Source organism: Sediminibacillus sp. JSM 1682029, assembly GCF_041366435.1.
Lineage (GTDB): Bacteria > Bacillota > Bacilli > Bacillales > Amphibacillaceae > Sediminibacillus > Sediminibacillus terrae.
Genome location: NZ_JBEWYY010000006.1, coordinates 1 through 112,405, shown reverse-complemented (window position 1 = coordinate 112,405; position 112,405 = coordinate 1). Strand labels below are relative to the sequence as shown.

123 protein-coding genes, 1 tRNA gene and 1 rRNA gene (1 of these 125 cut by a window edge) are annotated in these 112,405 nt (G+C 45.3%); 76 read left to right on the top strand and 49 right to left on the bottom strand.

The genetic code is table 11. The features are described from left to right. Nucleotides 1–654: the 3' portion of a DUF817 domain-containing protein gene (locus ABVF09_RS11735; RefSeq protein WP_371069336.1), read on the top strand. The gene continues 117 nt to the left of window position 1, outside the view; 654 of the gene's 771 nt are visible here — the last part of the coding sequence; its start codon lies beyond the left edge, outside the window; the stop codon is at nucleotides 652–654. Nucleotides 655–719: 65 nt separating this feature from the next. On the opposite strand, the gene ABVF09_RS11730 is transcribed toward ABVF09_RS11735, so the two are convergent. After that, nucleotides 720–1,760 carry a ketopantoate reductase family protein gene (locus ABVF09_RS11730; protein ID WP_371069256.1) on the bottom strand — a complete coding sequence of 347 codons (1,041 nt, stop codon included), beginning with the start codon at nucleotides 1,758–1,760 and terminating at the stop codon, nucleotides 720–722. Nucleotides 1,761–1,950: 190 nt separating this feature from the next. Between ABVF09_RS11730 and ABVF09_RS11725 the strand changes: the two genes are divergently transcribed. Then, entirely contained in the window at nucleotides 1,951–3,435 is a 1,485-nt protein-coding gene (locus ABVF09_RS11725; RefSeq protein WP_026569289.1) for a methyl-accepting chemotaxis protein, read from the top strand. 92 nt (nucleotides 3,436–3,527) lie between these two features. Here ABVF09_RS11725 and ABVF09_RS11720 read toward each other — a convergent pair whose 3' ends face one another. Both ABVF09_RS11720 and ABVF09_RS11715 read right to left on the bottom strand, forming a co-directional pair. Next, a complete protein-coding gene (locus ABVF09_RS11720; protein ID WP_026770778.1) occupies nucleotides 3,528–4,013 on the bottom strand; it encodes a hypothetical protein in 486 nt (161 codons plus the stop codon). A 174-nt stretch (nucleotides 4,014–4,187) separates the two neighbouring features. Beyond that, nucleotides 4,188–5,444 (bottom strand): helix-turn-helix domain-containing protein, encoded by a 1,257-nt coding sequence (locus ABVF09_RS11715; RefSeq protein WP_371069255.1) that lies wholly within the window; start codon nucleotides 5,442–5,444, stop codon nucleotides 4,188–4,190. Between the two features lie 271 nt (nucleotides 5,445–5,715). On the opposite strand from ABVF09_RS11715, the gene ABVF09_RS11710 reads away from it, so the two are divergent. From ABVF09_RS11710 to ABVF09_RS11690, 5 genes are read left to right on the top strand one after another with little or no spacing between them, the layout of a single operon-like run. Continuing rightward, on the top strand, nucleotides 5,716–5,874 hold the full coding sequence (locus ABVF09_RS11710) for a hypothetical protein (protein WP_153464460.1): 159 nt from the start codon (nucleotides 5,716–5,718) through the stop codon (nucleotides 5,872–5,874). Between the two features lie 54 nt (nucleotides 5,875–5,928). Beyond that, the gene (locus tag ABVF09_RS11705; protein WP_371069254.1) at nucleotides 5,929–6,402 is read left to right on the top strand and encodes a thioredoxin domain-containing protein; all 474 of its coding nucleotides are present in this window, start codon (nucleotides 5,929–5,931) and stop codon (nucleotides 6,400–6,402) included. Between the two features lie 10 nt (nucleotides 6,403–6,412). Further along, entirely contained in the window at nucleotides 6,413–8,221 is a 1,809-nt protein-coding gene (locus tag ABVF09_RS11700; RefSeq protein WP_371069253.1) for an ABC transporter ATP-binding protein, read from the top strand. Continuing rightward, the gene (locus tag ABVF09_RS11695; protein ID WP_153464467.1) at nucleotides 8,222–8,770 is read left to right on the top strand and encodes a MauE/DoxX family redox-associated membrane protein; all 549 of its coding nucleotides are present in this window, start codon (nucleotides 8,222–8,224) and stop codon (nucleotides 8,768–8,770) included. Beyond that, on the top strand, nucleotides 8,757–9,293 hold the full coding sequence (locus ABVF09_RS11690) for a thioredoxin domain-containing protein (protein ID WP_026569295.1): 537 nt from the start codon (nucleotides 8,757–8,759) through the stop codon (nucleotides 9,291–9,293). Before ABVF09_RS11695 ends, ABVF09_RS11690 begins: the two co-directional genes overlap by 14 nt. Before the next feature lie 81 nt (nucleotides 9,294–9,374). Here ABVF09_RS11690 and ABVF09_RS11685 read toward each other — a convergent pair whose 3' ends face one another. Then, a complete protein-coding gene (locus ABVF09_RS11685; protein ID WP_162832879.1) occupies nucleotides 9,375–9,536 on the bottom strand; it encodes a hypothetical protein in 162 nt (53 codons plus the stop codon). A 486-nt stretch (nucleotides 9,537–10,022) separates the two neighbouring features. Between ABVF09_RS11685 and ABVF09_RS11680 the strand changes: the two genes are divergently transcribed. Continuing rightward, complete coding sequence (locus tag ABVF09_RS11680) at nucleotides 10,023–10,253, top strand: excisionase family DNA-binding protein (RefSeq protein WP_026569296.1); 231 nt, start codon at nucleotides 10,023–10,025, stop codon at nucleotides 10,251–10,253. 131 nt (nucleotides 10,254–10,384) lie between these two features. On the opposite strand, the gene ABVF09_RS11675 is transcribed toward ABVF09_RS11680, so the two are convergent. Continuing rightward, nucleotides 10,385–11,341, bottom strand: coding sequence for an LCP family protein (locus tag ABVF09_RS11675; protein WP_026569297.1), 957 nt, complete (start codon nucleotides 11,339–11,341; stop codon nucleotides 10,385–10,387). Nucleotides 11,342–11,782: 441 nt separating this feature from the next. On the opposite strand from ABVF09_RS11675, the gene ABVF09_RS11670 reads away from it, so the two are divergent. Then, a complete protein-coding gene (locus ABVF09_RS11670; RefSeq protein ID WP_371069252.1) occupies nucleotides 11,783–13,360 on the top strand; it encodes an alpha,alpha-trehalose-phosphate synthase (UDP-forming) in 1,578 nt (525 codons plus the stop codon). 153 nt (nucleotides 13,361–13,513) lie between these two features. Then, on the top strand, nucleotides 13,514–14,404 hold the full coding sequence (galU, locus tag ABVF09_RS11665; RefSeq protein ID WP_026569299.1) for a UTP--glucose-1-phosphate uridylyltransferase GalU: 891 nt from the start codon (nucleotides 13,514–13,516) through the stop codon (nucleotides 14,402–14,404). 152 nt (nucleotides 14,405–14,556) lie between these two features. On the opposite strand, the gene ABVF09_RS11660 is transcribed toward galU, so the two are convergent. Beyond that, nucleotides 14,557–15,228 (bottom strand): serine/threonine protein kinase, encoded by a 672-nt coding sequence (locus ABVF09_RS11660; RefSeq protein ID WP_026569300.1) that lies wholly within the window; start codon nucleotides 15,226–15,228, stop codon nucleotides 14,557–14,559. Between the two features lie 200 nt (nucleotides 15,229–15,428). Here ABVF09_RS11660 and ABVF09_RS11655 point away from each other — a divergent pair, with 200 nt between their 5' ends. From ABVF09_RS11655 to ABVF09_RS11645, 3 genes are all read left to right on the top strand, one after another. Next, on the top strand, nucleotides 15,429–16,946 hold the full coding sequence (locus ABVF09_RS11655; RefSeq protein ID WP_371069251.1) for a DUF4179 domain-containing protein: 1,518 nt from the start codon (nucleotides 15,429–15,431) through the stop codon (nucleotides 16,944–16,946). A 208-nt stretch (nucleotides 16,947–17,154) separates the two neighbouring features. Beyond that, nucleotides 17,155–19,887 carry a phosphoenolpyruvate carboxylase gene (ppc, locus tag ABVF09_RS11650; protein ID WP_371069250.1) on the top strand — a complete coding sequence of 911 codons (2,733 nt, stop codon included), beginning with the start codon at nucleotides 17,155–17,157 and terminating at the stop codon, nucleotides 19,885–19,887. 123 nt (nucleotides 19,888–20,010) lie between these two features. Then, entirely contained in the window at nucleotides 20,011–20,889 is an 879-nt protein-coding gene (locus ABVF09_RS11645; RefSeq protein WP_371069249.1) for an SMP-30/gluconolactonase/LRE family protein, read from the top strand. 89 nt (nucleotides 20,890–20,978) lie between these two features. Here ABVF09_RS11645 and ABVF09_RS11640 read toward each other — a convergent pair whose 3' ends face one another. From ABVF09_RS11640 to ABVF09_RS11630, 3 genes are all read right to left on the bottom strand, one after another. Continuing rightward, a complete protein-coding gene (locus ABVF09_RS11640; RefSeq protein WP_371069248.1) occupies nucleotides 20,979–24,017 on the bottom strand; it encodes an efflux RND transporter permease subunit in 3,039 nt (1,012 codons plus the stop codon). A gap of 425 nt (nucleotides 24,018–24,442) precedes the next feature. Continuing rightward, nucleotides 24,443–25,333 carry an ectoine hydroxylase gene (gene thpD, locus ABVF09_RS11635; protein WP_371069247.1) on the bottom strand — a complete coding sequence of 297 codons (891 nt, stop codon included), beginning with the start codon at nucleotides 25,331–25,333 and terminating at the stop codon, nucleotides 24,443–24,445. A 451-nt stretch (nucleotides 25,334–25,784) separates the two neighbouring features. Further along, on the bottom strand, nucleotides 25,785–26,123 hold the full coding sequence (locus tag ABVF09_RS11630; protein ID WP_026569306.1) for a helix-turn-helix domain-containing protein: 339 nt from the start codon (nucleotides 26,121–26,123) through the stop codon (nucleotides 25,785–25,787). Nucleotides 26,124–26,354: 231 nt separating this feature from the next. Here ABVF09_RS11630 and sda point away from each other — a divergent pair, with 231 nt between their 5' ends. Then, entirely contained in the window at nucleotides 26,355–26,486 is a 132-nt protein-coding gene (gene sda / locus ABVF09_RS11625; RefSeq protein WP_371069246.1) for a sporulation histidine kinase inhibitor Sda, read from the top strand. Nucleotides 26,487–27,553: 1,067 nt separating this feature from the next. After that, nucleotides 27,554–28,297 carry a Cof-type HAD-IIB family hydrolase gene (locus ABVF09_RS11620; protein WP_371069245.1) on the top strand — a complete coding sequence of 248 codons (744 nt, stop codon included), beginning with the start codon at nucleotides 27,554–27,556 and terminating at the stop codon, nucleotides 28,295–28,297. 140 nt (nucleotides 28,298–28,437) lie between these two features. Here the strand turns inward: ABVF09_RS11620 and ABVF09_RS11615 are convergent, their stop codons facing one another. From ABVF09_RS11615 to ABVF09_RS11600, 4 genes are all read right to left on the bottom strand, one after another. Beyond that, nucleotides 28,438–29,313 (bottom strand): aminoglycoside 6-adenylyltransferase, encoded by an 876-nt coding sequence (locus tag ABVF09_RS11615; RefSeq protein ID WP_155911847.1) that lies wholly within the window; start codon nucleotides 29,311–29,313, stop codon nucleotides 28,438–28,440. A gap of 15 nt (nucleotides 29,314–29,328) precedes the next feature. Further along, nucleotides 29,329–29,934 carry a YdcF family protein gene (locus ABVF09_RS11610; RefSeq protein WP_371069244.1) on the bottom strand — a complete coding sequence of 202 codons (606 nt, stop codon included), beginning with the start codon at nucleotides 29,932–29,934 and terminating at the stop codon, nucleotides 29,329–29,331. Between the two features lie 168 nt (nucleotides 29,935–30,102). Next, nucleotides 30,103–30,246 carry an anti-repressor SinI family protein gene (locus ABVF09_RS11605; protein WP_081704440.1) on the bottom strand — a complete coding sequence of 48 codons (144 nt, stop codon included), beginning with the start codon at nucleotides 30,244–30,246 and terminating at the stop codon, nucleotides 30,103–30,105. Beyond that, entirely contained in the window at nucleotides 30,243–30,614 is a 372-nt protein-coding gene (locus tag ABVF09_RS11600; protein ID WP_026569310.1) for a helix-turn-helix domain-containing protein, read from the bottom strand. Before ABVF09_RS11600 ends, ABVF09_RS11605 begins: the two co-directional genes overlap by 4 nt. 335 nt (nucleotides 30,615–30,949) lie before the next feature. On the opposite strand from ABVF09_RS11600, the gene ABVF09_RS11595 reads away from it, so the two are divergent. The 8 genes from ABVF09_RS11595 (at nucleotide 30,950) to ABVF09_RS11560 (ending at nucleotide 35,819) form a co-directional block, all read left to right on the top strand. After that, nucleotides 30,950–31,567, top strand: a complete 618-nt coding sequence (locus tag ABVF09_RS11595) for a CalY family protein (RefSeq protein WP_153464476.1) — start codon at nucleotides 30,950–30,952, stop codon at nucleotides 31,565–31,567. Nucleotides 31,568–31,681: 114 nt separating this feature from the next. Continuing rightward, the gene (tapA, locus tag ABVF09_RS11590) at nucleotides 31,682–32,542 is read left to right on the top strand and encodes an amyloid fiber anchoring/assembly protein TapA (protein WP_371069243.1); all 861 of its coding nucleotides are present in this window, start codon (nucleotides 31,682–31,684) and stop codon (nucleotides 32,540–32,542) included. Then, nucleotides 32,539–33,135, top strand: coding sequence for a signal peptidase I SipW (sipW, locus tag ABVF09_RS11585; RefSeq protein ID WP_026569312.1), 597 nt, complete (start codon nucleotides 32,539–32,541; stop codon nucleotides 33,133–33,135). The genes tapA and sipW overlap by 4 nt, the downstream gene beginning before the upstream one ends. A gap of 25 nt (nucleotides 33,136–33,160) precedes the next feature. Further along, nucleotides 33,161–33,829: a TasA family protein gene (locus ABVF09_RS11580; protein WP_371069242.1), complete on the top strand. Its 669-nt coding sequence runs from the start codon at nucleotides 33,161–33,163 to the stop codon at nucleotides 33,827–33,829. A gap of 163 nt (nucleotides 33,830–33,992) precedes the next feature. Next, complete coding sequence (locus ABVF09_RS11575; protein ID WP_035426521.1) at nucleotides 33,993–34,289, top strand: DUF5658 family protein; 297 nt, start codon at nucleotides 33,993–33,995, stop codon at nucleotides 34,287–34,289. Between the two features lie 35 nt (nucleotides 34,290–34,324). Next, entirely contained in the window at nucleotides 34,325–34,546 is a 222-nt protein-coding gene (locus tag ABVF09_RS11570) for a hypothetical protein (protein WP_026569313.1), read from the top strand. Between the two features lie 100 nt (nucleotides 34,547–34,646). Continuing rightward, nucleotides 34,647–35,174: a hypothetical protein gene (locus ABVF09_RS11565; RefSeq protein ID WP_026569314.1), complete on the top strand. Its 528-nt coding sequence runs from the start codon at nucleotides 34,647–34,649 to the stop codon at nucleotides 35,172–35,174. Between the two features lie 138 nt (nucleotides 35,175–35,312). Further along, complete coding sequence (locus ABVF09_RS11560) at nucleotides 35,313–35,819, top strand: GNAT family N-acetyltransferase (protein ID WP_037328905.1); 507 nt, start codon at nucleotides 35,313–35,315, stop codon at nucleotides 35,817–35,819. Between the two features lie 19 nt (nucleotides 35,820–35,838). Here the strand turns inward: ABVF09_RS11560 and ABVF09_RS11555 are convergent, their stop codons facing one another. Next, a complete protein-coding gene (locus ABVF09_RS11555) occupies nucleotides 35,839–36,066 on the bottom strand; it encodes a DUF2164 domain-containing protein (protein WP_026569316.1) in 228 nt (75 codons plus the stop codon). Nucleotides 36,067–36,157: 91 nt separating this feature from the next. Between ABVF09_RS11555 and ABVF09_RS11550 the strand changes: the two genes are divergently transcribed. Both ABVF09_RS11550 and ABVF09_RS11545 read left to right on the top strand, forming a co-directional pair. After that, complete coding sequence (locus ABVF09_RS11550) at nucleotides 36,158–36,376, top strand: YdbC family protein (protein ID WP_026569317.1); 219 nt, start codon at nucleotides 36,158–36,160, stop codon at nucleotides 36,374–36,376. 85 nt (nucleotides 36,377–36,461) lie between these two features. Further along, nucleotides 36,462–37,097, top strand: coding sequence for a uracil-DNA glycosylase (locus ABVF09_RS11545; RefSeq protein WP_371069241.1), 636 nt, complete (start codon nucleotides 36,462–36,464; stop codon nucleotides 37,095–37,097). 66 nt (nucleotides 37,098–37,163) lie between these two features. Here the strand turns inward: ABVF09_RS11545 and ABVF09_RS11540 are convergent, their stop codons facing one another. The 4 genes from ABVF09_RS11540 to ABVF09_RS11525 all read right to left on the bottom strand — a co-directional run bounded on the left by ABVF09_RS11540 (nucleotide 37,164) and on the right by ABVF09_RS11525 (nucleotide 40,621). Continuing rightward, entirely contained in the window at nucleotides 37,164–38,639 is a 1,476-nt protein-coding gene (locus tag ABVF09_RS11540; RefSeq protein ID WP_371069240.1) for a UDP-N-acetylmuramoyl-L-alanyl-D-glutamate--2,6-diaminopimelate ligase, read from the bottom strand. A gap of 153 nt (nucleotides 38,640–38,792) precedes the next feature. After that, complete coding sequence (locus ABVF09_RS11535; RefSeq protein WP_026569320.1) at nucleotides 38,793–39,134, bottom strand: DUF1428 family protein; 342 nt, start codon at nucleotides 39,132–39,134, stop codon at nucleotides 38,793–38,795. A 96-nt stretch (nucleotides 39,135–39,230) separates the two neighbouring features. Beyond that, a complete protein-coding gene (mreBH, locus tag ABVF09_RS11530) occupies nucleotides 39,231–40,238 on the bottom strand; it encodes a rod-share determining protein MreBH (RefSeq protein WP_026770762.1) in 1,008 nt (335 codons plus the stop codon). Between the two features lie 251 nt (nucleotides 40,239–40,489). Beyond that, nucleotides 40,490–40,621, bottom strand: a complete 132-nt coding sequence (locus ABVF09_RS11525; RefSeq protein ID WP_081704439.1) for a YflJ family protein — start codon at nucleotides 40,619–40,621, stop codon at nucleotides 40,490–40,492. 283 nt (nucleotides 40,622–40,904) lie between these two features. On the opposite strand from ABVF09_RS11525, the gene ABVF09_RS11520 reads away from it, so the two are divergent. Both ABVF09_RS11520 and ABVF09_RS11515 read left to right on the top strand, forming a co-directional pair. Beyond that, complete coding sequence (locus ABVF09_RS11520; RefSeq protein ID WP_371069239.1) at nucleotides 40,905–41,279, top strand: DnaJ family domain-containing protein; 375 nt, start codon at nucleotides 40,905–40,907, stop codon at nucleotides 41,277–41,279. 273 nt (nucleotides 41,280–41,552) lie between these two features. Continuing rightward, complete coding sequence (locus tag ABVF09_RS11515) at nucleotides 41,553–42,221, top strand: SOS response-associated peptidase (RefSeq protein WP_371069238.1); 669 nt, start codon at nucleotides 41,553–41,555, stop codon at nucleotides 42,219–42,221. Between the two features lie 121 nt (nucleotides 42,222–42,342). Here ABVF09_RS11515 and ABVF09_RS11510 read toward each other — a convergent pair whose 3' ends face one another. Beyond that, on the bottom strand, nucleotides 42,343–42,549 hold the full coding sequence (locus tag ABVF09_RS11510; RefSeq protein ID WP_371069237.1) for a hypothetical protein: 207 nt from the start codon (nucleotides 42,547–42,549) through the stop codon (nucleotides 42,343–42,345). Between the two features lie 30 nt (nucleotides 42,550–42,579). Here ABVF09_RS11510 and ABVF09_RS11505 point away from each other — a divergent pair, with 30 nt between their 5' ends. Then, a complete protein-coding gene (locus ABVF09_RS11505; protein WP_371069236.1) occupies nucleotides 42,580–44,748 on the top strand; it encodes a bifunctional diguanylate cyclase/phosphodiesterase in 2,169 nt (722 codons plus the stop codon). Between the two features lie 56 nt (nucleotides 44,749–44,804). On the opposite strand, the gene ABVF09_RS11500 is transcribed toward ABVF09_RS11505, so the two are convergent. Next, nucleotides 44,805–46,184, bottom strand: a complete 1,380-nt coding sequence (locus ABVF09_RS11500) for an alanine/glycine:cation symporter family protein (protein ID WP_371069235.1) — start codon at nucleotides 46,182–46,184, stop codon at nucleotides 44,805–44,807. A gap of 276 nt (nucleotides 46,185–46,460) precedes the next feature. Between ABVF09_RS11500 and ABVF09_RS11495 the strand changes: the two genes are divergently transcribed. From ABVF09_RS11495 to rbsK, 6 genes are all read left to right on the top strand, one after another. Next, complete coding sequence (locus ABVF09_RS11495; RefSeq protein WP_026770760.1) at nucleotides 46,461–46,955, top strand: low molecular weight protein-tyrosine-phosphatase; 495 nt, start codon at nucleotides 46,461–46,463, stop codon at nucleotides 46,953–46,955. Beyond that, complete coding sequence (locus tag ABVF09_RS11490) at nucleotides 46,948–47,244, top strand: hypothetical protein (protein ID WP_026569326.1); 297 nt, start codon at nucleotides 46,948–46,950, stop codon at nucleotides 47,242–47,244. Before ABVF09_RS11495 ends, ABVF09_RS11490 begins: the two co-directional genes overlap by 8 nt. Nucleotides 47,245–47,271: 27 nt before the next feature. After that, entirely contained in the window at nucleotides 47,272–48,099 is an 828-nt protein-coding gene (locus ABVF09_RS11485; protein ID WP_026569327.1) for a YihY/virulence factor BrkB family protein, read from the top strand. A 258-nt stretch (nucleotides 48,100–48,357) separates the two neighbouring features. After that, nucleotides 48,358–49,233 (top strand): transporter substrate-binding domain-containing protein, encoded by an 876-nt coding sequence (locus ABVF09_RS11480; protein ID WP_026569328.1) that lies wholly within the window; start codon nucleotides 48,358–48,360, stop codon nucleotides 49,231–49,233. Between the two features lie 6 nt (nucleotides 49,234–49,239). Continuing rightward, on the top strand, nucleotides 49,240–49,929 hold the full coding sequence (locus tag ABVF09_RS11475; RefSeq protein WP_371069234.1) for an amino acid ABC transporter permease: 690 nt from the start codon (nucleotides 49,240–49,242) through the stop codon (nucleotides 49,927–49,929). Between the two features lie 31 nt (nucleotides 49,930–49,960). Then, entirely contained in the window at nucleotides 49,961–50,869 is a 909-nt protein-coding gene (gene rbsK / locus ABVF09_RS11470) for a ribokinase (RefSeq protein WP_153464498.1), read from the top strand. 125 nt (nucleotides 50,870–50,994) lie between these two features. On the opposite strand, the gene ABVF09_RS11465 is transcribed toward rbsK, so the two are convergent. Further along, nucleotides 50,995–52,173: an MFS transporter gene (locus tag ABVF09_RS11465; protein WP_371069233.1), complete on the bottom strand. Its 1,179-nt coding sequence runs from the start codon at nucleotides 52,171–52,173 to the stop codon at nucleotides 50,995–50,997. Between the two features lie 207 nt (nucleotides 52,174–52,380). On the opposite strand from ABVF09_RS11465, the gene ABVF09_RS11460 reads away from it, so the two are divergent. From ABVF09_RS11460 to ABVF09_RS11450, 3 genes are all read left to right on the top strand, one after another. Continuing rightward, a complete protein-coding gene (locus ABVF09_RS11460) occupies nucleotides 52,381–52,773 on the top strand; it encodes an OsmC family protein (protein WP_026770759.1) in 393 nt (130 codons plus the stop codon). 109 nt (nucleotides 52,774–52,882) lie between these two features. Then, on the top strand, nucleotides 52,883–53,503 hold the full coding sequence (locus ABVF09_RS11455) for a YczE/YyaS/YitT family protein (RefSeq protein ID WP_153464501.1): 621 nt from the start codon (nucleotides 52,883–52,885) through the stop codon (nucleotides 53,501–53,503). A 126-nt stretch (nucleotides 53,504–53,629) separates the two neighbouring features. Further along, entirely contained in the window at nucleotides 53,630–54,430 is an 801-nt protein-coding gene (locus ABVF09_RS11450) for a YfkD famly protein (RefSeq protein ID WP_371069232.1), read from the top strand. Between the two features lie 356 nt (nucleotides 54,431–54,786). Here ABVF09_RS11450 and ABVF09_RS11445 read toward each other — a convergent pair whose 3' ends face one another. Beyond that, complete coding sequence (locus tag ABVF09_RS11445; RefSeq protein ID WP_081718055.1) at nucleotides 54,787–55,656, bottom strand: mechanosensitive ion channel family protein; 870 nt, start codon at nucleotides 55,654–55,656, stop codon at nucleotides 54,787–54,789. A gap of 185 nt (nucleotides 55,657–55,841) precedes the next feature. Here ABVF09_RS11445 and ABVF09_RS11440 point away from each other — a divergent pair, with 185 nt between their 5' ends. The 5 genes from ABVF09_RS11440 to ABVF09_RS11420 all read left to right on the top strand — a co-directional run bounded on the left by ABVF09_RS11440 (nucleotide 55,842) and on the right by ABVF09_RS11420 (nucleotide 59,986). Then, nucleotides 55,842–55,991: an SE1561 family protein gene (locus tag ABVF09_RS11440; protein ID WP_162832878.1), complete on the top strand. Its 150-nt coding sequence runs from the start codon at nucleotides 55,842–55,844 to the stop codon at nucleotides 55,989–55,991. Nucleotides 55,992–56,112: 121 nt separating this feature from the next. After that, entirely contained in the window at nucleotides 56,113–57,414 is a 1,302-nt protein-coding gene (locus tag ABVF09_RS11435; protein WP_026770757.1) for a Na+/H+ antiporter family protein, read from the top strand. Nucleotides 57,415–57,677: 263 nt separating this feature from the next. Next, complete coding sequence (gene pdaA / locus ABVF09_RS11430; protein WP_371069231.1) at nucleotides 57,678–58,469, top strand: delta-lactam-biosynthetic de-N-acetylase; 792 nt, start codon at nucleotides 57,678–57,680, stop codon at nucleotides 58,467–58,469. A gap of 237 nt (nucleotides 58,470–58,706) precedes the next feature. After that, entirely contained in the window at nucleotides 58,707–59,093 is a 387-nt protein-coding gene (locus tag ABVF09_RS11425) for a VOC family protein (protein WP_026569338.1), read from the top strand. A gap of 20 nt (nucleotides 59,094–59,113) precedes the next feature. Beyond that, nucleotides 59,114–59,986: a DNA-3-methyladenine glycosylase family protein gene (locus ABVF09_RS11420; protein WP_371069230.1), complete on the top strand. Its 873-nt coding sequence runs from the start codon at nucleotides 59,114–59,116 to the stop codon at nucleotides 59,984–59,986. Nucleotides 59,987–59,992: 6 nt separating this feature from the next. On the opposite strand, the gene ABVF09_RS11415 is transcribed toward ABVF09_RS11420, so the two are convergent. Both ABVF09_RS11415 and ABVF09_RS11410 read right to left on the bottom strand, forming a co-directional pair. Further along, a complete protein-coding gene (locus ABVF09_RS11415; protein WP_371069229.1) occupies nucleotides 59,993–61,375 on the bottom strand; it encodes a tetratricopeptide repeat protein in 1,383 nt (460 codons plus the stop codon). 369 nt (nucleotides 61,376–61,744) lie between these two features. Next, nucleotides 61,745–62,152 (bottom strand): hypothetical protein, encoded by a 408-nt coding sequence (locus ABVF09_RS11410; protein WP_371069228.1) that lies wholly within the window; start codon nucleotides 62,150–62,152, stop codon nucleotides 61,745–61,747. Between the two features lie 353 nt (nucleotides 62,153–62,505). On the opposite strand from ABVF09_RS11410, the gene mbcS reads away from it, so the two are divergent. Then, the gene (mbcS, locus tag ABVF09_RS11405) at nucleotides 62,506–64,086 is read left to right on the top strand and encodes an acyl-CoA synthetase MbcS (RefSeq protein WP_026770753.1); all 1,581 of its coding nucleotides are present in this window, start codon (nucleotides 62,506–62,508) and stop codon (nucleotides 64,084–64,086) included. Nucleotides 64,087–64,238: 152 nt separating this feature from the next. Next, the gene (locus ABVF09_RS11400; RefSeq protein WP_371069227.1) at nucleotides 64,239–64,388 is read left to right on the top strand and encodes a hypothetical protein; all 150 of its coding nucleotides are present in this window, start codon (nucleotides 64,239–64,241) and stop codon (nucleotides 64,386–64,388) included. 54 nt (nucleotides 64,389–64,442) lie between these two features. On the opposite strand, the gene ABVF09_RS11395 is transcribed toward ABVF09_RS11400, so the two are convergent. Further along, entirely contained in the window at nucleotides 64,443–64,700 is a 258-nt protein-coding gene (locus ABVF09_RS11395) for a hypothetical protein (RefSeq protein WP_371069226.1), read from the bottom strand. Nucleotides 64,701–64,872: 172 nt separating this feature from the next. On the opposite strand from ABVF09_RS11395, the gene ABVF09_RS11390 reads away from it, so the two are divergent. Both ABVF09_RS11390 and ABVF09_RS11385 read left to right on the top strand, forming a co-directional pair. Continuing rightward, a complete protein-coding gene (locus tag ABVF09_RS11390; RefSeq protein WP_371069225.1) occupies nucleotides 64,873–67,014 on the top strand; it encodes an ATP-dependent Clp protease ATP-binding subunit in 2,142 nt (713 codons plus the stop codon). Nucleotides 67,015–67,247: 233 nt separating this feature from the next. Next, nucleotides 67,248–68,117: a ComEC/Rec2 family competence protein gene (locus ABVF09_RS11385; RefSeq protein WP_371069224.1), complete on the top strand. Its 870-nt coding sequence runs from the start codon at nucleotides 67,248–67,250 to the stop codon at nucleotides 68,115–68,117. A 69-nt stretch (nucleotides 68,118–68,186) separates the two neighbouring features. Here the strand turns inward: ABVF09_RS11385 and ABVF09_RS11380 are convergent, their stop codons facing one another. Continuing rightward, the gene (locus tag ABVF09_RS11380; RefSeq protein WP_081704437.1) at nucleotides 68,187–68,768 is read right to left on the bottom strand and encodes a hypothetical protein; all 582 of its coding nucleotides are present in this window, start codon (nucleotides 68,766–68,768) and stop codon (nucleotides 68,187–68,189) included. Between the two features lie 331 nt (nucleotides 68,769–69,099). Between ABVF09_RS11380 and ABVF09_RS11375 the strand changes: the two genes are divergently transcribed. Next, nucleotides 69,100–69,957 (top strand): dimethylarginine dimethylaminohydrolase family protein, encoded by an 858-nt coding sequence (locus tag ABVF09_RS11375; protein ID WP_371069335.1) that lies wholly within the window; start codon nucleotides 69,100–69,102, stop codon nucleotides 69,955–69,957. A 94-nt stretch (nucleotides 69,958–70,051) separates the two neighbouring features. On the opposite strand, the gene ABVF09_RS11370 is transcribed toward ABVF09_RS11375, so the two are convergent. Continuing rightward, a complete protein-coding gene (locus ABVF09_RS11370; RefSeq protein WP_371069223.1) occupies nucleotides 70,052–70,792 on the bottom strand; it encodes a YwiC-like family protein in 741 nt (246 codons plus the stop codon). 196 nt (nucleotides 70,793–70,988) lie between these two features. On the opposite strand from ABVF09_RS11370, the gene ABVF09_RS11365 reads away from it, so the two are divergent. After that, nucleotides 70,989–71,061 (top strand) — tRNA-Ala (locus tag ABVF09_RS11365). A gap of 351 nt (nucleotides 71,062–71,412) precedes the next feature. Here ABVF09_RS11365 and ABVF09_RS11360 read toward each other — a convergent pair. Then, nucleotides 71,413–72,342: a manganese-dependent inorganic pyrophosphatase gene (locus tag ABVF09_RS11360; protein ID WP_026770749.1), complete on the bottom strand. Its 930-nt coding sequence runs from the start codon at nucleotides 72,340–72,342 to the stop codon at nucleotides 71,413–71,415. A 515-nt stretch (nucleotides 72,343–72,857) separates the two neighbouring features. On the opposite strand from ABVF09_RS11360, the gene abc-f reads away from it, so the two are divergent. Further along, a complete protein-coding gene (gene abc-f / locus ABVF09_RS11355; RefSeq protein WP_371069222.1) occupies nucleotides 72,858–74,489 on the top strand; it encodes a ribosomal protection-like ABC-F family protein in 1,632 nt (543 codons plus the stop codon). A 220-nt stretch (nucleotides 74,490–74,709) separates the two neighbouring features. On the opposite strand, the gene ABVF09_RS11350 is transcribed toward abc-f, so the two are convergent. Beyond that, on the bottom strand, nucleotides 74,710–74,913 hold the full coding sequence (locus ABVF09_RS11350) for a hypothetical protein (RefSeq protein ID WP_153464527.1): 204 nt from the start codon (nucleotides 74,911–74,913) through the stop codon (nucleotides 74,710–74,712). Between the two features lie 193 nt (nucleotides 74,914–75,106). Between ABVF09_RS11350 and ABVF09_RS11345 the strand changes: the two genes are divergently transcribed. Both ABVF09_RS11345 and ABVF09_RS11340 read left to right on the top strand, forming a co-directional pair. Beyond that, on the top strand, nucleotides 75,107–76,285 hold the full coding sequence (locus ABVF09_RS11345; RefSeq protein WP_371069221.1) for a sensor histidine kinase: 1,179 nt from the start codon (nucleotides 75,107–75,109) through the stop codon (nucleotides 76,283–76,285). Continuing rightward, nucleotides 76,282–76,938, top strand: coding sequence for a response regulator transcription factor (locus ABVF09_RS11340; RefSeq protein WP_371069220.1), 657 nt, complete (start codon nucleotides 76,282–76,284; stop codon nucleotides 76,936–76,938). The genes ABVF09_RS11345 and ABVF09_RS11340 overlap by 4 nt, the downstream gene beginning before the upstream one ends. Here ABVF09_RS11340 and ABVF09_RS11335 read toward each other — a convergent pair. Further along, on the bottom strand, nucleotides 76,935–77,120 hold the full coding sequence (locus ABVF09_RS11335; RefSeq protein ID WP_371069219.1) for an anti-repressor SinI family protein: 186 nt from the start codon (nucleotides 77,118–77,120) through the stop codon (nucleotides 76,935–76,937). The genes ABVF09_RS11340 and ABVF09_RS11335 overlap by 4 nt on opposite strands. A 242-nt stretch (nucleotides 77,121–77,362) precedes the next feature. On the opposite strand from ABVF09_RS11335, the gene ABVF09_RS11330 reads away from it, so the two are divergent. From ABVF09_RS11330 to ABVF09_RS11320, 3 genes are read left to right on the top strand one after another with little or no spacing between them, the layout of a single operon-like run. Then, on the top strand, nucleotides 77,363–77,689 hold the full coding sequence (locus ABVF09_RS11330; RefSeq protein WP_026569350.1) for a PadR family transcriptional regulator: 327 nt from the start codon (nucleotides 77,363–77,365) through the stop codon (nucleotides 77,687–77,689). Then, entirely contained in the window at nucleotides 77,686–78,243 is a 558-nt protein-coding gene (locus ABVF09_RS11325; protein WP_371069218.1) for an HAAS signaling domain-containing protein, read from the top strand. The genes ABVF09_RS11330 and ABVF09_RS11325 overlap by 4 nt, the downstream gene beginning before the upstream one ends. Further along, entirely contained in the window at nucleotides 78,240–79,142 is a 903-nt protein-coding gene (locus tag ABVF09_RS11320) for a DUF4097 family beta strand repeat-containing protein (RefSeq protein WP_371069217.1), read from the top strand. The genes ABVF09_RS11325 and ABVF09_RS11320 overlap by 4 nt, the downstream gene beginning before the upstream one ends. A 219-nt stretch (nucleotides 79,143–79,361) precedes the next feature. Here the strand turns inward: ABVF09_RS11320 and ABVF09_RS11315 are convergent, their stop codons facing one another. After that, entirely contained in the window at nucleotides 79,362–80,084 is a 723-nt protein-coding gene (locus ABVF09_RS11315; protein WP_026569353.1) for a hypothetical protein, read from the bottom strand. 186 nt (nucleotides 80,085–80,270) lie between these two features. On the opposite strand from ABVF09_RS11315, the gene ABVF09_RS11310 reads away from it, so the two are divergent. Continuing rightward, entirely contained in the window at nucleotides 80,271–81,320 is a 1,050-nt protein-coding gene (locus ABVF09_RS11310; RefSeq protein WP_237648687.1) for a tellurite resistance/C4-dicarboxylate transporter family protein, read from the top strand. Nucleotides 81,321–81,351: 31 nt separating this feature from the next. After that, nucleotides 81,352–81,714 (top strand): DUF488 domain-containing protein, encoded by a 363-nt coding sequence (locus ABVF09_RS11305; protein ID WP_026569355.1) that lies wholly within the window; start codon nucleotides 81,352–81,354, stop codon nucleotides 81,712–81,714. Between the two features lie 267 nt (nucleotides 81,715–81,981). On the opposite strand, the gene ABVF09_RS11300 is transcribed toward ABVF09_RS11305, so the two are convergent. Further along, entirely contained in the window at nucleotides 81,982–82,431 is a 450-nt protein-coding gene (locus tag ABVF09_RS11300) for a hypothetical protein (RefSeq protein WP_371069216.1), read from the bottom strand. A gap of 14 nt (nucleotides 82,432–82,445) precedes the next feature. Continuing rightward, nucleotides 82,446–83,405, bottom strand: coding sequence for a D-2-hydroxyacid dehydrogenase (locus ABVF09_RS11295; RefSeq protein WP_371069215.1), 960 nt, complete (start codon nucleotides 83,403–83,405; stop codon nucleotides 82,446–82,448). A gap of 256 nt (nucleotides 83,406–83,661) precedes the next feature. Here ABVF09_RS11295 and ABVF09_RS11290 point away from each other — a divergent pair, with 256 nt between their 5' ends. Further along, complete coding sequence (locus tag ABVF09_RS11290) at nucleotides 83,662–83,886, top strand: hypothetical protein (protein WP_026569358.1); 225 nt, start codon at nucleotides 83,662–83,664, stop codon at nucleotides 83,884–83,886. 13 nt (nucleotides 83,887–83,899) lie between these two features. On the opposite strand, the gene ABVF09_RS11285 is transcribed toward ABVF09_RS11290, so the two are convergent. From ABVF09_RS11285 to ABVF09_RS11270, 4 genes are all read right to left on the bottom strand, one after another. Next, nucleotides 83,900–84,223 carry a hypothetical protein gene (locus ABVF09_RS11285; RefSeq protein WP_371069214.1) on the bottom strand — a complete coding sequence of 108 codons (324 nt, stop codon included), beginning with the start codon at nucleotides 84,221–84,223 and terminating at the stop codon, nucleotides 83,900–83,902. Nucleotides 84,224–84,738: 515 nt separating this feature from the next. Then, nucleotides 84,739–85,731: a DUF4003 family protein gene (locus ABVF09_RS11280; protein ID WP_153464543.1), complete on the bottom strand. Its 993-nt coding sequence runs from the start codon at nucleotides 85,729–85,731 to the stop codon at nucleotides 84,739–84,741. Nucleotides 85,732–85,807: 76 nt separating this feature from the next. Further along, entirely contained in the window at nucleotides 85,808–85,981 is a 174-nt protein-coding gene (locus ABVF09_RS11275) for a hypothetical protein (RefSeq protein WP_153464545.1), read from the bottom strand. Nucleotides 85,982–86,138: 157 nt separating this feature from the next. After that, on the bottom strand, nucleotides 86,139–86,831 hold the full coding sequence (locus ABVF09_RS11270; RefSeq protein ID WP_026569360.1) for a Na-translocating system protein MpsC family protein: 693 nt from the start codon (nucleotides 86,829–86,831) through the stop codon (nucleotides 86,139–86,141). Nucleotides 86,832–87,134: 303 nt separating this feature from the next. Here ABVF09_RS11270 and ABVF09_RS11265 point away from each other — a divergent pair, with 303 nt between their 5' ends. Beyond that, nucleotides 87,135–88,397: a hypothetical protein gene (locus ABVF09_RS11265; protein ID WP_371069213.1), complete on the top strand. Its 1,263-nt coding sequence runs from the start codon at nucleotides 87,135–87,137 to the stop codon at nucleotides 88,395–88,397. A gap of 49 nt (nucleotides 88,398–88,446) precedes the next feature. Beyond that, nucleotides 88,447–88,608 carry a hypothetical protein gene (locus tag ABVF09_RS11260; RefSeq protein WP_153464551.1) on the top strand — a complete coding sequence of 54 codons (162 nt, stop codon included), beginning with the start codon at nucleotides 88,447–88,449 and terminating at the stop codon, nucleotides 88,606–88,608. Nucleotides 88,609–88,771: 163 nt separating this feature from the next. Here the strand turns inward: ABVF09_RS11260 and ABVF09_RS11255 are convergent, their stop codons facing one another. Continuing rightward, a complete protein-coding gene (locus ABVF09_RS11255; RefSeq protein ID WP_026569361.1) occupies nucleotides 88,772–89,188 on the bottom strand; it encodes a helix-turn-helix domain-containing protein in 417 nt (138 codons plus the stop codon). Between the two features lie 134 nt (nucleotides 89,189–89,322). Between ABVF09_RS11255 and ABVF09_RS11250 the strand changes: the two genes are divergently transcribed. Next, complete coding sequence (locus tag ABVF09_RS11250; RefSeq protein WP_026569362.1) at nucleotides 89,323–89,613, top strand: hypothetical protein; 291 nt, start codon at nucleotides 89,323–89,325, stop codon at nucleotides 89,611–89,613. Between the two features lie 372 nt (nucleotides 89,614–89,985). Here ABVF09_RS11250 and ABVF09_RS11245 read toward each other — a convergent pair whose 3' ends face one another. From ABVF09_RS11245 to ABVF09_RS11235, 3 genes are all read right to left on the bottom strand, one after another. Continuing rightward, nucleotides 89,986–90,108, bottom strand: a complete 123-nt coding sequence (locus tag ABVF09_RS11245) for a YfhE family protein (RefSeq protein WP_083334884.1) — start codon at nucleotides 90,106–90,108, stop codon at nucleotides 89,986–89,988. An 84-nt stretch (nucleotides 90,109–90,192) separates the two neighbouring features. Further along, nucleotides 90,193–90,747, bottom strand: a complete 555-nt coding sequence (locus ABVF09_RS11240; RefSeq protein WP_026770742.1) for a GNAT family N-acetyltransferase — start codon at nucleotides 90,745–90,747, stop codon at nucleotides 90,193–90,195. Nucleotides 90,748–91,032: 285 nt separating this feature from the next. Further along, nucleotides 91,033–91,935, bottom strand: coding sequence for a TIGR01777 family oxidoreductase (locus ABVF09_RS11235; protein WP_371069212.1), 903 nt, complete (start codon nucleotides 91,933–91,935; stop codon nucleotides 91,033–91,035). Nucleotides 91,936–92,045: 110 nt separating this feature from the next. Between ABVF09_RS11235 and recX the strand changes: the two genes are divergently transcribed. Further along, the gene (gene recX / locus ABVF09_RS11230; protein WP_371069211.1) at nucleotides 92,046–92,864 is read left to right on the top strand and encodes a recombination regulator RecX; all 819 of its coding nucleotides are present in this window, start codon (nucleotides 92,046–92,048) and stop codon (nucleotides 92,862–92,864) included. 401 nt (nucleotides 92,865–93,265) lie between these two features. Here the strand turns inward: recX and ABVF09_RS11225 are convergent, their stop codons facing one another. Together ABVF09_RS11225 and ABVF09_RS11220 are read right to left on the bottom strand one after the other, a co-directional pair. Next, on the bottom strand, nucleotides 93,266–94,057 hold the full coding sequence (locus ABVF09_RS11225) for a Cof-type HAD-IIB family hydrolase (RefSeq protein ID WP_026770738.1): 792 nt from the start codon (nucleotides 94,055–94,057) through the stop codon (nucleotides 93,266–93,268). 123 nt (nucleotides 94,058–94,180) lie between these two features. Further along, on the bottom strand, nucleotides 94,181–94,426 hold the full coding sequence (locus ABVF09_RS11220) for a hypothetical protein (protein WP_153464559.1): 246 nt from the start codon (nucleotides 94,424–94,426) through the stop codon (nucleotides 94,181–94,183). Between the two features lie 211 nt (nucleotides 94,427–94,637). Here ABVF09_RS11220 and ABVF09_RS11215 point away from each other — a divergent pair, with 211 nt between their 5' ends. Then, nucleotides 94,638–94,970, top strand: a complete 333-nt coding sequence (locus ABVF09_RS11215) for a YfhH family protein (RefSeq protein WP_026770736.1) — start codon at nucleotides 94,638–94,640, stop codon at nucleotides 94,968–94,970. Between the two features lie 46 nt (nucleotides 94,971–95,016). Here the strand turns inward: ABVF09_RS11215 and ABVF09_RS11210 are convergent, their stop codons facing one another. Both ABVF09_RS11210 and sspK read right to left on the bottom strand, forming a co-directional pair. After that, nucleotides 95,017–95,166: a YpzG family protein gene (locus tag ABVF09_RS11210; RefSeq protein WP_074600353.1), complete on the bottom strand. Its 150-nt coding sequence runs from the start codon at nucleotides 95,164–95,166 to the stop codon at nucleotides 95,017–95,019. 14 nt (nucleotides 95,167–95,180) lie between these two features. Then, entirely contained in the window at nucleotides 95,181–95,321 is a 141-nt protein-coding gene (gene sspK / locus ABVF09_RS11205; RefSeq protein WP_074600354.1) for a small acid-soluble spore protein K, read from the bottom strand. Nucleotides 95,322–95,486: 165 nt separating this feature from the next. Between sspK and ABVF09_RS11200 the strand changes: the two genes are divergently transcribed. Next, nucleotides 95,487–95,759, top strand: coding sequence for a YfhJ family protein (locus ABVF09_RS11200; RefSeq protein WP_371069210.1), 273 nt, complete (start codon nucleotides 95,487–95,489; stop codon nucleotides 95,757–95,759). 68 nt (nucleotides 95,760–95,827) lie between these two features. Here ABVF09_RS11200 and ABVF09_RS11195 read toward each other — a convergent pair whose 3' ends face one another. Then, the gene (locus ABVF09_RS11195; RefSeq protein WP_026569369.1) at nucleotides 95,828–96,823 is read right to left on the bottom strand and encodes a metal-dependent hydrolase; all 996 of its coding nucleotides are present in this window, start codon (nucleotides 96,821–96,823) and stop codon (nucleotides 95,828–95,830) included. A gap of 293 nt (nucleotides 96,824–97,116) precedes the next feature. On the opposite strand from ABVF09_RS11195, the gene mutY reads away from it, so the two are divergent. The 4 genes from mutY (at nucleotide 97,117) to ABVF09_RS11175 (ending at nucleotide 101,702) form a co-directional block, all read left to right on the top strand. Further along, a complete protein-coding gene (gene mutY, locus ABVF09_RS11190) occupies nucleotides 97,117–98,199 on the top strand; it encodes an A/G-specific adenine glycosylase (RefSeq protein WP_153464566.1) in 1,083 nt (360 codons plus the stop codon). A 144-nt stretch (nucleotides 98,200–98,343) separates the two neighbouring features. Next, on the top strand, nucleotides 98,344–98,619 hold the full coding sequence (locus ABVF09_RS11185; protein WP_026770734.1) for a gamma-type small acid-soluble spore protein: 276 nt from the start codon (nucleotides 98,344–98,346) through the stop codon (nucleotides 98,617–98,619). Nucleotides 98,620–98,813: 194 nt separating this feature from the next. After that, entirely contained in the window at nucleotides 98,814–99,341 is a 528-nt protein-coding gene (ntdP, locus tag ABVF09_RS11180; RefSeq protein ID WP_026569371.1) for a nucleoside tri-diphosphate phosphatase, read from the top strand. Nucleotides 99,342–99,926: 585 nt separating this feature from the next. Beyond that, nucleotides 99,927–101,702: an ABC transporter ATP-binding protein gene (locus ABVF09_RS11175; protein ID WP_371069334.1), complete on the top strand. Its 1,776-nt coding sequence runs from the start codon at nucleotides 99,927–99,929 to the stop codon at nucleotides 101,700–101,702. Between the two features lie 355 nt (nucleotides 101,703–102,057). Here the strand turns inward: ABVF09_RS11175 and ABVF09_RS11170 are convergent, their stop codons facing one another. Continuing rightward, a complete protein-coding gene (locus ABVF09_RS11170) occupies nucleotides 102,058–103,131 on the bottom strand; it encodes an FUSC family protein (protein ID WP_026569374.1) in 1,074 nt (357 codons plus the stop codon). 552 nt (nucleotides 103,132–103,683) lie between these two features. Continuing rightward, nucleotides 103,684–104,976 carry a glutamate-1-semialdehyde 2,1-aminomutase gene (locus tag ABVF09_RS11165; RefSeq protein WP_153464568.1) on the bottom strand — a complete coding sequence of 431 codons (1,293 nt, stop codon included), beginning with the start codon at nucleotides 104,974–104,976 and terminating at the stop codon, nucleotides 103,684–103,686. A 185-nt stretch (nucleotides 104,977–105,161) separates the two neighbouring features. Between ABVF09_RS11165 and ABVF09_RS11160 the strand changes: the two genes are divergently transcribed. From ABVF09_RS11160 to perR, 7 genes are all read left to right on the top strand, one after another. Continuing rightward, entirely contained in the window at nucleotides 105,162–105,614 is a 453-nt protein-coding gene (locus ABVF09_RS11160) for a potassium channel family protein (RefSeq protein WP_026770729.1), read from the top strand. Between the two features lie 68 nt (nucleotides 105,615–105,682). Next, on the top strand, nucleotides 105,683–106,102 hold the full coding sequence (locus ABVF09_RS11155; RefSeq protein WP_371069209.1) for an ion channel: 420 nt from the start codon (nucleotides 105,683–105,685) through the stop codon (nucleotides 106,100–106,102). A 105-nt stretch (nucleotides 106,103–106,207) separates the two neighbouring features. Next, nucleotides 106,208–106,678 carry a thioredoxin-dependent thiol peroxidase gene (bcp, locus tag ABVF09_RS11150; RefSeq protein ID WP_371069208.1) on the top strand — a complete coding sequence of 157 codons (471 nt, stop codon included), beginning with the start codon at nucleotides 106,208–106,210 and terminating at the stop codon, nucleotides 106,676–106,678. Between the two features lie 183 nt (nucleotides 106,679–106,861). Beyond that, nucleotides 106,862–107,971: an aminopeptidase gene (locus ABVF09_RS11145; RefSeq protein ID WP_371069207.1), complete on the top strand. Its 1,110-nt coding sequence runs from the start codon at nucleotides 106,862–106,864 to the stop codon at nucleotides 107,969–107,971. Between the two features lie 225 nt (nucleotides 107,972–108,196). Then, complete coding sequence (locus tag ABVF09_RS11140) at nucleotides 108,197–109,153, top strand: D-2-hydroxyacid dehydrogenase (RefSeq protein WP_371069206.1); 957 nt, start codon at nucleotides 108,197–108,199, stop codon at nucleotides 109,151–109,153. A 1-nt stretch (nucleotide 109,154) separates the two neighbouring features. After that, nucleotides 109,155–109,712, top strand: a complete 558-nt coding sequence (locus tag ABVF09_RS11135; protein ID WP_371069205.1) for a cob(I)yrinic acid a,c-diamide adenosyltransferase — start codon at nucleotides 109,155–109,157, stop codon at nucleotides 109,710–109,712. Nucleotides 109,713–109,905: 193 nt separating this feature from the next. Next, complete coding sequence (perR, locus tag ABVF09_RS11130) at nucleotides 109,906–110,349, top strand: peroxide-responsive transcriptional repressor PerR (protein WP_035426538.1); 444 nt, start codon at nucleotides 109,906–109,908, stop codon at nucleotides 110,347–110,349. A 93-nt stretch (nucleotides 110,350–110,442) separates the two neighbouring features. Here the strand turns inward: perR and ABVF09_RS11125 are convergent, their stop codons facing one another. Then, nucleotides 110,443–110,835 carry a YgzB family protein gene (locus ABVF09_RS11125; RefSeq protein ID WP_371069204.1) on the bottom strand — a complete coding sequence of 131 codons (393 nt, stop codon included), beginning with the start codon at nucleotides 110,833–110,835 and terminating at the stop codon, nucleotides 110,443–110,445. 126 nt (nucleotides 110,836–110,961) lie between these two features. On the opposite strand from ABVF09_RS11125, the gene ABVF09_RS11120 reads away from it, so the two are divergent. Further along, the gene (locus ABVF09_RS11120; protein ID WP_153464576.1) at nucleotides 110,962–111,834 is read left to right on the top strand and encodes a nucleotidyltransferase-like protein; all 873 of its coding nucleotides are present in this window, start codon (nucleotides 110,962–110,964) and stop codon (nucleotides 111,832–111,834) included. Between the two features lie 345 nt (nucleotides 111,835–112,179). After that, nucleotides 112,180–112,405: ribosomal RNA gene (locus tag ABVF09_RS11115) — 16S ribosomal RNA — on the top strand; the annotation flags it as partial.

Here is a 112,405-nt window from a genome sequence, read left to right as displayed (position 1 = left end):
CCAAGGTATGACTGGCTGCTCATCATTTGTCTTTTGATGCAAATTTTGATGGTGCGTTCGGGACTTGAAACTCGGGATGAATTAAAAGTGATTACATTGTTTCACCTTATCGGGCTTGCTCTTGAGCTCTTCAAGGTACATATGGGTTCCTGGGCTTATCCTGAGGAGGGGTATTCCAAGATTTTCGGGGTACCTTTGTATAGCGGGTTCATGTATGCAAGCGTCGCGAGCTATCTTTGCCAAGCCTGGAGAAGGCTGAAGGTAGAGCTCATTAAATGGCCGCCGTATGGAATCGTTGTCCCGCTTGCTTCAGCGATTTACTTGAATTTTTTCACCCACCACTATTGGCTGGATGTTCGTTGGATTTTGGCCGTGCTCGTGGTGATTGTTTTTTGGCGGTCATGGGTCGCATACGAAGTTAATGGAACATGGTACCGCATGCCGCTGGCACTTTCTTTCGTGTTGATTGGTTTTTTTATCTGGATCGCGGAAAATATCGCCACATTCTTTAGTGCCTGGGAATATCCGAACCAAGCCGAAGCGTGGAGCCTCGTTCATTTGGGGAAAGTGAGTTCCTGGCTTTTACTGGTGATTGTCAGTTTCCTGATAGTGGCGACGTTGAAACGGGTGAAGGGGAGAACTTGCGCAGAATGACCATAACACGATGGTTCACTCATAAAACAGCGGTCATCAAAGGCGATGACCGCTGTTTTACTTGTTTATATTTCTTTTTCGATTAACTGCTTGAAAGGTACAAGATTTTCTTCAAATACAGGCACTGTTTTTTCATTCTCAGCTTCTCGGACCAACTTGACCAGCAGATCATTAAATGGTGTAGCAATCCCGGTTTCTTTCCCTTTTGCGACTACTTCGCCATTGATATAGTCAATTTCTGATTTGCACTGCTTTTCCAAGTCCTGCAGCATGCTCGCACGTAACAGAGCCTGGGGTTTGAATACTTTTCTTGCCATGGCGATGACTTCTGAGAGATTGCTCTTGTCTTTGTTGATTTTGAATGTTTTGGCAACATCGATACCAGCGATAGAGGTGAACGCTACGCCGGATGCTTGTCCGGCTTCCAAGGTTTCATCCGCAAGCATCACCGCACTGGTTACAGCGGTGTCATCGGCCAGCACGTCTCCATATGTACAGCCGAACACGGTAGAAGTTCCACTCATCGCTACGTTGACCAACAGCTTGGACCATTTCGTGCCGATCAGGTTTGTAGAGATTTCTGTTCCGCCGACAAGCTCCAGTACTTTTTTCAATTTTTCCGTTCGTTCCGTGATGCTGCCGTCCAATTCTCCGATTTGAAAAGCATTGGCTTTGAAAGATTCTGCTGTGGTAGTCAACTCTGATACTCCTGGTTTGATCCAGGTGGCCCCGAATTCCACGGATCCTCCAATGACGCGTTTTTCGCCTAGCTCATTCGCCAGTCCTTCTTCCGGTACACCGTTCTGCAAAGAAAGAACGATGCTTTCCTCATTTATGTATTGCTTGAGGTTTTCCAAGACTTGCCCATTATAGACCTGCTTCGTCAGCAGCAACACCAAATCATAAATACCGTTCATCTCAGCGGGGGTGATGGCTGTGACAGGGATCGTTTCATCCACCGTACCAACTATTGTCGCTCCCGATTTATTCAACGCATCCACATGCTCCTGATTTACATCGATTAGTTCCACTTCCTGTTTGCCTTTTGACAAATAAGCACCGATTATTGTTCCTAAAGATCCAGCTCCCATTATGGCAATTCTCATCAGAAAAACCTCCCAAGGTGTATGATAGATTAGGTGAATTGTCCTAAAAATTACTGTAAAATACATTGAAATTATACCAAAATGGGAATATTTTATCAAATAGTATTCCTTTTGTAGGTAAAATGTATTACGATGGAAACTACGGAAAAATATTCTTTAATAACAGATTGATAGGGGAGAGGGAGATTGTATGGAACAGCATGATAGCTATAATACGCAGCGGGTACATAAAGTCAACTTGGTGTTGCTGTTACTTGTCGTTTTTCTGTTAGTCATCCCGATTGTCATCGAGCGCGGGCTTAGTGATGCGATGGGCATTATCATCGCGGGGGCACTCGTCATTTTGCTTTCGGTGGGTAACTACTTTTTGCCGATTCGTACATACTGGAAAGGATTTATTTTTGCGTTGCTCCCTTACTTGGTTGTCATCGCACTTTTCTTCACAGACGGCTATGCGTTGAATAAGCACTATTTATTATTATTATCGATTGCCATGATTGCACTTTATTTTAAAAAAGAATTGATCCTTGTGTTCGGAATTGTAGTCGATATCGGACTAGTGGTGACATATTTGTTCAATTCTGCTGAGTTGCTGAACGTAGATGATAATTTCAAAGGATTCATCACTGTTTTTGTTTTGGTCAATGGGGTCTTGGCTGCACTTTATTTGTTGACCAACTGGGGTCGTGAGCTGATCGATGCGTCCTATGAAAAGGAACTGGAAGCAAAGCAGTTGATAGGGAAACTGGAAGAAACGTTTCGATCGATAGAAGAAGGAACCACAACATTGGAGAGCAATATCAGTCATTTTAATACCAATATTTCTACCATATATGATTCCAGTCATCATATTTTGGACTCGGTCCAGCAAATGGCCGCCGGAATCCAGGAAGAAGCGAACAGCGTTTCGATGGTTAGTGAATCGATGGGAAGTTCCCTGCAGAAAACCAATCAGACGATCGCCATTTCCCAACAGATAGCAGACCAGTCAGGTGTCATGAATGACAAAGTGCAAGACGGCTGGGATAAAATCAACCAGGTGACAGAACACTTTACGACAGTGAATGCAGCAATTGGGACGACGACTGTAACGGTTTCAGATCTTCAGTCGAGCCTGGAAACTGTCAACTCCCTGTTGGAGGGCATCAAGCAAATTGCCGATCAAACGAATCTGCTGGCATTGAACGCCGCTATTGAGTCGGCTAGGGCCGGAGAGCAGGGGAAAGGATTCGCGGTTGTTGCAGATGAAGTGCGTAAGCTGGCGGAGCAGAGTGCGAGCATTACCGTGGATATTACCGAAGTAACCAATACGCTTTTCCATAAATCACAGGAAGCCCAGGAGAAATCGAGCCAGGGCGAGTCGGCGGTTGTCGAAGGACAAAAGCTGTTAAGCGAAGTTTCCCAGTTTTTCGAGGAAATGAAGGATTCATTCCAAGGGACGAATGAACAGCTTTCCTTGGGTATGGATGAGATCAAGTCGGCTACGGACAATTTTGCTCAGATTCAGACCCAAATCGAAAATGTGGCAAATATCTCGGAAGAAAATGCGGCGTCCACCCAGGAAATCGTTTCGACTCTGGAAAATGAACATGAGTTGATTGCCGCGATCAATGACGCCGTGGCAGAGATCAATAAGCTTAGTGGTGAGTTGAAAAATATGGTCGACAACAAATGATCGGTCGTTTCATGGAGTGCGAATAATAGTAGCGTAACGAGAAAGGAACAGTCGGCGGCAGGACCGTCACTGTTCCTTTTTTAGTGTACTTTTTAGTTTTGCGCTTCGCGAAATGCTTCCTCTGTTCCGACAAACCCGATCATCGTAGATAGTTCTGTTCCATCCTCCGCAGTACATGAACTTAGATAGACGATAGGGCCCCGTTGGGATATGTAGGAGCATTCGTATGTACCAGCAGGGGATTGCTCATAATTGCCATAGTTATTTTCAAAGGTAATTGTTTCTCCATCATAGGAAATTTTATTTTCGTAGTGGCTGCCGTCGAGATCAAATACAGAAATCGTCAGTTCGTCTTCCTTGTTTTCTTCCACATTGTTCATCAGTTGCACCAGCTTGTCGGCATTTTCGACTTCGACCGCACCTTGGGCAATTTCTTGAAAGCTGTTGGCTTGATGCTGGGCGATCACATCATCGTTTTCCCGGGCGTCTTCCACGGAATAGTTTTCTTCTGAATCTGCATTCGAGCAGGCAGCAATCAGCGTGAGTGGTAACAGTAAGAACAGCAGAATTTTTTTCATAATACCTCCTGAGCGTCAGACTTGATGTGGGTTACTTTTTATTGAACATCCAGTTGGGAAGGGGGGACGATCGGATCTGGCAAATCCTCTTCCATAAGCATGATCGGCAGTATCATCATCGCAGTACAAAATAAAATGACTAATTTTTTCTTCATTATTACATCCTCCTTGAAGTTATATTGTATTCATTTTCCTGAGCCTGTTCGACTCAGAAAAATAATAACTGGATTTTTTGTAATGATGTGCTTTTGAATAGAAATCGCCGAGAATTTCATTACATTCGCATTCCTGCAACCATAGATTACTTTTTTTAAAGAAAGGAATGGCCTCATTGTGGATAAAATGTACCAATTGCTCCACGTCACCAAGAATTTGGTACTTTAAAATGCAAAGCATTAAGAAATCCTTGCGATCGGCAGGCAACTTCTCGCAGTTGGACAATCCTTTTGCTATCCATTCAAGGGCTCGATCGTTTTCCTGCATAGAGGAAAATTCTTGGGCTAGATGGTAAACAGTATTAAGATAACTTTTTATGTGATGATTAATTTTAATTTCGTAACTAGTGGAAAAGCAGTCGATTGCCGCTGGTTTATTATGTAAGCTGCTATGTAACATTCCGATGTTATGATAAAGATAAGCCTGGGCGGTTATGAAATTGAGCTCTCTAGCCAAATGAAGGGCTTTTGTGAACTTGATTCTTGCTTCTTCTGGCTGCTCCAGCCGGTTTAAACAAACTCCGATAATAATTTGACAGCTTATGCATTTTTTAATATTACCTGTCTCCGTGAATGAATAGAGTGCTTTTTCGGCCAGTGACATGGCGAGAGGCGTTTTGGCAAGCCGGCTGTAAATCAAGGCGGCCTGGTAATAAACCTCTGGTTCTATTTTTTCTGCAATAAGACTGCCTAAATCAATTGCTTTATTACAACACTTTAATGCCTGTGGGTAGTCATGTTGAAGATAGAAGTAAATGCTGTTGAAAGAATGGTAGTAATAGGCCAGCTTTGGGGGAAGGTCATCCTGATATTGGTGTAAGAACTCCGCTAGATTTTGTGCTTGTTTAAAATCTTGCTTCAACAAAAAATATCGGAATTCAACTACTGCAAATGTTAGTTTGATTTCTATATTGGTAGAGTTTTTAACTTTTGACTTTAACCCGGCATATTGATTATCGGCTGCTTTCATGTCTTGTTCCCGAAGAACCTCATACCAATGAAAGATTGCCTCCGTCAGCACTCTTAATGTTTGCTTGTTTTCGAGAGGGATATCAATATCCAGCCTTCTTAACAGAAGGGAGAGAATCTCCTCGCTGGGTTCCATCTTATTGTTCTCAACTTTGCTTAGATAGGAAATAGAACATATCCCTTGTGCCAAATCCTCTTGCGTCATTTTGCGCTGTCTTCGATAATAGTTAATCTTATCTCCAATCATAACAAGTTCCTCCTAAACATTGTATTGAGAAATATAATGTCAAAAAGTACTATTATTCCAATTATATTTTCAAAACTTTCTCAATACAATAAATTTTTCTTCTTTTTCCAGTTATTGCGTTTCTCCGATCATAAAAAGTTGAGAAAAAGGAAAGAGAAAGCACTCTATAACAGGGGACTTCTTCACATTTATTTCTCAATACCTTTCCGGGACGAGTCATGCTACGATAATTATGAGAATATTCTCAAAAATAGTAGAAGGAGTGGTTATTATGTCAAAATTATTCTCGAAATTAATTGGTGTAAAATCTCCTGGAGGCCCTGAAAGAGTTCCGGTTTACTGCCTGAGTGATTACCGCTGTTCTTCCCCTTATCAAGGTACTTATGTGGAAATTGGAGGAAAACCCGTATTTAAGCATTGCGGATGTTAATATCCAGGAGGAGGCTGCCGCCTTCTCCTCTTTCAATTAAAGGGGGGATGACCAGTGGAATACGGAATAATGCTGCTTTGGTTTGTGTTTGCCCTCATCATCCTGATACAGATTTTGCGAAGCTTTCGACAGCTTCACGCGGAAAGTGCAAAACATGATTCTTTCAAAAGAAGCATCTTAGAAGGAGAAAAACTGACGGACTATATCGACACCGTTCCGGCAGAGCCTGGAGAAAAGGGATGTGTTGTTGTTTTATCTCCCTCTTGTCCACCGTGTCACTTAGTGCTCGAGGAGATTATCGAGCATGCAGATTATTATCCTGCTAACCTGTCTTTGTATGTGAACGAGACTTCGTCGGGGGAAACAGAAAGGTTTGTGGATAAATACAAGGACGTGATCAGGTTGAACCGGTTGAATAAGGAACATTTTAATAAAATGAAACTCACCTTTACACCTGCTTTTATTAGCTATGATGAACAAGGAGTGGTATCCAGGGTTGGCGTAGACTATAACAATCAGAAGCAGTGAGGCGAATACCATGAATTTTAAAAGCATGCTGAGAGCCATTGGCTTTGTTTGGGAGAGAGCGAAGCTATGGGTGATATGTTCCATTATATTTGCCATTGTCAGTGGTTTGGCGCCTGTAGCACTTGTTTGGGTGATGAAAGAGTTGATCAACACTGTGGCGGTGATCATCCAACAGGAAAGCGCAGACTTTAGCGGTGCTTTCATATTGTTGTCCATTCAATTTTCCATTATGTTGCTTAGTTCGATAATGGACGGTTTGAAGAGTTTCATGGATGACAAGGTGCAAATTGTTTTAGAACATGATTTAAAAGCGTTGAGTTCCCGGAAAGCGATGGCTGCTCCATATTCTTTTTACGATATTCCGGAGTTTTACAATCATTTGGAGCGGGTTACCGGCAGTCCTGGGGCAAAGTTTTTAACTCCGTTGAGGAACCTGCTGAATATCGGTGAGGCGGCTATCAAGATTGTATCCTTTCTTGTTTTTTTGTTTACGATTCACTGGATATTGGTTGTCATCAGCGTGTTTGGAGCAATTCCGATATTTATCGTCCAGGCAATTTACGGCAGGAAGAACTTTTGGCTGATGTTCATGCAAACCCCTGCCGCCAGAGAAATCAACTATATTGAATATTTGATGAACAACAAGCAGGCTGCAAAAGAGACAAGGCTGTTTGGGATTGCCGACTACTTGCTCGGCAGATGGTCGAAAAAATACCATAAAAATGCAAGTGAAAAATTAGCTTTGATCAAGAAACAACAATATGCAGAAATAGGGCTGGATTCATTGACTGCACTGATGTATGCAGGGGCAGCCCTCGTGATTATATGGCTTATCAGGACGACGACGGTCAAGATCGGCGAGTTTGTGGCGATTGGACAGGCAGTACAGGGGACCCAGGAAGCAATCGGGCAAATTTCCAATAATTTGGCCCGCCTTTATGAAGACAGTTTTTATATCCGTGATTATTTCGAATTTCTTGATTTCGAGGAAAGCAGTATCGGCCACCATTCCGGAACATTGCCTTTCCCGGCTGCTTTGGAAAAAGGAATCCGGTTCGAAAATGTATCCTACAGGTATCCAAATGCAAACAATGATACGCTTGAAAATATTTCCTTCACGATAAAACAAGGGGAAAAAATTGCAATCGTGGGAGAAAACGGCTCAGGGAAAACAACATTGGTCAATCTGCTTTTTGGACTTTATCAGCCGACCAAAGGTTTGATTCTCTTTGATGGAATCGACATGACGAAAATGAGTGAAAAAGAATTACATAAAAACACAACGGTCATCTTCCAGGACTTTATCCGGTATTCTTTTCGAGCTAGTGAAAACATTGCTGTCGGGAAAGAGTTGGACCAAATAAATGAGCAAAAAATGAAGCAGGCAGCCAGATTGAGCGGTGCAGGTAAGTTTATCGAAGAGTTCGAGGAAGGTTATGATACCCAGTTGGGCAGATTTTTGACACAGGGAGAAGAGCTTTCAGGCGGACAGTGGCAGAAAATGGCCATAGCGCGTGCGCTTTACAGGGACAGCCAAGTCATTGTACTGGATGAACCGACCGCATCGCTAGACCCGATATCCGAACTGGAAATTTATAATCAATTTCAACAGATTACGAGAGATAAAACAGTATTGTACATTTCACATCGAATGTCCGCTGCCAGGTTTGCTGACAGGATTCTGGTGATGGAAAAAGGACGAATCAAGGAGCTTGGCACACATGAAGAACTCATGCAAGTGAAGGGAAGCTATTACGATATGTATAACACCCAGGCGCAATGGTATCAAACGGAAACGGGCCTGAGAGGGAGTGGTTGAATGGAACTTCTGACTTCTGCTTTTACATGGACATTGATATTGGTGTTTATTTCTACCGCTGCATCAAAAATCGTCGCTTTCAAATCTTTCGGCACCAAGGTTCAAACAATTATTAAGCGGAATGGGATGATTGCTAAAAGCGCCGCCATGGCGGCGGTGATCGGAGAAGCTTTCGTTAGTATGTCGCTGCTGTTTTCTATACAAAGAAGGGCAGGGTTGGTTTTGGCAGTTATCCTGTTAGTGATCTATTCGATTGCAGTGCTTAATAACCTGATCGAACGAAATACAGAGATGGATTGCGGATGTGGAGGCATACTGGGAAACCATAGAATGTCATACCTTTTGATTCTGAGGAATGTTGCGTTGATTGGAATGGTCGTTACCACGTTCAACCATACATTCTTCCCTTTCCATGATTTATATGGACTATTCCTTTCATTGCTGATCAGCTTCGTTATCCTGTTGATGCTTGCGACTCTTTCGAAAATAGGAGATATGAATGGTGAGTACAAATCCTTAACTGGAGATGATGCACATGGCCAACTTTAATGAATTGTTGCTTTGGACGTTTATGATTATTCAGATGGCAATCATTTTTCTGCTGGCGAGATTGGTAGGTTCTTATATAACAAAGTTGAATCAGCTAGAAGCGAATATGAACATCAAGTTACGGGGGAGCAACGTGACAGAAGGGGACGTTGCCCCTGCATTTCGTGAGTACGATCACAGAAATGCCATTGTGACGTTAAGAGCGGACAAGAATGCAGTCCTCCTGTTTTTGCAGCCGTCTTGTTCTAAATGTAAAGAAATACTTTCCTATATAAAAGAACAAACGACACTTGGTATTGATGTCTTTATTTTTTCTAAAGAAGAAATGGTGCAGAATTCAGCTCACCTTTCTGAGCAAATCCACCTGGTAACATCAGAAACGGTGATTAAAAATTATGGGATAACTGACTTTCCTGCTGTTCTTACCATTGAAAACGGCAGAATAATTGAAAAAATGCTGTTAAGGACAAATGTGGAGGAATTCAGTGAAATCGTAGGCGAGCGTTATTTTAAAGCAAGCTAACCACAAATGCTTAAAGAAGGAGCAGCCCGGTGCAAGGGAAATCTCATGCACCGGGCTGCTTTTTTTGTTCATTGACAGGAGCTATGCCGCACGATGATCATCATCCTCAGGAACCTCTGTATTACGATAAAGCTCCCTCTCGACATCCCAAAAATAAACCCGGGGCAGGCCGAAATACAGCCAATATTCCTGCACCAAAGAAGTACCCACAAATAGCACCAGCTGCCAATCCATCCCTCTCAATAATCCCCCTCCTTTCTTCAGCTTGATGGATAGAGACAGAATAAGAAGCAGAGAGTTAGGTAAGGGGTCCAGGTAAGGGGTCAGTCCCCAATCCGATGTTTTCAGTTCGTTCCTGTTTGGGGACTGACCCTCAAAGTTGCAATTTCGCTTTGGGGCGGCCTTGAAGAGTGATTCCGCTTCTCGAAATGGTGGAAAATACCGCTGTGAGGGTCAGTCCCCCCTGCAGTCCCCCCTGGGTACGGTCCGGTAGAATCTGGTTGTGGGGACTGACCCCGGTTCTGGTTGCTTGCTTATTTACAATATATCGTGGGGTTGGCTTGTTTAAGAACTGGGGGATCGAGTCAGTATAAAACTAGAGTTGTTCCCATGGGATAACGGCTGGTAATCCATGCTGGTTTTTGCCACAATAGAAGGGAACATCTATTTGAATAGGAAAAGGGATCCAGCCGGAGGGGGCGGAAATCCAGAAGAAAAGAGGGTGATGCAGTGTATTTGACGGTGAAAGAAACGGCTGAATACTTGTCCATGAAAGAATCGGTGATTGAAACACTGATTTTGCACAATCGCATCCGGGCCATCCATGATGGCGAGCAGTATCTGATCAACAAGGAACAGTTTGTTTCCCATCTGGAAGAAGTAGAGAAGTATAAGCAGATGATCCAGGAATACCTTGCTGAACCCTTGCCGGAAGATATTGACGTAAAAGACGAGGATTGACAAAAGACGGAAGCACCTTGCCCGCCGCTCGGTAAACAAAAGCACTTGAGAGATAAGGGCACCCAGCCCGAATAAACTCTCCAAACAAAAGAAAAAGCAGGATGCCTGGCCTGGCGTCCTGCTTTTGGTCATTATTCATCTTGTAAAAAGTCCTGCATCAAGGCTGCGTTGTGTTCCATATCAATCGATAATGCCAGTCCTACTCCTTCATATCTCACGTTTTCATAGGAACCGTCCTCAGGAATTCTCAATGTTTCAAAGTCCTTCGTGTTCCCCAACACCACATCTTTTGCCATGCTGGTAATCAAACCGGTGCGGACATTGGTGTCGATATACCCTTGAGCATATCCGACCAATTCAGGCAGTTTGGTGACCGTCGAGACGCTTTTCACCTTGTCGGTAAGCTTCTGGATGACTTCTTGCTGGCGCTGTACCCGGCCGAAATCACTCTGGCTGTCGTGACGAAAGCGCGCATAAGCCAGTAATTCTTCTCCATTCAGTTTCTGCGTTCCTTCTTCCAGCTGAACCCCGAGTGCTTTTTTGTCCTGGGTCATTTCCGGTGTAACCGTTGCTTCGATTCCGTCTGGGGCAATTGTATTGACCACATCGACAAACCCTTCAAAACCGACAATGGCATAGTAGTGCAAATCCACTCCGAAATTATGGCTGATGGTTTCACGCAGTAAGTCAGGACCACCAATCGCATAAGCTGCATTGATTTTGTTATAGCCGTGACCTGGTATTTCAACATAAGTGTCCCGCATAATCGAGACGATTTTCGGACGCTTCGAACTGGAATCATAATGGGCGATCATAATTGTATCCGTCCGCGCTGGCTCATCTCCACGGGAATCGTCCCCCATCATCAGCACATTGAAATTGTCGGCAGTTTCTTCTGCTCCGTGAAATTCGATCTCTTCCTTTGGCTGCTTCTCTTCGGCAGTCGACTTGGCTTGATACCATTGGTAGAAGGAATAACCCCCGATGGCGAGTATAAGCAATAAAAAGATGACGAGAAAACGTCTTCTCTTTTTGCGTTTACGCCTTTTTTTTCTATATTCCAATCTTTTATCATTCATTTCAGTCATGATAAACTCTCCTAATTTACTTAAATAGCAGTCCGGCGTCCGGACAGCTTTCAACAATATTCTACCATAATGTTGCTTAAGATAACTACAGTATCCTTGTGGTTTTCCAATTGTGAATTTTTGCTGGCAATCTGACATGAAGAAATGGCCGACTGCAGAAACTGTTGTCAGATTACCTTCCAAAACTGTAACAATTTTTTAACAATTCATCTATAATGTGACTTACTATATACAATTCAGACTTCAAGTTCTTCTTTTATATGCCTTTAGACCAGTAAAAATTCTCCGCGCATTATCTTCATTCTCGGACTTTCGCCTCAATTTCACCCTGCAAAGAAGATCTTGCCAGTCCAGCCAAAATAAAACTTGTTTTACCCGGAAAAAGAATGGGTATCTATTGGTTACCAGTTATTTTTCTGACAATATTAAGGAGGATGGCAAATGAAACCAGTGAAAAACGTAGAGAAAGGGTCGCCAGAAGGTTCATCCGCGATTACCAAACAAGAAGTACAAACAGGAAATCCGACATATGATAATAAATCGATAAAAATTAATAGAAATACCGGCACATATCAGGAAAATAACGCTGAAACAAATCAAAACAAACAACAACACAAAGCCGATAAAATGGAGCAGGAGGGTTCGACATTTCTTGTGCTCGCCAACCGGCTCCCGGTAGATAGTTATACAGATGAAAATGGAAATGTACAATGGAAAAGGTCGCCAGGCGGACTCGTTACAGCATTGGAACCAATGTTGAAGAAGAGAGAAGGTGCCTGGATTGGCTGGGCGGGCGGCACCAGTGAACCCCCAGCGCCATTCAGAGAAGATGGCATGAAAATCGTGCCGATCCAACTGACACAAGAGGACGTGGAAGAGTATTACGAAGGTTTTTCCAATGCGACGCTTTGGCCGCTTTACCACGATGCCATGGTGACGCCGAAGTTTGATCGAAGCTGGTGGGATAAATACGTAGAAGTAAACCAGCGTTTTGCCGATGCTGCTGCCAAAGAAGCGGCAGAGGGCGGAACAGTGTTTATCCAGGATTATCAGCTGCAGCTTGTCCCGCAAATGCTTAGGGAATTGCGGCCGGACGTTCGAATCGGCTTTTTTCTGCATATCCCCTTCCCGCCAAAGGAATTGTTCTCCCAACTTCCATGGAGACGAAGAGTGGTCGAGGGACTGCTCGGAGCAGATTTGATTGGCTTCCAAGTACAAGGAGCGGCACGTAACTTCCTGGACTTGACTCGTGACTTCCTCGGACTATCGCCGACGGAAAATACGGTGGTGGCCAAAGACGGCCGGAAAGTCAAAGTCGACGACTATCCTATCTCGATAAGCAGTAAGGAATATGACAGACTGGCTCGCAGTGCCGAGGTGGAAAAATTGATTCATCGGTACCTAAGCGAGCTGGGCAACCGACGCATCATCCTTGGCGTAGACCGCTTGGACTATACCAAAGGCATCGATCGACGATTGAAGGTCTACCGCGAAATGCTTGCTGATGGCATGCTGGACCCAGAGGAAGTGGTGCTCGTCCAAGTGGCACCGCCATCTCGTGAACGAGTTGAAAGTTATGCCAAACTCCGCGAAGAAGTGGAGAGAGAGGTCGGTGGCATCAACGGCGAGTTTGGCCGATTCGGACTACCGGCCGTCGACTATATCCCTCGTTCCTTGAACCGGACAGAATTGGCGGCATTGTTCCGTATCGCCGATCTGATGATGGTAACGCCGATCCGTGACGGGATGAATCTCGTATGTAAGGAATACGTCGCTTCCCGCATATTCGGTAATGGGAACCTGATTTTAAGTGAATTCGCCGGTGCTGCCCAGGAACTGAAAGACGCGTGGTTATGCAATCCGCATGACATCGATGGCATGAAAGAAGTGGTCAAAGAGGCATGGGATGCATCGGAAGAGGAGCAGAAACGCCGGATGAGCACCATGCGCGATCACGTGTTTGAACACGACGTCGACCGCTGGGCGAGCGATATTCTGCATGATTTGGGAATTGACTGAAGCAATATGAATTTATGAAAAAATTTACCTTCTGTTATAATAGAAATGGATAAGATGAACAAAAGAAGAAGCTTTCCCAGGCATAAGCCGGGAAGGGCTTTTTCCTTTACGAATCATGGTACGGACAAAAAATCAGTAAAAGGGTGAGATAAAATGAGCAAAATCAAAAAAGCGATCATTCCAGCTGCAGGGCTGGGAACAAGATTTTTACCTGCAACGAAGGCAATGCCGAAAGAAATGCTTCCAATCGTGGACAAACCGACGATTCAATACATTGTGGAAGAAGCGGTGGAAGCAGGCATCGAAGACATTATCATTGTTACCGGTAAAGGGAAGCGCGCAATCGAGGATCATTTCGACTATTCCTTTGAGCTGGAAGAAAACTTGAGAAGAAAAGAAAAATATGACTTACTGGAAAAAATCAAACAGCCTGCAAAAGTCGACATTCACTATATCCGCCAGAAAGAACCACAAGGGCTTGGGCACGCAGTGTGGAGCGCACGGAAGTTCATCGGAAATGAACCGTTTGCTGTCTTGCTGGGTGATGACATCGTGCAATCGGATGTCCCTTGTTTGAAGCAGCTGATGAACATATACGATGAAACGTTATCTTCGGTAATCGGCGTGCAATCCGTACCGGATGATGAGACACAGCGTTACGGCATCATCGATCCTTCCAGTGAGAACGGTCGCCTGTATGAAGTTTCCGATTTTGTGGAGAAGCCGCCTCAAGGGTCTGCGCCATCCAACTTGGCAATCATGGGCCGTTACATCCTGACACCGGAAATTTTCATGTACCTTGATAAGCAAGAAAAAGGTGCTGGCGGTGAAATCCAGCTTACTGACGCGATTCAACATCTGAACACTATTCAGCGTGTATTCGCCTATAATTTTGAAGGAAAACGATATGATGTCGGGGAAAAATTCGGTTTCATCAAAAGCACCATCGAAATGGCGTTACAGGATGAAGAAATGAGCGAACAGCTTACCGACTTTCTCCGCAAGGCTTTGAAAGAGAAAGACGTGGAAAACAGCGTCAATTAATAACGAAGCAGACGACTGTCGTGAGTGCAGGCACGCAGTCATCTGCTTCTTTTTATTTGTGACGGGATACCAAAGGACCCGCAGGTATAATTATCCTAGATGCAGTGAGGAGCTGGTCCGATTTCCCGCTCCAAGCCCCGCACATTACCCGGTCATCTCCGCTTCAAAAGCCTGGCTGCACGTTTGACGACCTCCTCAAAAGCAGGTGCATGGCCATTTCCGGGTTGATACCATTTTCTGATTCGATCGATCAACCAGATAGGAACCGGTTTTCCTTCGATAAGGTGGTAATACAATTCATAGCCCTTTTTTAAATGATCCCAACGATAGTCGTTGCCAGACTTACTATATTCAGACACATCCAGCAATTTCGCCCTGCCGTTCTGCAGCAGGATGTTTTTTAGATGGATATCCCTTGGATTGAGGCCTGAAGATCGTACATACTGACGGGCAGCTTCCACGTCCGCTATCAATTGGCGGGGAATCGGAATACCGCGGATCAGGCAATCGTATAATGTGATGCCAGGTTCATAGCTCAATACAAGATAACGGTCCCCGGCACCATAACAGACAGGGAAATGCCGGTTTCGTCCAAGCTGCTGATAAACTTGATATTCAATCGCCCGTTTTGTGATTTTTTCATTCGCATAGAGTTTGAAGGCATAACCGGGCAGCGGATTGAAACGGAGTACTGCCGCATCCGTGCCAATTCCCGCAATCGTCAACCCATCGATGCTGCCAGTGACGGTTACCAGCTGATTGTCCTCTGTAGAATGAACTTCGATTTGTGATAGAGCTTGCTCGGCCAGCTTCCATTCTCTCATTTTGTTCCCGTCCTTTTCCCGGCAGTAATGATGCCATCCATGTTCCTCCCATTATACGATACAAAACAGGTCATTCGTTAGTTTTTCTAATCCGGTCGCAGTAAAAAGTTATTTCCCTTCACGGGAAAAAGTAGAAGGAGACAGGAAAAAAACAGGATATTGTCGAATATAGAAAAAAGGGAATCGAGAGAGAAAAGTAGGTGGAAGATATCGACTGTGAACAATCCAGACAGGTAGTCAAAAAGTATAAACAAGGAAAACTGGCCAAAAAGAAAAGAGAAAAACTGGAAGCGCACGTCAGTCAATGTCCTGACTGTCGCCAATATTTCCAGGAATACCGGTTGAACAGCGGAAAAGGGATAAAAGAATGGCTTGCCAAAACGACCCCGCGGTTTTGGGGAATGGTAATGATCGGATGTTTATGTTTGGCAGCTGCGGCTTTTGCTTTTGGCGGAGTGGACAAAGTGGCAGGTTGGTGGAAGAGCATGCGAATGCCGACAGAAGACAGTGTGGCGGAAATCGAACAATACGGGATAGGAAATGAAGTACATGTCAGCCAGCGGGATGAAGACGTGGAAGTAACCATCACCCATGTAATTGCCGATGACCTGCAGACTTTCGTGTACTATGAAGTGGAGGACCATGCAGAAAATAGATTGCTCCGGCTGGATTATTCCCAGCCACCACGGGTCAACAGTGAAAAGGGCGTTTTTGATATAGGGCGTTCTCATGGCCAGCTTGTCAATGGTTTGAAGGATGGCGACCAGCAGCCGGAGGGCAAATATCGTGGACGAATTACCTTGGCGCCGATCAAAGAAGACAGCGCTGTTTTTGATTTGCAAATCAACATGCTGAGAGAGGTTTCCGCGGAAGACTTGGCGGATTCAAACGATCCGTACCCGTACGGTGGTCCTCATTCAGCGGAGCCCGCTCTGGATGGCGAATGGGAGTTCACCATTGAAGCAGACAAAGAGGAAATAATCGAGAAGCCTGTAGACGTGGAAGCAGACATTGAAGGAAACCGTATTGTCATCGATCAGGTAAGGATCGCGCCGACTGGAACGTTGGTCGATTACAAATATGAGCCTGGTCTGGACGGCAGCGACAGGTTCTTTTATTTCGACCGGTTAATCGGTGAAGAGAAAACATATCAGCGGGAAGACCTGGGGTTGGTGTACGCTGAGGAACAGCACCGGGATAGCCAGTGGGTGCATTCACAGGCTATGTTCGACTCCATGTACCGAGCCCCGGAGGAGTCTTTGCAGCTTGGTGTAGCCAGACTCGAAGAGTACATTGCCACGGACGCATCCTTTCCGATCGATCCGGACAAAGAAGAGCCCCAATCTTTTTCTTTTAAAGGGACGGAAATTTCGATAACCGATATAAACATCGATGGGGAAACCAGCCTGACCATCAAAGAAGGTTGGGATAAGGACAGGGAGTTTGAACGGGTTCAATATGATATACGTACGGAACCGGAAAGCGTGTCGGTTTCACAGGAGGAAAAGGATGGCATCCTGGTTGATGAAGAAGGAAAAAAATTTGATCCGAATCAGGTTCAAACATGGGACGAAATGGAGAAACTCCGTTATTTTCCCCTGGAAAACACTTACACCCTGAGCGGTAACGGTTCAAAAGAAGTGAAACCGATAGAATTGAGAATAAGCAGTTATCAGAAAACGTATTTTCCCGCCGAAACCATTTCTTTTGATTTGTAGGTGGAGAATCAAGCAAAATGTCACCTTATAATCTAATTGATAGATTGATATTTAATTGATCTATATCGATTATAGATTGATTGATGGTTTTTCCGTGATACTTTCGCCGATTCATTATAAAATAGTGATAAGACAACGTTTTCGAAATTCAGAAGATTTAGGGGAAGGTGACACTTTGCAAACTTTAGAAAAGGAAAGGGACAGTAGTATGTCATTAAGGCGAGACGTGAAAGCATTGGGGAATATTCTTGGAGAAGTATTGTTGCATCATGGCGGACCTGAACTTTTGGAAAAAGTGGAAAAGATCCGGGTCACCACTAAAAAGCTCCGTAATGAATATGATGAAGGAACATATAAAGCGTTGAAACAGGAAATCGCAAACTTGAAGCCGCCCATGCGTCAGCAGGTGATCCGTGCGTTTTCGGTATATTTTCATTTGATCAATGCAGCCGAGCAAAACCATCGTATTCGCAGACGCAGGGAATATCAGCTTCAAGAAGCTGAAATGGCACAGCCCGGTTCAATTGAAAGCGCTGTGGTTTCGTTGAAAAACAAACAAGTGGATGAGGAAACCATTCAAAAGGTGCTTGATGAGTTGTCGCTGGAATTGATCATTACTGCGCATCCCACGGAAGCGACGAAGCATTCTGTGCTGGAAATTCAAAAACAGATCGCCAGTATGTTGCAAAAGCTTGATCAGCCCCAGCTTACCAGCAAAGAGCGGAAGGAGCTGGAAGACGGACTGGTGAACGAGGTAACCATTCTCTGGCAGACGGATGAGCTGCGACACAGGAAACCAACTGTGATGGATGAGGTGCGCAACGGCTTATATTATTTCGATCAAACTTTTTTTGATGTACTGCCTGAAATCCATCAGGAGCTGGAAGAACAGTTGAAGGAAAACTTCGACAGCACCACCTGGAAAGTGCCGAACTTCCTGCATTTTGGTTCCTGGATCGGCGGCGACAGGGACGGAAATCCGAATGTCACGCCGGAGGTTACCTGGGAAACCTTACACAAACAACGCAATTTGGCATTGAAGAAGTACAAAGAAATCATTGTTCAGCTGATGAAGCGTTTCAGCCATTCGACTGAACGGGTGATAATTAGCGAAGAGTTGATTGCCTCAGTAGAAAAAGACGAAGCAGATTACATGGAGAAAGGCCAGGCATGGGCGGTAGAGGCAGAAATATACCGGCGCAAATTTGCGGTAATGTTGAAGCGGCTTGAAGAGACAGGGAAATCGTCAATCGGCTACAAGGATTCCGCTGAGCTTCTGGAAGATCTGCAATTGATTGAGAATAGTGTCCAATCACACCAGCCGGTCGACCGGGAGTGGAAGGCGCTTGGCAAATTGATCAGACAAGTACAGTTATTCGGCTTCCATCTGGCCTCGCTTGATGTACGTAACCATAGTGGAGAACATGAAGCTGCGGTAACAGAAATCCTGAAGAAAGTTCATATCGCGGAGGATTATGCTTCATTGTCGGAAACGGAAAAGCAGAAAGTGCTTGAAGAAGTTTTGAATGATCCTCGTCCGTTGTTATTGTTGAATGAGGATTATTCTGAAGAGACCCAGGAAATGCTCAAGGTCTTTCAAATGATCAAAGACGCCCACGATGAATTCGGCCGGAATGCCATCACCGTCTATTTGGTCAGTATGACGAAATCTGCCAGTGATCTATTGGAAGTTCTCGTCCTGGCAAAAGAGGCGGGTATTTACCGGGTGCATGCTGATGGCTCAGTGGAAACTCATTTGAACGTGGCTCCGCTTTTGGAAACAGTCGATGATTTGATAGCCGGACCGGAAATCATGGAAACTTTGTTCCGGATGGACTGTTACAGCAGCCATTTAAGAAAGCACGGAGACCAGCAGGAAATCATGCTAGGCTATTCTGATGGCAGTAAAGACGGCGGAACGCTTACTGCCAACTGGAGATTATACAGGGCGCAGCAGGAAATACATGACGTGGCGAAAAAGTTCGGACTCGGTTTGAAATTTTTCCACGGACGCGGCGGCTCGCAGGGAAGAGGCGGTGGTCCGTTGAATCGCAGTATCCTATCGCAACCGCCAGAAACGCTGGGTGACGGAGTCAAAATCACTGAACAAGGGGAAGTGCTGTCGTCCAGGTATTTGCTGGAGGACATTGCTTACCGCAGTTTAGAACAAGCTACTTCCACCTTGCTGGAGTCGACGGTCGATAATACGGTCGGTTTGGCCGGCGGCAACGAGCGGGAGGAAAAAGAGTGGCGCAGCATAATGGAGGACATATCCAATACTTCGCTGAAAAAGTATCAGTCACTCGTATTCGGTGATCCTGACTTTCTTACTTATTTTAAACAGGCTACTCCGCTGAATGAATTAGGTGCCTTAAATATAGGGTCCCGACCGATGAGCCGGAAAAATCGGGACAGGTTTGAAGATTTACGGGCGATTCCGTGGGTTTTCGCCTGGACGCAAAGCAGGCAGCTGTTACCGGCATGGTACGCCGCCGGCACTGGGTTGGACTCCTATGCTTCGGAAAGCGCCGGACATTTACATCAGTTACAGGAAATGTATGAAAAATGGCCGTTTTTCCGTTCAACTGTCGATAACCTGCAAATGGCATTGTTGAAAGCAGACATCACGACAGCCAAGGAATATGCAGCATTGGTGGAGGATGAGGAAATTGCCGAGCGTATCTTCGGCAACATCGTCGAAGAATATAACAGAACCAAAGAAGTATTGTTGAAAATCACTGGAAATCAGGAATTACTGGACAATACGGTGAACATACAAGAATCGGTTCATCGCCGGAATCCTTACGTGGATCCGTTGAATCTGCTGCAAGTGAATCTGATTAAGGAATTGCGTGAACAAGAAGAGCCGGACGATGACCTGTTGGTTGAAGCGTTGCTTACCATCAGCGGGATTGCTGCCGGATTGCGTAACACCGGCTGATAACAAGACAAACCCGGGTAATAGGGACCTCTCTATTGCCCGGGATATTTATTTGTTAGAAGATATACAATTTGGTGAGTCCGACCCGACCCGGTTTCAATTGAGAAGGAGGAGGTAATACAGATGAAAATACAAGCAGACTTACTATTGGATGCCAAAGCAGAGTTGGCAGAGAGTCCCCATTGGGATGCAGAGCGGCAACAGCTATATTGGGTGGATATCAATAACCATCAGCTGCATGTTTTTTCTCCGAGAGAGGGAAAGGATGAAACGATACAATTTGATCAGTTTGTGAGCGCTGTCGCCATGACGGCTTCCGGGAATCTGCTTTTGGCGATGCATCATGGAATTCATCGGTGGAATCCTTCAAGTCAAGCATTGTCTTTGATAATCAATCCCGAAGAAGACAAACCGCAGAGTCGTTTTAATGAGGGGAAATGTGATCCACAGGGAAGATTCTGGACAGGAACGATGGCATTGAACGCAGAGCCGGGAGCGGCTTCTTTGTATAGGATGGATGCAGACTATACGGTAACCAAAATGGTGTCGGATGTCACGATATCCAACGGGTTAGCCTGGTCTGAAGAAAAAAACACGATGTATTATGCGGACACGCCCACCCAGAGGGTTGATGCGTTTGATTATGAGCCGGCAACAGGCGCCATTTCCAATCGAAAAACGGTCATTCATATACCGGAAGAAGAGGGAGCCCCGGACGGATTGACGATCGACGAGGAAGGCATGCTGTGGATTGCGCAATGGGGCGGTTCCAGAGTGGGCAGATGGGACCCCGACACCGGCGAATGCCTCCAGACGATTGAATTACCGGCGGCGCATGTTTCGTCATGTGCGTTTGGCGGAGCAGAACTGGATGAATTGTATATCACCACCGCCCGGGAACACTTAACAGCAGAACAACTGGAACGGCAGCCGCATGCCGGGGGTATATTCCGGGTCAAGCTTGAGCTGAAAGGTACTGCAAGTTATCGGTTTGCGGATTAGCGGTAGAAGATAGCATATATTCGAAAAGGTTTTCAACAAAAGAAGTCTGTGAGAGATTTTTCCTCACAGACTTTTCATCTAACCATTGGTTATATTGCTTCTTCCTCTGTTTCATTCTCCGGTTTCTGCTCCGGATATTGTTTCTTTTTATTGCGGGTGAACAGCCGGTAGACTGCCGGAATCAGAAACAACGTGATAAAAGTAGCGAACAGCAGGCCGGAAATGATCACTGTTGCCATCGGTGCCTGGTAGTTTCCGGAGGTTCCGGTGGCCAGCGCTAATGGAAGCATGCCGCCTGCAGTCGTCAGTGTAGTCAGGAATATCGGGCGAATCCTGTTTTTTCCGGCTTCCACTAAGGCATCCTCCACATTTGCTCCGTTGTTGCGCAGTTGATTGGTTCGGTCAATCAGTAGAATTGCATTGTTCAGCACGATGCCGATCAACATGACAATTCCCATGCCAGACATGATGCTTAATTCACGTTGTGTTAGAAATAAACCGACGATGACGCCAACCACTGTCATCGGGATGATCGACATAACGATCAGCGGGTGGGCGAGATGATTGAACTGAACGGCCATTACCAAGTAGACGAGGAAAATAGCGAGAAGGAGGATCACTGCCATATCCATCATCAATTCCTGCTGCTGTTCCAAATCTCCTGCGGTCGATATAGAATAGCCGCCAGGTAAATCATAGTCATCAATCAGCTTTTGTACTTCGCGATTTATTGTGCCCAGGTCTTTCCCCTCAATATCAGCGGATACGGAGACATAGCGTTCTCCGTTAGTATGGGAAATTTGATTTGGAGTTTCCACCGTTCTCAGCGAGACGAAAGTGGATAATTCCTGTTCTCCATCGCTTGTAGGAATTTTCTTTTCCAGCAACTGCTTTTGGCTAGCCGTTTCATCATCCCAGGTTGCTTTGAGTGGTATCGTTTCATCTCCGGTAGTCATTTCACCGACAGGGACGTCCAGGAATGCTTGCTCAATATACTGCTTGATTTGTATTTGGGACAAACCGGCATCCTCTATCTTTTCTTTATCCAGCTCCACCACTTGTTCTGGAGAAGCGTTTTCCATGGAATGGGTGACTCCGACGATTCCGTCGATTTCTTTTAATTCGGTGATGAATTGCTCGGTAATCCCGTTCAATTCCGAAAAGTCTTCCCCGGCTACATGGATTTGAACTGGATAACCACTGCCGCCGGACATGGCGCTTTGAACACTGGTCAATGGCGTCTTGTCTTCGAGACTGCGCAGGGTGGCCATGATATCCTCGTTGATGTCTTTTTGATCACGGGTGGTGTCTTCCCCTTTGGTCATGTTGATAATCGCGTAGAGCATGTTGCCGTTGTCCATGACATAATTTGTTTCCACGTCATCGATTGCCTGCAGTTTGTTGTTCATTTCTAGAACCAAGTCTTCTTTTTCTTCCGGTGAAATCCCTGTTTCCGTTTCCACCATCAACTCAGCATAGCGGTTGTATACATCTGGCATGATAGTCATCGGCAATTTGGTAACAAGGAACAAGGATGCGGCAAACATGACGAAGAACAGGCCGATTACCGAAAAGCTATAACGTTTTTTTCGAACAATCCATGCAAGCATGCGCTGGTAAAGCCGGAATACGTTGCCTTCCTTCTGGATGGTTTGCTTTTTCCTGAACGTCAAGAATTTTTCCGACAGAGCGGGTATCAACGTAAAGGAAACGATGACCGAACTGGTCAAGGTGAAAACGACCACCAGCGACAACATGATCATGAATTGTGCCACTTCTCCTCCAAGCAACCCGATAGGGAGGAATACGACAATCGTAGTGAGCATGGAAGCGAAAACGGCGGTAGCCACTTCCTTTATCCCTTGCAATACCGCCTGTCGACTTTCCAATCCGGCTTCTTTTTTTCGATAAATCGATTCGAGGATGACGATAGATGAATCGACCATCATACCGATTCCCAATCCGAGTCCGATCAGAGTCAACATGTTGAAGCTATAATCAAACAGCCACATGGCCGTGAATGTCAACAGGATGGAAGTCGGAATCGACAAGGCGATGATTGCGGTTGCCCGGATATTTCGCAGGAATAACAGCAAAACAGCAATGGCAATGATACCGCCGATCAAAATGTTGTTGCTGACGCCGTCAATGGATTCTTGGACATAGTCAGCCTGGGCTACCATTTCATGAAGCTCGAAACCATCGACCAGACCTGCATCCTCGATTTCTTTTATTTCGGCGCGGACTGCTTCGGCCATTTCGATTTGGCTGACATTATCTGTACGTCCTACTTGAACAAAAATAAAATCCTTGCTGCCGTTTTTCCAGACGAATGCTCCATCTTGAACAGGCTCCAGTGAAACCTCGGCAACATCTTTTACCCGGACAACCCCGTCAGTCGTCGCTATTTCAGTATTCTTTATATCCTTCAGGTCGGTATAAGTGGTATCCCAGCGAAGGGAAGGGGCGTCTTTGTCATCGCTGAAACTACCCAATGTCGCTTCGCTATTGGCGGCTTGTATGGCTTGAACCGCCTGTTGGGTATCCAATGCATGATTTGATAATTTTTGTTGATCAAAAGCAATGACAGCTTCATGTTCTTCCATACCGGAGAGCGATACGTCGCGAACTTCTGCTAAATCCTCCAGCCTGGGCTCCAGTACATTTTTGGAGAAGGCTGTCATCTCTTCCATCTGTCCGCCGGAAACATCCATATAAAATTCGTAGCTCTGGCTGGTTCCGAACCGGCCGGTTTCGATATGATCGACTGCAGACATGTCGGCTGCAGCTGCATTAACCGCTGATTCTACCTTTGGATAAACGGCATCGCCTTTGCCGCTTTCAAAGGTTAATTGGAATGAGCTTCTCCCGATGCCTGTGGTGGTTTCAACATCTGTAACCCCATCAATAGCAAGTAACTGTTTTTCGATTGGGGTCGTAATCGAACGTTCCACATCAGCGGCAGCTGTTTCTCCTGCGAGCATCTCTACATAGGCTCCGTCCATTTCGATGGCTGGCATCAGCTCTTTGTCCAGTTTAACGACAGCATAGCTTCCAGTCATCAGGATGAGCACTACCAAGAGTCCGATTAAAATTTTGCGCTTTAAAAAAAATTCCAATAACTTCATTTACATCCTCCTTTAACGATTTGCGAAACAGGCACATTGGAAACGAAATCCACTCTGCGAAGCATTGAGCAGAAGAGGAGTGCTTAAGACCCATGGTAAGCCTTAGATGTTGACTTCTTGAGGAGAGACAGTAAAAAGTTCATGAATTCTTAAGGGAAACTGAGGTGTCTCGTTTAACACATGCTTTTCCATCGCATGCATGTATATCTTACCGTTGCTTTATAAGTCGCATAATGATCCGCGGATGTATCTCGACTAAGACTTTAGACCGAGGAAGAGTTTTCCTCCTGACATTGCAGACTTATAGAAGGCTATTCAAATTCTTTTATTATTAAAATTAAGCGGTCATTTTTACAAAAGAAAAACCACCAGCGTTTTTTTACGCTGATGGTTATAGCTGCCATCGAGGGGTTACCAAGTAATTCTCAGCCCAGCACGGGCATCTTTTTCCTGGAAGCGATGAATTCAGGTCTAGGTGCTGCTCCCGAGAACGGTTCGACCAATCTGTTTTCCACACTGTTGTAGACCATGAACAAATTGTTGCGGCCGAAAGGGGTGATATTGCTGTTGCTGCCATGCATCGTGTTGCACTCGAACAGCAGCACGCTGCCTGCAGGACCGGTCGGTACAGAAATGCCGTATTCGTTGGCCAGCCAAGTCATGCTGTCATGATCTGGTACGCCGAACTCCTGCATTTTCAGCGATTTCTTATAATGGTCTTCCGGTGCTTCCCCGATACAGGAAATAAAATGCTCATGGGAACCGGGGATCAGCATCAGCGGGCCATTAAAGGAATAGTTGTCAGACAATGCAATGGATACACTGACCGCACGCATCCGCGGCATTCCGTCTTCTACATGCCACGTTTCGAAATCGGAATGCCAGTAGAATTCTTTTCCGGTAAACCCTGGCTTGTAATTGATCCGTGACTGGTTGACGTAGACATCGCCGCCGAGCAAGTGATTGACGATATCCAGCAGCCGCTGGTCTGCAGAAACCTTATCGAAATAATCACTATTCTGATGTACGGCAAAAATGGAACGGATTTCTTCACTGGTCGGTTCACGGACGACTTCCGGCTTGTCCGATTGTTTGTATTCATCAGCAAGGCCGTAGATTTCTTTGCTCATTTCTTTTACTTCGTTTTCCGAAAAGAAACTCTCCAACATCAAAAATCCATTTTGTTCATACGAGGTTATCTGTTCTTGTGTAAGTGGAGAATGATTTTCTTGACCTTTTCCTGCATGAATGACCGGGTCCTTTCTTGGAATAATACTGACTTCCTGACTTTTTCTGGACGGATATAGATCTTGCATAAATCGCCACTCCCTTTTAATTTTTCATTTTTGGAATGATTCAATCTGCTTTTCTGCTAAGTAAGAAAACTAGCTTCTAAGTCTGTCCAATAAATCCGGACTCCGCGGATATACTCTCCTATGTTTTGGCGTCCGGTTATCCAAGCAGAGGAGGTCACCTCCTTTTTAATGAACATTCAGAAAACTGTTTCACTTTCAACCCTAATAGACAAAAGCTTTATTGGCAAAATCGCTGAGAGCGACTCTCGGTCAATACAGCTGTCTGTAAGGCGATTGGGAAGGAATATATAGCGCTTGGGTTGTTTATCTTGTGCTTGGTAAAGCTAGATGGAAGATGTGGTGTGAGGCTTTGGGGGAGGAGCACGTAAAAAAGAGGAGGCTGGAACAAAGCATAGTACCCAAAACAAATTTGTTCGTTTTTGCTTTGATGGCCATGCTTTTGGCCCGGCCCTTACTTGTTTTGTTTTTTCCACTCCATCATGACATCGATGATTTTTATGAGTGCTTGGCGATCTTCTTCGCCTAATTGGTTTAAATGTAAGAGGATATTGATCTGTTCATCTTTAACATTCTCAGTGAGACGGAATAATTCCGAAATGGGAATACCCAAGGATAGGGTGACTTTATGAATGGTATTGATGGTTGGATTTTTTTCACCTCTTTCAAGCTGGCCGATATAGGTGGGATGCAATCCTGACAAATGAGCCAGCTCTTCTTGGCTTAGTACTTGCTGTTTCCTGATTGCTCTGAGCCGTTCGCCTACTACTTTTGAAATTGGCTTCTGGTGCATACGATCACCTCTATATTAGAAATATACATGGTATTTGTGAACAATCGAAGATACTATAAATAGTGTTTTGTAAGCGTTGAAATACTAAAAGTATTTTAGTAAGATGTTTATAGGCAATTATCCCTATGGATAAGTAGATAGTTGAAAAAGAAACGGTGCTGCTACAGTTGCTGTTGCAACAAGACTCAACTTTAAACGGTATGAAATAACTATTGGTTAAAGGTGATGTGAATGTTTGATAGCTTGTCAGATGATATTTTGATGGACGCTTATTTAAAGGCGCTTGAACTGGATTTGGAAAAGGATTTTATTTCCCTGCTGGAAAAGGCCTTGTTATATCGGGGGCTGTTTGTACCAAAGTGAAAAACCTTATTTGATGCTGAACGTTAAGGGAAGCGACAGGTTGTTCAAACAAGTTGACATCACGAAGATATAAATCAGCAAATGTTCAGGAAGGGCCTGCACGATTTATGTGCAAGAATACAAGGACAGGTAATTAGATTCCAGGATGATAAGCGTGAATTAGAAAGGCGCTCCCAATTAAAATGGGAGCGCCTAATTTTATGAACACTATAAGCAACTTGTTTTTCTAACAAGTATCAAAACCAAATATATATTGCCGCGGTCTATGTTCCACCTGGATGTTTTTAAAACTTAAACGACGTAAGCCCTACCTCTCTTACATCCTTACGGCTCCGAAGCCGATCCAGTGTGAATAAGTGTTGCTAAAAACTAAGCAGAATGCCAGTTTAATGAGACTTGTCATTTTTAAAAGTCACTTCGTTGGCGAAGTCTATTTTTAAATATAACATTCTGCCGGTGGAATGTCAAATACTATATATATGTTCACTTCCATTATGTGCACATATAAAATATACCCATCCTTCTTCCATCTTAACCTGCATAAAAGCAGAATGATTAAAATTACCCAGGAAAAGCCAAATCAAGAAACCATCACATCGTCAATGTAACAGAGAAGGCTTAGAGGGGCGGGGCGTTAACGGGATTCGTTAGCAGGGCCGTCAACGGGGTCAGTCCCCAAAAAGGAATAACTGTCGGAAAACCGGGTAAAAGAAAAGGCGGAGGGTCAGACCCCGAAGGCATATAATCAGAGAAAATAATCATTCTGGGGACAGACCTTTAACCAGGAAAAATAGTGATCTGGCAGCATTGTCGCTTCATTTGCAGATGGATTTCGGTGGATTGGGGTCAGTCCCTCCCCCTCTTCTGTTCTTATAAAAACAGCCAAATCCAAAAGTAGGAGGGACTGACCCCTCGTCGCCCAAATCCAAAAGTAGGAGGGACTGACCCCTCATCTCGCCTCTCATCTACTGCTGCTGGTTGGCTGGACTGGCAGATTTGGCGTTTTGTATTATAATAGGGAGGGTCGAGGATTTAATACAGATGATTTCATACTAAAAGGAGTTGTTTTGGTGGTAAGTAAACCTGACATAAAATTAATTGCACTGGATATGGACGGGACGTTGCTGAATTCGAATGAGGAAATTTCGGAGGCAAATCGCAAGGCGATTACAGAAGCCCGTAACAAAGGGGTGGAGGTTGTTCTTTCCACTGGACGGCATCGGTCATCATGCGAAGCACATGCAATCTCTTTGAATCTTTCTTCTTATTTGATCACGGTAAATGGAAGTGAGATTTGGACGTCAGAAGGCGAACTGGTATCCCGTCAGTCTTTAGATATCGAGACCATCAAAAAGTTGGTCGATCTTAATGAGCGATACGGAACGCGCGCGTGGATGGCTTCCACGGAAAAAGTCTTCCGCGGAGAGTTTCCGGCTGACCTGGAAGGCTACGAATGGCTCAAGGTAGGCATCGATATCGACAGCGAAGAGGTCAAAGATCGAATCCTCGAAGAATTGGAAGATAACGATTTGCTCGAGCTAAGTAATTCCCATCCGATGAATATCGAAATCAATGCGGTTGGTATCAACAAAGCGAGAGCTTTAGAAAAAATTTGCGGACTGATGGGCATCACACTGGATCAGGTAATGACTGTAGGCGACAGCCTCAATGACATCAAAATGATTCAGGAAGCAGGACTGGGAGTAGCGATGGGCAATGCCCAGGAAGAAGTAAAGCAGACTGCCGATTGGGTTACCGCCGATCATAATCATGACGGAGTTGCCAAAGCGATCGAACATTGGATTCTGTAAAACTCTGCAAGTAAAAAACGCTTGGATCAGCATCCAAGCGTTTTTATTAAGTTATAAAGAGAAATCCGTTTTATCGTCTGTTCCCGCCTGTTTCGCGTCCTTTTTGCTTGCAGGAGGCGGGGAGACCGTTTCTGCATTTCTTAGGTGTCAGCACGACTGTCATTCAGCCTGTTTACCAGGTTCATTGCATATTCTGCAGCTTCATCAGGATAATCGATATTTAATCTTCTGCATACGTTAGTCGATATCTTATGGAAAAAAATCATAGTATTGTTCAAGGCTTCCCACGTTTCCTCCTGCTCGTAGCGGGCGTAAAGCCTTTTGAACTGTTCACAGGCATTTGACCCTGCCCAGTTTTCAAAAAAACGATATCCGTGCCAAACTTGGATATCGGCGCTTTCTTGTGTATTTACTTCCAGTTTCATCATTCGAATAAGACAGTCTTTCATATAGCCATCACAAATGGATTTCCCATCCAGCAGTTCTCCACGCCGTAACTTTTTCGCCGCCAGATAGGCATGATACCAAAAATCATGGATGTGATTTTCAATATCCCTGTGTGCCACCCTTTGGTTATCGGGCGGTAGGGCTTTCGCTTTTTGGATGATCGACCGGGTGATGTCATCTTTATCAACCACTACTTTTACGCCTTTGGCGAGAACATGAAGTACTTCCGTATTTTTTTCCATCCTGGATAACGTTGTTACTGGAAATAAGGCAAAATCGACATCCAGTCCTCCCTCAAACAAGACCCTTCGTTCCGTGCTCTCTCCTACAGCAGTCTTTTCCAGAAAGGTAATAACAGGTCTTCCGATGTGTGAAAGCCACTTTTTATCATTTAAAAAGGGTTCCGGGTTTTCAGTGAAAAGGACAAGGTCGAGATCTGCCCACTCATCTGCCGGCATTTTTTCTCTGGCTCTGGATCCGACAATGAAGGCGGCACGGATGTTTTCGTTTTTTTCTGCATAACGAACGAATTTGTCTATCAGTTCATCAAAAGCTACTTGAGACATCATGTAGCACCTCTCTTATCATTCGGTGATCTTTTCATCTACTAGAGCTCCTTGTTTCACATAACGAATGATTTTAACAGCTTCGGCAAAGGCGCGTTTTCTTCCTTGTTCAGTCTGAAACCAATTGTTTTTCCCGGTTAGAAGATCATCTGCAGGACATAAGGAAAAAGCTATCCAGTCCGGCATATAGGTTTTCATTGTCAAATGAAGCCTTCTCATATGATAGGAAGCTGTAACCACAATCAGTCTTTCGATTTTATACAGATGGAAGGTGCGATCCAGCACGAGCAGCGAGGCGAGTACGTACTCCAGTGTATGCCAGGAAAGGGTTTCGGTCAAAATGTCTTCTTCCGGGATCCCCAACGCCATTGCTTCGTTTTTTAATTCGATTGCTTCCGGATGATTTTTCGCCCCCCATGTCACACCGCCGGAGAACAGGATTTTCCCGGCGCGCCCTTGCCTATAGAGCTCGACGGCCTTGGGGAGCCGGTACTGAACTGCCATGCTACTGCCGGCCACTACGATACAATCACCGTTTTGGTTGTCATCTTCAACGCCGGTAAACAATAAAGATTCCAAGTGGGCATCAGTCAGTTTGCTTTCGTTCAGTTCCGAAATGTACATGTGTCACCTCACCTCCATTCGGTTGGTTGTCTTTGTTTAGAATATGTCGGTTTCCCTTTAAATGTATCATAACCTGGGTGGAATCAGTGCTAGTTCCAAAAAAAATCATCAAAAAGCCATTTATAATGAAAAGAGCCTGAATCCTTTGCGTGATTCAGGCTCTTTTCATTATTTTGTTGTTCTCTCTTCGATCCTGCCGTTGGTATGGAGAAAGCTGCGCACTTCCTCCGGTGTCATTCCAAGTCCTTTGGCGCTGATGATCAGTTGCATCCATTCCTGGTCCAGAAAATCTTGCTCATTCGTTTTTCTCATTGTTTTCCTCCATTATGGACATTTTCTTTTCCATCCAGCCAGTTCTTGAATTTCACGTATTCCAGAAGATCCCGAAAGTCATCTTTACTCATGCCTTCATCGATCGCTTTTTGAAAAAGCCCCTCCCATTCTTTATCCAGTTTGGGTGTTTCATTCTTCTTGTTATCCTCTGGCTGCTGGTCCAGCAGGTAATCAATACTCGTATCAAGCGCTGAAGCAATCTTGGATAGTATTTGCAGTGACGGATTCTGTTGTATGTCACGCTCTATGTAGCTTAAGTAAGACTTTGATACACACGCCGCCCTGGCAAGCTCTGTAATCGAGTACCCTTTTTTCCTTCTTTGGTTTCTAACCCGGTTACCAATCATGGCTTTCTTCCCATCTTTGGTTGTAATAAAGAACAGAGCAAATGCATACAGTGCTGTCTTGTTCATTATATAAAACAATACGTTCTATAAAAAATACAAAATAATAAGAAAATAAGCGTAATTTCGTAAAAACGAACGATATTCGTTCTTAATCAAGAAAAACGGACGAATTTGCGGTTTTTCAATCGAGCAATAATGGCATATACTCCAATTGTTAGTTCTTTAAAAAGAACGATATAGAACGAATAACGAACGACGGCGTTCCTTGTTTGTAACTCCTCCAGTAGGTAGGAGTTCAAAAATATAAAAAAAGGAAAGAAAGAGGAGGAGAAAGAATGAGCGTTAAAAAGAAATTGGGTATGGGAGTTATGTCGGCCGCGCTTGGATTATCTTTGATCGGGGGAGGTACATATGCATATTTCAGTGATACTGCCGAAACAAACAGCACCTTTGCTGCCGGTACATTGGATTTGAATGCAGAGCCGACTACTATCATCGATGTCGATAACTTGAAACCAGGTGACTGGATGACTAGATCCTTTGAGCTGCAAAACACAGGATCTTTGGATATTGCGGAAGTTCTGTTAAGTACTGACTATTCTGTAGGTGATGCAGAAGGTAACAACACCGAAGACTTCGGCGAACATATCAGAGTTAACTTCCTATGGAACGACGACAAGGCTACTATTCCGCCAAACGATTTAATTTCCGATGATATTATCTATGAAACTACATTGAGCGAATTGAAATCGATGTCTCCAGATGCCGTGGAAAATCATATCTTCATTCCATGGTTGGAAGAAAATGATGGATTGCAGGCTGGCGACTCCGATACACTTTACGTGCAATTTGAGTTTGTGGATAACGGCGAAGATCAAAACGAGTTCCAAGGAGACTCTCTAGAGCTTGAATGGACGTTCGAAGCCCATCAAGAAGCTGGCGAAAGAAGATAAGTCGGTTTACAGGAAAGGTGAGCAGCCCTCACCTTTCCATCCTTATTCTTTCTCATGAATAGGCAATCAACTTTGTATATTGATAAGAAAGAATAAAAATCAGGGAGGTTCCCCATGCGAAGCACGCGTTTAGCAAAATATAAAAGAAAATACAAAAAAGCTGTGATAGCCCTGCAAATCCTGGCCATATGGTATGCCGCCGTGTACAGTGCTGCGCTGCTCACTTCTCCGACCGGAGCGTACTTTCACGACACCGCCGAAGCGATGACGACTATCCCGATTGGCGAGTGGGAGACGGATGAGTGGGATAAGAGTTCACTGGCTTTCCTTGGCGAAAAAGATCAAAAAGTGAAAGCGTGTGGTCCGGAAAAAATCAAAGTCAAACTGAAAAACGGCGGAGAAGATATGAAGGTCACCTCTACTTATGAAGTGTATTATGCAGCCAAGGGCAATCCGAAAAAAGGAGAAAAACTGGAACTGGCATCAGATGAAGGCACGGTAAAGAAATTGAAAAATGGTGAAAAGGTCGAACTGACATTTTTAGCTGAAGAACCAGGAAACTATAAATTCAAAGCTTATCAGGTCGAAGGACATCCAGGCAAAGGGGAACTTTGGAGCGAAACGATCACGATAGAATGCAAGAAAGCGAAAAAGGCAGAAGCCGACAAGGAAGAAGAGGTAGAGGAACAGCCGGCAGAAGAAAAAGTTGGATCAGAAGATAAGGCAACGGAAGAAAAAGACAGTGACCAGGAAACCGAAAAAGAGGAAGAAGAAGCAGCGGATAAAAAGCAGGAATCTGACAAAGCGGCCGAAGAGAAACAGGTAGAATCGGAACAAAAACAAGAAGAACAGTCGGAGGAAAAACAGGTGAATGCTGCCGACACCCAAACAGAAACATCGGAAAATCAACAGGAAAAAGGGAAAGAAAAGGAAGCATCGCAAACCAAAGAAAAGAGCGAGGGTGACAAGGAATGAAGAAAAGTATGAAGCTGATCATGAGGTGGCTGAGCCGTCTCGTAACGTTCACATTATTTGCGACACTCTTGTTTATGGTATTTGTCGTGATTTCCTCGAAAGCGTCTGGCGGTGAACCGCAAGTAATGGGCTATCAGTTGAAAACGGTACTTTCAGGATCGATGGAGCCAGGCATCAAGACGGGATCAGTCATTGCGGTAAAACCGGGCGGCGATATGACACGTTTTGAAAAAGGTGATGTCATTACATTTCAGACAGAGGAAGAGCTGCTGATCACTCATAGAATCGTCGACGTAACGACCAGTGGCGACAATGTTCTTTATGAAACAAAAGGGGATAACAACGACGCTGCAGATAGAGAACCGGTTTTGTCGCAAAATGTAGTCGGAGAATACAGCGGATTCACGGTTCCTTATGTCGGCTATTTTATAAGCTTTGCCCAGTCTAAAGAGGGAAGTGCATTGCTTCTGATATTGCCGGGAATTCTCCTGCTCGGCTATGCCGGATTCACTATTTGGCAGACCATTTCCCAGCTTGATGCCAAAAGCAAAAAAGCAGCTGTTGCAAAACAGGAAGAGACTACCGAATCATAATTGATGAAGATAGAGGGTGAGATGGATGAAAAACAAAGCCCGGCTTCTTTTTACGACTGCTTGCGGTCTAGTGGTTTTCATCATGATTTTTTCCACAGTCGGATATCACAAATCATTCGCAAGTAGTAATGAAATCGATATTGAAACGTTGCCAAAAGACATCTTGTTCGATGTGGACGACATGAAACCAGGTGACTGGGCAACGAGGACCTACACCATCCAAAACATGGGATCCCGGGATATGGACTACTACCTTTCAGCCCAGTTCGAATCGGGATCGGAAAAACTGTACAAAGTTTTGATGCTCGAAGTTAAAGATGGAGAAGAGTCTTTATACAGCGGAAGCCTTGCCGGGTTTACCGATTTAGAAAAAAGACCGCTGTCTGTGAATGATGAAGAAGAATTGACATTCACCGTGGATTTTCCAAAAGAGCTAGGCAATGAATTTCAGGGACTGATCAGTGATTTTTCCATCCTTGTTAGTGCGGAAGGAAATCCGTCAGCAGGTGAATCACCAGATACCGGAGCAGGTTCAAGTGAAACGGACAGTGATGGAGTTGGTGAAGGACATAATCTGCCGGATACCGCCACACATATGTTCAATCTATTGCTTGCTGGTACAGCGTTGGTTCTTATCGGGGCAGCTATTTATCTGTACAGCAGACGCAGCAGGAAAGGCATAAAGATAAGTTAGTTGAAAAAGGTCTTGCATTACCCCCAATAATCAGGACCTTTTTCTATACAAGGGACGTTCTTCATAAAGAACGTCCTTTTTTAAAGAGAGGAACATAAGGCTCTGTTGTGGGGCTGTCCAAGGTCCGGGCGATGAGCTTTTCAAGGGAGAAACGGGGGATGGAATGAAAGCGTGTTTCCTTTACTTGTCATTGCTTAATGTATTGGATGGCGTGATCACCTTCCTGGGAATCAAGCATGGTTATATATCGGAAGCAAATCCGTTGATGAACGAACTTTACCAGAGTGGTCCGCTTTTTTTCTTGCTAGTGAAAATGCTGCTGTCCGCCATGCTTATCGGCTTTTGTGTAATCGAAAAACTTCCGCAGTCCCTTACTGCAAGACTGCTGGGCTGTACGGCGGCAGTGATGTACTCGGTTATCTGCCTGATGCATGGTTTCTGGTTATGGCAGCTTACCTGATGGCATATTCATAGACACAGAAGGAGGTTCTTTTCATGTATCGAAAAACATGTAATCGTTGCTCTCAGCCTTCATACAGCAGTACCAAAATCGGCGGCTGGATTTGCCCGGTGTGCAACCAGGATCTGACCCAATTGAAGGCACGCGATCCGAATGATCCGAGGGATATGCCGCGGAATGATTATCAGACAGATAAGCTGAGAGTACGTTATAAACAACAGCCAGATCACCCACCAGCTTTTTCTGTTTATGTTTAGCGATTTATCCTGAGGAATAGACTGCTCATACCGACAAACAGCGACAAATGTATTATACTTGTTGTATATAGTTGGATGAACAGTGAAAGGAGCGCTGAGGATGTCGTTGCATCTGTTAATCAATGGGATTCCCTTACAGGCATATAAATGGGAAGAAGAGCAGTCGGATCAGTATATGTTAACGATAAATGTTAAATTGACCAGGAAAGAATACCGGAAACTCGATAAAATAAGAGAATGTTCGGCTAAGAACGGAGAAGGTTTCCATGTAATGATTGCCGATTATGTGAGACCGATGCGTTTTGGGAAAATCATTTACTCCGATCACGGCGACTTTGTTAAATGGAGAGCCACTTTGGTTGAAAAAGACAAAACCAAAGAGCTGAAGAAGTTTTATGGAAAGCAGGAAAAAGAGGATTTGGCCGATACAGTCATCAAGCTGAAGCGAGCAAATGAAAAGCTGCTTTCCCTGTTGCAGGATAAAGGTATTTTGACAAGTGGTGAGGCAAAGGAAGCGGGTCTGGAGGACGAGACAGACTTGGTAGCGGATGAGGCTGATCTTTTTCAAGTGGAGGATATCGACTTTTACTTAGATGGAACAGATAACAAGCAATCCGGGGTTCACTGAATAGTAGATATGCAAGCACTTCTTTTTGCGCGTTGAAAGAGGGGTGCTTTTTGTTTGGGTGCATGTTCGGTTGCTATTGTGTATGCTGGAGGGAAAGGATGAAAGTGGGACAACGATGGAAGAATAGGGGGAGACCGAATGGCTGTAGTAATGGAAACCGGGCGTTTGCGATTGCGTTTGATGAAGTGGGATGATCATGCCGACATCATGAAAATTTTTTCTGATCCCGTAGCCATGCGCTATTATCCAAGTATGAAGAATGACGAAGAAGCAAACTTTTGGATCAATTGGACGCTTGATAATTACCGGAAATTCGACGTCGGTCTGTGGGTCGTCGAGGACTTGGCTACTAAAGAATTTTTAGGGATGTGCGGATTGGTTCCGCAAAAGGTCGACGGAGCAGTACAGATGGAAATCGGTTATTTGTTCGTCAGGAAGCATTGGGGAAAGGGCTATGCGACGGAAGCTGCCATGGCTTGTAAAGAATTCGGGTTCGATCATTTGAAATGTGAGAAATTGATATCTTTGATTGATCCTGACAACCATCCATCAATCAAGGTTGCCAGGAGAATCGGCATGGAATACATAAAAAATATCACCAAATGGAATAAGACCATTGCGATTTACTGTGTGGAGAATCGTTGATGGATGTAACAGTGGCCGATTATTTTTGTATTTCGAAGATATCCTCCAGCTTAGCAGACAGGAAGGCATGGGAATCTTCCACTCCGATATTATAAAACTTCGGCGCAAGTTCTTCCATAAAAAAATCCAGGATGAGCGATGCTGCAAGATCCCCTAAATCCTCGTTTCTTTCTTTGGAAAAGTAGGTTTTAATGGCAGCAGTCATATCCTCTTTCTGTTGAGGTGTGAGTTCAAAGCTTTGGTTCATCAAGAAACCCTCCAGGGAATGATATTATAGTAGTTAGTTCGAGTATAGCAGAGTCGCTGCATGGAAGATAGAAGAAAAGGAGGCGTCCATAATGGCAGCATTGGACTATGAAATTATCGAAACAATCGGAGTCATATCCGAATCACCGAAAGGATGGAAAAAGGAATTGAACCTGGTCAGTTGGAATGGCAGGGAGCCGAAATATGACATACGCGACTGGGCTCCGGATCATGAAAAAATGGGGAAAGGTATCACCTTGACCAAAGAAGAAGCAGAAAACCTGAAAAAGGTACTCGAAAACCTCGATTAAAAATCGCGGGGTCAGTCCCCCGCCACTTACCAAGACGCAATGCTAATAGAGTGGGGGACTGACCCCGCAGTTAGGAGGGAACTGGATGCTTTCGGAGGAATTGATTGAGTTGGCGAAGGAACGGATGCGTCCATTTGCTTGTGAAGGCTTTGTGCGGGGGCGCGGGCCAGTAGAGGCCGATTTGATGTTTGTCGGGGAAGCGCCGGGAAAAACAGAACTGGAAATCGGCAGGCCGTTCACCGGACAGGCAGGGAAGATTTTTTCCGGTTATTTGGAAAGGCTGGGAGTCACCAGAGAAGAAGTGTTCATTACGAGCGCTGTACGAAGCAGACCCTACAAAAGTGTTGAAAAAATAGTGAAAGGAAAGCCTGTCACCAAAAATTACAACCGCACCCCGAACAAAAAAGAAATACTCGCTCATGCGCCGATCCTCGATGAAGAAATCCGGCAGGTGAACCCAAAACTATTGATACCGATGGGTAAGACTGCTGTATGGAGGTTGACCGGCCGGGATGTAAGCATGCAGGAAGTTACCGGTCGTTTGTTTGAAATCCCGATTATGCAGCTGGCGGGCCTCGATCAAACAAATTACCGGCTGACTAAAGAAACCTATCGTGTTTTTCCCATTTACCATCCGGCAGCGATTTTATATGCACGTCGCTTGGAAACAAAAGCTTATCAAGATATCGATCGCTTAAAACAGTTAAAGGACAGCCTCTGATTAAATCACCTGATCAGAAGGCTGTCCTTTTATACATGATAAGTGAATGAAAGCTATTAATACGCGCTATTCCAGGCTGCCATATTTAAGCAGGGATTGTTCCTCTACGATTTCCCGGTCGCTGTGCGGATGCTTGGTGTCCTCGATGATTTGGTAATCTTCTTGCCCCTTCCCGGCAAAAATAAGGATGTCTCCTGGTTCGCTTTTTTCGATTGCATGGCTGATCGCTTCCTTGCGATCGGCGATCAACGCGTAATTAGCATGTTTCATTCCTTTTTCCATGTCCCGCAAAATCGTATCTTCCTCTTCGAAGCGCGGGTCATTAATCGTCAAAATGACATAATCCGCACGGGAGGCTTTTTCAGCCATGGCGGGCCGTTTATATTCATCCCGGTCACCGCCCGTGCCGACCATGAAAATCAGTCGATTCTTTTTAAAAGGTTCCACTGAGTCAATTGCCTTATCAATTGCATCTGGTGTATGGGCATAGTCGATATACATGGATATGGGAGCATCGATATCAACCTTATCCATCCGCCCGTCAACCGGCGGCAGTTCCTCGATAAATTGGACAAGATGTTCCACCGATACACCATGTGCATACAAAGAGGCCGTTGCAGCGAGAACATTGTAGACATTGAACTCACCGAGCAGATTCATCGAAACTGTAAAAGAACCTTCAGGGGATTGCAAGGTGAAGACCGTTTTATCCGGATAATACCGGATATTCTCTGCCTGAAAATCTGCGGGTGATCGCAGGCTGTAGGAAATGATTTCTGCGGCAGTGGCTGCCCTGTACGTATCGAACCATGCATCATCTCGATTAAGCACCGCATATTTGGTTTTGGTCATGTCTTGCCCCAATTGGGAAAATAAAAGTCCCTTGGCATAGCCATACTGTTCCATCGTGTCATGATAATCCAAATGATCGTGGGTTAAATTGGTGAATACGACAATGTCGAAATCGACACCCCAAAGTCTGCCCTGGCTTAAACCATGAGACGAGACTTCCATGGCCATATGGTCGATACCCTGGTCCAGCGCATGCTGAATGATTTTTTGATTGGTCAGCGCATCGCAGGTCGTGTTGGCACTTGTGATTTTCTCGTCGGACAATTCCACGCCGATTGTTCCGGAAACAGCCGATTTTTTCCCGTTTTTTTGCAATAGGGAATGGATCAAGTTCGTTACCGTCGTTTTACCATTTGTTCCAGTCACGCCGAATAGCTTCATTTTTGTAGAAGGAAAATCGTAAAAATGATTGGCAAGAATAGCAGTAGCTTTATAAGTGTCATTGACAACGACAAGCGCAGCCTTGTCCAAGTCGACATCCAGTTTTTTTTCGGCAATGATGACCGAAGCCCCGTTATCGATTGCTTGCTGGAAAAAATCATGACTGTCGACGGTGAAACCTCGTGTGCAGATGAATATGCTGTCCAGTTCTGCACGCCTGGAATCGTTATGGATAGCAGTCACTTCTGCGGGCAGTGTTCCGTATATTTGTTTGATTTTAAGTGATGAAAGTAGTTCTGCTGTTTTCATATCGCAACCTCTCAATCCAAAGTGTCTGTTCTGGCTTGTCCAACGTATGTAGTTGTTTAACCGGACGGTTGTCAGGAGGCTCTCTCCAATAGTACACCTATACCCACGATTACAGGCGGTTAATCTTATGATTATCGGAAGGCGACGGCTTTATTAGTCAGATGAAAAGGAAGCTGTCACGATTTGCGACATATCGATCAGCTCGGCTAATTCACGGGTGAGCGAATGGATTTGTCCGTCTTCCTTTAGTTTACAGGAAACCTCTTCATAGTGAGACTGATTGCGAAAAACGATTTGTCCGAACAAAAGGTCTTCATCTTCTCCAACTTGTAAGTAGGTGGATAAGCCTGCTGCCGCATCGGTGCTTGCAGGGATATATATTTCATGTTCTATAGCGCCGTGGGACATATTTATCATTCCAACCTGCTTATTAAGGGCAATAAATTGGTTTGTACGATGCTTCTTTACACGGTAAAAAGAGACAACAGTGAACAAAGCAATCCACTCCTTTTCCTTCACTATATGAATGGGTGATATCAAGTGTGAAAAAGAGCAGATTGAGTGTCACTCAAAGTGGGTGTGAAGGCAGCGTCATTTTGCTGCCTTTTGTAATTTATTGATCATTTTCAGTGCTCGGCCAGTGCCGATCGCCACTGATTCAAGCGGGTTCGGAGCAATATGGACAGGTACCGAGATTTCATTAGCCAGCCATTTTTGCATGCCTTTCAGCAGTGCACCGCCGCCTGTCAGCGTGACACCATGGTCGACGATGTCCCCGCTCAACTCAGGAGGGCAGTTTTCCAACGTTGTCCGGATGGTTTCCAGAATTGCCTCCAAGGATTCCCTGATGGCGTCTTGCACTTCCGTAGAAGTGATGGTAATGGTACGCGGCAGACCGGTAACCATGTCACGGCCGCGGATATCCATGGATAATTCGTCATGATCGATCAAGGCAAAACCGATTTCCATTTTGACGTTTTCGGCTGTTCTTTCTCCAATCAAGATGTTGTAATGCTTGCGGATATACTGGATGATTTCATCGTCCATTTTGTCTCCGCCGGTGCGTACAGAACGGCATGACACGACACCTCCGAACGAGATGATGCCGACTTCACTAGTACCTCCGCCGATATCGACGATGACATTGGCGACAGGCTCGTCCACAGGAAGGTCAGAGCCTATGGCAGCCGCCACCGGTTCCTCGATAAGATGCACTTCCTTGGCGCCATAGCTTTTTACCGCATTGTGAATCGCCCTTCTTTCTACAGAAGTACTTCCAGACGGTGTACAAACGACCACTGTCGGCTTGCGCATCGACAGCCCGGCGACTTTGCTGACTTTTTTCAGGATTTCCTTCAGCATCTGGGCTGTGACGTCATAGTCGGCGATAACGCCGTCTTTCAACGGGCGGATCGGTACAATGTTTTGCGGTGTTTTTCCGACCATTTCTTTAGCCTCGCTGCCTACGGCTACTACATTTTTTGAGTCCATATCAATAGCGACCACAGAGGGCTCGTTTAAAACAATTCCTTTAGATTTCGTGTACACTAATATATTTGCAGTTCCTAAATCAATTCCGATCTCAGCATTAGAAAACATATATAATTTCCTCCATTGATGACAATTTTCAATTATAGCTTTTCTCCCCGGCCGATTTGTTTATGGGGGTGAAAAGTCATGGGATTTATTGGTTTCTCATAATTTCTTCTCAGTCGATTATCATTCTGCTTCGTTGGTTTTTGAGGGTTGTCTAAAATGACAGGTCATAAAGGATGCTTTTTAGCAAAGCGGGCATTTTATAAAAAAAGGCAGGAAGTTGAATTCCCGCCTTTTGCGCATTTTCAAAAAGCCTACTGTTGCTTTTCTTCTAATAGGTTTGCAAGTACTGGCTTTTTATATCGCTCGAGTTTGCGTCCTTCCAAGCGGCGGACACCCAAGTTCTTCAATTCTTTTACGTACCAACCTTTGCTTCCTACGTGCATCCCTATCATCCTTTCCCGTTTTTTCTAAGCGTGAAACGTCTGCAACCATTGTTTTTGACGCTTCCTATAAGCTGTGTGAGCACCAGCTTAATTTTTTCACGGGACATTGTAACATCTAAAAAAACAACGAAAAAGTAAAAAGGTTAAATTAATGTTCAACTAGGTGCTATTATATAAAATAAAGAACGTGTTTGTTACTTGTAAATTTTGCTACATGCCTTCAGGCAGTGCCACTGTTATAATTGGTATATAGTGGAACGTCAAAAAAGGAGGAGGGATGGCAATGGATTTTGCGAGTCGTATGGCGGAGGAAAAAATCAAACAAGCAATCCGTGATGGAGAATTGGATGCCCTTCCCGGGAAGGGCAAAAAGCAAGAATTGGAAGATTTGTCGGCAATCCCGGAAGATATGCGCACGAGCTACCTTATGATGAAAAATTCCGGTTACCTTCCTGATGAAGTCCGCCTGCAGAAAGAATTGGTATCGCTGCAGGAAATGTTGGATCTGGCCAAGGATCCAGAGCAAAAAGAAGGCTATCGCAAACAGCTTTCCGAAAAAGAAATACAGCTTCGCATGCTGATGGAAAAGAAAAACATGAACAAAAACAGCGGATTCAGAAAATACTCCGGAAAAATCAACAAACGCTTCGGAATATAACAAGCGGGGACAACAAGCGGGGGCAACAAACGGGGTCAGTCCCCAAAAACGCTCTGGCCGGGTTTTGCCGGGTATTTCAAGAAGGAAGGGGTTAGTCCCCCGGGGTGACGAACAGCCGATAAAACACTGTCATACCAGGATTTAACACCGAAAAGGAGTCTTTCTTCGCAGTATTTTGGGGACAGTCCCCGCCGTTGGCTGAAGAGTGGGATATTGGCGGTTTGGGGACTGTCCCTAAGTGGAAACTGTCTTTAAACAGAAAGGAGAATCGGGATGTGTGGTCGTTTTACATTGCAGGCCAGCGAAGTGGAAATTTTAAAGGAATATGATTTGGATCAGCCGCTGGAAGGTCATCAAAATCGCTTTAACATTGCACCCGGCCAAGGGGTTTTGGCCATCATCCATAATGGGGAAAACCGCAGTGCAGGTTTTTTGCGTTGGGGGTTGGTCCCCTCATGGGCCAGAGACCCGAAAATCGGTTATAAAATGATCAACGCACGGAGCGAATCTGCACATGAGAAACCGAGTTTTAAAAATTTATTGGCACGCAAGCGGTGTTTAATCGTTGCAGACAGCTTTTATGAATGGAAACATGCCGACGGTCAAAAGCAGCCGAAACGTATTTCATCCTCGAAGCGTCCTTTGTTTGCCTTCGCCGGTCTGTGGGACAAATGGGAGCGAGAAGGCGGAGAACCGTTATTCACGTGTACCATTTTGACAAGAAAAGCAGACAGTTTTATGGAAGACATCCATGATCGAATGCCGGTCATCCTCCCTAAAGAAGCGGAAAAAGACTGGATAGCTCCGGTAAAGCGTAATCCTGAAGAGGTGACCAGTTTCATTGAGGAACTGCCGTCAGAGCCATTGCAGGCATATGACGTCAGTACATTCGTGAACTCGCCCAAAAATGAAGGTGAAACTTGCATTAAGCCATTGGCCTGAAGGCTGATGGCTTTCATCATGAAAAAGGGAGAGTCTATCAGGTTCTGCTCAACAAACGGGGCGTTCAAAGCCCATCCGCTCCCTCTCTCTTTACTTCGCTACCGCATTACTTTGTTGGGGGTCAGTCCCCGGCCGTCCGTCGTCCCCGTCCGTCGTCGCCGGTCGTCGTTCCCGCAGCAGTCCCGCCTCCGTCCGCAAGCGTGCTGCTGATCATGCTGCAGCTGGTTTTCGACGGGTTTCTATTGATTTCGGGTTTGTTCGTGTTTTCTCTTTTTTCGTGATATACAATCGCTTTCTTTTCCTTTATACTTAAGGGGTAATATGCCATACATCGACATTAAATCTAAAGGTGACTAAAATGACACTACTAAAATTAGATCCCAGCTTTAATCAGCGCAAACTCGAGGATTTATTCAATAGGTTGGATGCTGCGGAAGACCGCGAAGAATCCATGCGGTTGATGGTCGAATTGAAAAACTTTGCCCGGGGCCATTTCGAGCAGCTTCATCAATTTAAACATGCGATGGAGCAGTCGGATACTACGGTTACCATCACGAATAACCTGGGTGAAATCACTTATGTCGATGACAACTTTCGCAAGATGACCGGATTTGCTGCCGAAGAGGTTCTCGGCAAAACGCACCGGGTCATTAATTCCGGGTACCACCCTGATTCTTTTTTCCGCGAGCTATGGCTGACAATCCTGGAAGGAAAAGTATGGCGTGGCGAGGTGAAAAACCGTCACAAAAACGGCGGTATTATTTGGATGCAGACAACCATCATCCCCTTGTTGAATCGCGAGGGAAGCCCAGGTTCATTCATCACTTTCCGTAAAGACATATCAAGAGAAAAAGAGATGGAGCATCGGTTGATCAAAACGATGGAGGATGAGTTTGAACGAACATTCGACGCATTGATCAATATGATTTATAAGGTACAGAGGCGGGAGGAAGACGGCAGGTTCTTTCATACCATGATCAAGGGCAGACTTGCCAAAACGCTTGGTTTACCGACTGAACTGGGAGAAGGCATATTTCTGGAGGATTTTCTCCAGATTGAGCAGGCTGAACGATTCAAAGAAAAATACCAAGCCGCCTTTCTTGGCGAAGAAATAAATTTTAAAATGGAATTCAACGAATTGTATTTGTACTTCACACTGGCACCCATTCGGGAAAACGGACAGGTAGTCGAAGTGGTAGGTTCTGCTGTCGACATTACTTCCCTGGAAGAAGCAGAGCAGCAAGTACGCCATTTAGCCTATCACGACCAGCTGACTGGTCTGCCGAACCGCAGTAAATTGGCAGAGGATCTAGATGCGTGGATTGCCCAGGACAATGGACCATTTGTTGTTTTTTACTGTGATTTGGACAGGCTCAAATACATAAACGATGCGATGGGACAGTTTGCCGGAGATCAGGTGATTTCCACGATTGCCAAAAGGATCGAGGATGTGACCTGGGGACAGGGCAACCTGTATCGCTATGGAGGCGATGAGTTTATTTTTGTTCTGCAGGAGGACTGCACCGATGAAGCAATGGAACAGATCGGCAATGTCATCCTTAAACAGATTAACAAACCGCTGATCATAGCAGGCAAAGAATTTTTCATTACGTGTTCCATCGGCATCAGCAGGTTCGGCACCCATGGAAAAACTTCTGAACAGCTGATCAATCATGCAGGTATAGCCATGCATTACTGCAAGGTGAATGGCCGCAATGGAAAATTGGTCTATTCCAAAGAAATGAATCAAACATACAATGATCTTATTCTGCTGGAAGGGGAATTGCGTCGTGCGCTTACCAAAGAAGAACTGACGCTGTATTATCAACCGAAAATCGACGTCAAAAGCGGTGAAATCATCGGTATGGAGGCGTTGACAAGATGGTTCCATCCGGAACGCGGTTTTATATCGCCGCAGCACTTCATCGCCCTCGCGGAAGAAACAGGTTTGATCATCCAGTTGGGAGAATGGGTCATCAAAGAAGCCTGTCGTCAACAAAAGCAATGGAAGGAAGCAGGCTTTAAGATGCAGCGGGTGGCAATAAATGTGTCTGCGCTCGAAATCCAGCGCAAAGATTTCACGGCGAAAGTCCGTAATATTCTCGAGGAAACCGGCGTGCCGCCACAGTGTCTTGAACTGGAAATAACCGAAAACAGTGTCATGCAAAATACCGAAGAATGTATAGAAACCATGAATGAATTGCGTGAAATGGGAATTACACTATCAATCGATGATTTCGGCACCGGCTATTCATCCTTTGGTTATTTGCGGAAATTCCCGATCAATCATTTGAAAATCGATCAATCGTTTATCCGTGATGCTTTCCATGAACCGAGCAACGCGGAGATCGTCAAAGCGATGATCCAGCTTGCCCATACCTTCGGAGTCAAAGTTGTCGCTGAAGGAGTGGAGGAACGTGCAGCCCTCGAATTCCTGAAACACCAGAAATGTGATTATTATCAGGGCTATTACTTTAGCAGGCCGGTTCCGGCTGAGGAATTTGAAAGCATGCTGGTCACAGAATAAGCTTGGATTGTCCTCTTTATCCATATTAAAAATCCCGCCAAAAAGGCGGGATTTTCTTATGCTCCATACGTATTTTGCTGATCCTGCTGATTTTTTTCTTCCCTGGCGACCTTGAGAAAACGCTTGGTTTCGGCTGCTACCACTCCGGAAAGACCGAGCAGTCCTATCAGGTTCGGGAATGCCATAAGCCCGTTCATGATGTCGGCAATTCCCCATACCACATCGAGAGCGGCGATAGAGCCGACGAATACAGCGAGAACAAATATCATCCTGTAAACAGGGATCGCTTTGTCGTTGATCAAGTAGCCAATACACTTTTCCCCATAGTAAGACCAGCCGACAAGCGTTGAAAACGCAAAAAAGATAATACCGATTGCCACAATATAAGTACCAGTATTTCCGAGAAAGACGCCAAATGATTCAGAGGTTAAATCGGCTCCGTCCAATCCGCCTGTGTACTGTCCGGCCATGACAATCGTCAATCCGGTGATGGAACAGACGAGGATGGTGTCGATGAATACTTGGGTCATGGAAACGAGGGCCTGTCTGCCGGGATAGTCTGTCCGCGCTGCGGCAGCAGCTATCGGAGCCGAACCCAGGCCTGCTTCATTGGAAAACACACCGCGTGCCACCCCGTAGCGGATGACGGTTCCAAGAATACCGCCGCCCAAGGCACTTCCTGTAAAGGCATCTGAAAAAATGGTGCCTAAAGCAGAAGGAACGAGGTCGATGTTCAAGATGATGATGATCAATCCACCAAGGACATAAAAAGCGGCCATGATCGGGACAAAGAAAGAGGTGACTTTTCCGATACTTTTAATTCCGCCGATGATTACGAGGAAGACGAGTACAGTCAAAATCACGCCGGTAATCCAGGTCGGAACGCTGAACGAGGTTTCCAGAACGTCAGCTACCGAGTTTGCCTGGACCATGTTGCCGATTCCGAAAGCTGCAATCGCTCCGAAAAGCGCGAATAAGACACCGAGCCACTTTGCTTTCAATCCTTTTTCTAAATAGTACATAGGACCGCCGGACATTTGACCATTACTGTCGGTGACGCGGTACTTCACAGCCAGGATTGCTTCTGCATACTTCGTGGCCATACCGAATACCGCTGTAATCCACATCCAGAACACGGCTCCCGGACCGCCCATCACCACGGCAGTCGCCACACCGGCTATGTTACCTGTTCCGATGGTGGCTGCCATAGCAGTCGTCAGTGCCTGATAATGGCTGATGTCCCCTTTTGACTTTTTGTCCTGCTTAGCCGGGCTGAACGCCAATTTCAAGGCATACGGCAAAGAACGTATTTGCAAAAAGCCAAGCCGGAGCGTTAAGTAAATTCCTGTTCCGACCAGTAAAATCAAAAGTGGCGGTCCCCAGACGTAACCGCTGATCGTTTTGATCATGTCCAATAACTTACTTTCTTCCCCCATATTTTTCCCCCTTTGTAGTACGTACTATTAAAATTTTCCGAAAATTTAGGTAAAATGTCAAGGACAAAAATTACCAGCTTGCTGGATGGGCGCGCAGTCATAATAAATCTTCCAAGAGAAGGAAAACTAATCGGATAAGTAGAAGAAATAACAAAAGCTCTTCCGTCAGAAGTGAAAACGGACTGTGTTTAGAGTGTTTTCCGTGAAAAACGGAATAAGAAACGTTACATTTATAATAGGACAACCAGATTTTTTGAAAGCGGGTGAGGACAACAAGTGATCAACGTTTTGTTTGTATGCCTGGGCAATATATGCCGATCGCCTATGGCCGAGGCGATTTTTCGTGACTTGGTCCGGAAAGAAGGACTGGAAAAAGAAATTGCCGCAGATTCTGCTGGAATAGGCGACTGGCACACCGGCAAACCTCCACACGAAGGAACCAGGGCGATTCTGGACGAACGTGCCATTTCTTATCAGGGCATCACTGCCAGGCAGGTAAGGCCCGCAGATTGGGACGACTATCAGTATATTGTGGCGATGGATGAAAACAACATGAACGACCTTGGCTTTATCAGAGAGAAAACAGAAGGAACCAAGGTAGCCAGACTGATGGATTACGTCGAGGATGCCGAAGAAGTCAATATACCGGATCCGTATTTCACGGGGAATTTCGATTATGTGTATGAATTGATTTACCAGGGCTGTAACAAGCTCTTGGATCAAATCAAACTGGACCATCATTTAAAGACAAGGAGTGGATTGGATGAGTGATTCAAAGCTAGTAAAAGGGATGATTATCGGTGCAGCTGTCGGAGGGTTGATTTCTTTGTGTGACCGTTCGACGAGAACGCAATTTGTCGGAAACTTGAAAAAAACCGGCAGTAGTGCAAGTTATTATTTGCGGAACCCGTCTGTCGCTGTTCACAATGTCCGTGAATGTTATGAGAATGTAACTGGTACACTTTCAAGCGGGGCGGAAAGTGCGCTGGAGATAATGAACCAGGTGCAAAGCACTTTGGAAAATGTCAGCCAGCTTGATGATGACAATCAGTACAAATAACCGGCTTAGAAAAAAGGAGAAAAGGCAGTGCGTGAGTTGATTCAGTTTGTCATTCAGCTTATCAAACGGATATTGGACGACGATGTAGCGGGCATGGCAGCACAGCTTGCCTTCTTTTTTCTATTGTCCTTGTTTCCGTTTTTGCTGTTTTTGATTACGTTGATTGGCTACCTCCCACTGACGCAGCTTGATATCATGCGTTTTGTTTCGCTGTATGCACCGGAAGAAACGTTCAACCTGATAAACGAAAACCTTAGCGGCATCGCGGAAAGTCGAAATGGCCGTTTGCTATCGATTACGATTCTGGCCACATTGTGGACGGCATCCAATGGTATCAACGCTATCATCCGTTCTTTGAACGCTGCTTATAATGTGGAAGAAAATCGTTCGTTTATCGTTTCCCGGTTGATTGCAGTAGTGCTGACAGTGGCGATGGTATCGGTGATTGCGGTGGCGTTTCTGCTCCCGATTTTCGGGAAAGCGATCGGTGTGTATTTGTTTTCTTTCTTCGGCCTGTCAGCTGATTTTTTGCAGCTGTGGAATGCATTGCGCTGGGTGATTTCCTTTGTTGTGTTTTTCATTGTGCTGCTCGCCTTATACAAGATGGCGCCGAATCGGAAAGTGTTTTTCAAGGATGCAGCAGTGGGAGCGGCATTTGCGACTCTGGGCTGGCAGTTGGTTTCCCTTGCCTTTTCTTATTACGTAGACAACATGGGCAGTTATTCCGCTGTCTATGGAAGTCTGGGAACGGTCATCGTGATGATGATTTGGTTTTATCTTTCCGGTATGATCATCATTGCAGGTGGAGAAATAAATGCATTATATGAAAAATTCCGGTCGGAAAAACGTCCTTAATACGAGAACGATGGTGGCCGGGATAAAAACATGTCCAACAAGCGAAAACCGGGCGAATTCTAAATGTTAACTGAATTCGCCCGGTTTTTATGGTTAGAAAAATGATAATCGTTCCCCCCCGGCACGGGAAATTTCAAACAGTTAAAATATAACAGTGATAATTTTAAATGAATACAGTCTATAAAAATATTGATTTAACAGGATTATACTGTTATCTTTTTGTATATAGATATATATAACAAAAAAAGGCGGGATGAAATGAAAAAGTTATTAGTATGGTTTGCCGTTGTCACCCTTACGGTTTTATTGGCAGCCTGCGGGGAGGAAGCAGAGAACTCGCAAGATGCAGCTGAAGAATCAGGATCGAGCAAATGGAAGGAAATCCAGGAAGCAGGGGAGATTGTCGCAGGCACTTCCGGCACCCTTGTTGCTGCTTCTTATTACGAAGGCGAGGAAGAAAATGCCGACCAGCTTACTGGCTATGACGTGGAAGTGATGCGGGAGGTTGCCGACCGGCTTGGTCTTGATGTGTCTTTTGAAATCATGGGTATCGACAGCATGCTGCCGGCAGTGAACAGCGGCCGTATAGATGTAGCTGTCAACGATATCGAAGCGACAGATAACCGCAAGGAGAAATTCAATTTCAGCGAACCCTATAAGTATTCCTATTCAACAATGGTCGTAAGAAAAGAGGACAATTCGGGGATCGAGTCGCTGGAGGATCTGGAAGGCAAGAAAGCTGGCGGAGGTGCTACGACCATCTACAGTCAAATCGCCGAACATTACGGTGCAGAAGTGGTCACCTATGGAAATGCTCCCAATGAAGCCTATTTACGGGATGTGGACAATGGGCGTACCGATGTGATCGTCAATGACTACTTTCTATCCAAATTCGGAGTCGCCGCTTTTCCGGAGTTTGACATCCACCTGCATCCAGAACTGAAGTTCCATCCGACTGAACAGGCGGTGGTGATGCCGAAGAATGCGGATGTACTGACCGGGAAAATCAATGAAGCACTTGCTGAAATGCGGGAAGATGGTACATTGACCGAGCTGGCGGAAAAATTTTATAAAGAAGATGCTTCACAAAAACCGGAGGGTGAAATTCAGGAACTCGAAGGACTGGACCTGTAACCAATCATGGTTGATTTGAATGGATTTTCTTTTGGCGGCTTGTTTGATGTGGAATTAGCGTTAGAGAATCTGCCTTTCGTTTTGGGCGGCGTACCGATGACTATAGCGGTGTCGTTTGCCGGAATGGCTTTCGGTCTTGTGCTGGGTTTGTTGCTTGCCCTGGCCCGTAGTTCTGAAAAAAAGCTGTTGCGCTGGCCGGCGAGGGTGTATCTCTCGTTTATGAGAGGGACGCCGATTTTAGTGTTTTTATTTATTTTATATTTTGGTTTACCGGTAGCGGGGGTTGAACTCACCGCCTACGCCGCTGCTGTTCTTGGATTTGGATTGAATAGCGCCGCCTATATTGCGGAAGTGAACCGCTCTGCATTGAATAGTGTACCCAGGGGGCAATGGGAGTCTGCCCATGCATTGGGATTCAGCTACTGGCAGACGCTCCGGCGGATCATTCTTCCGCAGGCATTCCGGATAGCGATCCCGCCACTGACAAATATTTTTCTGGATCTTGTCAAAGCAACCTCGCTCGCCGCGGTCATCACGGTGCCGGAATTGTTTCAGAAAGCGCAGATCGCGGGCGGCAGGACCTTCGACACGATGACCATGTATGTGCTGGCTGCACTCATTTACTGGCCGTTATGTTCTATCATCTCTTTTCTGCAGGAAAAATTGGAAAAACGGTACAGCCGTTTTGTAAAATAAATAGATAAGCAGAGAAGGGAGACAAATTCGTATGGGAAAAATCACGGTGATTGGCAGTCTCAATATGGACATTATCGTTTCTGTCGACCGGATGCCGCAAAAAGGAGAAACAATCCACGGTAATAAGGTGCAATACTTGCCAGGCGGAAAAGGTGCCAACCAGGCAGTGGCTGTCCGAAGATTGGGAGGAGACGTCCAGCTGTTCGGAAAAATCGGGAAAGACCCATTCGGAGACGAGATATGCGAAAGTCTCTCGCAGCAAGGGTTGCCTACGGAAACCATTTTCCCGATGGAAACAGCGACTGGTATCGCCAATATCACACTTTTACCTGACGATAACAGCATTGTAGTGATACCGGGAGCCAATCAGAATTGGGATCCAGAGAACATAGCCGGACTTTCGGAGGCCATCGGTACGGCAGATGTATTGATGATGCAGCTGGAGATTCCGGTCGCAGCTGTCCACCAAGCCTTGAAGCTGGCAAAACAACAAGGGGTACAGACGATTTTGAATCCTGCCCCGGCCAAACAGCTACCAGTGGAAATGCTGCGATTGGCGGATTTTATCACTCCTAATCAGACGGAGTTGGAAACACTGACAGGCAGGCGAATTACCACGGATGAAGAACTGGAAACGATGATTCAAAAGTGGGAAGCAGATTTCGGCGGACGCTTGATCGTCACCCTGGGTAACAGGGGTGCGGCTTACATGGAAAAAGGGAATTTAAAGGTCATCCCGGCACCACAAATTGATCATATCCGTGATACAACGGGAGCAGGAGACTGTTTCAACGGAGCACTTGCTTATGGAATAGCAGAAGGCTGGGAGCTTTCCTGCTCTATCTCTTTCGCGGTGGCGGCAGCTTCTTTGTCGGTTGCGAAATTCGGAGCCCAGGCAGGCATGCCATCGTTTCAAGACGTCTTGGAATGGTGGGGCTGAGTGAGGGTCGTGAGGAAAAATATAACCTGATACGAAAAACGATCGAATGAAAATGTAAAAACCGAACGAGTTCGAATGCTTCTATTCGAATCATCGTTCGGTTTTTGCTGCTTATAAATCCTTTTTTACTCGGTTGCCCGAATAGGCTGCTTTGACTGTTGCAGGAGCAATGCCCCAAGAATGACGACCAGCATGGCAACAATGACGTAGAAAAACGAAACGGCAGGAAACAAGTCGATAAACACTCCGCCAAGATAAGGGCCGGAAATGCTGCCGATGCTGAAGGCGATTCCGCACATGATATTGCCGGCAGGAAGCAGGGATTTCGGCAAAATATCGGTCATGTAGGAAACACCTAATGAAAAGATCGAACCCAGGAACATGCCCGCCAAGGCGAAGGTGATGAACAGCCAGGCTGCAGAACCTTCAAAAAAAGCGGCCAGCAAAAAAGAAGCACTTCCGAAGCAGAGGACGAGACTCAACAGTTTTTTACGGCCGATTTTGTCGCTTAGTATTCCGAGCGGGATTTGCGTGATCAAGCTACTGGCTGCAAAACAGGGAATAATCAGCGACAGTACATCGACATCGTGGCCGATCCGCAAACCGTAGACGGGGAAAATCCCGTTCAGTGTAGCTTCAAGGAATCCGTAGCCGAATGGCGGAAGCAACGCCACCCAGGCAAGCTTCCAGGTTTTGATGAACCTTCCAAGGGAAGAACGAGGCGCAGCATGAATGCGGTCCTCTCCCTCTTGCTGCGGCCATTCGTTTCGAATGAAAAACAGCGAGGTCCAAACCAAAAAACACAACACTGCAGAAATGATGAACGGCAGGTTTTCGTTGACGGACAACAAACGTGTCATCGTCGGCCCGATGGAAAACCCGAGACTGAAAAACAGTCCGTAATAGGCGATATTTCTTCCCCTTTTTTCTGGTGCTGATGTATAGGTGATCCATGTTTGCGTTCCGAAATTGAGCATATGGTCACCAATCCCGACAGTAACCCGCAGAATGAACCAAAACCATAACGCATGCCACACCGGGAAAAATGCCAAGGAAATAAAGACGAGCAGTCCGCCGATCAATATCATCGGTTTGAATCCCAATTTTTGCATCGGTTTCTCCATGAATGGGGAAGCTAACAGTACTCCTATGTATAATCCTGTCGCATGGAGTCCGTTTACCGAAGAAGGCACTCCATCCTGTTCCAAAAGGAGGGCGAGGAGCGGGAGCAGCATCCCTTGTGAAAACCCGGAAATCGTTACAAGACCGATCAACAGTTTAAATCGTGTCCGATCGGAAACCATCGCTCATTCCTCCCATCTGTTTTGAACTTATGAACCATGCCTGAAGGTTCCAGACTATCCATCAGGCTCTTTGATATAGAGAATAGCAATCCTTTCCAATCTAATATGTCCCATAGAAAAGGTCAACACTTTTATCTTGGTTATTTTGTATTAAAAATGCGGCGTTCCGGGAACATCCATACTAAAAGGTTATAAGGGAGTGGTGATATGGACTTTTATATGAAGGAGCAAGGGGTACGGACATCGTTCGATTTTGGTCAACTGAATATATCAGGCAATGAAGATTACGGTTTCCGTCCGTATCAACTGATGGTCTCCTCCATTGCGGGGTGCAGTGCTTCTGTATTCAGAAAAATAGTCGAGAAGCAGCGAATGGAGTTGGAGGATTGGAAAATTACCGCTGATGTGGAACGAAATCCTGAAGAGGCAAATCGAATCGAACGGATTCAACTCCATTATATTGTAAAAGGGAAAGGGTTGAGTGAGGAGAAACTGAAAAAGAGTCTGCAGACGGCCAGGAAAAATTGTTCAATGATCCGCTCTGTCGAAGACAGTATTACAATTGAAGAAAGTCTTGAATACATCGAGCTGTCTGTATAAACTGAAAAGGTCTTATCTTTTATAAGACCTTTTTTCAATTCGAAAAAGACAGAGGCTCGCGCGTTGAAAGCTGCTATGGACAAAGAAGCGGGCAGAAGGAGTTCTGAACATGGGGAAACAGTTAGTCGTACGGTGGATGTTTTTCATTGCAGGCTTGATTGTATTGTCATTTGGCATCAGTTTGACCATTACTGCCGATTTGGGGGTAGGTGCATGGGATGCGGTCAATGTCGGATTATCCGATGTGACCGATTTGACTGTCGGGAACTGGGTGATGATTATCGGAATTGTTTTGATAGGGGTGAATGCCTGGCTTGCGCAGGAAAGGCCGGACTATTTTGCAATCGTTACCATCCTGGTGATTGGAATGATGATCGATTTTTGGCTGCTGGTCGTCATGGAAGCCTGGAATCTAACCGGATTGGCCATCCAGTCCGGGATGCTTGTCGTCGGTATTTTGGTGCTTGCTTTCGGGGTTTCTTTGTATTTGCAGCCCCAATTGTCCTTGAATCCGGTCGATGGGTTAATGGTTGCCATCCAAAAACGTTGGAAACTCCCGCTTTTGGCGGCCAAAACCATTACGGAAGGATTGGCGCTCGTTGCCGCTTTGCTTATCGGCGGACCAGTCGGTATCGGCACCATCGTGATTCTGTTGCTGATCGGCCCCGCGATACAATTTTTTGAACCGCAGGCAAAGAGGCTGCTTACAGCGCTGACACAGCACCAATGATAAAATAAGGGAGAAACCGGGGGGCTATAACGGTAAAACGGTCTTGCCGGTTTTTTTAGCTGGGTCCGGGTGCATAACAAGTCCTGCGGGTGAAATACTAGGGAAAAAACCGAAAGGATTGGGCACATGAATAAGCTAAAATGGATATTGGCGATTGCCTTATGTCTCATGATCGCTTTTCCTTCCTTTCTTCAGGCAGAAGAAAAGAAGCGGGAGGACGAATCGAAAAAGAATGAGGTTCCCAGCCATGTGTTGAATGTTTCCAAGGAAAATACCTATCCAAACTCTGCGAAAGATGAAGCGGTTTTAGAACCGAGCAAACTGGTGAAGGAGCTCATAGAAGCTTCCGATGTGAAAATAGAAAATCCGGAATTGATCAAATTGTTGAATGAAACCTCGTTGAAGCCCTCTCCATTGGCGATCGGATACCGTGGAATGGTGTATATGGGGCATTGGCCGCTGAATTATAAGTCGGCTGAAACGACGCCGAATTGGGAGTATCAGAAAATCAATACCAATCAATTGAACAATATCGGCGGCGATAATCAGAAGACAATGAGCTACAACCAGGAAGAGGAAAAACATATAAAAGGGGCATTGACGGCAAAAATCACCAACGCCGACCAGGTGAAACGGATGATGCTGCTCGATGCCAAGACGAACACCGACTTGCCGCTGTCGTTTCATACTGTACTGGGAAGAGGGACGAAAACAAGCAATTCATATGCCGTACCGAAGGAAAAAATCGGCCTTCTGACGGCATATGCGCCAGCTGTAAACGAAAAAGGACAGGTAACCTTCGGGGAAGTGTATTTGGAACTGAAGGGATCCAAAAAACGTATCGTCGTGAAAAATGTCACCAAGCAAGGCATCGGAGCCTGGATACCGGTGCAGGATCATGTCTCTTTTTCCTTCCAACTGAATTAAACAGCGAAAGCATTCGATTCGGAATCGAATGCTTTTTTCGTTTTATAGGATTTGACTGTCTGTGATAATGATTGGCTGAAACAGCCACGCCGAGGCTGTTCTTGAGCTTGCCGGAGGCCCAAACGGTGTGGCATGCAGGCGTTGCCACAGGGACGTTGCGGCTTTAGCCTGTATTCCGAAACAGGGTCTTGCGCTTTTGTTCTTGTAAGGGACGACTTTGCTGAAAGCAGCGACTTTCGGAAAAAGAAAATCCCGTGACCGAAAGAAAACCGACTTCCCGAAAAAGAGGATCAACTTGTGATGGAAGGGAAGAAGAGCGATTAATCGTAAAAGAGTCCACATATAAAAAAAGGAAATCAACTGGAAGGTTGATTTCCCGGGCGATTGCGGTAATTGATTTGCTGTTCGGCCATCATGATGCCGTGCTCGTACATCGTTTCTGCGAGGATGCGTCGCGTTTCTTTGGCGGCGGTGAAATACAGCAGGTCGTTGCACAATCCGGTAACTGTGTATTGGTAACCATGGAATTGATCATTCAGCGACGACATGCCATACAGCTGAAAAGGTTCGATCGGATTTCCTGTCAGGTCTTTTTTTAAATAATCCCCGAGCTCGGAATTAAGCCGCCCGACCGTTTCCTCCAAGAGTGCAAACATCTTCTTCGGGTCTTCATAAAAACTGACGCTGACATTTTCGATTACCCGCATTTCTTCCATATTGTAATTTTCAATCGTATGGATTTGACCATTGCCGATGGTTGTCAGTTTTCCGGACCACTGGCGCACCTTTAAAAAACGCAGCCCGATTTCTTCGACCAATCCTTCGTAGGCATTATTGACCTTGACCCAGTCCCCTTTTTCAAGCTGTCTTTCATAAAGAAGGAACATCCCGGCGAGCAGATCTTTGACAAGGCTTTGGGCACCGAAGCCGACGATTATCCCGATCACACCTGCCCCTGCCAGGATATTGCCGGCATTGATGCCGAATTGCCCCAGGACATATACGATAAAGCCGAAGGTTGCAATATACTTGATCAACGAATTCAACATCGACTCGATGGTTTTTTCTTTTTTTTCTTCAATGAAACTGGTTCTTTTGAAAAAGGAATGAATAATCCTCCGTAAAATGACGACTAATAGGAACGTAAGGAGGGCACCGATGACAATTTGGGTGAAACGGCTATCCCAGAATCCCTCTATGTACCCCCACATCTCTTGAAACGACATAGCTTCTACCTCCACGATTTGCTTAATGGGTATTATAGCATGTTCCTTAAGGGAGTTTAAGTCCAGCAGGCTTATCCGGTGGAGAAGTGGACATGCCGGCCTTTTTCCGTTAGGATAGGAAGGGCTTTTTAAAGATAATATGTAAAAAAGACAGGGTGCTTCGCATAAAAGGAGGAACAGCTTAGATGGCAAATCAGGACAAAATCGAACAGCTGAAGGTTCATTTAGCAGGCTTTATGACTCGATTGGAAAACATGGATCCGGAAGAAACGTCTATCGAAGACATCGATCAATTGATCAGCATTTTGGACAAGATGGAGACAAGTTTGAAATGATTTTTGTCAAATGCCGGCAATTTTCGATTGTCGGTTGATTTTTTTTTATCAATCCTTTACTATGGTACAATGGTAGAGTGATAAAGAAAAAGCGTTTTGTTGAGAGGAGTATAGATTTCGTATGTGGATTGTTATTATTTCTGTATTAGTCATGACCGTGCTTAGCCTTTTGCGCGTGAATGTAATCATAGCGATTATAGCTGCAGGGCTCACAGCCGGATTGATGGCCGGATTGACACCGGTGGAAGCTGTGGAGCTGCTTGTCGAGGGAATGGGAGGTCAATCGACTACCGCGCTCAGCTATATATTGCTTGGGGCGTTTGCGGTAGCCATCAGCTATACAGGCATCACCAACTTGCTGGTGAATTACCTGATCAAAATGCTGACTGGCAAAAAAACGATGATGCTGCTGGCGATTGCGGGGATTGCTTCATTATCACAAAACTTGGTACCTGTTCATATTGCATTTATACCGATTTTGATTCCGCCATTATTAAAATTGTTCGATAAAATGAAAATCGATCGTCGCGGAGTGGCAACTGCCCTGACATTCGGTTTGAAGGCACCTTACATCATGATCCCGGCAGGGTTCGGTATCTTGTTTCATCAGACAATAGTGAATGGAATGGTAAACAACGGCAGCGAACTGACGATGAATCAGGCTGCATTGGCAATGCTTATTCCAGGGTCTGGAATGATTGTCGGGCTGTTGATCGCTGTGTTCATCACATACCGAAAGCCGAAAGAGCCGATTGAAATCAGTGAAGAAACAGATGCAGGCGAAGAAATGAGTCAGGAGGTTACCTTTAACAGGAATCATGCTTTTACAATCATAGCGATTGTAGCAGCGTTGGTTGCACAGATTATGACAGACAACTTGATTATCGGTGCATTGACAGGACTCGTGCTAATGTTCGCTTTTCTGGTAGTGCCTTTTAAGCAAGGTGACAGTATCATCAGCGAGGGAATAGCGATGATGGGAACGATTGCCTTCGTTATGCTCGTCGCTTCCGGTTATGGGCACATTTTGCAAGAGACAGATGCTGTCCAAGGATTGGTGGAAGCTTCCTCCAATGTGCTTGGGGATAACAAAGTGATCATCGCTTTTGTATTATTGTTGGTCGGTTTGTTAGTCACCATGGGAATTGGTTCCTCGTTTGGTACCGTTCCGATTTTGGCAGCATTATATGTCCCGATTTGTCTGGCTGCAGGCTTTTCGCCGATGGCCACGGCGGCTTTGATCGGTACGGCAGGGGCCTTGGGCGATGCAGGTTCGCCGGCCTCCGACAGTACGCTCGGGCCAACGGCTGGTCTAAATGCGGACGGCAAGCACAATCACATTTGGGATACATGTGTTCCTACCTTCATCCATTATAATATTCCGTTATTCATTTTTGGCTGGATTGCAGCGGTAATCCTGTAAGCTCAACCAGAAAGCGGCTGTCTCTTCAGTGGGACAGCCGCTTTTTATGGAAAGAAAGAATAAATTTGTGAGATATACTTTGCAGGGAAAAAGACTTTGCTTATGTTTGTCGGTGCACTACACAAATTCGGCGAATTTAGCCTTCCTCTTTTAACAGGCGCTTGCGCTTTTCTTCATGCAATGGAAATTTTTGCGCTTGGGTTTTCCGCATAATCTGTCCGCCCAATGAAAAAATAGGATTAAAAAGAATCTGGGTGAACCATATGTATAAATTATATTGGATCATGCTTGCTGTCCTGCTGTTTGGGGCTGTCGCTGTACCTGCAGGAAATCTGGTTGAAGGGTACGGCTGGGGATATAAGAAAAACAACAATCATCAGCCGCCGGAAGTAGGGAAATACGGCGATATATTAGAAGACAATGGCGGTTACTATCTTGATAAGTCTGGAGAAAAAGTGATTTACTTAACCTTTGATAATGGATATGAACAAGGGTACACGGGCAAAATTCTCGACGTTTTGAAAAAGAGAGATGTTCCGGCCGCCTTTTTCGTGACGGGTCACTATGTCGAAAGCAGTCCGGAGTTGGTGAAGCGAATGGTCGAGGAAGGACATATCGTCGGCAATCATTCGTACCATCATCCTGATTTCACCAAGTTATCGAAACAAAAGATGAAAGAAGAGCTGGACAAGCTTCAAACAGCTGTGGCGAAAATCAGCGATCAAAAAACGATGCAATATGTCCGGCCGCCAAAAGGCACTTTTACGGAACAGTCGATTAAATGGGCGAACGAACTCGGATACATCCATATGTTTTGGTCTCTGGCGTTTGTCGATTGGAACACAAACAGTCAGAAGGGATGGCAATCTGCCTATCAACAGGTGATCGACCAGGTCCATCCCGGTGCGGTCATCCTGCTTCATACGGTATCGGAAGACAATGCAGAAGCATTGGAGTACATGATCGATGACATGCGTAAGCAAGGCTACACGTTTAAAAGCTTGGATGACTTGGTCATGAAGGATCTATTGCCACGCCCGTTCTATCAATTATAAAGCTGAATCCGCCTTTCTTTAAGAGGGGCGGATTTTTTGTGGCAGCAGCAAGAAGTGAAAGTTTTATCCGGATTCAGGCCCCCGCCCTCGAAGCCTTTTTTGTATGCCAGAGGAAGCCTGTCAACCGGATGTTTTTTTCTTTAGCGGGCTGACTTCTTTTTTATAAATGGAAAACTGTCAGAGATTTGGATTTCAACTATAATAAAGGAGACAAGAAAAGATGGGAGGTCGGAAAGTGTGCTGCATCATGTGGAAATAAACGTGACAGATGTAAAGAGAAGCCGCAAGTTTTGGGGCTGGTTATTGGAGGAATTGGGTTATAGCCTCTATCAGGAGTGGGAAAATGGTTTTAGCTATAAGGAAAATAGGACTTATCTGGTATTTGTGCAAGTACAGGAACAATTTCGCGATGCGGGCTACCATCGAAGCAGGGTAGGGCTAAATCACCTAGCATTTCACGCTGAATCGAGGGAACATGTCGACAGGATGACGGAAAAACTGGAACGGCGGCAAGTGCCGATTCTTTACCAGGACAGACATCCGTTTGCTGGTGGGGATGATTATTATGCCGTGTTTTTCGAAGATCCGGACCGGATAAAGGTAGAGCTTGCAGCACCTGAATAATTCAATAAGGAGCCATGTATATGTGGAAAGAGACCATTACACTGGATACAATATATGATTTTGATTATTCATTACAACGATTGCAGATGGATCCGCTGTTGGTTGTTGATCGTCAGCGGCGCAGCGTGGATATTCCTTTGAGAACGGAGGACGGCGAGAGACACAAGGTAACGGTCAGAGCGAAAGGAACTACACCGCACCCGGCTTTTGAAGTATTGGGTGAACAGAAGGATTATCAGACGGAGTTATTAAAACAAACGTTTGATTTATTCCAGTGGGACAAAGATTTGACTGTGATCAACGAGCATTTTATCGGCACAAATTTAGAGCGGCTATTCTATGCGCATCCTGGAACACCGATTGTACGGGACTTTGATTTGTACTTTTCTCTGATGAAAGGGATTATCCACCAACAATTGAATATGAAATTCGCCTATACACTGAGCACCCGGTTTGTTGAAGCGTATGGTACTTATCTTGATGGCGTCTGGTTTTATCCGGAACCGGAAGATATCGCCCGGCTTGATTATGGGGATTTACGGACGATGCAGTTCAGCCAGCGGAAAGCGGAATATGTGATTGATACCTCGGGGAAAATTTCCGGAGGAGAAATCGACTTGGCGGCGCTTGCTGCCCAATCGGACAAACAGATCATCGATCAATTGGTGAAAGTCAGAGGGATCGGTGCCTGGACTGCGGAAAATTGGTTATTGTTCGGCCTTGGACGTGATGACCTGCTGCCCAAGGCCGATATAGGGATTCAAAATGCACTCAAGTTTTATTTTGATATGGATAGGAAACCGACTATATCAGAAATCACCGATATGAGCGATGGATGGGCGCCTTATCAAAGCCATGCTGCTTTGACGCTTTGGCGCAGCATTGAAGGGTGAAAGGGATCAACGCTGCATCTGCAAATATAACTGCTGGTAGACGGCCGCTTCATCTTTGTTGCCTAAAGTCAAATATACTTTGGACAATAGCTGTACCGGTTTCGGATCTTCGGGTTTGAGTTCCATTTCCCATTTAAAGCAGTCGATCGATTTTTCCGGCTGATGGAAGTACAAATATAGTTCACCGAGGGTTCCCTGCTGTTCAGGGTCTTCTTCCAGCTGTTGCATCTTGTTCAGTTTTTGTTCAATTGGCAGATGGATGCCTTGTTTATGAAATGGTTGCAGCCATTGTTTGAGGGTATCTAAATCGTAGTCGCGGAAAAAGGCTGATATGCAGCGTATCACAATCGGTTCCAGTAATTGGGGCTGATCAGAAAACAAATCGATCAGACGGTGGTTCAGACTGCCGAACAGGGAACGGAATGTCGCTGAGCTTGCTTTTGCGAAACAGTCGGCAATGGCTTGTTTGTGAGCGGGTGATGGTTGGATGTCGTTTGCAGTCAAAAGCTGGACCACTGCGTCGGGCTGTTGGCTTTCGAGAAGCTTTTCCAGCAACTGGGCGCCCAATGCCGCTGGTAATTCTGTGGAGTAAGCCAGCTGGCGGTAAAACTGAAGCTGCTGTTCCAGGTCGAATTGCTGTTCAATCAAATCGAAGACGACAAGATCTTCGGCTGTTGTCCGGTTTGTCAGCAGATGCAGGCGGACGGCAATTTCATCAACCAAACGGTTCTGTTGGTGCAGGGTGGCGAGCAATAAGCCGCTGGTTTCCGGTTCATTCAGCCGGTCAAAACTGATCCTCTCGAAATGCTGTGGATCTGAAGAAGCAATCTTTTTCATGTCCGCATAACGCTGTCGATAGCGTTGAAAATCCAAGTGACCTTGCATGTCACGGGCAAAAGTATCTTCTGGTGCATAATCGGCAAAAATGTTCAATGTCTTGTAAGCTAAAAGCATTTGACCGTTACGCCGGTATTTGTAATAAGTATTTTTGAGCAGTTTATGGATGGGTTCATTGGCAGCAAAGCTGTCAAATAAAGTGAGTATATAGGCGGTTTCCAAGGGAGAGTGACTGGCGGATGTTTTTTTATACAGTTGGTTGAAGCTGATCGATCGGAATGAAGGATGGTCGGACAGCACCTGGAGTGTGAGCGGGTGTGTTCCGGAAAAGCTGATTCCTCTGGCGAGCGCCCGGTGGAGAAAGGATCCAAGTTTTATGTGTTTTGCCCGGATGCCGTTGAGCGGTTTATCTTTGTATATATATAAATAATAACAGTCGTCGTTCCGGTCGACCGCTTCGATGATCTTACACGAACGGTACACCACCATGTGCTGCGGTTTCAAGTCGATTGTCTTCTTATTAGCCATTAAGGTAACAGTTTCCCTTTTCATGACAATCCCTCCTTCATATTTGTATCTAGCATATCACAAAAAACCAAGCATTTCCCCCCTGGAAAATTAAAGAAATATAAATACTCGAGACCGGAGACAGAAGACCGGGGAAAGCAGGAGACCGGGGACAGTCCCCATACCGGGGTGGGGTCTGACCCCAAAATGCAGTTTAAGCTCAACAGAATTGACAAATACCCCATTAAATCAAGCTTCCAACCCTATCGGGGACTGACCCCGTAATGGCTGAAGGACTGGCACCAGCTTGTGTGAGGGCCTGACCCCCTGTACCTCCCCCTGTACCTCGACCCCTGCATTAATGGAAAAAAAGGGACAGTCCCCGTTTGAAAGCGGGGACTGTCCCTTTTGCTATTAGTCTTCAATCATGGCGAGGTAGCGTTTGGTTTTTCCGTCGTGTTCGGCGATGAGTATATTTTCTTTATCGGTCGCATAAATGGCGGTGCCTACAGGGAGTTTGGTCGCCATGTTTTCGGTGAATTCATCTCCGTCTGAATAAGTGGCCTCAATGGTTCCCAGTTGTTCCTCTTTCGAGACATCCATGGACTCGAGCGACTTCAAATCGGTTTTGTAAATCCGTTTTTTCCATTGGAACACATCGGCATCCTCGTCCTTTTTCAAAATTTGTTCCACATCAGGGTATGCCTGATTGTGAATCCCTTCATTCCCCGGTGACTTTTCTTCTGACTTTGTGGACGCACAGGCAGTTAGAACGACGGACAGCAACAAGAGAAGAAGCAGGCGAAACTTCATGATCATCACGCACCAATCATCATTTTTTCAATCAAGTTTAGCAGCCGATCCGGTCCTGAAGGGGAAATTCCGTTTCACCGAAAACTTGATTTTGCTAAAGTAATTCACCGATTTACTTTTGTTAAAACTTGCTAATCAGCAAAAATCCAAATTCTTACCAAAGACCTATATAACGACCTTTCTGCTGCACTTTTTTGTGGAGCATCCCCCCTAATGAAAGCTGGAATCAAATTTTATCATAATATTGACAGCGCTTCCATATAGATTGCATAAGTTTTCTTACTTTTCATAGACTTTAGTAATTGATATAATGACTAGAAATTAATACCTGATACCAAATAATAGGAATGAGGGATGAACGGATGGATAAAAAAGACTTGATCGCTCCGGAAAATTATAATATTGCGATGGAAATAGAGAAGTATGCGAGCGGGCCGGAACGGAAGGCGTTGATTTATGAAGACAATGAAGGAAATCAACAGGAAACCACTTATCAAGAGCTGTTAGTCAACGTTAACAAGATCGGAAATGTGTTTTTATCCAATGGTCTCAAAAAAGGGGACAAGGTATTAGTCATGATGCCCCGGTTGATCGAGTCCTACCAAATCTATATGGCGGCTCTTAAAACCGGTATTATCATTATCCCTAGTTCAGAGATGCTGCGGACAAAGGACTTGCAGTACCGGGTAACGCATGGGGAAGTTGCAGGAATCATCAGCTATCATCCATTTGCAGAACAATTTACAGGTATCACGGAATATGATGAATTAATCAAGTTTTCGGTCGGCGGCGAGATAGAAGGATGGCACCACCTCGACCGACTGAAGGAAAAGGCGTCAGAACAACTGGAAATGGCTGCGACCACCCGGGATGACATCGCCTTTCTTCCATACACTTCAGGAACGACTGGGAATCCTAAAGGAGTCGTCCATACACATGGCTGGGGATTTGCCCATTTGAAAACAGCGGCAAACAACTGGCTGGCAATCGAAGACGGAGACGTGGTATGGGCAACAGCTGCTCCGGGCTGGCAAAAATGGGTTTGGAGCCCGTTACTGTCCGTTCTCGGTTCCGGTGCAACCGGGCTTGTTTACAACGGCAAGTTCGATGCGAAGAAATATCTATCTTTGTTGGAAAAGCATGAAGTCAATGTGCTTTGCTGCACACCGACGGAATACCGTTTGATGGCAAAGCTTGATAACCTTGATCAATACGCACTGACCAAACTGCATAGTGCCGTATCGGCAGGGGAGCCTTTGAACCGCGAAGTAATTGATACGTTCCGCAACCACTTTAATATAACCGTCCGGGATGGTTATGGACAGACGGAAAATACACTGCTGCTCGGATTCTTGAAAGGGATGGAAGTAAAACCTGGATCCATGGGCAAGCCTACGCCAGGCAATGAAGTCGTCCTTATTGATGAGGACGGAAATCCAGTGGCACCGGGCAAGGTCGGAGATATTGCCATTCCGCTCGATACACCAGCTTTATTCAAGGAGTACTATAAAGATCCAGAACGCACGAAAAAATCGTTGCGCGGCGATTACTATGTAACGGGTGACCAGGCATCAAAGGATGAAGACGGTTATTACTGGTTCGAAGGACGCAGTGATGACATCATCATCAGCTCTGGCTATACGATCGGACCGTTTGAGGTGGAGGACGCGTTGATCAAACATAAAGCGGTCAAAGAATGTGCTGTCGTCGCTAGTCCTGACCCGGACAGAGGGAATGTCGTCAAGGCGTTCATCGTCCTTCAGCCGAATGTTGATAAAAATAAGGATGGCCTAGTCAAAGAATTGCAAGACTACGCGAAAAAGTGGACTGCCCCTTACAAGTATCCTAGAAAAATAGAATTTATCGAAGAACTGCCGAAAACCTCATCAGGTAAAATAAGAAGAATCGAACTGCGCCAAAAAGAAAAAGCCACCACTAATTAAAGTCAGTACCGCCAAAACCATCAGGGTCAGTCCCCGCCTCTTGGATGCGGGGACTGACCCCGTTTTAGAGTGGCAAAGCGCTGTTTGCGAATCTGGCAGGATGTGTTATGCTTGGGGAAAATGTGGATCTATTCTTATAGGAGGAGAACAGATTGAAAATCTTACGCGAGCTTGGGTGGGTCGTGCTGTTGGCTTTTGTTTTGATCATGATTCCGTTCAAGGTGATCGGCCCCCTTCAGGAGGAACTGCCGAACACGGAAGCGGAAGAAAGTTCTTCCGTAAATGAACAGGTCCATGAATAGCTGTTCAGGTAACTACCATCTCAATAGCTCATGCGCATTTATTTAACAATCCTTTTACTTACATTTACGAAGCCATTCCGGAAACGGAATGGCTTTTTTCATGAAGAAGCTGCTATCTTTTTCAAGTTGACCTCCTTCTCCGTAACGTCCTCCTTCTTGAAAGGTTTGTTCAATCATCCTTATCTTCACCATGTTATATAAAATCTGATATTTGTCGTTCTGTAACGGGTTAATTGAGAATAAACAACAAATTTGACCATTTTTGATTAAAGGAATAAAATAACGGGTAATAGGATGAATACAGGGTTCCATCCTTTTCAACCTCGTACAGATCAATAAAGCCAATACAAAAATTATTTAAAGAAATTCTAATTTAGGGGTTGAAAGTCAAAGAAAGTCAAACTATACTATAGATAAGGTCAAAGATAGTCAAAGTCAAAGACCAAACTACTTACCTTATATATTTGAAGGAGGGAAAGCGAATATGCAATGCCAAAATTGCGGTGTTCGTGAAGCAACCATTAATGTAAACCTTCGTTTTAATAATCAAACACAACAAATGAATTTATGCGAAACTTGCTTTCAAGAAATAAAAAATAGTGCTAAAAATCCATCCGGCTTTTTCAATCAAGGCGGTATGGATTTCAATCAATTCTTTGGCGGAGGAGCGTCTCCGTTTGAAGGGTTCCAGCAAGGAGGCGGACAGGCCCAACAACAGCAAGCCAACGGCGGAAAAGGCGGCGGATTGCTGGATGAGCTTGGTAGAAACCTCTCGCATGCTGCGAAAGCAGGTTTGATCGATCCGGTTATCGGTCGGCAAAACGAAGTGAAACGTGTGATTGAGACATTGAATAGAAGGAACAAAAACAATCCGGTTCTTATCGGGGAACCTGGCGTAGGTAAAACAGCGATTGCAGAAGGGCTTGCCCTGAAAATCGCGGAAGGCGACGTTCCGGCTAAATTGATGAACAAAGAAATTTATCTGCTGGACGTGGCATCTCTGGTAGCCAACACAGGTGTCCGAGGTCAGTTCGAAGAGCGTATGAAACAGCTTGTTTCTGAATTGCAAAACCGGAAAAATGTCATTCTGTTTGTCGATGAGGTGCATCAATTGGTCGGTGCAGGTACAGCGGAAAGCTCCCAAATGGATGCAGGCAACATCCTGAAACCTGCGTTGGCTAGAGGCGAACTGCAGCTGGTCGGTGCTACGACGTTGAAAGAGTACCGCAAAATTGAAAAAGACGCAGCACTGGAACGCCGTTTCCAACCAATCATTGTCAAAGAGCCAAGCGTCGAAGAAGCGGTGCAGATTCTGCAAGGGCTGCAAGAGCGTTATGAAAGCTATCATCAAGTAAGCTATTCAGACGAAGCCATCCGCGGCGCGGTAACGTTGTCTCAGCGTTATCTGCAGGACAGATTCCTGCCGGACAAAGCGATCGACTTGATGGATGAGTCAGGTGCACGACTGAACCTTGCCAATTCGCAATCCGATAAGGATTCCATCCAAAAACGCCTGGATGAGCTGCACGAAGAAAAAATGCAGGCAGCGGAAAAAGAAGATTATGAACGTGCTGCCAACCTGAGACATCAGGAAATTAAACTGGAAAAACAACTGGAAGAAGCAACCGACGCACCTGCCGCCGAGGTGACGATAGAGGATATTCAATTGCTCGTAGAAGAAAAAACCGGTATTCCGGTTCGGAAAATCCAATCCGACGAGCAGCAGAAAATGAAGTACCTGGCTAAAAATCTGTCCGAAAAAGTCATTGGACAAGAAGTCGCGGTGCAAAAGGTGGCCAAAGCCGTTCGCCGCAGCCGCGCCGGCTTGAAATCCAAACATCGTCCGATTGGATCCTTCCTGTTTGTCGGCCCGACCGGTGTCGGTAAAACAGAATTGACCAAGGCGCTTGCAGAGGAATTGTTCGGTACAAAAGAATCGTTGATCCGTCTTGATATGAGTGAGTACATGGAGAAACACTCCGTGTCTAAGATCATCGGTTCCCCTCCTGGCTATGTCGGCCACGAGGAAGCCGGACAACTGACAGAACGTGTACGCCGCAATCCGTATAGCTTGATTTTGCTGGATGAAATTGAAAAAGCCCACCCGGACGTACAAAATATGTTCCTGCAAATCATGGAAGATGGTCATCTGACCGACAGCCATGGCCGCAGGGTGAGCTTCAAAGAAACAGTCATCATCATGACAAGTAATGCGGGAACCGGCGACAAGCAAATCTCTGTCGGGTTCACCAACACAGTAAATGAAGCTGTTTCGACGCTGGAAAATCTCAGCGCGTACTTCAAGCCGGAATTCCTGAACCGATTCGATGCAATCATTCCATTCAATGAACTGCAAGAATCCGACCTGGTTCAAATCGTCGACTTGATGATTGCTGAACTGGCAGAAACACTGAACGAGGAAGGCTTGACCATTACAGTCAGCGACGATGCGAAAAGATACTTGGCCGACAAAGGCTATGATCCTCGATTCGGTGCAAGACCGCTTCGCCGCGTCATCCAGGAAAAAGTCGAGGATGGTATTACCGACCTTGTCTTGGATGAAGAAGATATCAAGGCGATCAATGTCGAACTGGTGGACAATGAAATCAATGTAGTAAAAGCATAAGCAAGAAAAATGGCTGGTTCCTGGTATGGGGGCCGGCCTTTTTACATATGTAAAAATTTAAAAACGATGATTCATGAAGCCCCCTTTCAGGAGTCCCTCGAGCGAAGTGTAAGTTGTTTCTGATCAGCCCGACGTGCTTTCTGGATTTACATCTACTGCTGCTTGCGGCCGCATAAAACCATGGTTTATTTCCAATCATAAGGTTAACCATCATGCTGACGGAGGTTTTTTATGTGGCGAGGCTGATTGCTGCTTTTATTTTGTTATATTTGGTTGTGATATTCCTCCCTTTTATGGTATGTGCAGCCGCCCGTCACGACTCGGATAACGAGCTGCAGGTGCATTTCATCGATGTAGGGCAGGGGGACAGCATCTTGATAGAAGCACCGAATGGGCGGAACATGCTGGTGGATGGAGGACCGCCTTCTGCAGCGGAAAAAGTGATTGGATATTTACGCGAAAGAAACGTAAAAAAGCTGGACCTGGTAGTAGCGACACATCCGGATATCGATCATATCGGAGGAATGGTCGAAGTGTTGAGTGAATTCGAGGTCAAGCATTTGGTCGACAGCGGAAAGCTATATACGACTGAAACTTATTTTCATTACTTACAGCAAATCAAAAAACAAAAAATTCCGGTGACGATTGCGGCCGGGGAAGAAAATATCGTCATCGATCCACAGCTGACCATCCGTGTTTTAAATACACAAAATGCTTTTAAAACAAATAATCAGTCATCGATTGCATTATCTATAAGGTACGGCCGTGTCGATTTTTTGTTGATGGCTGACGTGGAAACAATTCAGGAACAGCACATTTTGGATGCGAAACATTTGGATGCGGAAATATTGAAGGTTGCGCATCATGGAAGCGGCACCAGCACCTCGTTCGATTTTATCCGGGAAGTACGGCCGGAAACTGCGATTCTATCCTATAGTAAGGCCAATGATTTCGGGCATCCTGTCGACAGGGTCGTCGACTATCTGCAGCTTGCCGGCGCCACCATTTACTCGACTGCCAAGGCTGGGGATATTGTAATCCGGACAGACGGGAAAACCTACGACGTGGATGTTTCAGGTACGGACCGAGTTTTGACCTATTAAACGGTCCCGATATAAAAAAGGCTGGCTCCTTTACGGAACCAGCCTTGATCATTTCTGTTGCTGAAAACATTATTTGTTGTTATTATTGTTTCTAGAGCGACTGTTACCGCCTTTTTGACCGATTTCTTCATAGAATTCACGGTCATATTTGTCGCTAGTAGTTTTACCGCCTTTTTGGCCAATTTCCTGGAAGTGATCTTTGTCATATTTGTCGCTTACAGTGTTACCGCCTTTTTGGCCAATCTCTTGGAAATGGTCTTGACCATATTTATCGCTTACGGTCTTACCGCCTTTTTGACCGATTTCTTGAAAATGGTCTTGACCATATTTGTCACTTACGGTGTTGCCGCCTTTTTGGCCGATTTCCTGGAAGTGATCTTTGTCATATTTGTCGCTTACAGTGTTACCGCCTTTTTGACCGATTTCTTGGAAGTGTTCTTTGTCATATTTGTCGCTTACAGTGTTGCCGCCTTTTTGGCCGATTTCCTGGAAGTGATCTTTGTCATATTTGTCGCTTACAGTGTTGCCGCCTTTTTGGCCGATTTCTTGGAAGTGGTCTTTGTCATATTTGTTGCTTACAGTGTTACCGCCTTTTTGACCTGCTTCTTCTACAGACATCTTATTGTTTCTGCGTTTGTTATTGTTTGCCATCTTTATCTTTCCTCCTTTAAATTGTTTTCACTACTACGAGTTCCACGTATGGACGCTTTTAAACTTTTCTTCTTCTAAGAGGCTACGTTTGATTCAATAATCTTACTTAATTTGGAAAACATATAAGCCTGTTTATCTACTTGTCTTCTGCGGCAGCCGGGGGAAGGTTGGAATACTTGCCAATGTTTCCACTATTGGTTTATACTTAAATGTTAGAAAATTCAATCAAGTAAATGGGCTGCCTTGCGGTTTTTGATGATAAGGAAGAGGGAATATCTCCTTATAGAAGTCAGTATATTATTCCAAATGATAATGGAGGTAACCCGAGTTGATGATAAAATCAGAAGAAAAGATCATTGATTGCACGACAGAATACCGAAAGTTAGAAACATTATTCATTTGCAGGCCGAAATATATGGAAATCACCGAAGTTATTAATGAAACACAACGGCATTATATTAATGGTAATATCGACGTCGATTTGGCAATGGAACAGCATGAGACATTTGCCCGTATATTGGAAAAACACGGAGCGGAAGTTATCCGTCTGGAGCCGGAACATCAGCTCAATGAACAAGTTTTCACCAGGGACATCGGTTTCTGCATTGGCAGCCGATTGTTTTTATCGGAAATGAACACACATATCCGGGGCGCAGAAGTAGACGTATTGAAACAAAGCTTGCAGGATAAAGGCATTTCTTATCATCGTCCTTTTTTACAATCCATTGAAGGCGGAGACGTCATGGTCGATGGTGATAAAATCTGGGTCGGCATCAGTAAAAGGACGACCAGGGAAGCGGCTGAGACCCTGCAATTACAGCTGGGAAATGATTATCAAGTCATCCCGCTACCCATTGACGATAGCATTCTTCATCTTGATTGCGCTTTTAACATCCTTAGTCCCGATTGGGCTTTGATATACCCGGATGCATTTGCTCCCGCAGATTATCAAAAATTGAAAGAAAACTATCATCTGATTGAAGTTACCGCTGCAGAGCAATTTTCCATGGGCACCAACGTCCTTTCCATCGGTGGAGGTAAAGTCATCAGCATGCCGCAAAACAAGGATGTCAATGAAAAAATGCGACGAACCGGTTTCCAAGTGATTGAAGTGGAATTTTCCGAGATTATAAAATCGGGTGGGTCTTTCCGATGCTGCAGTCTCCCGGTTTACCGGTCCAATAGCTGATGATAAAAAAGAAGCCGCCATGATTGGCAGCTTCTTTTTTATGCATCCACTTCACCAGGCGCTTGATCTACTTCCAGGTCAATCTATCGTCCTTTCACTGGAAAAAAACTTCTTCAGATAGAACGATGATCAACATTAGCACAAAAAAGAAAACGGAATTGAGGATTTCCAAGATGCCGATTTTTTTAATAGAAAGTGTTTTTTCAGGCAGCAGCCAGGCTCTTAATAAACTCGGAAAGTAAGCGACACTCAGCCATATTCCTCCGATGAAAAAGCAGCCAATCGTCAGTAAAAGATGATACCCCCAGGAGAAGTACAGGAACTGCCGGTTTTTCTTTTCCCTGATCATCGTTTTCACATAAAAAATACTGCCGAAAAAGAATAAAAAGTTATAGGCAGCCAAAACAAGTGCTGCTGGTTCAATGGTACCCATACCGAGGAAGTAGCTGCCCACTCCGCCGATACAAAAGGTAATCACGGCCACTACATCATTGAGGAACGCTCTTTCCTTTTTCTTTTTGGCAAAGTAAATGTTGACCAAAAACAGCGGAAGCATGGCAATGCCGAAGAGTATCAAACGCCATTCCACCAAGAGTAACGGGAGCAGGAACAGCAGGGCGGCAAGGCCGAACAGAATCGCTCCTTTTTTATAAAGGGAGTTGTTCCGTTTCTTCTTGAATACCATGATAAACGGATAAGTTGCCAAGTATAAACAGAGCCACCCCAGAAACAAGGGGATATGCCAGAATGTAAAGCGGCCGGCAATGGCTTCGAGAAAGAATGGGATGATCAGCATTGCCCAGGCGCCGTGCTGTTTGGGGAATAATTTTTTCATTTTATAAACTCCTTTGAAGGAATCGGTTTTCTTCTATTATGCAAGATTGAATGGAAGGTTAATGTGAGAAATATCACAAGCTGGGAAACAACGGACATAGACAGCCAAACAATTTTTGCTTAACCACTTGCAAAATAGCTCGGTAATGATATATAATACTTCTTGTCTGAGTCAAACAGCACTACTAATCGAATACGGGGCATTAGCTCAGCTGGGAGAGCGCTACACTGGCAGTGTAGAGGTCAGCGGTTCGAGCCCGCTATGCTCCATCACTCAACCCCTTGTCTATCAAGGGGTTTTGCTATGTGTGCGTTTTTAGTTAAAGATGGGATTTATCCTTTTGGGGACGAAATGTTGACGTTTTTTCTAAAGGTGCGTAAATGTGGAATCCTTTCTTCCTACATGACACTCTGAAAGTCGTTAAAACTGCAGCCTGAATTCGATATCATTTTTGTTGTTCCTTATCTGTTATGAAGTCTGAATGAGTATATCATTCTAATATAAAAAGGCATCCATACGATCTTAATGGACGCCTTTTATTTTTATATTTAGTAGTTCTAGCGGAAAATTGACATTTTATCTGTTTCCATTTGCCACAAAGTTCCGCTTTCATGGTTTATTCAATCCGCAAATGCGTTAGTAAGTGGAGGAACAACCTGTTTTTTACGAGAAACAATCCCGCTAAGAAAAGTTGTATTGTCTTTTAAGGTAGTCGAGAAAGCTTGTTCAAATTTGTGTTGTTCTGCTCCTAAAGCCAGTACAAGCGATTCGCTGGTCAAAATATCAGTAATCAATAATACGAACAAATCCAGATCATTGTTTTCAATTTTCTCCGAAATAGCATTTTTTATCTCTTCACTGCGGGATTGGACATTGCTTGTATCCACCACATTTATTTGAGCGATTTCTACGTTTGCACTTCCCATTTTGAATAGCTTAGCGTCAATTGAAATGATGTCTGTCGGATCGAGATTTTCTGTCCCGGCTCCGGCTTTTAATAGCTCCATGCCGAATGTTTCCATTTCCACATCCGCCAATTTGCTGAGTGCCAACGCAGCTTTACGGTCTGCCTCGGTCGTGGTCGGGGATTTAAACAACAATGTATCCGAAATGATTGCTGAGAGCATCAGCCCGGCAATGGCTGCATCCGGCTCTAACTCATGTTCTTTATAGATTTTATAGAGGATGGTCGCGGTGCATCCTACAGGCTCGGTGCGAAAATAGACAGGTTGATCGGAAGAGAAGTTGGAAATGCGATGGTGGTCGACCACTTCAACGATATTCACTTCTTCCAGATTGTCTATACTTTGTGAAGGTTCGTTGTGATCCACTAGAATTACGGCGTGATTTTTTCTCAATGGTTCTGCTGCTAAATCAGGGGCCGGAACCGAAAATGTATCAAGGGCAAATTGTGTTTCCTTTGAAATGCTGCCGAGACGTACCGCCTCTGTTTTGTATCCGAGACTGTTTTTTAAATCTGAATAGGCAATGGCAGAACATATTGCATCTGTATCAGGATTTTTATGACCAAAGATTAAAATAGTATCCACTTTTCATTATCCTTTCCAACCAATTGGTATGGTTTATGCTTGCACTAACTATATTGCTATAGATGATGATCATTGACAAATATTTTTCCGGTAATATATCGTGTAGGTGAAACCTGATTCTCCAGCACACTCTATATAAAGAATAACGACCGAAAAAAATAACAACCACTATTTCAAAAAAATCAGCCAGCATTTTCAAAAATCAATAACCGTTTTGCCACGCTCCTTCTGCTATGCTATACTGAACGTACTACAGACGAAAGGAATGATGGGTGGACAATGAAGAACTAATCTTATTCTCAACTGTTTGAAATAGCATATTTCAAATCACACGAAATAGGATTAGTCTGCCCATTATTTTATAACAGTAAATAGCTGGTATAACATACAGTTTATTTGATATGGCACCGGTATGGCTAATCCTTCCAACTTGCTTGGGAGGATTTTTTATTTGGCCGCTTTACAAGGATGCTGGCCGTGTGGAAGTCCTCCCTTTACGGAAAGGGATTGATAGAATGACCGAAATACTGAAGTTGAACAGCCTGAGCTATGAAGTGAAAAACATAAAGTTGTTTGAAAAGGTGAATGCCAGTGTGCTGCAGGGAGAAGTCATCGGAATCATCGGCAAAAACGGTGCCGGGAAATCGACGCTGCTGAAGCTGATCAATGGAGATATTGCGCCGACAAGCGGCCATTTACAGCGACTTCAGCAGCATATCACCATCGAAATGGTCGAGCAGGAAACAGAAAAACATATGGGGCAAAATATGACCGCGGATGAAGGGAAACTGCGAAAAAAGTGGCAGGTGCCGGATCACGAGTATGATCATTACAGTGGCGGGGAAAAACTGAAGGCGCGGCTTGCGGCAGGTTTTTCGAAAAACGTGCAGCTGTTGTTGCTGGATGAACCGACCAACCATCTGGATCAAAAAAGTACAGAACTTTTATTAGAGCAGATGAAAAGCTACCGCGGCACCATCATTCTCGTATCGCACGATCGTTATTTTTTAGACGAGGCCGCCACGAAAATCTGGTCATTGGAAGGAAATGTGCTTATCGAGCATTCAGGGAATTATTCCAGTTATATGGAGGTACGCAAGCAACGCAGGCTCACCCAGCAGCGCGAGTATGAAAAGCAACAAAAAATGGTGGAACGGATCGAGGGGCAGATGAGCGAACTCACTTCCTGGTCGAAGAAGGCGCATGCGGAATCGACGAAAAAGGAAGGATACAAGGAATATTACCGGTTGAAGGCGAAGCGAATGGATACCCAGGTAAAGTCCAAGCAAAAACGGCTGGAAAAAGAGCTGGAGAAAAACAAGGTGGACGCTGTCGAACCCGAATACACGGTCGATTTTTCCATGAAGGCCAACACCAAGGTCGGCAAGCGCTTCCTGGAAGTGAAGGGTTTGTCGAAATCATTCCCCGGCAAAACGCTGTTCCAAAATGCCCGCTTTATTATCCAGCATGGAGAAAAGCTTGCCATCACCGGACCGAACGGCAGCGGAAAAACGACTTTGTTGAACATCATCATGGGCAGAGAAACGGCGGAAGGCGAGGTATGGATTTCACCCGCAGCAGATATCGGCTACTTGACCCAGGAAGTATTCGATTTGCCGCTTGACGAAACACCGGAGCAGTTATTTTACCGAAACACGTTTAAGGAGAGAGGCAAGGTCCGGAATTTGATGAAGCATTTAGGCTTCTCTGCTTCCCAGTGGACAGAGCAGATTTCCGAGATGAGCATGGGCGAGCGGGTGAAGTGCAAGCTGATGGATTACATTTTGGAGGAAAAAGATGTGCTCCTTCTGGATGAACCGACCAATCATTTGGATTTACCTTCGCGCGAGCAGCTGGAAGAAACGTTAGCCCACTATAACGGGACGCTGGTAGTCGTATCACATGACCGTTACTTCCTGGAAAAGACGACAAATGACAAACTCGTCATAGCCGATCATCGAATTAAAAAGCAAGGCAATATAGTATCCTCCAAAGCGGATGAGCAGGAAGAATTGCGGCTGAAACTGGAAACAGAACGACAGGAAATACTGGGGAAACTCAGTTTTATGACGCCAAGTGACAAGGAGTATGCAAAGCTTGATGCAAAGTTCCTCGAGCTTACCCGACAGATCAATCAGATGCGCTGATGCATGATGCAGAGCCGCTTCTCTTTTAGTAAGTTAGAGAGGCGGCTTTTTTTGATGGTACAGCCAAGTATGGAATTTGGTACAATGAAGAAAGGGTTGAACCGGGAGATTGAGAGGGATCCCCTACACTGGATTCCAAGTCAAATGCAATGCGGCGGTTGTCTTCCAAACTATTAGAGAAAAAAGACTTCCTCCACAAGAAGTTCCTCCAAAAAAATGCTCATTCTTTCGTGAGTGTATTTCGTTTTTTCTGTGCCTGCCAGGTCGAAATCATACTGGGCACGCCAGCCATCATACTAACCAAAAAACTCCACATCACATAGTGCCATTCTCCCGTGAGGAGAGCCACACAAATGAAAAACACGAACTGACCGACAAGCGCAAACCAGGAAGCAATCCAGGCAAACCGCAAGTTTTCTCTCATCCCATCCTCCTATCCGGACAATGCAGTCCAATCGATTGTTCCGTCTTTGATAACTCAAGCTTACCATATAGCTGTAGGGGTGACCATTTTTATAAAATAAAGCAATTGTAAAATTTTTACGTTTCATCCGGTTTTTATCTGAATTTTTTGTTAAAATAAATAGAGGCATTTATTTATAAAGGGAGGGAAAGAGATGGGCCGTAAGCTGGAATGGAAGATCGACTTGGGTATAGTACTACTTCTTTGTTTCATTACCCCGCTGTTTGCCATGGATCCCCAGGCACACCCTGTATTGCTGTATTCACTCGCTGTCCTGTTAATCTTTTCTTTCATCTTCCGGAATTTTTTTGTTTATATAGATTTACGGACCAAGGCAGGAGGGGCCATTCTATGGAGTCAGCTCTCATTGGCATCCGCCATGACAGTGATCGACCAGTCCTTTATATCGCAAATTTTTTTGTTGTTCCTTGTGGGGGAAGCTGCTTTTTATCGGAGGAAGTATGATAGTTTCGCTTATGCTGCAATAGCCTATCTATCTTTTGTCGTTGGCAGGTTTGTCGTATTTGATTTGCCTGCTGAGGATATATGGGGGATTGTCATCCCGAAAAGCTTGGATTTTATTTGCTTTTACGGGATCAGTTATTTGGCTAAATACATAGCTATACAAAAGCGACAGCTCTCCAAAGCACACAACCGCATGAAACAGGCGTCCATTCAACTGGAAGAGACAACGCTTCTGAAAGAGCGCACAAAAATATCCAGGGAAATACATGATACAATCGGTCATTCGTTTACGACCGCAATCATGGGCATAGAAGCCAGCAGAAGAGTGTGGAAACAAGACCAACAGAAAGCGGGGAAGCTTCTGGGCGATATAAAACAGCAGCTGCAAGCAGGATTGGACGATGTCCGGAAATCGGTCCGAATGCTGAGCGATCCATACACTCCGGAAAATGTCACAGAGAAGCTCATCGATCTGATTGAAAATACGAAAGACAGGACGGGAGTGATCATTGTTTACGATATAGAAAAGCTCGATGGCAAGCTTAATCCAGACCAGACGTTAGTGGTTCACCGTGCCCTGCAAGAAGGGTTGGCCAATGGATTGCGTCACGGAAGAAGTACACAATTCCGGTTCAACTTGAAACTGCACGCTGAAAGGGTCGTTTTTCATCTCGCAGATAATGGAAGCGGCTTTTCGGTGAAACGGACAACGCCTGGCTTTGGGCTGATGGGAATGGAAGAGCGCGTCCGGCAGCTGGAGGGCGAGTTTCAAATCGAATCTGAACCGGCAAAAGGGACAGTCATCACCTTTTCCTTTCCGGTTGATGCAAATGAAACAGAAAAATTGCAAGCAGGAGCGAGTTTATGAATCCTATAAAAGTATTGATTGCTGATGATCAGCCTGTCTTTTGCGAAGGGCTGGCAGTCTTGCTGGAATTGGAACCGGATATCAAGGTGGCAGCTTGTGCGGCAAATGGAACGGAAGCGGTCAAGTTGGCTGAAAAGCATCGGCCTGATGTCGTGCTAATGGACCTTCGGATGCCGAACATGGGCGGCCTGACAGCGACAAGAATCATAAAATCGGATTTTCCCGGAATTCAAGTCCTGATGCTGACGACGTTTTCCGAGGATGAATATATTGCAGAATCGGTAAAAATCGGTGCATCCGGATACCTCTTGAAAGACGCGGACACAGAACAGATAATCCGCGGCATCAGGGATTGTCATGCCGGCCAATTGCTTTTACCTTCTTCGTTTCATTCCATGCTGGCAGGTCAGCTGGAAGCAAGGCGACCAGCAGATTCACGTCCACCTTTACCGGCTGGCGTGCTGGATGCACTGACCAGGACAGAGGATGATATACTGGGATTGCTTTTGGAAGGTAAAAAGAATAAAGAAATTGCCGAACAACTCTATTTATCTGTTGGAACGGTCAAAAATTACCTTAGCGGGCTGTATAAAAAGTTGAATGTCCGCAGTCGCAGAGAGGTTTTGGCCTTACTAAAAAATCTTGAAAACTAGCTTCTGGCATTTTCCAAAATCGATTTGCCCGGACGGTTTGCTGAATTCCTGCCGTTATACTGCTTCAAGTATTGCTGCAGGAAATCGCGAATTTCCTGCGAAGTCATTCCCAGTTCCGCTGCTTCCTGGATCAGTTCCAGCCATTCCGTATCGATATAGGACTGTTTATTATCGCTCAACATGCTCATTCCTTCCGGTTGGGTGTTCTTATTGTCATTTTAAAAAATTGCCGAATGCGTGGATAGATAATAAAAGTAATCGAAAGGTCATAAAGGTCACGTTTTAAGAAAGAATTCGAATTTTAGTATGTACGTAAATATTTTTATTTTACTACCTTGCAATGTTCACTACTGAATGATATTCTATAGTAGATCATAGATGACCAACCAAGAATATAAGACAACAAGCACAGGAGGAGAGCCCAGTGAATGTTCAGTTCAAAAAAGGAGCATTGGAACTATGCGTTCTCGTTTTAATCTGCAAGAAAGAACAGTATGGTTATGAACTGGCACAAAATGTGGCAAAGTACATTTCCATTGCTGAAGGGACCCTTTATCCATTATTGAGAAGGCTGACGAAGGAACAATATTTGGACACCTATATGTCGCCTTCAAGGGAGGGTCCGGCCAGAAAGTACTATAAACTTTCCGAGAAGGGAGAAGAAAGGATGGAAACACTCATAGAAGAATGGAATCAATTTACGGTCTCTGTCAATGGATTGGTCCAGGATATCGGGAGGGGAGAAGCGTGACAAAAGACATGTTTTTGAAAGAAATCGACAAACGGCTTAAAGGTCTCTCCAATAAGGAAAAAGAAGAGATATTGTTCGACTTCGAAGAGCACATAGATGCTGCATTATTGGAAGGAAGAGATGAACGGGAAATCATGGAGGGGCTGGGAAACCCGACTGCAATTGCAAGAGAGTTGTCTGCAGAAGCGAGTCTGAAAATAGCAGAACAGGAACGTTCCATCCCGAATATTGGAAGGGCGGTCATGTCTATCATCAGTGTCAGCCTGATCAACCTCCTCATTGTGCTTGGCCCTGCCCTCGGTATTTTGGCCTTGTATATCGGTTTGTATGGAGCGGCTGCAGCTTTGTCGCTTTCCCCGTTGGTTTTCCTTTTCAAGGTTGTGTTTCTGCACTCCTCCAATCTGTTATTCGATTTCTTTGTATCCATTACGCTGGGCAGTTTCGGAGTGCTTTGTAGTATCGGTTTGTGGAAAGTAGGAAAATGGCTGTATCGTTTGCTGATCAAGTATATGAAGTTCAACTTTTTATTAATGAAGGGAGAAGGTTACAAGTGAAAAAATGGATTGTGTCCTTGTTGACAATACTGATTGTCGGAATCGCAGGGATGATAACTATTTACCTTACAACGGGTATTTCCCGTGCATCCGTCATAGCGGAGGAGAGCTTTCAGGCAGGTGAAATAACGCGCATTCAAGTTGCGGCAACTTCGATGAATGTGACGGTGAAGAGCCAGTCATCCAATCAAATAGAGGCAACGGTGGAAGGCGACGTCTTGGAAAAAGACCAGGATGAGCAACTATACCAAATGGAGCAAACGGATGATACACTCATGATCACCCAAAAAGAGAAAGAGAACCGATTAGGTTTTTTTCCGTGGGACACGGCAAAAAAATTGCATGTGACGGTAAGCGTTCCGGAAGGATTGTATGACAAAGTTTCGCTCGAAACAACTTCAGGCGATATTGTCCTTGATCATGTAGAAACATCCAGTGCGCAAATCACCTCTACTTCAGGCGATGTGGATCTGACCGGGAACAAGATAACAGACAGCCTGATGATGGAGGCGACAAGCGGAGATATACAAGCAGAGAAAAATACAATCGAATCTGCTTCCATCAAAACAACCAGCGGTACCATCACTAATAAGCAGGTTGAAGGATCGCGGTTCAAGTACGAAGCAACCTCCGGTGATGTTGTACTTTCTCATTCAAGTGAAGTGGAAGAAGTGGATATCAAGACTACCAGCGGTGATGTGTCGGCCGAATATGGTTTACCTCAAGACCGATTTGAAGTTGATTTTCAAAGCAGCTCGGGCGATGGGCGTGTTTCAATGGAAGATGTTTTGTTTGAAGAAAAATCCGAACACAATATCCACGGTTTCATCGGAGAGAATCCTATCCACGTATTGAAGGTCAGGACGAATTCAGGTGACTTTAAATTGAAAGGAAGGTAACTTCACAGGCAATAATATGGCGTTGCTGCCAGTGACCATGCAGGATAGAAGACAAGACAGGCGGGTGTGATTTGCAGTCATGCTGTGAGCCGGTTTTTAAATGAGAAAAGGGACTTCCCGGTATGAAGTCCTCTCTAGCTCCTTTTCATTCACTTTTGGGAGTGTTCCGGTTTCGCTGCGCCTGCCAGGTCGCCATCATACTCGGCACCCTCTTGCCATTTACCAGTCAAAGATATACTTTAACGTCAAGGTGATCGCTGTATGGCTCAATGCCCCGATTAAAAAGGCCGGCAAATGGGCGTTTTCTTCGGAAGGGAGTTCTTTTTTCAACACATTCAAAATCATCGCCCCGGAAATGAAGGCATAAACGAGAGCCAGAACGAAAGGCGGAAAGGGAATGGCGATCCCAGCCACCCAACCAGCGAAAATACCAAAAGCCAAAATGTAACGTCCGAATTTCTCATAGCGGCCGGCATCTTCACGCCACAGGTCATGCGAGACGGCCATGTAGTGAAATCCTACTGCCACCCCGTAGAAAGCTGCTTCCACTCCTTCCATATCCGTCCCGAATACAATAAAAGCGATCAACATGTTATAGACGCAGAAAAAAGCGATTTGAATCCAAAAGAAGCGGCCTTCTCCATTTGGATGCTCCCTCTCCGCTTTGTCCGCCGCCTTGTGAATGGCATAAAAGACAATCACGCCGATAAGCCCGATGAAGTATAGTTCTGTTTCCATCGTCAATCCGCCGGCTTTGTCACCGTAATCCTCCTGCTGTTTATGAAGGGAGGGCAAGACATAGACGAATACATAAGAGACAGCGATCCCGCCGGAAAAAGACAGCCATCTCGCAGGGCCCAGTCGGGAGGAAGCGATGATTTTGTTGGAAAACAATTGGACAATCAAGTAAGCAATTCCGATGATGATACTGCCTGCGGACACTGGGTTTCCTCCATCCTGAGAGATTTTCGTTATTTCATTGATTCCCCGGGGACTTAAACGGTAAACCGGAGGGAGGAAGACAATCGCTTCCCTTTGCGGAGCGGCACCGTACGATTTACAATAAGGGAAGTGTCTTATTGTGAACTACAGGACGGCATAGCAGGAACAGAATAGTAGGTGAACAGTGTGAAGAAGTTTATCAAACAAACAGCAGCTGGATTGTTCCCGGGTTATTTCGCCATGGTCATGGCGACCGGGGCCTTGTCGATCGCTGCAGAAGTCCTTGGCATGGAGTGGTTCGCCGTTGCTTTATTGGTTTCGAATGTAATCGTTTATGCGTTGCTCTGGCTGTTGACGTTTATTCGGCTGATTGGATTCTTTTCGCTCTTTGCCGCTGATTTCGCCAACCATGCGAAAGGTCCGGGCTTTTTTACATTGATTGCCGGTACATGCATGCTTGGCAGTCAATGGATAATCATTACGGAAACTCCTTTTTTGGCAGCCTGTTTGTGGGGATTCGGTTTTATATTATGGTTGGTCATCATGTATAGCTTTTTTACCATCGTCACGGTGCGACAAGCCACCCCCACGCTGGCAGCAGGGATAAATGGCGCCTGGCTGTTAGCAGTCGTGGCAGCCCAGTCTTTATCCATTTTAGGCAGCTTGTTGGCTGAAACGATGGGTACCGGCAAACAAGTGATGCTGTTTCTTACTTTGAGCCTTCATTTGGCCGGTTGCATGCTATATCTCATCTTGATTACGCTGATTTTTTACCGATTTATTTTTCTGAAGATGGAGCATGCGGAACTTACCCCGCCATATTGGATTAATATGGGGGCAGTGGCAATCAGCACGATGGCTGGTTGTACTCTTTTGCTGCATGGCGGTGGCTGGCAATTGATTGAAACCATCCGGCCGTTTCTGACGGGATTCACTTTATTCTTCTGGGTTTTCGGAACATGGTGGACTCCGCTGCTGGTGATTTTGTTTATCTGGCGGCACTTGTACCATCGTTATCCGCTAAGCTATGAACCGCAGCAGTGGGGGATGGTGTTTCCGCTTGCGATGTACACAATCAGTACATTTTATTTAGCGACTGTACTCCATCTGGAATTTTTGTTCTTCATCCCGGAAATCATGGTATATGTCGCCTTGATAGCATGGCTGGCGGTAACGATTGGATTGCTTCGACATGTAGTCAAAAAGTATCGTACTAATGTGGCAGATGGAAAGTAAACATAGCTTTACAGATGAAGGAGTGGTAATGGTGCAGGTTAATAGAAAGCGGGTGTATGAGCAACCGGAAAACGATGACGGTGTGCGTGTATTGGTGGATCGGATTTGGCCGCGTGGTCTTTCGAAACAAAAAGCGGCGGTGGATCACTGGTTGAAAGAGCTTGCGCCGTCTGCCGAACTGCGAAAATGGTTTCAGCATGACCCGGAGAAATTCCCGGATTTCAAACAAAAATATATCCAGGAAATCACAATGGATGAGACAAAAAGAGAGCATATCGGGAAACTGAAGGAAATCATCGAGGAAAGTGAATCGGTGACCCTCGTTTACGGGGCAAAGGATACGGAGCATAACCAGGCGGTTGTGCTTCAGGAGTGGCTCGAAGGACTGGGTTGAAAGGCAGTTCGATTGCAGCTTTGCCGTTTTAGCTAGTAAAATAGACAACGTAAAAACGATAGAGAGGATTGTTTTTATGTTCAACCTTTTCAAAAAGAAAAAATGTGCAATGTGCGGCCAGAAAGCAGTAAAGCCGACTGAATATAGAAATGATGGCGGCGCAAAAGTGCTTGTTTGTCATAAATGTGTCCCTTATGCTGAAAGAAGGGCGTTCCGGAAAGCGTAAATGAAATGGCGTGCAAACCGATGTGGTTTGGCACGCCATTTTTATATGGTGGGGATTTTCGGTTTTGCGTGAGCATTTTCTTTAACCTGTGTGTTGGCTATATAGGTTAAAATCAAAATGTAAAACGGATAAGCGAATAATCCAGGCAAAATAATCAACCCCAATACAGGGGTCGGTTCATCTCCAGGGTTCGTGATAGGAAACAACCTGGAAAACCCGTAAGTGAAAAGGAGAAAGTACGGAATCCAAAGTACGGCTGTCCAAAAACCAGCGTTTCGGCCTTTTATCCACTTTTTACTTAATACGTATATTCCGACCGACCCAACAACGAACACTATCAGCATGACGGCGAGAAGTGTTCCGTTGACGACTGTCGCTTTCCAACCGGTCAATCGGTATATTCGATAAATATTTACAGTCAGTTCGAGTGGAATCAGGGCCATTAATGCATAAAGCATGCTGACCCCGTTTAGTTTCAGAAAGTATGTCATCCATTCCTCTCCCGTCAATATCCTTTGTCAAAATCGACAAGGTTGATGGAAGGTGCTTCCCCTTTGAGATACTGTTTTAGATTGGGGATGAAAATGTCTTCGATCAGGCGTTTGTCATAATGTTCGGTAGAACCTGCCGAATGCGGTGTCAGGATGACATTGTCCAGCTCCCAGAGCGGACTATCTTCCGGCAGCGGTTCTTTTTCAAATACGTCCAGTCCTGCGCCGGCGATTTTTTCCGTTTGCAATGCTTCAACCAAGGCAGATTCGTCGACGACTTCCCCGCGTCCGATATTGATAAAGAAACTGGAAGATTTCATCGTATGGAACTGTTTTTCTCCAAATAGATGATGTGTCTCGCTGGTGAGCGGCACAGTGACGATGACATAGTCACACGACGGGAGAACCTCGTTCAGCCGCTCAGTAGTAACCATTTCATCGACAAACTCCTCCGGCTTTTGTGAATGCCGCACGCCGATCACCTTCATACCGAATGCCTTGGCAATCTTGGCAGTTTCTTTCCCGATTGCACCCATCCCGATAATGCCGGCTGTTTTTCTGTGAAGTTCCAGTTTCAAGTGTTCATGGGCCCATGTTTTCGATTGCTGATTCCGTACATAAGCATGAATTTTGCGGGTCAGACTGAGCATCATTGCAAAAATCGTCTCGGAAATCGGATAAGCATGCACACCGTTTGCACTTGTCAAAGCAATGCTCCGTTCAGCAAAAGCTTCGAGCGGGTGGCTGTCCACTCCCGCACTCCAGCTTTGCACCCAGCGGAGGCTGGATGCAGCGTTGAGAGCTGCGCTCATATCCTTTTTCCAGCCGGCAATGATTTCAGCCGATTGAACATGTTTCTGCCACGTTTCCTGATCCTTCCCGACGATCACTTCCCAATCCGGGACAATATTTTTCACTTGGCCTTGCAGTTCTTTTTCAATGTTTTGTGCGATTACCAGTTTGCGTTTACTCATTCTTTCACCTCTTTTATCTTCGTCTCATAATTTTATCCTTGCTATCATTCTATCATGGAAGCTTGGAAAAGACGGAGGCGCCGCTTCCTCTGAAAGAAAATCAACTCTTACCGAAAAAGAATCAAAAGTTGCAAAACAAGATAAAATAACAATAAAAGAAGATCAAATATCAGGAAAACTATCGAAATAAAAAAGGAATGGATTATTCCAGTATTGGGACGACTATATTATAATGAGGCAAAGGGGGGATGAGGTTATGGAAGATCAAACGGCATCCGAAAGCCGCTATATGATGGTCAAAATGAACAGCATGGAAACGGCCAGTATCCGGAACATAGACCCGACTTTTTATGTCTATGATAAAAAAGAGGAACAGACTATATCCTTTTCCGTTTCCGAGATTGCTGATTTAAAAGATAAAGACTTGAAAGTTTATTTAAAGGAATACTTTCAGCAACTGGCAAAAGAAGCCTCCAAATAGGAGGCTTCTTTTGTTATTTGCTGACGTTCTGTTTAGGATCGGAAACTTGTTTAATCTGACTTAGCGAAGCTCCGTTATTTAGGTCCCCATGTTTATAAGAAGCAAAGTAAGTTTCCCCTTCTTCTATTAGATTCCACGTGTTCTCATTTTTGATTTTTATAGTAAACTCTTGCTCCTCTTTATCAAATGGATCAATGACTTCTATAGAATATGAATGATGTGTGGTATCTTCATGTTTTTGATTTACCTTTATGTAACTTGCAGTGATGTTTTGGCTACAGCCACATGTCGCTATTAACAAAATAAGGAAGAGTGCTAATCTAGACTTAAAAAACATACTTATCCTCCTAGTTACCATTTATGGGATATTACTAGTATATTTGACTAGTTATTAATTTTACAATTGCTTTAACAGATGATTAAAACCCCATTTTTTATGGTAAATGGAAAATGAAGGCTTTGAGGAATATAACTATGGAGTAGAGGATATAGGTTCTGCATTGCTGAGATTTTTCATTGTCCTCACTGTTTAAATACCTATTAGCCAAAGAAGAATAAGGTTCTCTTCTTGTCTGGGCACACGGAAATAAGACCAGGGAAACGTAAGGAGAGGCAAGATACGGAGACTTCAACAGGAACTGCATGAGCTGAAAGTTCCGCGAAAGCTTCTTTTCTTTCAGAGGAAGTTGAAGCCGTGACCGAGGATTCGTAGCGATGCGAAATACAGTCAAACAATCGGGTAGAAAGAAGTCTCTCTAAAGAAATACCAATAAAACTACATGAATTCGATTTGAAAAATAACAAAAAGAAGCCTCCAAATAGGAGGCTTCTTTTGTCATCACTAGCCAGTCATCAACTGCTGCTGGAGGCAGCAGCAGCCGAGGCTCCTGCAACAGCTGCAAGCATGGCTGCCTGTTGTGCCTGGATCACGGTTTCCATGGTGGTGTAAAGACTTGTTTCCAGCAGAGATGAATCTGCAAGCTTGTCGCTCATGAACAAATTGATGGCCAGAATGGTCGTGATATCCTTTTGCCAACGGAACGACTTGTGTTTGTTTAACTCCTCGATAATTTGACTGATGACATCCAATTCGACGAGTTCTTCCGGCAGCAGCGCCAGCATGCCCATCTCCGGATAAAACTTTGTTTTTTGTTTAATTCCTGCCTGGCCAAAAGCCTGATGAATATAGGACGTACGCTCGACAAGCAAATCCACATCGACATGCTCATCCAGTGTCAATATGTGGCTGAGAAACTGCAAGTCGTTTCCCTTGCGGAATCCTTGTTTGTTCAGCCGCTCATAATACGCTTCCGTCCGGTCGGTCAATTCCGTAACGGTGCCGTCGTTTTGGGCCAGCAGTGCTGCCAATGGGTAATCACTGCTGGAAGTGAGGAAGCTGTGCTCGTCCTTCATCTTCTGAAACATCGCATCCGTTTTGAGAATGTCATCGCTGAAATCGCCGTTTTCCTTTGCATGGGAAAGCAGGACCATGGCGGAAATGTAGGTAAAGATTCCGCGACGGAACCCTGTCTCTATCAGCCTTTTATATATCCTGCGCAATTCCTGGAATTTTTCCCGGGGATTTGCAAACCGGACATCCAGCATCGCCGCAATGGTAAATCTGGATTGGGATTTCAAGGATGAAAATATCCCCACTTCCTGTTTGATATAATCGGCAAGCCGGACGAACTTTCCGTAATCAAACGTTTTCCCGTTTATGACATACATGGAGGCGGCCATCATCAAGACCCGCTGGTCAGAAACCTTCCATTTCAATTTTGCTTTCAGTTGATCGAAAATTTCTAAGTTCGCTGACGTCTTCTGCTGTAATTCTTCCGTATACATGTAAACACGTCCTTGTTTGTGCTGTTTACTTAGTATACGAAGGCTGACTGCGAAAAGTTTCATCCACCAGGTGAAATTATCTGGCGACTTCTTCGATTAACAACTGATAGTTATCAGGCAGTGCATTTTCTTGTTTTGTCTTTTCGATAAAGGCAGCCGCCTCATCGTATGTGTCGAATAACAGCTCCTTATTGTCTTGATAAAACTCTACACGTATGCCGCCTTTCACTAACCCCGTCACTTTATACATATTATCTACTCCCCCTGTTTAACATATGGATCATCGAATGGAATGTTTTTGCTATACAGACAGGAAAATTCACAAAATAAAAAGCCGAAAAGGAATGTACGTATACATTCCTTTTCGGCTTATGTCTGGCTTTCATCATCCAGCTCATTTCCACCTGTTATTTTTCTGGTTTCATTATAATAATGATATAGCCTTTATCCAAGGAGAAGTCCCAATCGGCAAACACGTCCTCGATTTGGACTTCAAGCAATGATTCCAGCAAATCAGTATTCAGTAAACTTTTTTCCAGCCGGCGTTTGGACAGCTTCAACTGTTCCTCGAATCCTGCGGCTATCAGCTCGCGCTCAATGCGCACCAGGATTCCTTCGCGTACGATGACCAGTGTCCTTGGGTTCAGCATCAGTGAATGTAAATTGCGCGGCGCCTTTTGCGCCTTTTCACTGAAGCGGACGATTTCCTCATGGACTTGTTCGCGGCTTGGATAACTTAAATAGTCACTATCGTTTTTCATTTCACTATCTGCCATCTCGGCAATGATGATCCCGGTCTTGTTTTCCAAAGACCAGTCGTAATAAATATTTCGGATTTCCACTTTTGCCGTTGTCCGGACGGTCGCTTTGATATCAGGAAGCAGTTCCTGCATCAATAAATCCCGAGTTTCCTGCACTTTCAAGTTGTTGTTTTGTTTGACAAGCACTTTTTCCATCGGTGCCAGAAAATCACGAAGATGGATGGTGATGAATGGCCGGACAAATGAAACAAAAATGGATGATGGGCCTTTGCCGAAATTATCTCTGAATAGCTTTCCGGTATAGCTGGCAATTTCTGCTTCGATTGATTTCTTATCCATTGTTGTCATTCCTTTTAGCTAAGGACCGAACATTATTTTTCCAGTCCCGTTTTCAATTATAACACTTCCCCGTTTGAATGTAAGGCAAACCGTCTTTTCTCGGGATAATTGTATCTTTAGATGCAGAAAAGCACAATCGATTAGGTACAACGTCGGAGAATATTGTTGTAATCCGTCCCCTTCATTGCCTGTAGGTTTCGTTTCAAATTCGATGCTTATGCATTTCCCTTCCGAGTGGTTTCGGGTCTATATGTTTTGGATATACAACGAATAGAATAGTTTATCGGGAAAGGCGTGAAACAGATGACTGCAGAAGTGACCATCATGAACAAGCTGGGCATGTCGATGGCTGCCGACAGTGCCGTTACGAGCGGCAGGGACGGTGTCCAGAAAGTGTACAACTCGGCCAATAAACTTTTTTCGTTATCCAGACATCATTCCATCGGATTTATGGTGTATGGTGCAGCTTCTTTCATGGAAGTACCGTGGGAGGTCATCATCAAATCTTACCGGTCGGAATTACAGGATCGGACTTTTGAGGAAGTCGGTGATTATTTTGCGGACTTTATTTCTTTCTTGAACCGGGATGATCGGTTCAAAGCGGAGGAGATTGAAGAGATCATCATACATAGGACCTTTTCAGATCTCCTGAAGCGGATAGTACGCGATGTGGAAGAAGAGGTAAACAGCCGGAAAAACGAGGGCGAAGATGTCACCGATGAAAAAGTCACCGAATTACTCACCAACGAAGTAAACGAGCAAACAAAAACATATAGAGAAATGGAAGAAGAGTTCCTCAACATCGATTATGGGCCGTTCAGGGAAAAATTTCATCACGTCATTTCGGAAATCAAGCAGGAACTGATCATGTACACAGTCCCTGATTCGTTGGAAGAAAGGCTGATCAGGCTTGCCTTCGAAGCGGTCAAAAAGGATTTTTTCAGCCTGGGAAGCACCGGGCTAGTCATCGCAGGATACGGAGATAAGGAGATATTTCCTCATTTAATCGAATATCGATTGGAAGGATTTGTGTTCGGCAATTTGAAATATAAAAAGCTCCGGGAAAGGAAAATCAGCTATACCAATGACAAGCAGGCTGGAACTGCTTCCATCACGGCGTTCGCCCAGAGAGAAATGGTCGATTCCTTTATGGGCGGGATCGAGCCGAACATGGAAGATGCGATGTTCGGGATCATCGATCGGGTGTTGGGAGATTATCCGGAACATATTCAGAAGCAGTTGAATATCAAGTTTTCGACAGAACAGGTTAGAACCATGAAGAAAATGGGTAATGAACTATATGAATCAATCAAAGATTCAGTGGAAGAATATCAGCAAGATCAATATGTCAGGCCATTGCTTGGGATTGTCAGGTCGCTTCCGAAAGAGGAGCTGGCCGAAATGGCGGAAGCGCTGGTCAATCTTACTTCCTTCAAGAAGAGACTGACGAGAGCGACAGAATCTGTCGGACCGCCGATTGACGTCGCTGTAATCACCAAGGGAGACGGTTTCGTCTGGATCAAACGGAAAAATTATTTTGATCCGGAAATAAACCAGCAGTTTTAACCGCTGCAGATGTTTCACGGTGGCAAATAAAAGGAGAGGGGCAGGGAGCATGGCATTGAAAGATGAACAATCCCGTAAAGAAGAGTATTTTAAACTGCCGGATAATGATCGGGTTCTGTTTGAATTGGAAGAGGCAGAGAAGAGAGAAAAAGATAACGTTGCCAATAAGGTATTCGAAAAATTCGATAAGAAACAGGATAACCATAAATAATCCCGGGAAACCGGGCTTTTTTTGTTTGGAAAAGTGGTTCATCCGGTTTATGTAACTGCAATAGAAAGCCCTCATCCAATCAAACCGGATATTAAGTTTCAGCTTTCGCCCATGTCGTCCCTTGGCCTGGAAACACAACCTTCCGGCTTTACTTCCGACACCGTTAAACCCGGCTGAACTCTTCAACCATACTGGCGATCATACGGTGAATCGCCTTCTGTCTTTTAACAGGAAGGCCCATCATCTGTTTCACCTGCTGCTTGAATTGTGGGTGTTTGATTAAATAGTCGAAGATCTCCAAGGTTTCCTCATCAATGGCTTCGCCAGTAGAGTTATACAGCCGATTGAACTCCTTTAATACGTCTTCGCGTGGTGTGTCGATTCCGACAATCAAATCGACGGATATATCAAAAATTCTGCTTAGTTTTATAATGGATTTGAGATCGGGCAGGACGGTGCCATTCTCCCACTTGGTTACGACAGAGCGGGAAACGTTCATTTTTTCTGATAGCTGTTTCTGTGTCCAGCCTGATTGTTCGCGGTAATATTTCAAATTGTATGCTAGTTGTTCATAGTTCATCCGGCAATCACTCGCAACTCGTATTTGTTAATCGTTATCGTAACATTATTACTAGAAAAAGTGCGGAAACTGTTGTTCTATTGGTGAACATGTAGTAAAATGTTACCAAATAGAACAAAAGGAGGAAGTAAAGGATGATAGGCTGTCTTGCTTTATATCCTGAAGAAGGTAAGAATATGGCGGAATGGCTGGTGAATGGATTAAGAATGGACAGCGCAGAGGTGACAGTGAAACAGGAGCAGGAGGGGACGCTTACCGTCATGCTGCCCGGTACGACAAAGACAGCGGTTTGGCAGGCCGCGCTGGAGCTTGAATGCGCTGGTATCGCAGCGGGTTACGGTTTTGGCGAGACAGCTTCAGAAGCGTTGCTTCGTGCGCGTGAACTGCTGTGCAGGCGAATAGACGCAGATTTATCCTTTACATAAAAAACTCGCTCCGTTGTATGAAATGGTTTTAGCTAAAAAGAAGGCTTTCGCCAAGTTATTGACGAAAGCCTTCTTTTTTTAGATTGTCGAACTCTTAACCGAAAAAGGGGAGGAATCGGGAAAACGTTTGGAGTAGGACAATCTCTTATTAACAATCTTATCCACAAATCAAATCGGTTATACACACGGTTTGTGGATATTTTCCACATTATCCACAATTATAGTTGAAAAGTTAATAAGATTTTCATCAACAATCAAAGTCTAATTACTTCAACTATTTCAGATACTTATCAACACTGTGCACAACCTTGTGGATAACTTTTGCCCACAATGTATCGGGCTACAATAAAGATATTCCCTGCCTGGTCAAAATTAAACCCGCTTTTTTGTTTCAGCATACATGCGATCTGCTGTTTTGAATTCTTTTTGATATAGCACTTGCTGGGTTTTGGATAGCGTGTTCTTTGGATCGTTGACACCCCGTTTATTGCTCATCGAATCCCTCGCTTTCGAATTGCCCGCTGCCAACGAAACAGGCAGGTACAGGCTTTTCCTCTAGCATTTCCAAATGCGCACCCTTTATACTACTGCTTCCCCTTCGCCTGCTTCGACAGGCTGGCGATGGAAGAAATAGTCTGCCGAAGTGATGACAAATAAATCGTACACAGGCTCGTTGCTGTGTGCATTGATGGCCTGATAGACATCCGGGTAAGCTGATTGTCCAGTTTGAAGGTATGGCAGCTTCAAGGCAGCCTTCATTGAACGGGGGTTGCTCCGGCGGATTTTGATAAACACCGCTTCCATGCCGTACACGGTAAATAATTCTTCCAAGAATTGTTCCTTGGCGATCCGGTTGTAGCCTTTGCCGAAAAAGGGCTGGCCGATCCATGTTGCCAGAAATCCTTTGTTCCTGTTGATATCAAACAGATTAATGGTGCCGATCGGCTGTTGGTATTCATCCAAGATTGTGCGTGATACCAGCTTGCCGGCTTCTTCCTGTTCGATTGTCTGTTTAGTCAAAAAGTAAAATTCATCCGTCGAAAATGCTTTGTGGCGGACGTATGGAAACACCTTCGGATGACTCATCAGTTCGAATAATTGGGGCACCTCGTGTAAGTCTCGTTTTTTCAGCATAAAAAAATCCCTCCTATTAGTGGAGAGGATGAAAGTAACACTAGGAATCGCTAGTGGTCCGCCTCACCCTCGAATTTTTATCAACTACCAACAAAAATTCGGGGTGGGAATAGAACCCACTAGAACCAGTCAAACTGGTGGCGCACCATTTGCCTTCCCATTTTCTATTTTAAAAACAACCGGTTTTACAAGAATATAGTACACAAAAACTTGAGAAAAAGGAACAAAAATTTTCAAGCAATATCCGACACTTTTTTTCATGCAGAGCAGACTTCAAGAGGGCGGTTATTTAGAAAATATATCGCGTAAAGCCGCTTCAAGCTGTGGGTGTTGAAAGGTATATCCATGCGCTTGAGCTGCTGCAGGGAGGACAGTCTGCCCTTTTAGTACCAGCTCGCTCATATCCCCCAGTGCTGTCTTCATCAGTTTTTCCGGTACAGGCAGCCAATAAGGTCTGTTAAGGACCTTTGCCAGGGTTTTGCTGAAGTCTTTATTCCGCTGCGGCTTTGGAGCCGTGACGTTCAGGGGCCCGCTTAACGCTGCAGTGTCGATGGCAAACAAAATCATTTCGGCTGCATCCTTGATATGAACCCAGGAAACCCACTGTTCTCCGCTTCCGACTTTTCCTCCTGCCAGAAGCTTGAAAGGCAAGGACATCAACGGGAGGGCGCCCTGGCGGCCGAGAATCAAACCGAACCGCGCATAAACCGTTCGGACACCGATTGTTTCGGCTTCCGCCGCTTTAGCTTCCCATTGGGCTGCTACTTTTGCCAAGAAATCATCGCCAGGTTCCAACGTTTTCTCCGTGAAAGCTTGTGTGGTGGATGTACCGTAGTACCCCATTGCCGAACCATTGACCAACACATGGGGCTTATCGGGCATTGTCCGGAGAATCCGGATGACCTCTTCGGTAGCCTGCAGGCGGCTTCTTATGATTTTTTGCTTTTTCTCTTCCGTCCAATATCCGAATATCGTGTCGCCGGCCAAATTGACAAACGCATCGAGTGTAGGCAGTTCGGCTTCTGGTTTGCTGTGCTCCTGCAGCCAGCCGATGTAGGTAACCGAATCCGTGTTGTTGTGGTGTTCCGGATGACGTGTCAATACGTAGACATGGTTCCCTCTTTCCACGAGCTGCTTGGTCAGATAACGACCGACAAAGCCTGTTCCTCCCGTAATTGCAACGTTCATATCATGCCCTCCTTTAGTATGTAAGAGAAATTTTTCTTTTATTATACGATGTTTCGATGCGTGTGTGCAGTTTCCTTCCGTGCTAAAATGGAGGGTGGAGGTGAGTCCTGTTGGCGACCATATCCCGGATAACCACACAAAAGAAAAATAAACACCGTTATAATATTTTCCTTGATCAAAATAACAAAGAAGCATATGGCTTCAGCGTCGACGAGGATATCCTGATTTCCTTCCAGCTGCGCAAGGGGATGGAACTGGACGAGCCGACTATCAACGCGCTGATAGAAAAAGATAATATCCATAAGTCTTTTACCCTTGCATTGAACTATTTAAGCTATCGAATGCGTTCCAAACAGGAAATTCACGATTATCTAGTCAAAAAAGAAGTGGAACCAGATCAAATTCCGGTGGTCCTTGACCGTCTTGTAAGGGAAGGGTTTCTTGATGACCGGGAATTTGCCGCTTCACTCGTCCGGACCCGCAAAAACACGACCAGCAAAGGACCATTGCTTGTCAAAAAAGAGCTGCTGGATAAAGGAGTCTCCGCTGTGATTGCGGATGAAGCGATTCAGCTTTATACCTATCAGGATCAATTTGACAAGGCGCTCAAATGGATGGAGAAAAAGATGAAAAACGATGGCAGGAAATCGTTCCGGGAGCAGCTGCAAAATGCACAGAAAACCTTGATGCAAAAAGGCTTTACCGGCGATGTCATCAAGGATGTGCTGGCGGAAGTGGATACCGGCGACGATAATGATGCCGAATGGCAGGCGGTTGTTTACCAGGGAGAAAAGCTGCTCCGCAAGTATGCGAAAAAAGAGGAAGGGATGCAGCTCAAGCAGAAGCTGAAAGCTGCGCTTTACCGGAAGGGTTTTGGATTCGAAGAGATAGACCGCTTTATCGAAGAATACGTAGAAAAAGCAGAATAAAACCAGGCTGTCCAACACAGCCTGGTTTTCTATGTTGACCATAGTAAAAGAAGATCAACTTCTCCCGGAAGAAGAGCGAAAACCGGAAAAAGAGGATCAATTCGGTCGGAAGAAGAGCGAAAACCGGAAAAAGAGGATCAACTAGTAGAGAAAGAAGAGCGAAACCCGGAACAAGAAGATCAATTCGGCCGGAGAAGATCAACTTCGTGCAGAAGAAGAGCGAAACCCGGAAAAAGAGGATCAACTCGTCCGAAGAGGATCAACTATCGAAAACATCTTCCCTGTGGGAGGGCGGGCCTCGGTGAGATCCCGAGAGCGTTAGCTACAGGAAGCTCACCAGCCGACCGCGAAAAGCGCAGGATTCACTCGCAGCGTTGAATTAGCAATTACAAAGAAAAACTTTAATAAACCTTACGTTCTTTCAAATCGCGGATTGCCTGATGGACGTGGTCGACGACACGGGACGCAGTTTTCTGGACATCAGGATGGGCTGTAGACATTGCATAGCTGTATGGTGTCATTTCCAGCATTGGCACATCGTTGAAAGAATCGCCGATCACGGCAATTTCATCAGCGGAAACGCCCAGCTTATCAATGAGACGCTGCAGGCCGAGAGCTTTGCTGATTCCTTTAGGAACGAAATCGACACAATGGGCATCAGACAAATAACTCTCCATGACCGGCCCGAATTCTTCCGTGATTTCCTGTTTGACTTGAAGGATGTCTTCGGTCTCGCCATGGATGGTGAATTTTGCAGGAAAGACAGTCTCCCCATAATATGCTTCCAGCCGTTTCTCCTCTTTGACAGGGAAATAAAGCAAGTGCTCGAACGCTTCGATTTCCGGCGTTTTTTCTGCGACATATACCTCGTCAGCAGTGGAAACGGAATAAACGGTGGGATACTTGGCTATAGCCTGATGCAGACGCTTGCTCAATTCATCGGGGAATGTTTCGGTATGTACCAATCCATCTTTCCCATGATAAACGAAGCTGCCGTTTTGGCTGACGCGATGCCCCGTTTGGTTAACCTGTTTGAATACTTCGAGAATATCGCGGTCCATTCTTCCGGAAGCAACAGCAAATTCCACGCCGTCATCCACCAGGCCGGCAATGGCGTCGATGTCTTCCGGCAGGATGTGGTTTTCATTTCCCAATAATGTACCATCAAGATCGGTGACAAAAAGTTTGAGCATTTTTTTGGCTCCTTTTACGCTAATCTGGCGCTTATGTATATGACCAACTTCGATTATACAGTTTGCAAGCGCATTCAGACAAAGGGGAAATGAAAACCAAATGATGGTTTGCAGCTCTGTCAGTCAGGAAGCTTTCTGGTTTGTTTGTGGACTGCTCCGTTTCCATTTCCAATAATAAAAAAGGTAGTAAGCGAGTCCGGCAAGGGAGACCAAAAAATAAAGGATGGAAGTATCCCCATCTTTCCATTGTGCCAGCCAAACACCTCCGAAAAACGCAAACACCAATGCACCTGTCTGCAAACGCCCGTTAGGCTGCCGGGTGAATAGAATGATGAAAAAGGAAATCAGGAATACGAGGGTTAAAAACATGATTTTACCTCCTGTCTTTTGTAATCCTTCACAATGGTTGCAACGGAATCAACCGTTCCGCAAGCAGTATTTACTATATACTACCAATTTCTGTAGAAAGTGTAAATTAAGTATCCGCCAATAAAAAGTAAAAGATATTTTGTGGTCAACGGACAATGCGGTAAAATGGAAAAAGAAGCAGGAAATGCATCAAGTGTGGGGAGGTTATCGAGTGGAGAAGAGATACAGCGAATTTACGGTGGAAGAACTTCGGCAGGAAGTGGCAGCCTTGAAAGAAAAAGCGCAAAAAGCAGAACAACTGGGCAATGTAAGTGAATTCGCCATCCATGAAAGAAAAATTCAGATGGCGCTGGCATATATGATGAATCCGGAGGAATTCGTTGCGGGGGAAACCTACGAATTGCAGCAGGACCCGGGCCACACATTCAAAATCAGTTACATCAATGGCAGGTTTGCCTGGGGCAACCGAATCAATCTATTGGGCGACACGGTGGAGAAACAGGAAGCGATCCCGATTTCGCTGCTCGGAAAAAAATTAGATTAAGCAGCAAAGGGACAGTCCCTGCCATAAAGGCAGGGACTGTTGTGTGTCAGCCTTTTTTCTTGAGAACATCCATGATGATGTCCTTTTGGCTTTTCCGGGTTTCACCGTTCACTTGCTGGCTGGCACGTTTTGGGTTTGCCCGTGGAGATTGAAAAGGGTCCTGGTAGAGATTTTCGGCAAATGGCTTTCTGGCCATAGCTGTTTTCCTCCTCAGCGGTGTGCAGAATTTTTCATGCGTTCCTGTGGTTCGGTGTTGATCGAGCCATCCGCCCGCTTCGGACTGTATCGCCCTTTGGCACGCGGTTTGCTATCCATACGCATATCAGGAAACCCGTACTTTTTATTCCGCATTCGCATTCCCTCCGTTCCCGCCAATCCATTCTGCGCTGCCCGGGAGCCGCGCAATCATAGTTTTCACGTAACGAGCAGGGTTATGTGGTACAATAATTACCGGTGCGGACCGACATTTCCAAATGCCGGGCCGCACGGAATTCTCTTGGATAAAGGGTGATTGACATGCAGGAACGGTTTGAGCGGCTGGCAGAACGACTTGCCGACAAAAATAAGCAGTTGAGCCGTGACGAAGCCAGAACATGGGTCGAACTGCTTTGGGAGGATTTCGACACCACTCGGGCAAAAGCCGGAGAAAAGTATCAGGGAAAAGACGTCACCGAACAAATTGTATTACGCTGGATCGATCAATACGGTCCGCGACTGCACGAGTTTCTGGCCAATAATCCCAAATACGCTAGGATGTTCGAACGCAAAAACAATAGCGAAAATAAATAAAGGCTGGTGCCCTGCAATAGGGGCTCCCAGCCTTGTGTTTTACATGAAAATTCAAGAAAGTGAACGTGTCAAGTGAAGGGGGAAGGAGAATCCTCGATCACCAGTTTGCGCTGCAGCTTTTTCTCGGAAAATATCCATCCTGTATAGGAAGTCATGATTCGATGATTGTCATCGATTTGGACAACAGCCACAAAAGGATAGTGTCCCTTCGATCGGTAACGCAGGTCAATGAACCGCACTTCGGTAAAATCATCAAAGTAGTTGATTTCCCAACGGTGCACCGGTGAAAAGGACAGAAATGCCGAAATGTTTTTGTCCTGCAGGGCCATATCCGTCAATTCGTCTTCCGGCAGCGGCTCTTTTTCAAACTCGTCGATGAAGTGGATATGGCCGTTTTCAGCTCTGCCTACATAAAAACGATCTTTTGCGGTCACGGCGATCCGCCAAATGTTTTGTTTCATGGTAGGCGAGGTGACGATTTGTTCTACGTCCGGAATATGCCGTTTCACTTTCTTGACGATTTCCCGCTTGTCGAGATACCGTTTGATATAATACAGGAAAATCACAAAATAAATCAGCAGCCATGTATAACCTGGGTCAGCCCCCAGCATCCAGGCGACAATGCCGATGATGTGCATGGTGAAAATGTACGGGTCGAACGTATTGATAAACCCATAGGCGACCCACCTTCGTGTGAACGGCCGGTAAGCCTGGGTGCCGTATGCGTTGAAGACATCGACCAGGACATGAAGAATCACCGCCAGAAATGTCCACATCCATAAATGCAGAAAACTGACGTCCGGCATGAATGCATGGATCAGCCCTGCTATGGCAACTCCCCAAAACAGGACTGCCGGCATTGAGTGGGTAGCTCCTCGATGATGTCGTATATAAACAGCATTATTCCGCAATTTTAATATGGTGTCCGAATCGGGTGCTTGCGATCCGACTAGGGTGCCGATCATGACGGCACTATACAAAGCAGGATCTTGTTGAACGGCCGGATCGAGTGTGGCCAGGCCGCCGAGCGCAACCCCCATGACAATGTGGGTTCCAGTGTCCATTCAGTACGGCCCTCCTTTAATCAGTTAATAGTAATAGCAGATGGAACTGCTTGTGTGTATCACGTATCAAGCAGGCTTTGGACCTGCACAAGTTTGAATTCTTGGCTTTTTTCCAAAAGATTGTTGAGGCGAGACGAAATCATCGAACCGCTTTTGTCTGCAAGCTTACACGCAAAACTGCACTGCAGCTTTGCGAAAGCAGTTTATCGCTCCCTGATAATTCTTTTTCCAAACAATCTAGTTTCAAACGTTGAATTGTACTAATGATATTGTACCACGAAGGATGAAAAACAATGAAAAATGAGCAAGTAACAGAAACGATCAACCATTTCGATACGGCTGGATTTCAAGCCGATTTGATCGACTGGTTTTATCAGGAACAACGTCAGCTCCCCTGGCGCGAAAACAAAGACCCTTATAAAGTATGGGTATCCGAAATCATGCTTCAGCAAACAAAGGTAGACACCGTAATTCCTTATTTCCGACGCTTCATGGAAAAATTCCCGACGCTTGATGACCTGGCCGAAGCAGACGAGCAGGAAGTACTGAAAGCGTGGGAAGGTCTAGGTTACTATTCCCGTGCGCGGAATCTGCAAAACGCGGTCAAAGAAGTCGCTGCTACCTATAACAGTAAAGTGCCCGCAGATGCAAAACAGCTAGGTGCCCTTAAAGGTGTCGGTCCTTATACCAAAGGGGCAATCCTGAGCATCGCCTATGATCAGCCAGAGCCGGCAGTCGACGGAAATGTCATGCGCGTTTTATCGAGGGTGCTCTTGATTGACGAGGATATCGCCAAGCCGAAAACGAGAAAAACGTTTGAATCCGCCGTAAAAGCGGTCATTTCCCATGAGGATCCTTCCGCTTTCAATCAAGGGCTGATGGAGCTTGGAGCGCTTGTCTGTACGCCGACTACGCCTTCCTGCATGCTTTGTCCCGTCCAGAGCCACTGCCGGGCGTTCGCCGAAGGAGTCCAGCAGGACCTGCCGGTGAAAACAAAAGCCAAAAAACAAAAACAAGTCGGTTATTTTGCTTTCCTTGTAAAGGATGAACAGGGTAATTACCTGATCGAGCAAAGGCCGGATACCGGCTTGCTTGCCAGTCTCTGGCAGTTTCCGATGGCTCCATTGGCTGAAACGGATGAAGACCATGCCGCCCACTGGTTCAGCCAGGTGTATGGTGTTGATATTAAAATCGGCGGGCAAATCGACCGGATCAAGCATGTTTTTTCCCATTTGGTTTGGGATGTTCAAGTCATGGAAGCAACAGTCACAGGGGGCAGCTTGAAAAATGGCTCAAGTCGATTTGTTGCAAAGGAAGCATTGGAGCAGTATCCGTTTCCTGTTTCCCATCAAAAAATGCTCAAACACGCAGAATGAGCGTCTTTTGCTTATTTTAGAGCGTCCAAGCCATTTTTATTCCTGATTGGAAGTATTTGGTCCGATTGGATAAGTTTCTTGCCGGATTCCTCCGGATAACATCCCGCCTATTGGAGAAATTAATGGGTGCGGAGGTGATATGAGATGGCTAAAAACAATAACCCAAGCCAAACTAACGCTCAAAAAGTAAGACAGCAAAATCAACAGGCTGCACAAGGTCAACAGTTTGGAACAGAATTTGCTTCTGAGACTGACGCTCAGCAGGTAAGAAAGCAAAACCAAAAAGCTGCCCGCGGCAAAGCAGGTCAAGCAGGCGCACAAGCAGGCCAAGCTGGCCAGTTTGGAACAGAATTTGCTTCTGAAACTGACGCTCAGCAAGTAAGAAAGCAAAACCAAAAGTCTCAAGCAAAAAAGAAATAACTTTTCAACCCCCGAATAATTCAGACAAAAGGAGCTCTCTCACCCGTTGAGAGCTCCTTTTCTATTGGCTCCATCAGGATTTGTGACCAGACTTCATCGCTGGCCCGCAGTCTATCATTTCCATTTAGAATTTATTATCGTTATAATTGGATTAGTAAATAAAAATACTTTTTAAAAAAAGAAAGGGAGATATGATGGCTGGCCCGCAACCTGGTTCGAAAATGCAAATCCAAAGTTATAAGCACAATGGCCAGCTCCATCGCGTTTGGGAAAGCAGTACGGTGTTAAAGGGCACGCGGAACGTTGTGATAGGAGCTAACGATCGAACCTTGGTCACGGAAAGCGACGGACGGACATGGATAACAAGGGAACCCGCAATTTGTTACTTTCATTCCAAGTATTGGTTCAATGTGATAGGCATGCTGCGCAATGATGGCATTTATTATTACTGTAATATCAGCTCGCCATTTGTCTTCGACGAGGAAGCACTGAAGTACATTGATTATGACCTGGATATCAAAGTATTCCCGGACATGACGTTTAACTTGTTGGATGAAGACGAGTATGAGCAGCATAAACGGGAAATGAATTATCCAAAGGTAGTCGACCGGATTTTATGGAACCATGTAGAATACCTCATTCATTGGATCAGACAAAGAAAGGGACCGTTCGCACCCGAATTCGTCGACCAGTGGTATGAACGTTATTTGACCTACCGGTAAGCTTTTCTTTCTATCTGGAAAACAGGCACATGTTTAAGGATCCTTGTCACCGATACGGGCGGCAAGGTTTTTCTTGCGTTTTTGGCAAAATGGCCGATGATATGTTTTTGCTTCTTTTAGAGCCAGCAAAATTACTGGAAAGTCGCTCTACTTAGGGCGTTAGTTGATCATCTTTTAGTGAAAATCGCTCTACTTAGGGCGAGAGTCGCTCATCTTTGCGGGAAAGTCGCTCCAGTTCGCGTTAGTTGATCATCTTTTTGTAAAAGTCGCTCCACTTAGGCTGGAAATCGCTCTTCTTTGTGGAAAAGTCGCTCCAGTTCGCGTTAGTTGATCATCTTTTCATGAAAGTCGCTCTACTTAAGCTGGAAATCGCTCTTCATTCCGTCAAAGTCGCTCAAGTTCCCGGGGATCAATCAGCTTTCATAGAAAATCCCCTTGCCGAAGCAAATGCTGCTTCTTATATGTGTAAGCGGCACACCAGATGACCGTGCCGGCGCTCATTTATATGAAAGGCGTTTGATTATGCAGGGGCAGGTTAAAGATAAACAAGAAAAACATACAGCAACAGAGAGAGAGGTGGACACCTTGGACAGTATAAAAAGATACATGGCATTTGTCTGGCCTTATAAATGGAGAATCCTTTGGACGGTGCTGATCGGGATTGTCAAATTTGGAATCCCTTTACTGATGCCGTTGATCGTCAAGTATGTAATCGATAATATAATCGGAGCCGATGATTTGACGAATGCGGAGAAACTGTCCGAATTATTCTGGCTCATGGGCGGGGCATTTGTCGTCTTTCTGGTGGCCCGGCCGCCGATTGAATATATACGGCAATATCTGGCCCAGTGGACAGGAAATAAGATTTTATACGATATCAGAGATAAGCTGTTTGACCACATACAGAAATTGAGTTTGCGTTTCTATTCACAGACGAAGACGGGGGAAATTATTTCCCGTGTCATCCATGACGTCGAGCAAACGAAAAACTTTGTCATGACCGGTCTGATGAATATTTGGCTGGATATGATAACAATTTTGATCGCGATTGCGATTATGTTGTCCATGAATGTCTGGCTCACCCTTGTGGCAGTGGCCTTATTCCCGTTCTATGGATTTGCTGTCAAACTGTTTTACGGGAGGCTGCGCAGCCTGACCAGGGACCGTTCCCAAGCACTCGCCCAGGTTCAGGGCCATTTGCATGAACGCGTGCAAGGGATGCCGGTTACCAGAAGCTTTGCATTGGAAGATTATGAACAAGAACAGTTCGACCAGCAAAATTCGAACTTCCTGGATAAAGCGCTCCAGCATACCTCTTGGAACGCTAAAACCTTCGCGGTGACCAATACGATCACCGATTTGGCGCCGTTGCTCGTTATCGGTTTTGCCGGTTATTTTGCCATCACAGGCGGACTTACTGTAGGTACGATGGCTGCTTTCGTCGGGTACATGGACAGGGTTTACAGTCCGTTAAGACGATTGATCAGCTCCTCTACCGTATTGGTGCAGTCGATTGCGTCGATGGACCGGGTGTTTGAATTCCTGGATGAAGATTACGATATCATCGATAAGCCGGATGCCAAGCAATTGAAAGAAGTGCACGGTGATGTGAAGTTCGACCATGTTCAGTTCAAATACACCGACGAGGAAGCGCTCGTTCTTCACGATGTGTCCCTTGATGTGAAAAAAGGCGAAACGATTGCATTTGTCGGGATGAGCGGCGGCGGTAAATCGACACTGATAAGCTTGATTCCGCGTTTTTACGATGTCACCGGAGGCAGCATCAAAATTGACGGGACAGATATACGTGATGTCGAAGCCCGTTCCTTGCGGGATAAAATCGGCATGGTGCTGCAGGACAATATTTTGTTCAGCGAATCAATTTCCATGAACATCAGGATGGGGAATCCATATGCCAGCGATGAAGAAGTGATCCGTGCAGCCAAAGCGGCAAACGCCCATGAGTTCATCACAGGGCTTTCCGACGGTTATGACACCATGGTCGGCGAGCGTGGGGTCAAGCTTTCCGGCGGACAAAAACAGCGGATAGCCATCGCCCGGGTATTTTTGAAAAACCCGCCGATCCTCATACTGGATGAAGCAACTTCAGCACTCGATTTGGAGAGCGAGCATTTGATTCAGGAGGCGCTTGAAAAACTTGCTTCCAATCGGACGACCTTCATCGTCGCCCACAGGCTGTCGACCATCACCCACGCCGACAGAATCGTGCTGATCGAAAACGGAGAAATCAAAGAAGAAGGATCCCATCATGAGCTGATGAACTTGAAAGGCAATTATTACAATCTTTATCAGGTCCAGCAGCTAGATGACTCGACAACAACTGAATATTTGGGGACATAAGTAGAGCTTTGGACAAAAGCATGGCCACCAAAGCAAAAACCGAGCGAATTCTAACTGGCAATTTAATTCGTTCGGTTTTTAGTTGTATATTCTCTTTTAATCCTGTTGTTTGATGCGTGCTTCGAATCGCTACGGCAAGATACTACGCGTTCCACGGGCACGGCTTCAACTTCCTCAGAAAGCACCAACCGCTTTCTTGCGGGATTTTCAGCTCGTGCAGTTCCCGTAGGAGTCTCCGTACCTTGCCGGGGTGGTGTTGCACTTTTCATAGGGTAGATCGTTTTGCTTATTGCTCATAAAAAAACCGAACGAATCGTTCGGTTTTCATTTTGATCACAAGGCTTTTGTCCCTGCCTTATTTTTTGTATTCAGGTGTGACGTTGAATTTTTCATCCTGATGGTATTGCTGGTAGCTTTTCAAAAGCCGTCGTAAATGCTTCAATTCGTGGTGGTATTCCATCAGTTGAGCCGCCAACGGAAGAAAGACCAGCCTTTCTTCCTCTTCTCCTTGATAGACATGGATCAAGGTCTCGACAAGCCGCAGCAAATCAGGCTCGCTGATCAGCCGCAATGTTTCTTTATGGTCTTTACGGATACGGCCCATCGAACTTAAGATCAATTTTTCATGCGAATGGATGACCTTATCGAGCTCCTGAATGAGCACCTCCTGAAAGTTCTTCGGAATGGTCTCGATTTTTTCGCCGAGTCGGTTGAAGGCCTGGAGAACGTCGAATGACTTTTTCGTGCAAGCGATCAGCTGGCGGAAAACAATCAGCTTCCGTGCCTTGCTGTATTGGTTCTTTTTTAAATAGGTCCGTTCCTCGGCATAAAAAATGTAGGTTTGATCGATGTAACGAATTTCATCCTGAATGCGCTCGATTTCCCCTTTGAGTGCCGGCTCGTCCGATAAATGACGCGTCGTGACGCGGAGCCACTGCAAAATGTCGGAAGTAGTCCGGTCTATTTTTTGGAAAAGCTTCGTTTCGTATTTCGGCGGCAGGAAAAACAGATTGACGACAAACGCTGCCAAAATCCCTAGAGTCAAGGAGGAAAAACGCATGAAGGCGAATGTGATAAATTCCATTTCCGTCGATTCCATGATGGCGATGACCGCGACAACGGCCAGCATCATCGTGGACTGGTTCATGTTCAGTTTGATGCACATCCCGATGACGAGGATGGTGGTAAAGCCGATCACGAACGGATCATTGCCCAGGGTAAGGACGATGAGAATCGCGGTGACTGCACCGATGATATTGGCTTGGATTTGTTCGACAATCGATTGAAAAGAACGGTAAATTGACGGCTGTACAGCGAATACAGCGGCAATGCCAGCAAAAATCGGAGTAGGCAGACCGGCAAGCGTGGCGATATATAGAGAAATAGCGACCGCCAGACCTGTTTTCAGCATTCGTGCCCCGAGTTTCATATGTAGGTCCCTCCCAATTCCTCTGTATAATTAAAGTATAGCGCAGCTGTTGTTTTTTTGTTATCAAAACGGCAAAAAGATAAACTGCTTACATCATTCTATTCCGCCAAACTGGAAATATTAAGGATTGCACCAAGTGTGCAGAACACAAAAAAAATCCCTGCCGGAATGGCAGAGATTCAAGACTTTCATGCTTTGGAAGGGAAGTCAAACAAACTGACAAAAAGCACGAATGATTGAAAATTATTAAAATTTTCACCTTTTATTTTATCACAGTCGGGCAGTCGATTCAATTAAATATTCAAAATATTGCATAAAAATAAATTGTTTCTGTGATTAATACAATTCTTGACGGAGGAGGGAATGAAAAAATCCTATGCTGGTCTTAGTTTGTAATCAATATCATTGTAAAGGTGCTGCCCCGCATTCCTCGAGGATAGCTTCAACCTTTTCTGGGTCACTTTGTGCTTGTGAGTTGCAAACCATTAAACTTACTTTTAAAAAACCTGAAAAAGCTCCCGGCGGAGACCGGAAGCTTTTTACAAAAAAATATTATTCACTCATTTCAGCAAAGGCATTTCTTACTGCATCGAGGGTTTGATTAATATCTTCCTCAGTATGTTCGGTGGTCAGGAACCATGCTTCATATTTGGAAGGCGCCAGATTGATCCCTTGCTCCAGCATCAGCTTGAAGAACTTGCCGAACATGTCTCCATCGGTATTTTCTGCGTCTTCATAGTTTTCTACCTGTTTGTCGGTAAAGAAGACGGTCAAGGCGCCAATCAGCCGGTTGATGGTTATTTGAATATTGTGTTGACGGGCATGTTCCAGGATTCCTTGCTCCAGTTTTTCGCCCAGCTTGTCCATTTTCTCATAGACTCCAGGCTGGTTGAGCACTTCCAGACAGGCGATACCCGCGGACATGGATGCCGGGTTCCCGGCCATCGTTCCGGCCTGATAAGCGGGTCCTAGCGGTGCAACCTGTTCCATGATGTCCTTGCGTCCGCCATATGCTCCTATTGGCAGCCCGCCGCCGATGATTTTGCCCATCGCTGTCATGTCCGGTTCCACATTCAATAACTGTTGGGCACTGCCGTAAGTAAAACGGAACGCAGTGATGACTTCATCGTAAATCACCAGCGCACCAGCGTTATGGGTGACTTCATTGACTTCTTCCAGGAATCCTGGCTTCGGCTCGACAATGCCGAAATTGCCGACAATCGGCTCGACCAGGACGGCTGCGACCTCATCGCCCCAATGGCGGATTGCTTCTTTATAGGCATCTATGTCATTGAAAGGAACTGTGATCACATCCTGGGCAATCGCCTTGGGCACTCCGGCAGAGTCCGGTGTTCCCAATGTGGATGGTCCGGAACCGGCCTGGACAAGCACCGGATCGGAGTGTCCGTGATAACTGCCGGCAAACTTGACGATTTTGTTGCGGTTCGTGTAGGCACGGGCGACACGGATGGTTGTCATCACCGCTTCCGTCCCGGAATTGACAAAGCGGACCTTTTCCAAGGAAGGGATCGCTTCTTTGAGCATTCTGGCAAATTTGTTTTCCAATGCTGTCGGTGTTCCGTATAATACACCATTTTGAGCCGCATTGGTGATGGCCTCGGTGATATGCGGATGGGCATGCCCGGTGATGATCGGGCCATACGCAGCCAGATAATCGATGTACTTATTGCCATCGACATCCCAGAAATAAGCTCCTTTTCCGCGTTCCATATAGACTGGCGTACCGCCGCCTACTCCTTTATAAGCGCGGGAAGGGGAATTGACCCCGCCTACGATATGTTCCTGAGCCTCTGTATGTAATTGTTTCGACTTTTCGATATTCATCCCGAAACCTCCATGTATTGATAGAATCCTCTCCATTATAGCAACAAATAAAAACAACCCCCAAACCGGAAAGCCTCTCATGCAGGCAGAAGGCAGGGGGCTTGTCATAAACATACCGTCTCGGGAATAAAAAAGTAAGACAGAGGCTATAAGAGGTCAATTTACGAAAGATCGGGGGCGGAGTAGTGACCTGGATCATTGCCGCATTGATCGTTTGGCTGCTTGCCGGCAGTCTGTATTCTTTTATATTCCATAAATCCTATCAGCGCAGCTATTTTTCATTTGAAATCTTTTACACACTGATCGTGCTGTACTTGGCGGTCATGCTCGGTTTCGCTTTATTGTATTTCGTTTTATCGTTCAATGGCATTGTCCTGATCGAGGGGGATTCTCTGTCCAGAGTCGCGCCTTTGGAGGCTTTGGCGCATGCCCTTTATTTCAGCGGAGTCACTCTGATGACCGTGGGCTACGGCGATATCATTCCCATAGGCATAGGACGGGTGCTCGCTTTGACTGAGGCGTTGATCGGCTACATTCTGCCTGCCGCTTTTTTTCTCAAAGTCTGGCAGACATCAATGGAGGAGAAGGGGCAGCAGGAGAAAGTCAATTCCTATCAAAAGCATAACCCTTATTTATAAAGGACAAGGCATAACTGCCTGCCCAACCGGGTATAGAACCCCTACGGATCAATGAAGGGGTTGTTGCTATGTTGTCCAAAGTATTGCTGGCCATCATTGTCTTATTTTTGGCAGTCAATCTGTACTACTTTTTTACAAACAAATCATTTAAAAAGAGTTATTTTAACCGGGCGATGTTTTATAAACTGTTTTTTGTCCTTGCCGGGATGACTTTCGGCTTTGCCCTATTGTTTTATGTTCTATCAATGAACGGTCCAGTGCTTGTTTATTCTGATCCGTCTGGGAGCAAGCCGGTCGAGCATTCGTTCCAGACATATCTTTATTTCAGCGGGGAGACCATTCTTTCCGTCGGATATGGTGATATCGTACCGCTTGGAATCGCCCGTATCGTTTCCTTGATTGAAGCTGCTATCGGCGTCCTCCTGCCGACCGCTTACTTTATGAGGGCATTCGGGAGCAACAAGCAGGAAGACGATAACGACGATTAGTTGTATCTTGTCCAAGGGTGAGCTATCCTGTAGGTAAGCAGAGGAGACTGGAGAGCTACAAGCTCCCCGGTCCGGCATTATCTATTAAAAAGGGGAGATACATACATGACCACGGAAATTGGCAAACTGGCACCTGATTTTGCTTTGAAAGCAAACACGGGAGAAACCGTCAAGCTTTCAGACTTTGAAGGAAAAAATGTTGTGCTCTATTTTTATCCGAAGGACAATACACCAGGCTGCACGACGGAAGCATGCGACTTCCGAGACAATCATCAAAGCTTTGCCGATCTCGATGCCGTCATTCTCGGTGTAAGTCCGGATTCGGAAACAAGCCATCAGAAGTTCCAGGAAAAATACGACCTTCCGTTCCAGCTGCTGGTCGACGAAGATCATAAAGTGGGAGAATCATACGGCGTTTGGAAGCTGAAAAAGAATTTCGGCAAAGAGTATATGGGCATCGAACGCTCGACCTTCATCATCGACAAGCAGGGCAAGCTGCAGAAAGAATTCCGCAAAGTCAAAGTAAAGGGACATGTTGAAGAAGCATTGGAATATATCAAAGAAAATTTAAGCTGATGGAAGGAGCACTCGTCTGCGGGCGGGTGCTTCTTACATAACTTGTGCAGATTGGACGGCTCTCGCTCCGACTCGAGACGGATGACGCGTCCGTCCGTTGGTTGTTTTTTCGAATGAAAAACAGGAATATACATCCATAAGGCGAATAATGCATAGACAGCTAAACAGAAGGGAAGCGAGAACATGAAAGATACCAGACTGACCGAATTGGCAGAAGTATTGCTGACACACTCCTTGACGATTGAACCAGGAGAGAAGGTATTGATTACTGGAAACACGAACGCCAAGCCATTGATCAAGGAATTGGTGAAAAAGGCATACCAGCTGCAGGCACTTCCTTATCCGGAGGTGATCGATGATGAAATCCGGCGTTTGCAAATAGAAGAAGTAAAAGAGGAGCAATTGGTCCTGCAAAATAAATGGGATTTGGATCGTTTTAAAGATATCGATGCGTTTATCCAAATCGTTGGGGAAGAGAACGATGCTGAATTCAGTACCATTCCGGCAGAAAAATGGGAACTGGCCGGGCGCGTGATGAAGCCTGCCAACGACTACCTGATCGACAACAAAAAATGGGTGCTGCTGAACTATCCGACACCGGGAGCAGCACAGAAAGCCGGCAAAACATTTGATGATTACTTTGATTATCTATTGGATGTCTGTACGGTCGACTACAAACAGATGGAAGAGGCACAGCGCCCGTTGAAAGAGCTGATGGACAAAACCGACAAGGTCCGCATCACTGCAGAAGGCACCGATTTGACCTTTTCCATCAAGGACATTCCTTCGGTCATGTGCTTCGGGGAACGGAACATACCGGATGGTGAAGTGTACACCGCTCCAGTAAAGGACAGCGTCAACGGAACGATCACTTATAACACGCCGTGTCCGTATCGCGGCGTCACTTTTCATGATGTGTCACTGACATTTAAAGATGGCAAAATCGTCGAAGCGACTGCGGATAAAACCGAGGAATTGAACAAAATCCTCGATACCGACGAAGGGGCACGCTTCATTGGCGAATTCGCCCTTGGATTGAACCCGAAAATCACCGAACCGATGGGCGATATTTTATTTGACGAAAAAATCGCCGGCAGCCTGCACTTCACTCCGGGCGAGGCGTATGATGAGGCACCGAACGGCAATGAGTCGTCGGTCCACTGGGACATGGTATTGATCCAGCGGCCGGAATATGGTGGAGGGGAGATTTACTTTGACGATGTGCTGATCCGCAAGGACGGCGAGTTTGTCGTCGATGCATTGAAAGGACTGAATCCCGAGAATCTGTCCTGATCACGCGATTTTTTTCAAAAAGTAGGCAAAGCTTCTATACAAGGGGAGGGACCACGGCATATCGTGTAGTATATTCTGAAACCTCCCCTATAATATAGATGACCTTGAAAGCGCAGGGAACCGCCTTGCGCTGATTTTTTTGCCTTCAGCAAGCTGCATTTCCCTTTCTTCCCGGGTGTGGAAAGGGTTATCATGGAGGTAAAACTACTGCCAGGAGGGGAAGCAATGAATATCGTATCATCCGCAGAAATCCCACCATACATGCAAGACCACTTTACTGCCACCTATCCGTCCCATCAGTTCCAATTTTGCAGCGGGATGGAAGAAGCAGGGCCATACATCCAATCGGCTGACATCCTGCTTACCTATGGGGAGGATTTGACCGATGAATTGATTGAACAGGCGGTCGAGTTGAAATGGATCATGGTGCTGTCAGCCGGTATCGATGAGCTGCCGTTCGAAGCGATCAAGAAAAAGGGGATTATCGTCACCAATTCCAGGGGAATTCACAAAATACCGATGGGTGAATATGCGATCGGCATGCTGCTGCAGGTATGCCGCAATACAGAATTGTTCATCGACAGCCAGCGAAGCCACCAATGGGCGCGTGGCGAACGGGCCGGCCTTCAGGAAATTTCCAATAAAACAATGGTTATCGTCGGTGCTGGTGCAATCGGACAGGAGTTGGCCCGGCTCGCCAAGGCATTCCGCATGAAAACAATCGGAGTATCGCACAGCGGAACCGAAAAAAGCTACTTTGACGAGATGTACACACAAAAGGATCTGGCAACCGTCTTGCCTAACGCCGATTTCGTCGTCTCTATCCTGCCGAGTACCAAGGAAACAAGGGGCTTTTTTCGCATGGAGCATTTCGAAAAAATGAAACCAACGGCCATTTTCCTGAACATGGGACGCGGCGATGCGGTGTCTGGTGAGACGATACTTGATGCGCTTGACCGAGGCGAAATCGCCCACGCCATACTGGATGTATTCGAACAAGAGCCGCTGCCGGCTGATCATCCACTTTGGGATCATAAAAAAGTGACGATGACGCCGCATGTCTCCGGCGCTTCTCCCGAATATTTGCCGAGGGCGATGGATATATTTGAAGAGAATCTGGAAAAATACGTGAGCGGTGATCGAAAGCTTGTCAACGCCATTCAATTGGACAGGGGGTACTGAGATGCGGATTTACACACGATCTGGGGATAAAGGGAAAACGTCTTTGATTTACGGGAAACGCGTACCGAAAAACGATATACGGGTGGAGGCTTATGGCACGTGCGATGAAGCCAATTCGATGATTGGTCTTGCCGCAAGCCATTTTGCCGAAGAGAATTGGTCTGGAAAAGATGCATTTCTCGGCGTCCTCCACCGTGTCCAGACGATTTTATTCCATGTCGGCGCGGAGCTTGCGACGCCAGAAGGAAAAGAAGTGACTTGGAAACTGAAGGAAAGCCATATCGATGAACTGGAAAAACAAATCGATGAATGGGATGAGCATCTGGAACCGTTGAAGAACTTTATTCTTCCATCTGGAAAGCCAGGAGCTGCAGCCCTGCACACTGCAAGGACAGTGGTAAGGCGGGCGGAAAGGCTGGCGGTCGCCCTGGAAGATGAGCTGGAAAGACCGCTTGTCCTGTCATACCTGAACCGGCTGTCCGACTTTTTATTCGTGGCAGCCCGCTATGCAAACCAGCAATCAGGGGGAGAAGAGCTGCCGTTGCAGGCGGACGTGTAGTATATTTTTACTTGCTGCCTAATATACTTTTATTGACAGAACGTTTCTTATCCGGTTACACTAATTATAAGAATTATAAACTAATAATATTGATAGAATGAACCAACCATACAATCAAGCAAAGCATCTACCAGTAATGATTGACTTTACGGAAGCCATCATTAAAGAATTTAGCTTAGTGAAAGTGAGGTGCATGACGGTGTCTGAAGCACAACTTCAAGAAGCTGTCGGCCGGCTGAAAAATTCAGGCGTAAGAATCACACCACAGCGTCATGCGGTATTAGAATATTTGTTGAATGCAGAAATCCATCCGACCGCTGATGACATATATAAGGCATTGGAAGGGAAATTCCCGAACATGAGTGTCGCGACGGTCTATAACAACCTTCGGGTATTCCGCGAAATCGGACTGGTCCGGGAGCTGACTTACGGGGACTCCTCCAGCAGGTTCGACTGCAATACATCCGATCATTATCATGTTATCTGTGATTCCTGCGGCAAAATCGTCGATTTCCATTATCCGCGTCTTGATGAAGTGGAGTCGCTTGCGCAAAAAGTGACAGGATTTGATGTGAGCCATCATCGTATGGAAATCTACGGAACATGCGAACATTGCAAAAAAGCCACCCAGCACTAATACTGCAATGCCCTTACCATGCCGGTAGGGGTTTTCCTGTGAAAGCTAAAAAAAGAGGCTGCCCCGCCGGACAGCCTCTTTTTTTATGTGTAATTATTTGGAGTCGTTTGTTTGATGCTGGTTCTTCATCTGCTTGCGATACTCTTTCGAATTGTATTTTTCATCGAATTCTTTGCCTTCGAGATTCTTGTCGATGGTCAACGGCTGTTTGCAATGCATGCAAGCATCGACGCGTCCAAGTATTTTAGTCGGCTTATTGCAGGTAGGGCAGATAATCTGACGTGCTCGCGTGGACAGCATGCCGATCCAGAAGTAGACGACAGTACTAAATACGATACATAATAAACCGAGTATGAAAAAGATCGCCATCAGCCATTCGATTTTTTTCGTCAAAATGCCGAGGTACATGACCCCGAATCCGATAAAAACCAGACTTAAGGCAAACGTTCGGATCTTATTGATCTTACTGCTATAATTTAAAGCCAACGCTTTCCCTCCTTAACTCTACAAAAGGTAGTATAGCATAAAATTCCAAGGAAAACTTGTCTGTCGAAAAAGGATTTTTCACGTATTTATCGAATAAGTTTCTATTCTCATTAATGGAGGAATATCATGAAAGACATTTTACGTCCTATATACCAGGAACGAGCAAGCCAAGCGAACACATTGGGTGTTTTGATCATAGAAAAGAATAAACCGGTAAGCCCGGTAACCGATAATTTCGATGTCATCTTGCTGGTGATTGCCAACGAAGCGGACCAGCCGTGGTACGTGAAACATTATGAATTTGATGATAAAAAAGCGGCGATGCACATCGTCGATGAGGAACTGCTCACCTATTGGATCGACACAAGCACTTACAGGCGTGCCGTCGAATGGGTGATCAACGGAAGGATCGTTTTCGACCGTAACGAATATGTCGCCAAGTTAAAGGAAGAATTAAGCAGCTTCCCGCAGGAAAAGAGGGAACTGAAGATGGCGATGGAATTCGCCAAGTTGACGCGCAGCTACAGTGAATCGAAGGATCTGTATCAGACAGAGCAATATCTGGACGCTTATAGCAGGGTGATCCGGTCGCTACATTATTTGGCGCGCCTGGCTATCATTGAAAAAGGGTATCATCCGGAAGTGGTGGTTTGGAACCAAGTGAAGCGGATCGACATAGAAGTATATAAGTTATATGAAGAATTGATCAATAGTCATGAAGAAATCAAAAAGCGGGTGGAACTGATGCTGTTGGCGCTAGAGTTTGCTATGAGCACCAGGGCGAAGAAGTGCGCGACCCATCTATTGGAGATTATGCACAGCAAACAGGATGCCTGGACTTTCGGTGAATTGAAAATCCATCCGGACATCGAACCTTATGCACTCGATTTAAGTTCGATGCTGGAATACTTAACGGAGAAAGGTATAATTGAACCAGTGCGGGAAGAAACTAAAGGGAAAATGATTTATCATAGGAAGTATAAAGCGATGCCGGTATAAATATTTTTGCTTCCGGCTAGGGTTAGCTCGAGACGAAAGAAGATGTTATCGGGCGTGTAGAGCGGCGTGCCGGGTTTCTAGAAAAAGATCGATATTTTTTAGAGAAAATGTATTGACGCTCTCTCGCCTGCATGGTATATTATTAATCGTCGCTTCGACAGCGGCGCAAAACAAAATAACAAGCCAAAAAAAGATATTGACTTCTTCAAAACGGCATGTTATAGTGATTAAGTCGCTGTTTTCGACAGCAACAAAACAATTTGATCTTTGAAAACTGAACAAAACAACCAGTATGTCAAGCAAGATATACAAGCTAGTTTTTTGAACGAGCAAGCAAGCTCACATTTTATGGAGAGTTTGATCTTGGCTCAGGACGAACGCTGGCGGCGTGCCTAATACATGCAAGTCGAGCGCGGGAAGCAGGCGGATCCCTTCGGGGTGAAACCTGTGGAACGAGCGGCGGACGGGTGAGTAACACGTGGGCAACCTGCCTGTAAGATCGGGATAACTCCGGGAAACCGGGGCTAATACCGGGTAATACCTTTCTCCGCATGGAGAAAGGTTGAAAGGC

Coding starts and splice junctions, on each gene's coding strand:
- ABVF09_RS11445 (WP_081718055.1), bottom strand. CDS start 55,656: ATGTCGTTTCAAGAGATGTGGGGGTACATAGAGGGATTCTGGGATAGC.
- sspK (WP_074600354.1), bottom strand. CDS start 95,321: ATGCGGAATAAAAAGTACGGGTTTCCTGATATGCGTATGGATAGCAAA.
- ABVF09_RS11270 (WP_026569360.1), bottom strand. CDS start 86,831: ATGGATAAGAAATCAATCGAAGCAGAAATTGCCAGCTATACCGGAAAG.
- ABVF09_RS11670 (WP_371069252.1), top strand. CDS start 11,783: ATGAAACCAGTGAAAAACGTAGAGAAAGGGTCGCCAGAAGGTTCATCC.
- ABVF09_RS11475 (WP_371069234.1), top strand. CDS start 49,240: ATGGTTGATTTGAATGGATTTTCTTTTGGCGGCTTGTTTGATGTGGAA.
- ABVF09_RS11200 (WP_371069210.1), top strand. CDS start 95,487: ATGCAGGAACGGTTTGAGCGGCTGGCAGAACGACTTGCCGACAAAAAT.
- ABVF09_RS11260 (WP_153464551.1), top strand. CDS start 88,447: ATGGCATTGAAAGATGAACAATCCCGTAAAGAAGAGTATTTTAAACTG.
- ABVF09_RS11630 (WP_026569306.1), bottom strand. CDS start 26,123: ATGCACCAGAAGCCAATTTCAAAAGTAGTAGGCGAACGGCTCAGAGCA.
- ABVF09_RS11145 (WP_371069207.1), top strand. CDS start 106,862: ATGAAAGATACCAGACTGACCGAATTGGCAGAAGTATTGCTGACACAC.
- ABVF09_RS11155 (WP_371069209.1), top strand. CDS start 105,683: ATGTTGTCCAAAGTATTGCTGGCCATCATTGTCTTATTTTTGGCAGTC.
- ABVF09_RS11555 (WP_026569316.1), bottom strand. CDS start 36,066: ATGAACCAAAGCTTTGAACTCACACCTCAACAGAAAGAGGATATGACT.
- ABVF09_RS11465 (WP_371069233.1), bottom strand. CDS start 52,173: ATGGTTTCCGATCGGACACGATTTAAACTGTTGATCGGTCTTGTAACG.
- ABVF09_RS11575 (WP_035426521.1), top strand. CDS start 33,993: ATGAAAGCGTGTTTCCTTTACTTGTCATTGCTTAATGTATTGGATGGC.
- ABVF09_RS11390 (WP_371069225.1), top strand. CDS start 64,873: ATGCAATGCCAAAATTGCGGTGTTCGTGAAGCAACCATTAATGTAAAC.
- ABVF09_RS11640 (WP_371069248.1), bottom strand. CDS start 24,017: ATGAAGTTATTGGAATTTTTTTTAAAGCGCAAAATTTTAATCGGACTC.
- ABVF09_RS11350 (WP_153464527.1), bottom strand. CDS start 74,913: ATGAGAGAAAACTTGCGGTTTGCCTGGATTGCTTCCTGGTTTGCGCTT.
- perR (WP_035426538.1), top strand. CDS start 109,906: ATGACGGTGTCTGAAGCACAACTTCAAGAAGCTGTCGGCCGGCTGAAA.
- bcp (WP_371069208.1), top strand. CDS start 106,208: ATGACCACGGAAATTGGCAAACTGGCACCTGATTTTGCTTTGAAAGCA.
- ABVF09_RS11500 (WP_371069235.1), bottom strand. CDS start 46,184: ATGGGGGAAGAAAGTAAGTTATTGGACATGATCAAAACGATCAGCGGT.
- ABVF09_RS11255 (WP_026569361.1), bottom strand. CDS start 89,188: ATGAACTATGAACAACTAGCATACAATTTGAAATATTACCGCGAACAA.
- ABVF09_RS11280 (WP_153464543.1), bottom strand. CDS start 85,731: ATGTATACGGAAGAATTACAGCAGAAGACGTCAGCGAACTTAGAAATT.
- ABVF09_RS11455 (WP_153464501.1), top strand. CDS start 52,883: ATGGGGAAACAGTTAGTCGTACGGTGGATGTTTTTCATTGCAGGCTTG.
- ABVF09_RS11245 (WP_083334884.1), bottom strand. CDS start 90,108: ATGAGCAATAAACGGGGTGTCAACGATCCAAAGAACACGCTATCCAAA.
- ABVF09_RS11265 (WP_371069213.1), top strand. CDS start 87,135: ATGACTGCAGAAGTGACCATCATGAACAAGCTGGGCATGTCGATGGCT.
- ABVF09_RS11275 (WP_153464545.1), bottom strand. CDS start 85,981: ATGTATAAAGTGACGGGGTTAGTGAAAGGCGGCATACGTGTAGAGTTT.
- ABVF09_RS11285 (WP_371069214.1), bottom strand. CDS start 84,223: ATGTTTTTTAAGTCTAGATTAGCACTCTTCCTTATTTTGTTAATAGCG.
- ABVF09_RS11570 (WP_026569313.1), top strand. CDS start 34,325: ATGTATCGAAAAACATGTAATCGTTGCTCTCAGCCTTCATACAGCAGT.
- ABVF09_RS11345 (WP_371069221.1), top strand. CDS start 75,107: ATGGGCCGTAAGCTGGAATGGAAGATCGACTTGGGTATAGTACTACTT.
- ABVF09_RS11170 (WP_026569374.1), bottom strand. CDS start 103,131: ATGAAACTCGGGGCACGAATGCTGAAAACAGGTCTGGCGGTCGCTATT.
- tapA (WP_371069243.1), top strand. CDS start 31,682: ATGCGAAGCACGCGTTTAGCAAAATATAAAAGAAAATACAAAAAAGCT.
- ABVF09_RS11235 (WP_371069212.1), bottom strand. CDS start 91,935: ATGAACGTTGCAATTACGGGAGGAACAGGCTTTGTCGGTCGTTATCTG.
- abc-f (WP_371069222.1), top strand. CDS start 72,858: ATGACCGAAATACTGAAGTTGAACAGCCTGAGCTATGAAGTGAAAAAC.
- ABVF09_RS11515 (WP_371069238.1), top strand. CDS start 41,553: ATGTGTGGTCGTTTTACATTGCAGGCCAGCGAAGTGGAAATTTTAAAG.
- ABVF09_RS11420 (WP_371069230.1), top strand. CDS start 59,114: ATGTGGAAAGAGACCATTACACTGGATACAATATATGATTTTGATTAT.
- ABVF09_RS11450 (WP_371069232.1), top strand. CDS start 53,630: ATGAATAAGCTAAAATGGATATTGGCGATTGCCTTATGTCTCATGATC.
- ABVF09_RS11725 (WP_026569289.1), top strand. CDS start 1,951: ATGGAACAGCATGATAGCTATAATACGCAGCGGGTACATAAAGTCAAC.
- ABVF09_RS11600 (WP_026569310.1), bottom strand. CDS start 30,614: ATGATTGGTAACCGGGTTAGAAACCAAAGAAGGAAAAAAGGGTACTCG.
- ABVF09_RS11525 (WP_081704439.1), bottom strand. CDS start 40,621: ATGCACGTAGGAAGCAAAGGTTGGTACGTAAAAGAATTGAAGAACTTG.
- ppc (WP_371069250.1), top strand. CDS start 17,155: ATGTCATTAAGGCGAGACGTGAAAGCATTGGGGAATATTCTTGGAGAA.
- ABVF09_RS11135 (WP_371069205.1), top strand. CDS start 109,155: ATGCGGATTTACACACGATCTGGGGATAAAGGGAAAACGTCTTTGATT.
- ABVF09_RS11395 (WP_371069226.1), bottom strand. CDS start 64,700: ATGGAACCCTGTATTCATCCTATTACCCGTTATTTTATTCCTTTAATC.
- ABVF09_RS11660 (WP_026569300.1), bottom strand. CDS start 15,228: ATGAGAGAATGGAAGCTGGCCGAGCAAGCTCTATCACAAATCGAAGTT.
- ABVF09_RS11695 (WP_153464467.1), top strand. CDS start 8,222: ATGGAACTTCTGACTTCTGCTTTTACATGGACATTGATATTGGTGTTT.
- ABVF09_RS11580 (WP_371069242.1), top strand. CDS start 33,161: ATGAAAAACAAAGCCCGGCTTCTTTTTACGACTGCTTGCGGTCTAGTG.
- ABVF09_RS11730 (WP_371069256.1), bottom strand. CDS start 1,760: ATGAGAATTGCCATAATGGGAGCTGGATCTTTAGGAACAATAATCGGT.
- ABVF09_RS11250 (WP_026569362.1), top strand. CDS start 89,323: ATGATAGGCTGTCTTGCTTTATATCCTGAAGAAGGTAAGAATATGGCG.
- ABVF09_RS11380 (WP_081704437.1), bottom strand. CDS start 68,768: ATGGCAAACAATAACAAACGCAGAAACAATAAGATGTCTGTAGAAGAA.
- ABVF09_RS11375 (WP_371069335.1), top strand. CDS start 69,100: ATGATAAAATCAGAAGAAAAGATCATTGATTGCACGACAGAATACCGA.
- ABVF09_RS11335 (WP_371069219.1), bottom strand. CDS start 77,120: ATGTTGAGCGATAATAAACAGTCCTATATCGATACGGAATGGCTGGAA.
- ABVF09_RS11565 (WP_026569314.1), top strand. CDS start 34,647: ATGTCGTTGCATCTGTTAATCAATGGGATTCCCTTACAGGCATATAAA.
- ABVF09_RS11165 (WP_153464568.1), bottom strand. CDS start 104,976: ATGAATATCGAAAAGTCGAAACAATTACATACAGAGGCTCAGGAACAT.
- ABVF09_RS11595 (WP_153464476.1), top strand. CDS start 30,950: ATGAGCGTTAAAAAGAAATTGGGTATGGGAGTTATGTCGGCCGCGCTT.
- sipW (WP_026569312.1), top strand. CDS start 32,539: ATGAAGAAAAGTATGAAGCTGATCATGAGGTGGCTGAGCCGTCTCGTA.
- ABVF09_RS11510 (WP_371069237.1), bottom strand. CDS start 42,549: ATGGCATATTACCCCTTAAGTATAAAGGAAAAGAAAGCGATTGTATAT.
- mutY (WP_153464566.1), top strand. CDS start 97,117: ATGAAAAATGAGCAAGTAACAGAAACGATCAACCATTTCGATACGGCT.
- ABVF09_RS11720 (WP_026770778.1), bottom strand. CDS start 4,013: ATGAAAAAAATTCTGCTGTTCTTACTGTTACCACTCACGCTGATTGCT.
- galU (WP_026569299.1), top strand. CDS start 13,514: ATGAGCAAAATCAAAAAAGCGATCATTCCAGCTGCAGGGCTGGGAACA.
- mbcS (WP_026770753.1), top strand. CDS start 62,506: ATGGATAAAAAAGACTTGATCGCTCCGGAAAATTATAATATTGCGATG.
- rbsK (WP_153464498.1), top strand. CDS start 49,961: ATGGGAAAAATCACGGTGATTGGCAGTCTCAATATGGACATTATCGTT.
- ABVF09_RS11140 (WP_371069206.1), top strand. CDS start 108,197: ATGAATATCGTATCATCCGCAGAAATCCCACCATACATGCAAGACCAC.
- ABVF09_RS11645 (WP_371069249.1), top strand. CDS start 20,011: ATGAAAATACAAGCAGACTTACTATTGGATGCCAAAGCAGAGTTGGCA.
- ABVF09_RS11240 (WP_026770742.1), bottom strand. CDS start 90,747: ATGCTGAAAAAACGAGACTTACACGAGGTGCCCCAATTATTCGAACTG.
- ABVF09_RS11560 (WP_037328905.1), top strand. CDS start 35,313: ATGGCTGTAGTAATGGAAACCGGGCGTTTGCGATTGCGTTTGATGAAG.
- ABVF09_RS11615 (WP_155911847.1), bottom strand. CDS start 29,313: ATGATGTCTCAAGTAGCTTTTGATGAACTGATAGACAAATTCGTTCGT.
- ntdP (WP_026569371.1), top strand. CDS start 98,814: ATGGCTGGCCCGCAACCTGGTTCGAAAATGCAAATCCAAAGTTATAAG.
- ABVF09_RS11540 (WP_371069240.1), bottom strand. CDS start 38,639: ATGAAAACAGCAGAACTACTTTCATCACTTAAAATCAAACAAATATAC.
- ABVF09_RS11520 (WP_371069239.1), top strand. CDS start 40,905: ATGGATTTTGCGAGTCGTATGGCGGAGGAAAAAATCAAACAAGCAATC.
- ABVF09_RS11700 (WP_371069253.1), top strand. CDS start 6,413: ATGAATTTTAAAAGCATGCTGAGAGCCATTGGCTTTGTTTGGGAGAGA.
- ABVF09_RS11690 (WP_026569295.1), top strand. CDS start 8,757: ATGGCCAACTTTAATGAATTGTTGCTTTGGACGTTTATGATTATTCAG.
- ABVF09_RS11290 (WP_026569358.1), top strand. CDS start 83,662: ATGGAAGATCAAACGGCATCCGAAAGCCGCTATATGATGGTCAAAATG.
- ABVF09_RS11605 (WP_081704440.1), bottom strand. CDS start 30,246: ATGAGAAAAACGAATGAGCAAGATTTTCTGGACCAGGAATGGATGCAA.
- ABVF09_RS11195 (WP_026569369.1), bottom strand. CDS start 96,823: ATGGACACTGGAACCCACATTGTCATGGGGGTTGCGCTCGGCGGCCTG.
- ABVF09_RS11490 (WP_026569326.1), top strand. CDS start 46,948: ATGAGTGATTCAAAGCTAGTAAAAGGGATGATTATCGGTGCAGCTGTC.
- pdaA (WP_371069231.1), top strand. CDS start 57,678: ATGTATAAATTATATTGGATCATGCTTGCTGTCCTGCTGTTTGGGGCT.
- ABVF09_RS11435 (WP_026770757.1), top strand. CDS start 56,113: ATGTGGATTGTTATTATTTCTGTATTAGTCATGACCGTGCTTAGCCTT.
- ABVF09_RS11610 (WP_371069244.1), bottom strand. CDS start 29,934: ATGTACATTTCGGAACTGAACGAAAGCAAACTGACTGATGCCCACTTG.
- ABVF09_RS11120 (WP_153464576.1), top strand. CDS start 110,962: ATGAAAGACATTTTACGTCCTATATACCAGGAACGAGCAAGCCAAGCG.
- ABVF09_RS11210 (WP_074600353.1), bottom strand. CDS start 95,166: ATGGCCAGAAAGCCATTTGCCGAAAATCTCTACCAGGACCCTTTTCAA.
- ABVF09_RS11340 (WP_371069220.1), top strand. CDS start 76,282: ATGAATCCTATAAAAGTATTGATTGCTGATGATCAGCCTGTCTTTTGC.
- ABVF09_RS11295 (WP_371069215.1), bottom strand. CDS start 83,405: ATGAGTAAACGCAAACTGGTAATCGCACAAAACATTGAAAAAGAACTG.
- ABVF09_RS11675 (WP_026569297.1), bottom strand. CDS start 11,341: ATGACTGAAATGAATGATAAAAGATTGGAATATAGAAAAAAAAGGCGT.
- ABVF09_RS11370 (WP_371069223.1), bottom strand. CDS start 70,792: ATGAAAAAATTATTCCCCAAACAGCACGGCGCCTGGGCAATGCTGATC.
- ABVF09_RS11220 (WP_153464559.1), bottom strand. CDS start 94,426: ATGTTTTTAACCCTCGTATTCCTGATTTCCTTTTTCATCATTCTATTC.
- ABVF09_RS11185 (WP_026770734.1), top strand. CDS start 98,344: ATGGCTAAAAACAATAACCCAAGCCAAACTAACGCTCAAAAAGTAAGA.
- ABVF09_RS11545 (WP_371069241.1), top strand. CDS start 36,462: ATGCTTTCGGAGGAATTGATTGAGTTGGCGAAGGAACGGATGCGTCCA.
- sda (WP_371069246.1), top strand. CDS start 26,355: ATGTTTGATAGCTTGTCAGATGATATTTTGATGGACGCTTATTTAAAG.
- ABVF09_RS11710 (WP_153464460.1), top strand. CDS start 5,716: ATGTCAAAATTATTCTCGAAATTAATTGGTGTAAAATCTCCTGGAGGC.
- thpD (WP_371069247.1), bottom strand. CDS start 25,333: ATGCAAGATCTATATCCGTCCAGAAAAAGTCAGGAAGTCAGTATTATT.
- ABVF09_RS11480 (WP_026569328.1), top strand. CDS start 48,358: ATGAAAAAGTTATTAGTATGGTTTGCCGTTGTCACCCTTACGGTTTTA.
- ABVF09_RS11415 (WP_371069229.1), bottom strand. CDS start 61,375: ATGAAAAGGGAAACTGTTACCTTAATGGCTAATAAGAAGACAATCGAC.
- ABVF09_RS11440 (WP_162832878.1), top strand. CDS start 55,842: ATGGCAAATCAGGACAAAATCGAACAGCTGAAGGTTCATTTAGCAGGC.
- mreBH (WP_026770762.1), bottom strand. CDS start 40,238: ATGTTTTCTAATGCTGAGATCGGAATTGATTTAGGAACTGCAAATATA.
- ABVF09_RS11460 (WP_026770759.1), top strand. CDS start 52,381: ATGGACTTTTATATGAAGGAGCAAGGGGTACGGACATCGTTCGATTTT.
- ABVF09_RS11550 (WP_026569317.1), top strand. CDS start 36,158: ATGGCAGCATTGGACTATGAAATTATCGAAACAATCGGAGTCATATCC.
- ABVF09_RS11715 (WP_371069255.1), bottom strand. CDS start 5,444: ATGATTGGAGATAAGATTAACTATTATCGAAGACAGCGCAAAATGACG.
- ABVF09_RS11300 (WP_371069216.1), bottom strand. CDS start 82,431: ATGACATACTTTCTGAAACTAAACGGGGTCAGCATGCTTTATGCATTA.
- ABVF09_RS11505 (WP_371069236.1), top strand. CDS start 42,580: ATGACACTACTAAAATTAGATCCCAGCTTTAATCAGCGCAAACTCGAG.
- ABVF09_RS11225 (WP_026770738.1), bottom strand. CDS start 94,057: ATGCTCAAACTTTTTGTCACCGATCTTGATGGTACATTATTGGGAAAT.